The sequence below is a fragment of the Pseudonocardia sp. TRM90224 genome (assembly GCF_021245725.1).
Classification (GTDB): domain Bacteria; phylum Actinomycetota; class Actinomycetes; order Mycobacteriales; family Pseudonocardiaceae; genus Pseudonocardia.
This window is the reverse complement of sequence record NZ_JAJGSX010000019.1, coordinates 55794-168549: the sequence shown is the minus strand read 5'-3', so window position 1 is coordinate 168549 and position 112756 is coordinate 55794. Positions and strand designations below refer to the sequence as shown.

Here is a 112756-nt window from a genome sequence, read left to right as displayed (position 1 = left end):
TCACCGCCGCCGGCCCGTCCGGCACCGCCGAGGAGCCCGAGGTGCTCGCCTGCTCGTCCGCGGGCGGCGGGCTCCGGCTGGCCGTCGTCGGGACCGAACGGCTGCTCGCCACCGAAGCCGGCCACCGGGTGGCGTGCTCGGCCGGCGCGCACGTCGTCCACGTCCACGCCGGACCGCTCGAACCCGCCGACGTCCGGGCGTTGCGCGGCGCCCGCCCCGGCGTAGTGCTGCTGCTGGGCGGCGCCGACGGCGACAACCCGGCCGCGCTCCTGCACAACGCGGGCCGGCTCGCCAGCGCGCGGATCCGCTATCCCGTGGTGCTCGCCGGCAACTCCGCCGCTCGCGACGACGCGCTGGCGCTGCTCAAATCAACCGGTCGCACCGTCGTGACCTGCGACAATGTCCTCCCCCGGCGAGGAGAGATCACACCGGAACCGGCCAGGGCCGCGCTCGCGGAGCTCTACCGCCGCCACGCGCTCGGCGGGCGCGGACCGTCGATCGCGCCGCGGTTCCGGCGCCTGGTGCGGGTCGCCACCCCCGACGCCGTCGGGCACGCCGCGGCGGAACTCGCCAGGATCCGCGCCGCCGGGGTGCTGCTGGTCGACGTCGGCTGTGCGACGACCGACGTCCACTCCGCAGTCGGCACGGGCGACGGACGCCGGACCGTGGAGGGCGACCTCGGCGTGCGTGCCGCGGCCGGTGGTGTGCTGGTCGGGGCGCAGGCCGAAGGGGTCGTCGACCCCGTCGAGGCCGACCTGCTCGGCCCCACCGTCGAACGCATGGCCGACGAGATCGGGTTCGTCCCCGACGATCCCGGCAGCGCCGCGGAGGACCGCCGGATGGCCGCGCTCGCCGCGGTCGTCGCCGTCCGCAGGCACCTGCGCGTCCACGCGCTCACCGCGGGCGACATCGGGCTCGTCGTGCTCTCGGGTGGTGTGTTCCGGCAGCGCGATCCATGGGGTGGGCTCGCGGCCGTCGAATCGACGCTGCGCAGCGACCCCGTGCTGGCCCCCGTGCTCGACGGCGTTCGGATGGTGATCGACGCCGACTTCACCGTGCCACCCGCCGGGCTGCTCGCCGCACACGGCCGCGGCGCGGCGGCGGAGTCGCTACTGCGTGATCACCTGCTGGGGTGACCTGACCGGGGTCCGCGTGGTCGGCTCGGGAGGAACTCGCGCTGCGGTGGTGCGCACGGGGAACGGGCGCGGCTCGAGGGTCGCCGGCCCGGGTGGCGAGGGCTGATCGGGTGCCGGGCTGGTCGTGGTCGACGGGGTGGGCAGCTGCGTCGGCGCGGGCACCGTCGGCGGAGACGGCGCAGGGGAGGGCAGGACGGGCTGGTGCGGCGCGGTGGTCCGGGGTCCAGTGATTTGGGGCGCGCTCGGCTGCTGGGCGGGCTGCACCCGCGCCGGCCGCGCGGCCAGCACCGTCGTCCCGCCGATGACCAGCACCGCGACGACCGCGGCCGCCGCGACCTTCAGATGCTGCCGGCGGCGCTGCAGCACCTGCTGCCGTGCCCGCACCCCACTGAGCAGCGCGCCCGCCGAGATCCCGCTGTCGAGCGACGGGTCGCGCAGGCTCGCGCGGAGCGCCTCTTCCGCTTCCGTCATCGCCTGCTCCTTTCCCGGTCCATCCCGGCCGTTCGAGGGGTAGCAGTCCGGAGAGCGGCCAGCGCCCTGCGGGCGTGCGACCGCACCGTGCCCTCGCGGCAGCCGAGCAGCTTCGCGATCTCCGCGTCGGGCAGGTCGTGGTAGTAGCGGAGCACCAGCACCGCCCGCTGCACCGGTCGCAACGTGCCCAGCGCCGCAGCGATGTGCTGCCGCTCGACGACCGTCTCGGCGAACCCGGGCGCGATGCCCGCGACGTGCTCGGTCGGGTCCGCCGACACCCGCTCCGACGACGAGAACCGGCGTCGCCACGACAGGAAGTCGTTCAACACCGCCTTGAAGACGTACGCCCGCAGATCGTCGACCAGCCCGACCCGGGGCCACGCCAGCCCCATCCGCGCCAGCACGTCCTGCACGATGTCCTCGGCGCGGTGGTGGTCCATCGTCAGGCGGCGGGCGAACGCCACCAGCTCGGGCCCGTGCGCCAGCACAAAATCCTCGAACGGCGGCGGCGTCCGCGCCCCACTCATGCGTCGTGCGCTCCTGATACCGCCGAAGCGTAGACGATCGCGTTGTCCTCGTAACTGCGTCTGACCTGGTCGAACGACCCTCCGCAGGTGATGAGGCGCAGCCCGGCGTGATCAATGTCGCCGTACACCTCCGCCGTCGGGAACTCGGCCTTCGGCCGGGTCTCCACGCGATCCACCCGGAAACCGACGACGCCGCCGTCGGCACGGGTCACCCGCACCTCGTCGCCGGGCCGCAGCTCGCGCAACCGGTAGAACACCCCCGGCCCCCACCGGGCCGAGTCGACGTGCCCGAGCAGGACAGCGGGCCCCAAGGCCCCCGGCGTCGGCGACTCCTCGTACCAGCCGGCATCGGGCGAGTCGAGCGGCGGCACCTCGACGGTCCCGTCCGGGTTCAGACCGAGCTGCATCACCGAGGCGTGCACACCGATCGAAGGCACGTCGAGCACCGCAGGCGCGGACGTGCCGAGCGTTGTGGCCGGCGGGGCCGCTGTGCCAACCGGCGATGTCGTCGTTGCTGCCGGTGGTGCTGTCGTACAGGCGCCGATGCCGACGCTGACGAGCACGACCGCCAGCAACGTTGCGAACCGGCGCACGTTCAGGGCCGTGACGCCGCCTTGCGACGGCGGGCGACAACCGTGCCCGCTGCGGCCGCCGCCGCGGCGACACCGAGTCCGCCCGCGAGCAGGATGGCGCCGTCGGGGGCCGTCGCGGTGCTGCCACCGCCGGTCTCCGGCGCGCCGGTGGGCAGCTTGCGCACCTGGCTGGGGGTGTCGGGCACAGGCTGCGGCGCGACCGTCACCGGCGGCGCCGCCCGGGTGGCCGAGGTCGTCTGGGGCGCCACCTGCGTCGGTTCCGGAGCCGGGGCCGGCGCCCCGACCTGCGCCGGCGGTGGTGGCGGCGTCGGCTGCGGGCTGGCGAAGGCCATTGCGGGAGCGGCGACCAGCAGCGCAGCCGTCACCACCGCCCCACCGGCGAAGCGGGCGAGCCGTGCACGTGAACGCATGTCCGATCCTTCTCGTCGTGCGGATGTCACCGGTGTGACGCGGTGAACCCAGACCCGCGTTGCGGATGTGACCACCGACACAGCCGACTCGGGGGTCGGGCGCCGGTCGGCTTGACACCCGCCAGTGCCGCTCGGAATGCTTGGGGGGCAATCGCATAGTCGGGGTCGAGGGGCGCTGCGACGGGCTGCATGCCCGCCACGCTCGACCGCCGGGCCATTGCTAAGGGCGCCTCCACTTCTCTAGGAGGCTTGTCCTGTGCCGCCACTGCCGTTCCCGCCATCGGGCCGGGTGCGCCGTGGCCACTTCCCGTGTTCCGAACCGCCACGCGTCGACGGCGATCTCGTCGTGCGCGGGCGGCCAACCGCCGTCGCGGCCCCTGCACGGGCCGCGCGAGGAGGCATTTCCACCCCATGACCGCTACCGCCGACACCGCAACGAGCGACCCGTCAGCCCGGCTGCAGACCCGCAACGGGATCGACTTCGCTGTTGCGGACCTGTCGCTGCACGAGTTCGGCCGCAAGGAGATCCGGCTCGCCGAGCACGAGATGCCCGGCCTGATGGAGCTGCGCCGCGAGTACGCAGAGGCGCGGCCACTGCACGGCGCCCGCATCGCGGGATCGCTGCACATGACCGTCCAGACCGCGGTCCTGATCGAGACGCTCGTCAGCCTCGGCGCGCAGGTGCGCTGGGTGAGCTGCAACATCTTCTCCACGCAGGACCACGCCGCCGCCGCGACCGTGGTCGGCCCGCACGGGACGGAGGAGGAGCCCGCCGGGGTGCCGGTGTTCGCCTGGAAGGGCGAGACCCTGGAGGAGTACTGGTGGTGCACCGAGCAGCTGTTCACCTTCACCGACGAGAACGGTGCCGTCGTCGGCCCGAACATGATCCTCGACGACGGTGGTGACGCCACCCTGCTCGTGCACAAGGGCGTCGAGTTCGAGAAGACCGGCGTCGTCCCGACCGTCGAGGACGACGACCTGACGGTCTCGCACGAGTACCGGATCATCCTCGACACGCTGCGCCGCTCGCTGGCGTCCGACCCGAAGCGGTGGACGACCGTCGCCGAGCCGATCCGCGGCGTCACCGAGGAGACCACCACCGGCGTGCACCGGCTCTACCAGCTGGCCGAGCGCGAGGAGCTGCTGTTCCCCGCGATCAACGTCAACGACTCGGTCACCAAGAGCAAGTTCGACAACACCTACGGCATCCGGCACTCGCTCGTCGACGGGCTCAACCGGGCCACCGACGTCCTCATCGGTGGGAAGGTCGCGCTGGTCTGCGGCTTCGGCGACGTCGGAAAGGGCTCGGCGGCCGCGCTCGCCGGGCAGGGCGCCCGCGTGATCGTGACCGAGGTCGACCCGATCTGCGCGCTGCAGGCACTGCTGCAGGGCTACCAGGTCGCGCGGCTGGACGACGTCGTCGGCATCGCCGACATCATCGTCACCACCACCGGCAACAAGGACATCATCACCGTCGACGCGATGTCGAAGATGAAGCACCAGGCGATCGTCGCCAACGTGGGTCACTTCGACAACGAGATCGACGTCGCCGGACTGGGCCGGGTCGAGGGCATCATCCGGCTCAACATCAAGCCGCAGGTCGACGAGTGGCGCTTCCCGGACGGCCACTCGATCATCCTGCTGTCCGAGGGGCGCCTGATGAACCTCGGCAACGCGACCGGGCACCCGTCGTTCGTGATGAGCAACAGCTTCTCGAACCAGGTGATCGCGCAGGTCGAGCTGTTCACCAAGCACGAGGAGTACGACAAGTCGGTCTACCGGCTGCCGAAGATCCTCGACGAGAAGGTCGCGAAGATCCACGTGCTCGCGCTCGGCGGTGAGCTGACCAAGCTCTCCAAGGACCAGGCCGAGTACATCGGGGTCGACGTGGAAGGGCCGTTCAAGCCCGAGCACTACCGCTACTGACGCACGTCCGACCGTGGGGCCGGCGCTGATGGCGCCGGCCTCGCGGTGCGTCAGGCGGCCTGCCTGGTGGCGAGATCGTCCAGGATCGCGGCGGTCACGGTCGCCCCGAACCGGGTGGCGCCGGCGCTGTGCAGCGCGAGCAGCGTGTCGAGGCTGCGCACGCCGCCAGCGGCCTTGACCTGCACGTGGTCCGAGACGCTCGCCCGCATGAGCGCGACGTCCTCGATCGTCGCGCCGCCACCGGCGAAACCGGTGCTGGTCTTCACGAAGTCCGCCCCCGCCTCATCGGCGGCCCGGCACCCCATGATGATCCCGTCGCGGCAGAGGAAACTGGTCTCCAGGATCACCTTCACGCAGCGCGTTTCGGCAGCGCTGACGACAGCGGCGATGTCGTCGTGGACGTAGAGCTCGTCGGCGTCGCGCAGGCGCCCGATGGGCAGCACCATGTCGATCTCGTCGGCGCCCGCGGCGATCACGTCACGGGTCTCGTCCATCTTGGTCGCGCTGGTGGAGTTGCCGTGCGGGAACCCGACGACGGTGCCGATGAGCACACCGGTGCCCCGCAGCAGCCCGACGGCGACCGGCACGTCGTACGGGCGCACGCAGACCGAGGCGACGGCGTACTGCGCGGCGAGCTCGCAGCCCTGCTTGATGTCGTCCTTCGTGAGCTCAGGACGGAGCAGCGAATGGTCGATCATCTTCGCGACCGTCGCAACCGATGGCAGCATGATGTTTCTCCTGGTCATGATGTGTGCTGGACGTCGAACGTAACTTGCAGGGAGTAGCGGGCCCCGACGTAGCGGCTGATCGTGTACTCGAGCGGGGCGGCGGACTGGTCGACGATCAGGCGGGTCTCGACCAACACCGGTTCCGCCTCGCCGACCGCGAGGGGGACCGCGTCCACCCCCGCAGCATGTGCCGTGATGGTCGACGAGCCCAGCGTCGGGTGCAGGCCGCGGCCGCGCAAGGCTGCGTGCAGCGACCCGTGCTCGAGGTCGACGTCGAGCAGCCCGGCGAGCCCGGAACCGAAACACGCGTGCTCGACGGCGAGCGGGATTCCATCCGCCATGCGCACCCGCACGATCGAGACCACATCCGGTGCCTGGCCCGGCCGGCTCGCGAGCTGCAGTGCGTCGCGCTCCTCGTCGGTTGCGGGCCGGACCGACGCGTCGAGCAATCGCGACGAGGGGGTGCGCCCCCAGCTCCGGACCTGGTCGTGGAAGCTCATCAACGTGCCTGCCGGCCGCGGTGCCGGCCGGTCGCGCGCGAACGTGCCCCGCCCGGGGACCCGCTCGACCAGCCCGTCCGACTCGAGCCGGTTGATCGCCGCCCGCACCGTCATCCGCGCAACCCCGAACTCCGCCGCCAGGGCGGGCTCGGACGGCAGCGGATCGCCCGGGCCGGCATCGGCGAGCCGGGCACGCAGCGCCCGTTCGATGCGCACGTACAGCGGCACCGATCCCATCCTCCACCTCCATAGCTGTCTAGACAGTCTATAGCGTGCATGTTTGCGACGGAAGCTGTCAACCGTGCTGCTGGTCGTGCATCATGCTGATTGACTGGTCGATCAAACACGGTGAACGGGGGATCCGGTGGCACGCACCAGTGTCGAGGCAGAGCGGCGGGAGCAGATCCTCGAGGCCGCCTGTCATGTGCTCTCCGAGATCGGGTTCAGGTCGCTGCGCGTCTCCGACGTCGCAAAGAGAGCACGTACCAGCACCGGCACCGTGCACTACTACTTCGCGACCAAGCGCGACCTGGTCCACGCTGCGTTCGAGTACAACTTCGACCACTCCCTGGGCCGGCGCCGCCCGATCCTCGATGCGCACGAGCACCCCCGCGATCGGCTGCGCGCCTTCGTCGAGTCGTACCTCCCCGCCGACGAGGTCACGATTCGGGCCTGGGCAGTCTGGGTCGAGCTGTGGTGCGAGGCCTTGCACGAGGACGACCTGCAGGAGCTCAACGAACGCGTCTACGGCGAATGGCGGCGCATCATGGCCGGCGTCATCAGGGACGGCCAGGACCAGGGCTGCTTCCGGGAAGGCGATGCCGTAGTGCTCGCCAACTCGCTCATCGGGATGATCGATGGCCTCGCGATGCAGGTGCTCCTGCGCTCACGGAGCATGACCGTCGAGCGTATGCGCGCCGTCTGCGACGCCGCCCTCGAAGGCCTCGAGCGGGAAGTTCGTCACGCCTCGTAGTCGCGTGACCCTTGACACATCCCCCCTCTGGTACGAGTCTCTCCTCCAAACATAACTGACGCACCAGTCAACTTTTGGAGGCGAGCGTGCGCCACACCAGGCACGTTGTCATTGCGGCCATCGCTGCCGCGGGCATGCTCGGCGTCGCCGCATGCGGTGGCGGTGGTGGATCCGCCGGCGCGGCGGGCGAGAAGGAACTCACCGTCGTGATGTGGGGCGGCGAGGACCAGAAGACGCACGTCCGCGACGCCATCGAGCCGTGGGCGAAGCAGAACAACGTCAACCTCAAGCAGGACGAGCCCTCCGACTACGCGAAGTTCCAGACCCAGGTCGAATCCGGCAAGGTCAGCTGGGACCTCGTCGAGGTCGAGCCCCACTTCGCCACGAAGGCCTGCAAGAACGGGTGGGCGGAGAAGCTCGACAAGACGAAGATCGACACGAGCCTGGTGAAGGCCGAGCTGACCGGCGAGTGCGCCGTCCCCGTCCTCGAATACGCCTTCACCATCGGCTACAACTCCGACATCTACAGCGCGGAGAACCACCCCCGCACGTGGGCGGAGTTCTTCGACACCCAGAAGTTCCCCGGCAAGCGCGGCTTCTGGAAGGACGCCACCGGAGCGATCTTCGAAGCCGCCCTGATCGCCGACGGTGTCGCGCCCGACCAGCTCTACCCACTCGACCTCGACCGTGCGTTCCGCAAGCTCGACACGATCAAGCAGGACATCGTCTGGTACGACAGCGGAGCCATGCAGCAGGAGCTGGTCTCCAGCGGTGAGACCCCGCTGATCCAGGCCTGGAACGGGCGGATCTACCGCGCCGCGACCGCAGGTCGCCCGGCCGCGCAGGAGTGGAACCAGCACATCCTGTCCTACGACCAGCTCGTCATCCCCCACGGTTCGGAGAACGCCGCAACCGCGCAGGAGTGGATCGGCTGGTACCTCTCGAACCCCGAAGCGCAGGCCGCCTACTCCAACGACACCGGCTACGGCCCCGTCAGCGACGCGGCGATGCAATACATCAAGCCGGAGGTCGCCGCCGAGCTCCCCAGTAGCACCCAGAACGCCGGCAAGCGCTCCGCGATCATGAACTACGGGTATTGGGAGCAGAACTACGAGGACGTCACCCAGCGACTCGAAGAATGGCGTGCCAGGTGACGGTGCCGTCCACCCGCGAGCGGGTGTCCGCGCACGACGCGGACCCCGCTCCGGCGGCGCCACGCCCACCCCGGCGGGCAGGCGGCCTGCTCGACAGGTGGGGGTCCCTCGTCCTGCCGCTCGTGGCGTTCCTCCTGGTCGTGTTCGTGCTGCCGCTGGCGTTCGTGCTCGCGCAGAGCTTCACCGAACCGGAACCCGGCCTGCAGAACTACACGGACTTCTTCGGTTCGCCCGTCTACCTCGACGTGCTCGCCAACACGTTCCGGATCGCGGGCATGGTCACCGTCGTCACCCTGCTACTGGGCTTCCCCTACGCGTACCTGATGACACTCGCCGGCCCGTTCTGGCGCGGTGTGCTCATGGTCGCGGTGCTGGTGCCGTTCTGGACCAGCCTGCTGATCCGCACCTTCGCGTGGGTGCTGATGCTGAGCGACACCGGCGTCATCAACACCGTGCTGCGGGAAATCGGTCTCATCAGCGAACCCCTGCCGCTCCTGCGCAACCTCACCGGCGTGCTGATCGGCATGTCCCAGGTCATGCTCCCGTTCGCGGTGCTCCCGATGTACGCCACCATGCGCAGCGTCGACAGGCGCCTCGTCCAAGCCGCCGAAGGCCTCGGCGCGACCCCCTTGCAGGCGTTCTGGCGGGTCTACGCTCCGCTCACCGCGCCGGGCGTCGCTGCAGCGACACTGCTCGTGTTCGTCTCCTCCCTAGGTTTCTACGTCACTCCCGCGCTGCTGGGCGGCCCGGGCGACGTCATGATCGGTGAGCTGATCGCGAAGCAGCTCTCCGGAGTGCTGCGGTGGGGATTCGCCTCCGCACTCGCGATCGCCCTCCTCGTCGTCACCGGCCTCCTGCTCGCGCTGGTCGCACGGTTCGTCGACCTCCGCCGGATGCTCGGAGGTGCCCGATGACATCCCGACGGATCGTCAGAGGCCTCCTCGGAGCCCTCGTCGGCCTCACCGCCCTCTACCTCGTCGCACCGGTTTTCATCGTGGTGCCGATGTCGTTCTCGGACAGCCAGTTCCTGAAGTTCCCGCCGACGAGCTGGTCCACCCGCTGGTTCGAGAGCTACTTCGGCGACGACGAATGGATCGCGAGCACGCTGGCCAGCATCCAGATCGGCGTGCTCGTCACGATCGCTTCCGTCGTGCTCGGCACCCTCGCGGCACTCGGCATGGTGCGGGGGAACTACCCGCTCCGCGGAGCGGTCGCCGGCCTCGTGCTCGCCCCGGTGCTGGTGCCCTACGTCATCATCGGCCTGGCCGTCTACGCCATGTTCCTGCAATTCGGACTGACCGAAACCACGCTCGGGTTCGTGCTCATCCACACCGCACTCGCCGTGCCGTACGTGGTGATCAACGTGTCGGCTGCGCTCTTCAGCTTCGATCGGAGGCTGGAGCTGGCGGCGATGAACCTCGGCGCCGGACCGGTGAGCGCGTTCCTGCGCATCACCCTGCCCATCATAGCGCCGAGCATGATCACCGGGGCCCTGTTCGCGTTCATCACCTCGTTCGACGAGGTAGTGACCGCGGTGTTCCTCTCCGGCCCCGACCTCACGACGCTGCCGGCGAAGATGTGGAGCGGCGTCCGCGTGCAGATCGATCCGACCGTCGCCGCAGTGTCGAGCATGTTGCTGCTCGTCACCCTCGCTCTGTTCAGCGGCGCCGGCATCACCCGCTTCGTCCGGTCGCGCAGCGGCGCCCGGCGTAACCCCGGCACGGCCGAGCCAGACACAGTGCGCCAGACACAGTGAGCCAGACACAGTGAGCGAGACACCGTGACCGAAACCATGAACGAGACCATCGCGGCACTGGCCGGAACCGGCGCCTCGATCGACGTGCAGGGCATCAGCAAGCGCTACCGCGACACCACTGCGCTCGACGACGTCAGCCTCCAAGTGAAGGCCGGGGAGTTCATCACGCTGCTCGGCGCGAGCGGATCCGGCAAGTCCACCCTGCTCAACATCATCGCCGGGTTCATCGAACCGACATCGGGCCGCATCGAGGTCGCGGGGAAGGACATCACGACCGTCCCGCCCTACAAGCGCGATCTCGGCATGGTCTTCCAGCACTACGCCCTCTTCCCGCACATGGACGTCTGGGAGAACGTGGCGTTCCCCCTGCGCCGCCGCAAGGTCGCTCGTGCCGAGGTCGAAAGGCAGGTGCGGCAGGCACTCGACGTCGTCGAGCTGGGGCGCCTCGCGAAGCGCCGGCCCTCGGAGCTGTCCGGCGGGCAGCAGCAACGGGTGGCGCTGGCCCGCGCCATCGTGTTCCGCCCACGAGCGCTCCTGATGGACGAGCCGCTCGGCGCACTCGACAAGCGGCTGCGCGAGCAACTTCAGCTGGAGATCAAGCGGCTCCACTCGGAACTCGGCACCACCTTCGTGTTCGTCACCCACGACCAGGAGGAGGCACTCGCGATGTCCGACCGCATCGCGGTGCTCCGCGACGGCGCACTGGTGCAGGTCGGCACCCCCGAAGAGCTCTACGAGCGCCCGTCGAGCCGCTACACCGCGGAGTTCCTCGGCGAATCGAACATCTTCACAGGCCATCACCGCGGAGCGAGGTTCATCGACGCCACCACGAAGGCCGACCTCGCCGTCGGGGAGACGGGTGACTGCGCAGGCGCGCTGGTCCTGCGCCCCGAGCACGCCCACCTCGCCGCACCCGGATCGGATATCCCGATCGGGCACAACGTGCTCAACGGAGTGGTGCGCGATGTCATCTACCTCGGAAGTGGTCTCAGGGTCGAGGTGACGCTCCCTGACGGAAGGGCGATCGTCTCCCGCCCGGCCGCACGTGGCCGGTACACCCCTGAACCGGGCACCGGCGTGCTCGTGCACTGGCACGCCGAACGAGCCCTCGTCGTGCCCGACCACCCGTCCGTCGCGCCATGACCGCGCGTTCCAGCGCCGGGCCACGCCGAACTGCAAGGAGAAGACCATGACCCGCACGCTCCGCGACGGCATCGACCTGACCACCGAGCAGCGCGAGTTCGTCGCGTTGGCCCGCGACTTCGCCGCAGCCGAGATCCGGCCGCGCGCCCGAGCGGTCGACGACGCCGACGTCGAGAGCCCGCTCGACCTGTGGGCGGCCGCCGCCCGACTGGGCATCACGTCGTTCATGCTGCCGGCCGAGTACGGCGGCGGCGGGGTCACGGACATGGTCACGCAATGCCTCGTGCAGCAGGAGCTCTGCCACGGCGACATCGGGATCGGGAACCTCCTCACCTCGAACGGGTTCTTTGCAGCGCCGATCGAAGAACTTGGAACCGATGAGCAGAAGAAGCGCTGGCTGACCCCCCTCACGGGCGACGATCCGCCGCTGACCGCTCTCGCGGTGACCGAGCCGGGAGTCGGGTCCGACGCCGCCGGCCTGCAGACCCGCGCCGTGCGCGACGGTGACCACTACGTGCTGAACGGCCAGAAGGCGTGGATCTCCAATGCCCCGTACGCACGCTGGATCGTCATCTTCGCGACGGTCGACCCCACCAAGCGAGCCCGCGGGGTCACGGCGTTCGTGCTGGACAAGGACATGCCCGGGCTGACCGTCGGCAAGCCGATGACGAAGATGGGGCAGCGCGCCATCGTCAGCGCCGAAGTGTTCCTCGACAACGTCCGCGTTCCGGTCGAGAACCGGCTGGGCGACGAAGGTCAGGGCTTCTACGGACTCATGCGCACCTTCGACGCATCGAGGATCCTGATCGGGGCCTCGACGACGGGCCTCGCCCGGGCCGCTCTGGATGCGTCACTGGAGTACGCGAAGGCGCGCGAACAGTTCGGGAAGCCGATCATCCAGCACCAGGCTGTCGCGTTCCGGCTGGCCGACATGGCCACCCGGGTCGACGCCTCCCACCTCCTGACCATGCGCGCAGCGCGCCTCTACGACACCGGTGTGCCGGTTGCGGCCGAGTCGGCGATCGCGAAGCTGACCGGATCCGAGAACGCAATGTGGTGCACGTGGGCCGCGCTCCAGACCCACGGCGGCTGGGGCTACTCCCGCGAGTTCCTCCTCGAGAAGTGGATGCGCGACGCGAAGCTCGAAGAGATCGAGGAAGGAACGTCCGACATCCAGCGCCTCATCATCTCCCGGTCGCTGGCCGGATCCGCATGACCGACGGGCTTCGGGTCTTCTTCGACCCCCGCTCGGTTGCGGTCGTCGGCGCGTCGGGCGACCCGTCGAAATGGGGCTACTGGCTCGCTCGGGGCGCCCTGCGCGGCAGCGACAGACGACGGGTGCACCTGGTCAACCACAGGCGCGCCGTGATCGAAGGGACCTCGTCGGCTGCATCCTTGCGTGACCTGCCCGAGGTGCCCGAACTCGTCGTGCTGAGCACACCGGCCGAGACGGTCCCCGCCGTCGTCGACGAGGCACTCGAACTCGGGGTCCCCGGTTTCCTCGGCATCACCGCAGGCATCGAGGGCGAAGCCGATCTGGCCACGCGGATCCGTGCGGCTGGCTCCAGGATCATCGGCCCGAACTGCCTCGGTCTCTTCGACGCCACCACAACCCTCGAGCTCGCATGGGGGACGTTCGCTCCCGGCTGCCTCGGGGTGGTCTCGCAATCCGGTCAGTTGGGCCTGGAACTGGCCGGCCTTGCGGCACGAGCCGGCCTGGGTGTGTCGAGGTTCGTCTCGGTCGGCAACCAGATCGACGTCACCGCGACCGAGGCTCTCGAGGACCTCGTCGGGCACGCAGCGACGAAGGCGGTCGTCGTGTACCTCGAAGGCTTCGCGGACGGCCGCGGATTCGTCGCGACGCTCGACCGACTTCGAGAGGCCGGCAAGCCCGTCATCGTTCTGACCGTCGGAGCTAGCGAGGCCAGCCGGGCCGCCGCCCGTTCCCACACCGGTGCGCTGACCGCGACCGCCGCCGTCGTCGACGCGGCGTGTCGCGCGGCCGGCGCGATCCTGGTCGAGACACCTGCGCAGGCGATCGACCTCGCCCACCTCCTCGTCGGCAACCCACTACCGCAGGGCCGGAGAGTTGCCGTCGTGAGCGACTCCGGTGGACACGGCGCGATCGCAGCCGACGTGCTCGCCCGAAACGGTCTGACTGTTCCTCGACTGTCCGAGGCAATAGCGTCCGACCTGAGGAACCAGCTGCCGTCCGGAGCTGCCGTAGCCAACCCCATCGATCTCGCAGGCGCCGGCGAACAGGACCTCGGCACCTACGCACGTGTCGTCGAGCAGCTCCTGCAGAGCAGCGAGGTTGACGCCGTCCTGCTATCCGGTTACTTCGGCTCGTACGGCGCGGACACCCCGGCACTGGTCGAACGGGAACTCGAAGTAGTGAAGTCCCTCGCCGGCGCCCAGCGCGAAACCGGGCGGCCGATCGTGGTCCACAGCATGTGCACCGACTCGCTCGCGGTCGATTCCATGCGGGCCCTCGCCGTCCCGACCCTCCACACGATCGACGCCGCCGCGAGGTCGCTGGGGCTCGCGGCGGAGCTGTCCGACCGAGGAAGAACCGGCCGACCACCTCAGCAGCCCGAGCACGCCACCATCACCGGCACCCCGCCTTCAGGCTATCTCGGTGCGCTCGACCTGCTGGCGTCCGAGGACATCGTGTTCTGCTCGGTCCACGTGGTCGAGAACGTCGACCAGGTCGTCGCGGCGGCGCATCTTCTGACAGCTCCCTACGCCCTCAAGGCTGGATGGATCGACCACAAGTCCGACGTCGGAGGCGTTGTTCTCGACCTGCCGGACGCCGACACCGCCGCCGCCGCGTTCACGGAGATGGAGGACCGATTGGGTCCGGGCGCCTACGTGCTCGAGGAGATGGACACCCGGCCCGGCGTCGTCGAGCTGATCGTCGGGGGCCACATGGACCCGTCGTTCGGCCCGGTCGTCCTGGTCGGGCTCGGTGGTGTGACAGCCGAGTTGTACCGCGACACCCAGACTGCGCTGGCCCCTGTGTCGATAGTGGAGGCACACGGGATGCTGCGCCGGCTCCACGGCCACGTGCTGCTCGAGGGCTGGCGCGGAAGACCGGCAGCCGACATCGATGCCGCCGCCCGCGCAGTTGTGGCCGTCTCCCGGATCATCGCGGAGTACCCCCACATCCAGGAATGCGAGATCAACCCGCTGCGGGTTGCTCCCGACGGCGCGATAGCCGTCGACGCGCTGGTGGTCGGCCAATGGTCGTGACGGGTGGGCGTGCGCTAGTAGCCGCACTGGTCGCGCATGGCGTCGACACCGTTTTCGGAATCCCCGGAACGCACAACCTGGAGATCTACCGGCACCTCGCTGAGTTCTCGGTTCGGCACGTCGGCGTACGGCACGAGCAGGGCGCCGGCTACGCCGCCGACGGATACGCCCGCGTCTCGGGCCGCCCAGGCGTCGCCGTAGTGACCACCGGGCCTGCCGTCCTCAACGCTGCAGCGGCTGTCGGCCAGGCCTGGTCTGACTCTGTCCCGCTGCTTCTGGTCTCACCTGGCGTGCCCCTGCGGCATCCTGCACTCGGCAACGGACTTCTCCACGAAACCCGTGATCAGAGTGCAGCGCTGGCTCATATAGCGGCATACAGCCACCGCGTCACGAGCGTCGCCGAGATTCCCGTTGCGGTCGCCCAAGCCTTCTCATCGATGACCACGGGCCGACCTCGCCCGGTGCACCTCGAAGTACCGCTCGACATCCTCCTCGAGGAAGGGACCGCACCTGTTGTCGTTCCAGTGTCGATGTCGCCGTCCACACCGTTGGACGAGAAGGTTGCCGAAGCCGCTGACAGGCTCGAGAGGGCCGAGCGCCCGGCGATCATCGTCGGAGGCGGAGCCCGCGGAGCCGTCGAACCGGTCAGAGGGTTGGCGGAGCGGCTCGGTGCCCCGGTTGTCACGACGACCAACGGTAAGGGCGTCCTCGCCGAGGACCACCCGCTCGCGCTCGGAGCGGGTATCCACCTCCCCGCCGTCCGCGCGCTCGTCGAGGAATCCGATGTCGTCCTCGTCATCGGAAGTGAGCTGGCATCGTCCGATCTCTGGAACGGACCCCTACCTCTCGCGGGGAAGCTCATCCGCATCGACATCGACACTGCCGCAATCGTCACCAACGCGATCCCGGATGTTGCCGTGGTCGGAGACGCGACCGTCGTCACGCAGGAGCTCTGCCGGCGGCTTGGGCCGCGTGCGGCCGATTCGTCGGCGAGCAGAGCCGCAGGCCATCGAGAGCAGAAGCGTGTCCAAGCCGCTGCACAGGGCGCTGAATGGATGGAAGTCGTCGACGCACTCGCAGCGGCAATGCCTCGTGACGCGATCGTCGCCGCTGATAGCGCCATGGTCTGCTATTACGGAGCCCTGGCCAATCTGCCAGTGCATCGTCCGTCCGGATTCCTCTACCCGACGGGCTACGGCACGCTCGGATACGGCCTCCCAGCCGCCATCGGCGCCAAGGCAGCGTTGCCGGATGCCCCAGTGATGGCGTTGCTCGGCGACGGTGGCGTGATGTTCACGGTTGCCGAACTGGCCTCAGCCGCGACTCGACGGATACCGCTGCCGGTCGTCATCGTCGACAACGGCGGGTATGGCGAGATCCGGAACGAGATGGTCGACCGGACCGATCCCGTCCACGCAGTGGACCTCGATTCGCCGGACTTCGCCGCACTTGCCGTCACGCTCGGCTGCATCGGGGTCACCCCGGCCGACCCCGAAGGGCTCACCGCTGCAGTCGAGAAGGCCTTCGACGCCGACCGGCCGACCGTCGTACATGTTCGTCACAGGAGAATGTCGTGAGCCTTCTCGAGATCACCTGGACCGATCCCGTCACGGGACGCCATGGCTATGTAGTGATCGACTCCTTGATCGGGGGCATGGCGAGCGGTGGGCTACGCCTTCGCGCTGGTTGCACACTCGACGAGGTGCGTGGCCTAGCACAGGGAATGGCCCGCAAGGAGGCGATCGTCTACGACCCTCGCGACCGGTATCAGCCGTTCGGCGGGGCGAAAGGCGGGATCGATGTGGATCCCCGCGATCCCGAGGCTTCCGCCGTGCTGCGGAGATTCATCGCTGCAGTTCGGCCGGTGATCCGCGAGCAGTGGAACACGGGGGAGGACTTCGGCGTGCGGCAGGAGCTGCTCGACCAGATCGCAGCCGAGCTGGGGCTCGAATCAACGGTCGAGGCGGTGTTCTCTCGGATCGAGGATGCCGCAGAGGCACGCACTCGACTGGCGGCAGGCTTCGCTGTGGACGTTGATGGCATCGGCCTTGCTGACTTGGTAGGCGGCTTCGGAGTCGCTCAAGCGGGTCTGTCGATGCTTCGCAGATCTGGGCTCGACCCGGCAACTGCCACCGCGGTTGTGCAGGGGTTCGGCTCCATCGGCGGCGCTGCAGCGCGCCATCTCGCGGCCAGTGGGGTCCGTGTCGTAGCCATCGCGGATCGGGAAGGCCTGATCCGAAATGACGCAGGTCTGGATGTCGAAGCCTTGCTCCGGTCGCGGGACGGCCTGGGAGTGGTCGACCGCGGTCACCTCCGGCCCGACGACGAAAAGGGCGATAGGGACGACTGGCTCGCCGTTCCGTGTGACCTCCTCGTCCCGGCTGCCATGTCGTATGTGATCGACCGCGCCGCCGTCGACAGAATGACCGCTCGGATCGTCGTCGAAGGTGCGAACATGCCGACGCTTCCGGACGCGGAGACCGCGCTCGCCGCACGGGGCGTTCCCGTTGTCCCGGACTTCCTCGCGAACGTCATGACGAACGCATGGTGGTGGTGGGTGGTCTTCGGAGATGTCGCCCCTGATGCCAGTTCGGCCTTCGAGAAGATTGCCGGAACGATGAGTCGATTGGTCGAGACGGTCGCGAACGAAGCCGCGACAACCGGGGTGAGCCTTCGCGAAGCTGCGCAGACTCTCGCCGATCGCAATGCTGCGGCTGCGAAAGCACGCCTGATCTGATGGAGATACGGCTCCTCTGCGCTGCGTGAGATTCCCTCCGTGGAGTGGCGCTGTGGTCGATGATGCGGGAGTCAGGCCTGACTAGTTGGAATTTGCAGTGCCTTTGCTGCGATGTGACGTACGAGCGCGTCTTCCGTTGCGCTTTCGATCGCGCCGTTTCCGGTCCACATCGTGCCGGATCGTGGCCCTGTCGCGACGGTTGGGGGGTCGACGTCGGAGTGCTTCGGCGCAGAACCTACCGAGAACCCGGGCCCGCCTCTGAGCGATCGTAGTGGTGCTGCCGCCTACATGAGGTTCCGCATGTGTGTCAATGAACGTCGTGATGGTCGAGAACATCTCAGCATCGTCCAACCGGGCGGTGATCGTGCCGCCCGGCCGGTCGAAGTGGGGCGTGATGGTGAGCTCGTTCGTCTCTTTGCGAGAGCAGCCATGGTTCGAATCGTCGGGCTCCGGCAGGGAGCTCGTGAGGAGCCGTCGGCCCCAGTTCCGCAGGTGAGCAGGGGTAGACAAGCCGGCCTGCGTGGCGAGTTGGGACTCGACGTTCGCCCATGTCGAAGCGCTGAGCTGCTCTGCCGATCGGCTGTGAAGCAACGTGACGATGACCTGGACGTGGCGTAGGCCCAGTCTTCCGGTTGCGAAGCCATCGGCTGTGGCTGGAAGTCTGGGAGGGGTGGTTGTGCCGTCCGCGGTGACGTCGGCATTCAGATGAACGGCGGCAGTCACGAATAGGCGAGCTTCGGCTCGGTCGATGCCTAGTAAATCGCCGATCTGCGTCGTCATCAGGATGCGGTTGCGTCGGGCGAACCCGCCACTTCTGACAAGTGCCTCCGCGACTGCAGCGACAGTGATCCTGTCGAGTTCGCGGCGAGCGTCATGGGCGGCTTCTAACGTGTCGAGCGGTGCGTCTGTGGTGATCTGCTTCAGCTCGCGGAGAGCGGCATCCAGATGACTGCGGACGTCGGATGAGCTTCGAGATGTCATGCATCCATATTAGAGGAACGTATGTTCGAGTGCTCGTCCGTTCAGTCGTTCAGTCGAGTGTTCGGCACGTTGAGGCAGGGAGTGGAGCAAGATGAACGTATGGTCGTTCCATCATTGATGCGCCGTTCGAGATGAAAGTCAAGGGTTGTCGTCCACGATCAGCTCATCAGAAAAGCACGGCACTAACCTTCATGAGTTGTCCACTGGCTGGGCCACCCAGCCGTGAGCGACCTACGCTGAGTTGGTGCTCTTCCCTGCGGGTGATGGCGACGGCTGGACTCACTGCGCGCTCGGCCATCGCCACTGGGGACTGTTCGGAGCCGCCGGCCTGCTGCTCTGGCATGGTGACGCGGTGCTGCTCCAGCACCGAGCGGTCTGGAGCCACCACGGCGGAACCTGGGGAATTCTGGGCGGTGCGCGGAACCAGGATGAGACCGCGGAAGCGGCGGCGCAGCGCGAGGCTGCTGAAGAAGCCGGTCTGCACCGGGATGCGTACGAGTTGATCGGCAGTTTCGTCGACGATCACGGGGGTTGGGCGTACACGACCGTCGTCGGGCGGGCGGCGACGGCGCTGCGGCTGGCCGCCTTGACCGAAGAGACCATCGAGGTTCGTTGGGTCCCTGTGTCCGAGCTGCGTTCGTTGCCGCTGCACCCGGGATTCGCCGCCACCTGGGACGTCGTCAGCGCGCTGTCATGAGGAGACACGGGCCAGCAGGTTGTGGCGCGGGACGGATGGCTTACTGTGCGCGCCGTGGGTCGGCTGGTTGTCATCGAAGGGTTGGACGGGGCTGGTAAGCGCACGCTCTCGGACGCCTTGAGCGGCGAGTTCGCCGAGCGGGGTGCGCGAGTAGCCCGGTTCGCGTTCCCGCGATACGACGCCGATGTGCACGCCGAGCTGGCCAGGGAAGCACTCTACGGGCATCTCGGTGATCTTGTGGATTCCGTGTACGGAATGGCTGCGCTCTTCGCGTTGGACCGCCGTGCGGCTGCCCCGCAGATGCGCGCCGCCATCAACGAGCACGAAGTCGTACTGGTCGACCGTTACGTCGCTTCGAGCGCCGCATACTGCGCTGCTCGCCTCCGCCAGGATGCCGACGGCCCGTTCGTGGAATGGCTTGAGGCGTTGGAGCTGGCGAGGTTCGGCGTACCCGTACCTGATCACCAGATCCTGCTCGCTGTGCCCCGTGACGTTGCTGCGGAGCGCGCAGCGCGTCGGGAGCGGACCGAGCCTGGTCGCGGTCGCGATCTTTACGAGTCGGACGACGGTTTGCAGCGGCGTACGGGGGAGATCTACAGCCAACTTGCATCCCGCAGTTGGCTCTCGCCCTGGGCGGTCGTTGACGGCGCGGCCGAACCGGATGCCGCTGCATTGGCGAAGCGGCTGCTCGGATAGCAGAAACTCGCACCTCGCGGGCGTACCTCCCGCGTGTAATGGGATGCTGGCGGGCATGAAGTCGCGCGTACTGGTGGTCGATGACGACCCGGCGTTGGCCGAGATGCTGACGATCGTGCTGCGGGGTGAGGGATTCGACACCGCGGTGGTCGGCGACGGCACGCGTGCGCTGCCGGCTGTGCGAGAGCTGCGCCCGGACGTGGTGCTGCTTGACCTGATGCTCCCAGGCATGAACGGCATCGATGTCTGCCGGGCCATCCGGTCCGAGTCAGGTGTGCCGATCGTGATGCTCACTGCGAAGAGCGACACCGTCGACATCGTGCTCGGACTGGAGTCGGGTGCCGACGACTACGTCGTCAAGCCGTTCAAGCCGAAGGAGCTGGTCGCGCGGATCCGCGCCAGAGTTCGACGCACGGAGACCGAGCCTGCGGAGCAGCTGTCGATCGGCGACGTCACCATCGACGTTCCCGCTCACCAGGTGGAACGGGGTGGCACCCAGATCGCGCTGACCCCGCTGGAGTTCGACCTGCTCGTGGCGCTGGCCAGGAAGCCGCGCCAGGTCTTCACCCGAGAGGTGCTGCTGGAGCAAGTGTGGGGCTACCGCCATGCCGCCGACACACGCTTGGTCAACGTGCACGTCCAGCGGCTCAGGTCGAAGGTTGAGCGCGATCCGGAGCACCCGGAGGTCGTGCTGACGGTCCGCGGTGTGGGGTACAAGGCCGGCCCTCCGTGATGGCCTGGACATGACTGCTGTCCCGCTCGCTGAGCGGGCCCGGCAGGGCGTCGCGCAGGCTCGCCAGCTCGGTGTCGAGCTGTCGGAGGCGTTCAATGCCGTTTGGCGCCGTTCGCTGCAGCTGCGCGTCGTGATCAGCACGCTGGCGCTCTCGACGGCTGTGGTGATCGTGTTGGGGTTGATCCTGCAGACGCAGATCGCGGCGCGGGTGCTCGACACCAAGGAGGCCGACACCGTCAACCGTGCGAACGCCGCCCGAGTCCTGATCGAACGCGAGCTGGCCAGCGTCGATCCGGAGCGCGAGGACGCGATCGGCAACCTCAACAACGCGCTCGACCGGCTCACGAACGCGAGTTCGGACGACCAGGGCGGCCATTCGGCGGGAGAGTTCCGCGCCGTGCTGGCCAGCGGCGGTCACAACGGCAAGGAACCGATCGCGTCGGGCCCCATCGCGGATGTGCCGGACGATCTGCGGGCTGTCATCGTCGAGGGCACGCAGTCGCGGAAGTACACAACCACCTTGGACGGAAGTATCGAGGTCCCCACGCTCATCGTGGGGCAACCGGTGCGCACTGCCAACGGCGAGCTTGAGTTCTACCTGCTGTTCCCGCTCAGCTCGGAGCAGCGCACCTTGGGCCTCGTGCAGAGCACCCTCATCGTGGGCGCACTGATCCTCCTCTTGCTGCTTGCCGGCATCGCGAGCATCGTCACCCGCCAGGTCGTACGTCCGATTCGACAGGCTGCGGAGATCGCGGAACGGTTCGCCGACGGCCACCTCGACGAGCGGATGCCCGTCCAGGGCGAGGACGAAGTCGCACGGCTCGGTGAGTCCTACAACGAGATGGCGAGCAGCATCCAGACCCAGATCCGCCAGTTGGAGGAGTTCGGCGCCCTCCAGCGCCGTTTCACGTCGGATGTCAGCCACGAGCTGAGGACGCCGCTCACCACGGTTCGAATGGCGGCCGACGTGCTCTACGCGTCGAGGGAGCACCTGCTTCCGGCGCTTCACCGCAGTTCGGAGCTCCTCGTTGCGGAGCTGGATCGGTTCGAGGCGCTCCTCGCTGACCTGTTGGAGATCAGCCGGCTGGACGCAGGTGTTGCCGAGCTCGGCGCGGAGCGGGTCGACATGCGCGGCGTCGTCGAGCGTGCGGTGGAGGCGGTGCGCGGGATCGCGTCCGACTCGGGGACGGATCTGGAGCTCGATCTGCCGGTCGGGATCTACGCTGAGGTCGATCCCCGACGCGTCGAGCGGATCGTGCGCAACCTCGTGGCGAACGCCGTGGACCACAGCGAGACCCAGCCCGTCCAGGTCGTTCTCCGCGCCGACGACCGGGCCGTTGCGGTTCTCGTCCGTGACCATGGAGTCGGTCTGCGGCCGGGCGAGGCGGGGCTGGTCTTCAATCGTTTCTGGCGCGCGGAGGAGTCGCGCGCCAGGCGCAGCGGCGGCAGCGGGCTCGGGCTGTCGATCGCATTCGAGGACGCAAAGCTGCACGGTGGTTGGTTGCAGGCTTGGGGGCGCCCGGGCCACGGCGCGACGTTCCGGCTGACCTTGCCACGCGAGACAGGTGATCTGGTCGAGTCGAGCCCGCTGCCGCTGCGCCCTGACGACGCGGCGGGTACTGAAGAGCCCGAACATGCGCCGGGCGGCTCGGTGCCGACCCCGCCGCTGGGTACGCCGCTGACGACGAAGCGCGCCGTCGCGGAAGGCGCCGAGCTCGGCTCGCCCGTCGAAAGCGGCGGGTCAGCCATAGCGAGGGGTCAAGGCGGGGAGGTCGAGGGATCGACGCTTCCGCACCGGATAGGGGATGTCACCGCCGGCGGTGCCAGATGAGAGGGCGTGCGGCGAGAGCTGTAGTCCTCTTGCTGATCGTCGCCAGCGCGGCGGGGTGTGCGAGCGTGCCGGAGAGTTCGCCCGTCGAGGTCATCCGACGGATCAGCGACGGCGAGGACGCCGCACCGCCTCCCGGCCCGGCCGCTGACAGCAACCCGCTCGATCTGGTTCGCGACTTCGTCACGGCTTCGGGCAGCAGCACCGACAATCATGGCGTTGCGCGGCGTTTCCTCACGTCAGAGGCGCAGTCCTGGGACGACACGGCGAGCGTGACCGTCCTCGATGGCCAGATCGACACGATCCCCGCTCCGAGCGGGCCACCGGGCGTCCGCGATCCTGATGCCACGCCGACGATCACCATCCGGATCCGCGGCAACCAGATCGGCCGCGTCACGTCGTCCGGCTCCTTCGAACCTGCTCGGCAGGACTTCGTCGCGGACGTCGACGTCGTTCAGCGCGACGGCCAGTGGCGGATATCGGCGTTGCCCGCGGGTGTCGTGATCCCCCTCCTGATCTTCAAGGACAACTACCGGGCTGTCAGGACATGGTTCGTCGATCCCACGCGGAGACTCGTGGTCCCCGACATCCGCTACATCCCGGCCGTTCCGGCTCGGGCCCAGGCGGCCAGGGTGATGGACCTGTTGCTTGCTGGGCCGTCGGGGGCGTTGCAAGGAGCAGCGACCACACAGTTCGCACAAGGGGTTCGGCTGCGCTCCAACGTCGCTGTAGGCCCCGACAACGCTCATGTCGTCGATCTCACGCGGACCGGTGAGCTCAACGACGATGAGCGAAGACTGCTCGCGGCGCAGGTTGTGCTGTCGCTTGCCGAGGTCAATGTGGCGAGGGTGCGACTGCTCGTCGACGGTGAGCCGCTGGTGCCGGGGAAGACGGAATGGACACGCGATGATGTCGCGGCTCTGTCCGCCGAAACACAGCCGCGAGCGGACGTGCCCGCTCTGGTCGTGACCGGCGGCAAGGTCGGTGATCTGAACGCTCCGGTGCCTGGCTCGGTGCTGCCCGGAGCTTTCGGCAACGGGTCGTACTTCGCGGAATCGGCCGCGTCTTCGCTCGACGGGCAGCGTCTCGCTGTTGTCATCAGCACCCCACCCAGCCGAACGCTGCTACTCGGCGGCATCGCCGAGGGCGGCCGCATCGAGCCGGTGGCGCTGAACCCGTCGACGATGTCGAGGCCTACGTGGACGCCGACCGGGAACGAGGTGTGGACCGTCCTCGATTCGAGCACCGTCGCCCGCGTCGTTCTCGACAACGCAGGAGTTGTCCGTACGGACCGGGTGAACGCCGACGAGCTCACAACGCACGGGCGGATAACCGACATGCGGCTGTCACGGGACGGGATGCGGGTCGCCGCCGTGGTTGCGGGTCGTCTCTACTCCGCGGCTGTCGCCCGCAGTGTCGACGGCGAAGTCGCGATCCGGAACGTCCGAGTACTGCCCCCCGCGCTGGGAACGGTCGTCGGGGTCGACTGGCGTGCCTCGGACTCCCTGGTCGCCATCACCGGTGGGCCGGAGGCGGCGGTGGTACAGGTGGCGGCCGACGGGCTGCAAGACACACCGGTCATCAGGAACAACCTCACGCCGCCGTTCAAGGCGATCGCTGCTGTACCGAACCGATCCATGCTGGTCACCGATGACTCTGGGATCTGGAGCTTTTCCGGCGGAGAACAGGATGCCTGGCGACAGGTCCTCGGGAACGCCCGTGACGCCGTTCCGCTCTATCCCGGCTGACTGCGACACTTATCCACAGCATGTGGATGAGCCGTGTGGGATGTGGATAACTTGGCTCACCCTGCCGCGTCGATCGAGAAGCTCGCCGACCATGGTCGTATGCCCCGTCGCGGTCCGACCCTGTCCGAGTACGTGCTCGCGCTCCTCGATCTGCTGTTGCCGATCGAGTGCGCGGGATGCGACGAGCCCGGGATCGACTGGTGTGCGCGTTGCGTACTGCAGGTGCGGAGCCCGGTGTGGCCCGTTGCTCCGCGAGACCTGTCCGTCCGGGCCGTCGGGCACTACAGCGGGCCGCTGCGTCTTGCGCTGCTGCGTTTCAAGGAGCGGGGGAGGCGCGACATCGTGCGTCCTCTGGCAGCCCTCATGGCCGAGCAGCTGGACGCTGCAACGGACGGCGTCGCGGAGCAGGGCATCTGGCTGGTGCCTGCGCCGTCGCGACGAAGTGCCGCACGCAAGCGAGGTGGGGACCACATGCTGCGGCTGTGTCGGCGCATGGCTGCGGAGCATCGCGGGGTCATGGTCGCCGACATGCTGCGGCTCGGTCGTGGCGTGCGCGACTCGGTAGGGCTCGACGCGGCAGAACGCGCTGCGAACCTCGAGGGGCGAATCGTGGTCAGGGCCGGCAAACGGCCGCCTGAAGGGGCCGAGATCGTCCTCGTCGACGACGTGGTGACGACGGGGGCGACGCTGCGGGCATGTCGTGCCGCGCTAGAGACCGTTGGCATCGGTGTGCAGAGGGCGCTCGTCCTCTGCGATGCCACCCAAGGCAAGGACGATCATGAAGCCAGCGTGGAATCCTACCGAAGTTCGAGCGACATCGGTATGTCGTTCAGCGCATCCACCCAGGTCGGGGTCAGTGGGCTCAAGGGGCTGTTGTCGATCCGTGATGCAGGTTACGGTGCTCGGCATCCGCAGCGCCCAATCTGAGGGCTTCTGATCAGGAGGAATCGATCGAGCGCGCGGGGGTGGGAGTCCCCGGGCGCAGTCTGCAACGCCAACCCGACGCTGAAAGCGAGGGAAGTCTGCGTGGAGATCGTCGTCACCGGCCGTAACGTCGAGGTTCCGGAGCACTTCCGGGTCCATGTCGCCGAGAAGGTCGCTCGTCTCGAGCGATACGACCACAAGATCGTCGGCATGGAAGTCGAGCTCTTTCACGAGCGAAACCGACGGCAGTTGAAGAACTGCCAACGCGTCGAGATCACGGGGCGTGGCTGCGGTCCCGCCGCACGTGCCGAAGCCTGTGCACAGGACTTCTACGCGGCGCTCGACGCCGCCGTTGCCAAGCTCGAGGCGCGCCTGCGCCGCACCCACGACCGTCGCCGCATCACCGGTCGGCGCGCAAGGGTCATGGCCGGCAGGGGGTCCGCCACCGCGGTCCTCGACGAGGCGCCGCCGATCGAGGACATCGACGTCGACATACCTGGCCCGCGCGCTCACGACGAGTACCTGCCAGCCGACGAGCCGCTGCCCGGCCGTGTCGTCCGTCGCAAGGTGCACACCGCCGACCCGATGAGCATCGACGACGCCTTGTCGCGCATGGAGCTCGTCGGTCACGACTTCTATCTGTTCGCCGATGTGGAGAGCGGTGAGCCATCCGTCGTCTACCGGCGGAAGGGTTACGACTACGGCGTGATCCGGCTCGCTCGGTAGCTGCGCCCACACCGACCCGACCCGGGGCGGCGATCGTTCCTAGCGGAACGGTTGCCGCCCCTTCGGCGTTGTGACGTAAGGAGAGTGGTGCTTCGCTACCCTGGGACGGCAACGTGCCGTCGCGTGGTGTGCTGTGGCGTCCACCGACATACCTGACAGCGATCGTGAATGAGGTCGACCCGTGCCGCTTCTGAACCGTCTGCTCCGTGCTGGTGAGACGAAGCTGGTGAAGCAGCTGGCCGGCTACGCAACGCAGATCGACAAGCTGGAGCCGGAGTTCCGGAAGCTCAGCGACGAGGCGTTGCGCGGCATGACCGAGGAGTTCCGGCAGCGCTACGACGACGGTGAGTCGCTCGACGACCTCATGTTCGAGGCCTTCGCGACCGTCCGCGAGGCCGCGCGGCGCACGCTGGGACAGCGGCCCTTCAAGGTTCAGCTGATGGGTGGCGCGGCGCTGCACCTCGGCAACATCGCGGAGATGAAAACGGGTGAGGGTAAGACCCTGACCTCCGTTTTGGCCGCGTACCTCAACGCGATCACCGGCGAAGGTGTCCACCTCGTCACCGTCAACGACTACCTGGCGAAGCGCGACGCCGAGAAGATGGGCCGCGTCCACCGCTTCCTGGGGCTCACCGTCGGTGTGATCCTTTCGGAGATGCCGCCCGCGGAGCGTCGTGAGCAGTACGCCGCCGACATCACCTACGGCACGAACAACGAGTTCGGCTTCGACTACCTCCGCGACAACATGGCCTGGAACAAGGCCGACATGGTGCAGCGCGGGCACAACTTCGCCGTGGTCGACGAGGCCGACTCGATCCTGATCGACGAGGCGCGCACACCGCTGATCATCTCCGGTCCCGCTGAGCAGAGTGCCCGCTGGTACCAGGAGTTCGCGCGGATGGCGCCCCTGCTCAAGCGCGACTTCCACTACGAGGTCGACGAGCGGAAGCGGACCGTTGGCGTCACCGAGGAAGGCGTGACGTTCGTTGAGGACCAGCTCGGCATCGACAACCTCTACGAGGCGGCGAACACCCCGCTCGTCGGTTACTTGAACAACGCTCTGAAGGTCAAGGAGCTGTTCAAGAAGGACAAGGACTACATCGTCCGCGACGGGCAGGTCCTCATCGTCGACGAGTTCACGGGGCGTGTCCTGCCCGGCCGTCGCTACAACGAGGGCATGCACCAGGCCATCGAGGCCAAGGAAGGGGTGGAGGTGCAGGCGGAGAACCAGACGCTTGCCACCATCACCCTGCAGAACTACTTCCGCCTCTACAAGAAGCTTTCCGGGATGACCGGAACGGCGCAGACCGAGGCGGCGGAACTGCACCAGATCTACAAGCTCGGTGTCGTGCCGATCCCGACGAACCGTCCGATGGTCCGCAAGGACCAGTCCGACCTCATCTACAAGACGGAAGAGGCGAAGTTCGCCGCGGTCGCCGCCGACATCGCGGAGCACCACCGGGCGGGTCAGCCCGTGCTCGTCGGCACCACCAGCGTCGAGAAGTCCGAGTACCTGTCGAAGCTGCTCGTTCGCCTCCAGGTCCCGCACGAGGTGCTCAATGCGAAGCACCACGAACGGGAAGCCGCGATCGTCGCGCAGGCCGGCCACGCCGGCGCGGTGACGGTCGCGACGAACATGGCGGGTCGAGGTACCGACATCGTGCTCGGCGGGAACCCCGAGTTCCTCGCTGACCTCGACCTGCGTGCACGTGGTCTCGATCCTGTCACTACGCGCGAGGACTACGAGGCGGCGTGGGACGGCGTCCTCGCGATGATGACGGAACACGTCGCCGCGGAGGCCGAGGAGGTCAGGAACGCCGGCGGGCTGTATGTCCTCGGCACCGAGCGCCACGAGTCCCGTCGCATCGACAACCAGCTGCGTGGACGTTCCGGACGCCAGGGCGACCCGGGTGAGTCCCGGTTCTACCTGTCGCTCGGTGACGAACTCATGCGCCGGTTCAACGGCCAGATGATCGAGTCGATCATGGTCCGGATGCGGGTTCCGGATGACGTCCCGATCGAGGCCGGCGTCGTGACGAAGGCTGTTCGCAGTGCGCAGACGCAGGTCGAGCAGCAGAACTTCGAGATCCGCAAGAACGTTCTGAAGTACGATGAGGTCCTCAACAAGCAGCGCACCGTCATCTATGACGAGCGCAGGATGGTGCTCGCCGGCGAGAACATCCAGCAGCAGATCGCGAACATGCTCGAGGACGTCGTCAACGCCTACGTCGACGGCGCGACGTCCGAGGGTTACGCGGAGGACTGGGACCTCGACAAGTTGTGGACGGCGCTCGGGACCCTGTACCCCGTCGGGTTCAGATGGCAGGAGCTCGCCGGTGACGACGTCGACGATGCCGACATCGACACGAGCGACCTCACCCGTGACGTGCTCGCGGACGCAGTTCTCGGCGACGCCAGGGACGCCTACGCCGCGCGCGAGGCCGAGATCGACGAGATCATCGGCGCGCAAGGCGGGATGCGTGAGCTCGAACGGCAGGTCCTCCTGCAGGTCATGGACCGCAAGTGGCGTGAGCACCTCTACGAGATGGACTACCTCAAGGAGGGCATCGGGCTGCGTGCGATGGCGCAGCGCGACCCGCTGATCGAGTACCAGCGCGAGGGCTACGACATGTTCAGCGCGATGCTCGAGGGCATCAAGGAGGAGACCGTCGGCCACCTGTTCAACGTGCGGGTGCAGGCTGCGGAGCCGCCTCCGCAGGAGGCGCCGACGCAGCAGGTTCCGGTTCAGCCTGCTCCGGCCCAGGCGCCGGCGGCGGCGGAACGGCCCGCCATGCGCAAGGAGCGGCGGCCCGAGGACGCGGTTTCGTCGACCGGTAGGCACGCGGCTGTCACGCCTCAGGCCGAGCAGCAGAGCGTTCTGCCGGCTGCTTACCGCGGTTCCGCGCCGTCGGATCTGAGCTACAGCGGGCCGGCTGAGGATGGCAGCGCCACGCGCTCGCGGTCGGGCAACGGTGGGCAGCGCGCGGAGGGCGGGGGAAACCGTGCCGCGCAGCAGCCGTCGCGCAACCGGCCGTGCCCTTGCGGGTCGGGCCGTAAGTACAAGCAGTGCCACGGTTCGCCGACAGCGGCACGTCCCTGAGCGCAGGCCATCAGGCCAGACCCTGACCCGACCGGCCCGCTTCAACCGAGTCGCAGGGCCGTGCATCGCCACCGGGCGCCAGGCCCGGTGGCGCGGTCGAACCGTGCCGCCAGCGCACGGATTCGACCGTCGATGACGCACACCGCTGTGGCCTCGACGACCGCGGAGCTCGGTAGCTGGACCAGGAGCCGCTTGACACGTGCAGGTGCTCGGGGGCGTCGCTGCTGGGCCAGCGCCCTCCAGTAGTGGAGGGCGTCGAGCTCGAAGAACGGATGCAGCTGCGACGCCGGTCTTCTCCGGTCGAGCACTTCCATCGCCAGTCGCATCACGACGGCGAGCTCCCGGTGTGCCGCTGCGTGCTCCTCAGCGGACACCTCCGTCACGACATCCGCGGTCGGCGGTGGGACCGCGATGACGATTGGCCAGGTGGGCCGGGTCGGCGGCTCGTAGTTCATGCGCCGCACGCGGGGCGGCCGGGGGCGGGGAACGGACGGGGTGGTGGAAGGTGCGGCCATCGTCGAAGCCTGGGCGCGCCGGCCGCCTGGCGTGGTCGGGCCGGTCAGTCAGCCCGTCAATGGTATGGAGCCTGACGGTCCCGACTCGTACGGTGGTCACGTGACCGGCGGAGAACGTGGAGCCGACGTGGGGATTCTTCCACTGGATCAGCTCCTCACCCGAGCAGGCGCCGCCGTCGGCCGGCTCCGTGCGCGGACGATCGCCGAGCACGGGCTCAGCGCCACCGCCCTCGGCGTGCTCTCAGCGCTCAGCCGCGAGCGAGCGCTCTCGCACCGGGAGCTCGCCGCTCGTCTCGGTGTCACGCCGGCGACGCTGACACCGGTGGTCGAGTCGCTCGCTGCCGGCGGCGAGCTGGTCAGGAACCGGGACAGCGGCGACCGCAGGATCGTGCGGCTGTCGGCGACCGACGCCGGCCGAGCACGCCTGACCGCTGTGTCCGCAGAGGTCTCTGCCACGATCGAAGGGTGGCTGCCGCAGCCACCGGCGGACCTGGAGCTTCTGCTTCGTGGGTATCTGTGCGCTGTGGTCGAGGCGACCGGTAGCACGTCGCCACGCTACGAAGACGGACCGCGTCAGGACGGCGCGGAAACGAACGGGTGAACGGATTGCGCGGTCTGATCATGGACTATGCGGGGGTGCTCACGGACGGGCCCGAGATGGTCGAGCTCGCGCGGCGGGTCCGGACCGCCGGGATGCGAACCGCCATGCTGTCGGATGCCGCAGCCGTTCCTGACGGGTGCGCCGAGCTGTTCGACGAGGTCGTTCTGGGTGCCGCGCTCGGTGTCCGCAAGCCGGCGCCCGAGGTGTTCGAGAAGGTGGCCCAGTTGCTGGGGCTACGGCCCGCCGATTGCGTGATGGTGGACGACCTGCGGGCGAACGTGCTGGGGGCCAGGGCCGCCGGGATGGTCATCATCCGGCACACGGACCCGAAGACCACCATCGCCGAGGTCGAGATCCTCTTCGATCTGCCCCCGACGTGAACAGGCGCAGGTGGCCGGCTCGACGACCGGCCACCCGCGCCTGATGCTGGAAGACTTACTGCTGCTGTTCGGGCGGCGGGGGTGCGGCCGGCGGCGGCGCCCCTTCGGCGGGCGGCGGCGCCTGCGTCGTGTCTCCGCCGCCAGTCATGGCCTGCAGCCGATCGACACCCTGGTCGATGTGCTCGTCATGCCCTGCGAACCGGCCCTTGGCGGCCTCTCCCGCCTTGTCGAGGCCCTGGTCCACCTTGTCGTCGTGCTGATTCAGCAACTCCTTGGCCTTGTCCAGGAAACTCATATCTGCACCATGGACCTGCTGCGGCGGATGCGCAGCCTGGGAGGTCACCCGTTCGGGCGAAGTCGCACGTGAGAAGGGCGCAGTTCATCCACGCTGGTGACACCGATCAGCTGCATGGTGCGCACGATCTCGCCAGTCAGGATCGTCACGGCTTTCTCGACGCCGAGCTGACCTCCCGCCATCAGCCCGTACAGGTAGGCCCGCCCGATCAGCGCCGCGCGTGCGCCCAGCGCGATCGCGGCTAGGATGTCGGCCCCGTGGGTTATACCTGTGTCGACGAGGACCTCTCCCCTGTCGCCGACGGCGTCGGCGACAGGGGAGACGAGCTCGAGGGGGACCGGGGCGCGGTCGAGCTGGCGACCACCGTGGTTCGAGAGCAGGACGGCATCGGCGCCGGCATCGACGACCCGGCGGGCGTCGTCGACGCTCTGGATGCCCTTGACGACGAGCTTGCCGTCCCACGCACCGCGGAGCCAATCGACGTCGGCCATCGTCAGCGCGGGGTCGAAGACCCTGTTGATGAGATCCGCGACGGTGCCATCGGTCGATTCCAGGCTGGCGAAGGTGAGCGGTTCGGTGGTGAGGAGGTTGAACCACCAGTTGGGGTGCATCGCGCCGTCGAGGAACGTCTTCAGCGACAGCGCCGGCGGAATCGTGAGGCCGTTGCGGACATCGCGGAGGCGTGCGCCGCCGACCGGTGTGTCGACGGTGAGCATGAGCGTGTCGTAGCCGGCGGCCGCCGCACGCTCCACGAGGTCCTTCGCCGGTGCGCGGTCGCGCCACAGGTAGAGCTGGAACCACTTGCGGGCGTCCGGCGCTGCTGCCGCCACGTCCTCGATCGTCGTGGTGCCCATGGTGGAGAGCGTGTACGGAATACCGACCTTCTGGGCCACCGCGGCGACCGCGGGCTCGCCCTCGTGGTTCATCATGCGCGTGAAGCCGGTGGGGGCGAATGCGAACGGCAGGTTGGAGCGTTTGCCGAGGATGTCGCGCCCGGTGTCGACGTCGGTCACGTCCCGGAGGACGGAGGGGGTGAACTCGACGCGTTGGAAGGCCCGACGTGCGCGGTTCAGCGACAGCTCGCCGTCGGCAGCGCCGTCCGTGTAGTCGAAGACCGCCCGCGGGGTGCGGCGCCGGGCGATCGCCCTGAGGTCGGCGATGCTCGCAGCGCGCATGAGCCGCCGCTCGGTGGCGTCGCGAACGAACGGCGCCGGTCGCAGCAGCGGGCGGAGCTCGGACGGGCGGGGCAGCCGGCGTTGAACCATGCCGGCAGCATAGATCGGATGTTTGTGGGTCGGCAGGGTGACGCTCGCGTCAATGTCGACGTCGGGCCAGTTCGAAGGCGGCGACAGCGCCTGCGCTGGCCACTCCGAGCGACTCCACACCGCCGTGCATCGGGATCGCGAGCAGGCCGTCGAGCATGGGGCGCAGCGACGCGGAGAGGCCGTCGGTCTCGTTGCCGAGTACCAACGCGACCCTGGTCGGAAGGTCGGCATCCAGCAGCGACGTGCCGCCGGCGTCGAGACCGAACAGCGCGAAACCTGCTCCGGACAACACCTCGCAGCCTTCCTCGACCGTCCCCGATCGCAGCACCGGCGCCCGGAACGCAACTCCGGCCGATGCCTTGACGACCAGCGGGTCGATCGCGGGGACACCGCGGCGGGGCAGCAGCACACCGTCGAGACCGGCGGCGGTGGCAGTGCGCAGGATCATTCCCACGTTGGCCGGGTTGGTGAGCCGGTCGAGCACGAGCACCGAGGCCGGCGCGTCCCCGAGCGACTCGACGAAATCGCCGACCGGGGCCATCCGCGGCGCGACGACGTCGGCGAGCACACCCTGGTCGTGACGCCCGTTGCCGGCGAGCACCTTGACCCGATGCGCCGACGCCCGCTGCACCTGCACGTTGCGGGCCCGGGCGGCGTCGAGGATCGCCCGAACCGGTGGGCCGCCGATGCCCTCGGCGAGGATGACCTTGTCGACGCGCAACGAGGTGTCGTCGAGCGCCTCCATGACGGGTTTGCGCCCGTAGACGGTGATGAAGGTGTCTTTCGGTGAAGCCACTGATGAAGGCTATGTGACCTGCTGTGCAGAGCCGACTTCGGATTGATGACCTCGGATGTGGCGCCGTTCGCGCGAAGCGGCGGAGGGCGAGGTCGGCGGCCTAGTATCGACGCCATGCCGCCCCGGCTCTCCGCACTCGACGCCTCGTTCCTCTACCTGGAGCAGCCGACCACCCCGATGCACGTCGGCGCCGTATCGATCTTCCAGAGGCTCAAGTCGGGGTTCGACTACGACCGTCTCGTCGAGCTCATCGAGCAGCGCATCGCGATGGTGCCGCGGTACCGGCAGAAGGTCCGTCACGTCCCCGGGAACCTGGCCCGACCGGTTTGGGTGGACGATCCCGACTTCGACGTCGCTTATCACGTGCGCCGGTCCGCGTTGCCGAAACCGGGCTCGGACGAGCAGCTCAACGAGCTCGTCGCGCGCTTGATGTCACGCCCGCTCGACCACACCCGGCCGCTCTGGGAGATGTACCTCGTCGAGGGGTTGGCCGGGCGGCGCACGGCGGTGTTGACCAAGACCCATCAGGCGATGGTGGACGGCATCAGCGCGATCGACATCGGCCAGGTGATGCTGGACGTCTCCCCGGAGCCGCGGAAGGTGGCCGAGGAGCTGTGGATGCCGCGCACCGAGCCGACCGACACGCAGCTCGTGCTCGGGGCGGTCGCCGAGGCCGTCTCGCAGCCGGGGGTGATCGTCGACAACGCTCGCTCCGCGGCCGGCGACGCGATGGCGACGGTGGGGAAGGTCGTCGACGCCGCCGCGCAGCTGTTCTGGATGGCGCGCACGGCGAGCCGGCGGGCGCCCGGCACGCCGTTGAACGTCGCGATCTCCACGCAGCGACGGTTCGCTGTGGCCCGCACGCAACTGGACGACTACCGCAAGATCCGCGCCGCACACGGCTGCAGCGTGAACGACGTGGTGCTCAGCGTTGTCGCCGGCGCGCTGCGCAACTGGTTGCTCTCCCGAGGTGAGCCGGTGACGTCGTCCTCGTCGGTGCGTGCGATGGTGCCGCTCTCGGTCCGCGGCGAGGCGGACGTGCCCAGCTCCGCGACGTCGGGTTCGCTCGGCAACCGGGTCTCGTCGTTCCTCGTCGACCTCCCGGTCGGCGAGCCGAGCCCGGTGGTGCGGCTGCACCACGTCACCCACGCCATGCGGGAGCACACTTCCGGCGGGCAGTCGGTCGGAGCGGATACGCTGGTCCGGATCGGTGGGTTCGCGCCCCCCACGCTCCACGCGCTGGGCGCACGCGCGGCGAGCGGCATGTCGAAGCGCATCTTCAACCTGGTGGTGACCAACGTGCCCGGCCCGCAGTTCCCGCTGTACGCCGCAGGTGCCCGGATGCTGGAGATGTTCCCCGTCGTCCCGCTCGCGAAGGGGCAGGCGCTCGCCATCGGTCTCACGTCATACGACGGTGGTGTCTACTACGGATTCAACGGTGATCGCGACGGCATGCCGGACGTCGACGTGCTCGCCGGAATGGTCGACGAGTCGCTCGACGAGCTGCTCGCGACAGTGAACTGAGGAGCCGCGGAGTGCGCGTCTACGTCCCTGCCACATGGCCGATGTTGCGGTCGTTGGTGAAGCACGGGCTGCTCGACCCGATCGGGGGCACCGCGTTCGCGCTGACCCCCCGCCTTCGGGAGGCCTACACCAGCGGTGACGACGAGGAGCTGGAGTACGCCGCGCTCAACGAGGCGGCGCGCGCGTCGCTGCGACTGCTCTCGGTGGAGTTCGGGTTGGGGGAGGACTCGACACCGGCCCGCCGGGTGGTCGTCGCGGCCGACCTCGACGACGTGACGTTGCGGCCCGACCTCGACGACGGTGCCGTCCGCATCACCGGGCCCGTCCCGCTCGAAAAGGTCGCGGCAGTGCACGTCGACCACGAAGAGGCCGAATACGCGGTGCGCCAGGCCGCCGCGGCGGTGGACGCCGCAGACATGGGGGACATGGACGCCGAGTTCCACATCGGGGAGGCCGAGGACCACGCGCTGGCGTGGTACGACCCCTCAGAGGTCGCGTTCCTCGTCGAGCTGCGCTGAGGTGCACTGAGCGGCGCCGCCGGCTCCTAGCGCCCGCGGCGCCCGCCGTAGAAGACGGCACCGGCGATGGGGATCAGGAGGAACCACACCCAGGTACCGGTGAGGAAGAACAGCGCGACGGCGACCAGCGGCACGACAGGGAGCAACCGCGGCCCCCACGTCTCCACCGCCGAGCGGGCCGGCACGGCGACGTCCGCGCCTGCGCCGACGACCGGCAGCTGAGCGGTCGGCGGCGGTGGTGGCGGCGCGCCGGGCAGGTCCGGGTGCGGAGCTGGGAGGTCTCTGAACAGGGCAGCGAGTTCCGGGGCGACCGTTGCGGCGGAAGCCGCGGCCGAACGGTCCGCGTACTCGTCGACACCGAGCCGTCCCGCGGCGAGGTGCTCATCGAGCGCCTTCATCGCGGCGTTCCGCTCCGTGTTGCCGATGCGCAGCGGTTCCCCTTCCGTTGTCATGGGAGGAGAGTAGGTCAGCGCAGCTCAGCGGCCGGAGGAGGCTCGATCGAGACCGGTTTGCCCCATTCGACGAAGTCGCCGGTGAGGGTGACGAGCCCGACACCGGGCAGGTCTTGGCGCAGCGCGCTGCGGACGGGACGGTTGCTGCCGTCGAGCCACAGGGTCGACGTGACGCGGGCCAACCCGTTGCGGACCTGGTAGGAGAGCTGTTCGCGCAGCAGGGGGTCGGTCTGCTGCGCCGCCGCCCGCGCCATGTCGACGACGATCGTGTAGCGGGTCGCCGGGACGGAGTTCACGACGTCGTCGTCGACGTCGGCGATCAGGGACGCGTCGGCGAAGCGGGCGAGCGAGCGGATCGGGTCGGCGCTCTGGACGAGGGTCGCCGCGAGCGCGGTCAGCTCACGTGCTGCGGGATCCGTGCTGTTCAGATCGGCCTTGACCCACGGCTTCACCTTCTTGACAGTCCGGGCGGTGCTGTCGGCCGCCGTGGTCGCCTGGCGCACGTACACCGAGTCGGGCAGGACGACGAAGCCCGTCTCCTGCGGCGCACCGCCGGCGGTCGTGGAGGACTGGGTGAAGGCCACCGAGACCGCGCCGTCCTGGACCTGCAGCGCTCCCGATCCGGTGAACGTGACGTGGCTCGGGCCCGTGATCTCGCCGGAGACGTGCAACTGCGCGGTTCGGTCGATGTGTTGCTGGGTGGTGACGGCCGTGACCAGTTCGTGGATGTCGAAGTACTGGGGCAAGCCGGACGCGGGGCCGGGGCTCGCCAGGCTCTGGGCGCATCCGGTGGCGAAGAAGACGACGCTCAGCAGCGCCACGATCCGCCATCCGAGCCGAAGCCCGACCATTCCCGTTCACCCTTTCGCACGTACCGAGCAAGGCGGAACGGTAGCGGAGCGCTATCTCAGCGCGACCAGCACCCGGCGCAAGGCCGCCAACCGCCCTGGACGGAGCAGTCCTTGCTCGACGCGGACGTCGAGCGCGCATTCCGGATCCGCGGGCGGGCCGAGGTGCCCGCACCCGCGTGGGCAGTCCTCGATCGCGGCTGCGAGGTCCTCGAACGCTGCGGGGACGTCGTCGGGGGTGACGTGCGCGAGGCCGAAGGATCGCACCCCGGGGGTGTCGACGACCCATCCCGCGCTTCCGTCGTCCGCGGTCGGTAGCGGCAGGGCGATCGCCGCGACGGTCGTGTGGCGGCCCTTCCCGACCGCCGACACCGCACCTACGGCCCGCTCGGCCTCCGGGACGAGCACGTTGACCAGCGTCGACTTGCCGACACCCGAGTGACCGACGAACGCGGAGACCTTGCCGTCGAGCAGCCGCGCGAGTTCCTCGGGCGGTTGGTCGCGGCGGGTCACGACAACCGGGAAGTCCAGCTCCCGGTACGCCGACGCGAACGGCTCCGGCTCGGCCAGGTCGGCCTTCGTCAGGCACAGCACCGGGGTGAGGCCGCCCGCGTACGCGGCGACGAGGCACCGGTCGACGAACCCGGTGCGCGGGACGGGGTCGGCCAGCGCCGTGACGATGACGAGCTGCTCGGCGTTGGCGACGACCACCCGCTCGAAGGGATCGCTGTCGTCGGCCGTGCGGCGCAGCACCGTGCTGCGTTCCTCGACCCTGACGATCCGCGCGAGCGTGTCGGCCGCACCGGACAGGTCGCCGACGAGCCCGACCCTGTCCCCGACGACGATCGGGGTGCGACCGAGCTCCCTGGCTCGCATCGCGGTGACGGGTGGGCGGTCGGGATCGGCGTCGAGCGCGCACGTCCACCGGCCTCGGTCGACGACCGTGACCATCGCCTCTTCCGCGTCGGCGTGGTCGGGGCGGCGTTTGCTGCGTGGACGTGATCCGCGGCGTCCCGGTCGGACGCGGACGTCCGACTCGTCGTACTCCCTGCTCCTCACGAACGCAGCGTCCTCACGAAAGCAGCGCCGCCCAACGCCCCGGGAAGTCGGGGATCGTCTTGCTGGTGCTGCCGATGTCGTCGATCTCGACACCGGGTACGACCAGGCCGATCAGCGCGCCGGCGGTGGCCATCCGGTGGTCGGCGTAGGCCTTCCACGGCCGGTCGGAGCGCCCTGTGAGGGGGACGGGGCGGATCTCCAGGCCGTCGTCGGTCTCGGTCACATCGCCGCCCAGCGCTGTGATCTCGGTGGCGAGCGCGGCGAGGCGGTCGGTCTCGTGGCCACGGATGTGGGCCACTCCCCGGATGCGGGAGGGCCCGGAGGCCAGCGCCGCCACCGCCGCCACCGCCGGGGTGAGCTCGCTGGCGTCATGCAGGTCGACGTCGACCCCGAGCAGCGTGCCGGGACCTTCCACCGTCATTCCGTCGGTGCCCGGAGTTATGGTGCAACCTGCCTCGGCGAGGACGGCGAGGATCTCCGCTCCCGGCTGCGTGGATCCCTCCGGCCAACCCGCGACGGTCACCCGGCCGGCGGTCACGGCGGCGGCAGCGAGGAACACGGCGGCGTTGGAGAGATCGGGCTCCACCACCCACTCGTGCGCCGCGACCGGACCCGGCGCGACGCGCCATGTGTTCGCGCTCGAGTCGTCGACGTCCACGCCTGCGGTGCGGAGCATGGCGACGCTCATGTCGATGTGCGGCAGCGACGGGACCGGTTTCCCGTCGTGGTGCACCGTGATGCCCTTGTCGTACCGCGCCCCCGAGAGGAGCAACCCGGAGACGAACTGCGACGACGCGGACGCGTCGATGACCACCTCACCACCGGGGATTCCGCCGGTGCCCTCGAGCGTGAACGGCAGCCCGGAGCCGTCGATGCGGGCACCGAGCGCGCGCAGGGCGTCGAGGATCGTGCCCATCGGGCGCGTCCGCGCGTGCGGGTCGCCGTCGAAGTGGACCGGGCCGTCCGCAAGCGCTGCCGCCGGCGGGATGAACCGCATGACGGTGCCGGCGAGGCCGCAGTCGACGCTCCCGCCGCCGCGCAGCCCGTCGTGCGCCGCGACGGTGACGTGCTCGCCGTCGACGTCGATCGGGACACCGAGCGCGCGCAGCGCACCGATCATCAGGGCGGTGTCGCGGGTGGCAGGCGCACCCGAAACCGATGCCGGTCCGCCGGAGAGCGCTGCGAGCAGCAGCGCCCGGTTCGTCACGGACTTGGAGCCGGGCACAGCGACCCGCCCGGTGACTGGTGCTGCGGCGAGGGGTGCTGGCCAGGTGTCGGTCACGCCACCATGATCCCGCATGCCGGCGCGGTCACTCGTGCTGGTCCGGGGCCCTGCCGGCCGCGGCGCGCTCGCACGCGTCGACGACGACCCGCACCGCGCTGCGCCGGTCACCGCTTCGCCACAGCGCCGCGAGCTCGCACGGCGGCAGGTCGACCACCCTGCGGTGCACGACGTCGTCGCGGCGGTAGACGTCGGTGTTGCCCTCCGACAGCAACGCGATCCCGATCCCGGCAGCGACGGCGTCGAACAGCTCCTCGGCCGTCGCGGCCTCGCCCGCGACCACCGGCGGCGAACCGCGCTGGTCGAGCGCCAGCCAGAACTCGCGCATCGGACCGGCTGCGGCCGGGAGCGCGATGAACGGCTCGTCGTGCAGGTCGGCGAACACGATGGTGGTGCGACCGGCCAGGCGGTGCCCGGCCGGGAGCGACACCCACCGGTCCTCGGTGGTGATCACGCGGGCCGACAGGCCCGCTCCGCCGGGCACCGGCAGCCACGCGATCGCGACGTCGACGCCGCCGTCGGCCAGACCGGCCGCCGGGTCGGTGCCACCCACCTGGCGGAACTCCGCCCGCCATCCGGGCAGGCGCGCTTCGACGTCGGCGGCGACCGCGTGCACGAGCGCGTGTCCTGCGCGGGTGTGCAGCCCGATCCACACCGTCTGCTGCGACGCCGCTGCCGCCTCACCGACGGACGCTGCCGCGTCGGCCCATTCAGCGAGCATCTTGCGGGCGTGCGGCAGCAGCGCCTCGCCGGCCGCGGTCAGGGACACCGTGCCGTCGCTGCGGTCGAACAGCTCGGTCCGCAGCCGCGTCTCCAGCTGCCGGATCTGCTTGCTGAGCGCGGGCTGGGAGATCGAGAGCCGCTCCGCCGCTGCGCGCGTGAAGCTCAGCTCCTCGGCGACGGCGACGAAATAGCGCAGGTCGCGCAGGTGCACGTCCATTGCCGGAGGTTAGGCCACCGACGGCAGCCGGCGCGGCCACACGGGCGGGTGGAACCGCCGGATGGAACGATGGGTGGCATGTGCGGTCGTTATGCCTCGATCAAGGCCCCCGCCGACCTCGCCGACGAGTTCCAAGCCGTCGACGCGACGGACGGCGCCGTCCAGGCCGATTACAACGTCGCGCCCACCAAGAACATCGTCACGGTGGTGGAGCGCCATCCCCGCGACGAGGAGGGCACGCCCGACCTCGACACCACCGAGCGCAGCCTGCGCGTCGTGAAGTGGGGTCTCGTGCCCTCGTGGGCGAAGGACCCGAAGGTGGGCGCGCGGATGATCAACGCGCGTTCGGAGTCGGCGGCGGAGAAGCCGGCGTTCCGCAGAGCGCTCAACGCCCGACGCTGCCTCATCCCGGCCGCGGGTTGGTACGAGTGGCAGCGCGGCGAGAACCACAAGCAGCCGTACTACACGCACTACGTCGACGGCAGTTCGCTCGCGATGGCCGGTCTGTGGGAGTACTGGAAGCCGAAGGACGACCCGGACAACCTCTGCCCGGACGGTCTCGTGACGGCGACCGTGCTGACGACGTCGGCGGTGGGGCCGTTGGCGCAGGTGCACGACCGCATGCCGCTCGTGCTGCCGCGCTCGGCGTGGGACGCGTGGCTCAACCCGGACGCCTCCGGCTCCGACGAGGCCGTCGCCGCGCTGCTCGCGCCACCGTCGGCCGAGCTCATCGCGGCGATGGAGCTGCGCCCGGTCAGCCCGATGGTCAACAGCGTCCGCAACAACGGCCCCGAGCTGCTCGCCGAGCTCGCCCCGGCCGACGTCGCCGAGCCGCTGCAGCTGGATCTGCTGGCGGAATGACCGGGGCCGCCGCTCACGTCGGCGCCGAGCTGGTCGACACCCCGCACGGCCCGGCGCGGATCACCCGCCGCGACGCCGACGGCGACGCGCGGGCCGTCCTGCTGCTCGGGCACGGCGCGGGCGGTGGCGTGCAGGCGCCCGACCTGCTCGGCGCCGCGGGCGTCGCGCTGGCGGCAGGCGTGCACGTCGTGCTGGTCGAGCAGCCCTACCGGGTGGCCGGCCGGCGGGCCCCCGCCCCCGCCACCCAGCTGGACGTGGCCTGGCTCGCCGTCGTCGAGCACGTCCGCGAGCACGTCGTCGACAGTGTCGACGGCGACCTCCCGCTGCTGTTCGGCGGCCGCAGCTCCGGCGCGCGGGTCGCGTGCCGCACCGCTACGGCCGGCGGCGCAGCGGGCGTGCTCTGCCTCGCGTTCCCCGTGCACCCTCCCGGCCGGCCGGAGAAGGACCGGCTGGGCGAGCTGGCGCAGCCGACGGTCCCGGTGCTGGTCGTGCAGGGCAGCAACGACCCGTTCGGGGTGCCGGAGTCGGCTCCAGGTCGCGAGGTGGCGCTGCTGCGCGGCGACCACTCGCTCAAGTCCGACATGCCCGGCCTGCGCGCCGCGGTGCAGACGTGGCTCGGGCGCCTCGTCCAGTAGTCAGTGCCCGGCGATCGGCGCGAAACGCGCCCCGGTCAGCCGCGCGAGGTCGGCGGGCGCCAGCTCCACCTCCAGCCCGCGTCTGCCCGCGCTGCAGAACATGGTCGGGAACTCCTGCGCCGATGCGTCGACGACCGTCGCCAGCCTCTTGCGCTGGCCGAGCGGTGAGATCCCGCCCGCGACGTAACCGGTCGCCCGTTCGGCGTCGGAGATCTCCGCCATCTTCGCCCGCTTGCCTCCGACGGCAGCCGCGAGCGCCTTCAGGTCGAGCATCGACGAGACCGGCACGACGCCGACCGTCAGCGTTCCGTCGACCTCCGCGACGAGTGTCTTGAACACCCGCGCGGGGTCCTGGCCGAGCACCTCGGCGGCCTCCGGGCCGTACGCCGCACCGCTGCCGTGCTCGTAGGTGTGCAGCGTGTGCGCCACCTTCGACCTCGCGAGCAGCGCGGTCGCCGGAGTTCCCTTACCTGCCACGTCACGAGACGATAGGGAATCCCCCGGACGGGGTTCGCGTTGACCACGCACGTGACGCAAGCAGTGATGGAAGTACGTCCGAAGGGCCGCGCCGGATCGAGGCGCGTACTCTCGACGCGTCATGGGGTCACCCTCGAGGTGGCTGTTCCCGCGGTCGCGACACCCGCGGCCCGGCGCGAGAGGAGCACGGTGCCAGGCACCGAGCAGGCGGCCGGCACGCCGGCAAGCAGTGACGAGCGCGTTGCGCAGGACGGCAGCGTCCTCGATGGTTCTGTCGTCGACGGGTCCGCGTCGGACGCCGAGGTCGACGGGCAGGAACCGGAGCCGACGGAGACGTCGGAGGAACGCGCCGCTCGTTTCGAGCGCGACGCGATGCCGCTGCTGGACCAGCTCTACGGTGCCGCGCTCCGTATGACGCGCAACCCGGCCGACGCCGAGGACCTCGTGCAGGAGACCTTCCTGAAGGCCTACTCGGCGTTCCGGACATTTCGGGCCGGCACGAACCTCAAGGCATGGCTCTACCGGATCCTCACGAACACCTACATCAACGGCTACCGCAAGCGGCAGCGCCAGCCGCTGCAGTCGCCCACCGAGGAGATCACCGACTGGCAGATCGCCCAGGCCGGTGAGCACACCTCGGTCGGCCTGCCCTCGGCCGAGATGGAAGCGCTGGACCGGCTGCCGGACAACGACGTGAAGGCGGCGCTGCAGCAGCTGCCCGACGACTTCCGGATGGCCGTGTACCTCGCCGACGTCGAGGGTTTCGCGTACAAGGAGATCGCCGAGATCATGGGCACGCCGATCGGCACCGTGATGTCGCGGTTGCACCGCGGGCGTCGTCAGCTGCGCGACATGCTGACCGACAGCGCGCGCGACCGCGGCTTCCTGCGTGGGGTCGAGGCCCGCGGGCAGCAGGAGGTTTCGTCGTGAGCTGCGGCAACCATCACGACACGGACTGCTCCGAGGTACTCGCCGAGGTGTGGCTGTTCCTCGACCACGAGTGCGACGAGCAGCGCCGGGCGCTGCTCGCCCAGCACCTGGACGAGTGCGGGCCCTGCCTCTCGGAGTACGGCATCGACGAGAAGCTGAAGAAGCTGCTCGCGAGCAAGTGCGGCGGGGAGCATGCGCCGCCGGCCTTGAAGGACCGCCTGCGGCAGCAGATCAGAGTTGCGGTGCTGGAACAGGCCGAGGTGACGGTCGAGTCGGGCCCTGAGGGCACCACGACCACCGTCGAGGTGCGTTCGACGCGGATCGAGACGCGCGACCAGACAGCCTGAGCACGGCTTGAGCAGGGCCTGACCGGTCGGGCGGGGTGTCCCGCCCGATCCGGGTGGCGGCTCAGGTGTTGGGCCGCTTGCCGTGGCTAGCGGCGTTCTTCTTGCGGTCGCGGCGCTTGCGTGCGCGCTTGGACATGGTTCCCTCCCTCGCGACGTCGGCGATGATGGCCGAATTCTCCCACGTGCTTGGATGGGCACAGCACTGGCCGGCAGGAGGCGGGAAGCGTGTCCACGTTGAGCGAGCTGCTCGCCGAGCACACGCGGCTGGGTGCGGAAGCGGTGGAGCACCTCAAGCGGGTTGTCGCCGAGTGGCAGCTGCTCGCCGACATGTCGTTCGCCGATTTCCTGCTGTGGATCCCGCTGGCCGAGGGGCCGGGCGCGTTCCTCTGCGTCGCGCAGGTGCGCCCCACGACGGCGCCGACGGCGCACTCCGAGGACATGGTGACGGCCCGCGCCACCGCCGTCGAGATCCCGCAGCTGCGCCGGGCGGTCGTCGAGGGGCGCATCTGCCGCGACGAGAACCCGCGCTGGCACCTCGACGTACCGGTGCGGTCGGAGACGATCCCGGTGCGCGTCGCGGGCTCGGTGGTCGCGGTGCTGTCCCGCGACACGAACCTCGCCATGCCCAGGGTGCCGAGCCCGTTGGAGATCGCCTACCTCGGCAGCGCCTCCGACCTGTGCCAGATGGTCGCCGACGGGACGTTCCCGGCGAAGGCGGCGGTGGTGGGCGCCGACACCAGCCCGCGTGCCGGCGACGGGTTGATCCGGCTCGACGCGCTCGGGCTGGTCGCGTACGCGAGCCCGAACGCGCTCTCCGCGTATCACCGGCTCGGACACGCGAGCGACCTCGTCGGGCATTCGCTCACCAAGGCCACGCGCGACCTCGTCACCGACCCGTTCGACGCTGCCGAGGTCGCCGCCCGGATCGGTTCGGCGCTGGACGGGCGCCACTCGCTGCGCATGGAGGTCCGCGCCCGCGGCGCGGTGCTGCTGGTGCGCGCGTTGCCGCTGCGCCCGCGGGGTGACGCCGCCGGTGCGCTCGTGCTGGTCCGTGACGTCACCGATCTGCGCAGGCGCGATCTCGCGTTGCTCTCGAAGGACGCGACGATCCGGGAGATCCACCACCGCGTGAAGAACAACCTGCAGACGGTCGCGGCGCTGCTGCGCCTGCAGGCACGCCGCACGGCGATCCCGGAGGCCCGGCGGGCGCTCGCGGAGAGCGTGCGGCGCGTCAACTCGATCGCGCTCGTGCACGAGTCGCTCTCGGTCTCCGTCGCCGAACGGGTCGACCTCGACGAGCTCGTCGACAAGGTGATCCCGGCGATCGGCGACGGCGCCACGGCCGAGTCGCGGGCGAAGGTGCGCAGGGAGGGCAGCTTCGGCGAGCTCCCGGCCGCGCTCGCGACACCGCTGGTGCTGGTGCTGACCGAGCTGGTGCACAACGCGCTGGCCCACGCCTTCGACCCCGGTGTCGCCGGCGAGGTGGTCGTCGCGGTCACGCGGACCGGCGAGGGCCTCGACGTGATCATCTCCGACGACGGTCACGGCCTCCCGGAAGGCTTCGACCTCGAGAAGTCCGACGGCCTCGGCCTGCAGATCGTGCAGACGCTGCTCGACTCGGAACTGGACTCGGCGCTCGAGATCCGCCCACGCGAGGGCGGCGGAACGGAGGCCGTCATCACGCTCCCATTGGCGGGGCGTTAATCTTCTCTCGTGGCCACGGGTCCGGGGTCGCAGATCGTATGCCGAAACGCCGTCCAACGGTGTGAGGCACGCCGGATCTTTGGTCCCCCACGGGAGCTGTCCTCGTGCCCCCGGTGGAACGACTGCGGGCCCGGAACCGGGTGGTGTCCGGTTTCGGGCCCGCAGTGGGGTTGTTCTGTAGGTGCGTTCAGGCGGTACGTGCGCGCGTACGCGCATTGCGGCGCTTCAGGGCGCGCCGCTCGTCCTCGCTCATGCCGCCCCAGACGCCTGCGTCCTGGCCGCTCTCGAGCGCCCACGTGAGGCACTCGGAGACCACGGGGCAGCGCCTGCAGACGGTCTTGGCCTCTGCGATCTGCAGCAGGGCCGGGCCGCTCGTCCCCACGGGGAAGAACAGCTCCGGGTCCTCGTCGCGGCAGATCGCGCGGTGACGCCAGTCCATGGTGCTCTGCTCCTCGTACTTGCGCGATCGGGGTCGCGCCGATCGTCTGTCACGGTGTTTCCGCGCTTGTGAAGGATTTCACGAGCGCGCTCGATCTTCAAGAGCCAAGGTCCACCCGGGTGAGCGTTCTCACCCACTCAACGCAACGACTGCCGACACGATCAGTTACTGCCCCGTGCCATAGCTGCGATGAGCGATCTTCCTTGACCTGCCCGCCGGACCACGGTTACCCGGTGCCCAGTTGGACCATGCGAGAAACATCCTCGCGATCGTTCGCTTTCGCCAGGGATTACCTTGGGCCACTGTTTGGCCAGGTGCGAGCCCTTATTGGTTCGACGGTCCGCGCGCATCGGTAAGTGGACGCCTGGCGTCACCCGTGCGGGTGATGGACGCCGCTCGTCTGCGACGAAGTGCCTGTCTGGCACGACGACCCGTAGCACGGCGAACACGGTGTGAAACCGCCGCCAAGAGCCTCATATTCCCGAAACCTACGTACCGGACGACGTGCGCGGACGCGTTTCGGGCAATCTCGTCGTGATCAGCAACGCCGCTGCGGCGGGCACCAGCAATGTCAGAATCGCCACTCCGAGACCGTGGTGGTCGGCGATCAGACCGAGCCCCGGAGCAACGAGCCCGCCTGCGGAAACGGCTAGGCCGAGCGTGACCCCCGATGCTGTTCCGACTCGACCCGGCAGGTAGTCGTGGCCGAGTGTGGTCTGCACGCTGAACGGCAGATAGGTGGCGACGCCGAGCGCAGCGACCGCAACGAACGCCCATGCGACGTTCGGCGCGAACACCAGCCCCACGATGCTCGGCACGGCGAGCGTGTAGCCGATGCGCAGGGTCGGCACCCGGCCGATCCGGTCGGCCATCCGCCCGCCGACGAGCGTGGCGGCCGCACCGGTGGCGAGCAGCACCGTCAGCGCGGCGGCGCCGACGGCCGGGTCGACGCCGAAGCGCGCCCTCATGTGCAGCGCGACGAGCGTGGTCAGCCCGAAGAACAGGACCGAACGGGCGACAACCGCGCCGGTGAGCCAGAGGAACGGTCGCCACCGGTCGGGTCCCTCGTCGAGCTTGCTGGTCGACGCCGCCGCCGCGGGCACCGGGCGGCGCTGGAGCACCAGCAGCACCGCCGCCGTCAGCACCGCGGGGATGGCGAGCAGCGGCGTGCCGCCCAGCCCGGTCGCGAGCAGCACGGCGGTCGTCGCCGCGGGCCCGACGGCGAACCCGATGTTGCCGCCGAGCGCGAACCAGCTCATGCCCGTCGCGGTGCCGCCGCCCGCGATGCGTGCGGCCCGCGCGGCCTCGGGGTGGTAGGCCGCGACGCCCAGCCCGGACAACGCGACCGCGAGCCAGGTGAGCAGGTAGCTGTCGCTCAGCCCGGCCGCGCCGATCCCCAGACCTGCGACGCCGAGCCCCACCGGGACCAGCCACCGCATCTCCCTGCGATCGGTGAGCCATCCGAACGCCGGCTGCACGACCGACGACAGGACGGTCGCGGCGAGCGTGATCCCGGCCGCCGCGGCGTAGGTGTACTGCCGCTCGACGACGAGCAGCGCGACGAGCGCGGGCACCGCACCCTGGTAGACGTCGTCGACGACGTGGCTGACGCTGAGCGTCGCCAACCGGCCGCGGCTGACGATCGTGCGTTCTCCGATGCTCATCGGTCCCCCTCTGGGCCTTCCGACCTGCGCAACTGGGCCAGCGTGACCTCGACGTTGTGCCGGGTGGCGAGCACCGCGGCGTCGGCGTCTCCCGCGCGGATCGCGTCGACCAGCTCGTGGTGGGCGTGTGTGGTGTCGGTGTGCTCGTCCGCCGTGCGGAGGTCGACGTCGCGGCTGAGGTCGAGCAGTGCCGCGCGCAGCGGTGTGACGAACGAGTCGAAGACGTCGGAGAGCACCGGGTTGTGCGCTGCCGCGATGACCGCGAGGTGCACCCGCAGGTCGGCGTCGACGAACTCCTCCGTGCTGCCGGCGGCTCCACGAGCCGTCATCGCGGCGTCCATCGCGGCGAGGTCGGCGTCGGTGCGGCGAGCGGCGGCCAGCCGGGCCGCCTCCATTTCCAGTGCGATGCGCACCTCGTACACGTCGGCGATCGCGGCCCTGCGCAGCCGCCGCTCCCATTCGGAGACGGCGGTACGCGACGCGACGAACGTGCCGGCGCCCTGGCGCGCTTCGAGCTGGCCGGAGGAGATGAGCGCTCGCATCGCCTCGCGCACCGTCGACCGTCCGACGCCCAGCTGGCGGCCCAGCTCGACCTCGCCGGGCACCCGCGAGCCGACCGGCCACTCGCCGTCGGCGAGCATCCGCTGCAGCTCCGCCGTCGTCTGCTCGACGAGCGAGAGTCGCTCGACCGGTCGTACAGCCACCAGTTCTCCTCAGATTGTCTGACAACCTGAGGAGGACGTTAGCCCGCCCGGCAGTGGATGCCAAGCTTCTTTTGCCGGGACGCATATCCTCGGGGTCATGCCAGCCGACGAACCCCGGCCCGCCGGTCCCGTGGACCCGGTGGACCCTGCCGGGCCGCCGCCGCAGGTCCGCATCGCCGGCGCGATCGTCGCGCTGGAGGGCATCGCGGCCGTCGTGTTCGCAATGGCGCTCGGTGCGCGAGCAGCCGCGGCCGACCTTCCCTTCGCCTTCGTCCTCGGCGAGGCCGGCTACTTCGCCGTGATCGGGCTGGCGCTGCTCGGCGTCGGGTACGGGCTGCTCAGCGGCCGGCGCTGGGCGAGGACGCCCGCGATCGTCACCCAGCTGCTCCTGCTGCCGGTGGTGTACTCCCTGATCGGCCCGTCGCAGCAGCTGCTGATCGGGATCTGCGCCGGCGTCGTCGTCGCCGGCACGTTCCTGCTCTTGATCAGCGAGCGGTCCCGGGAGTGGTCGATGGGGCTCGACCTACCCGACGCGCCGCAGCGCTGACCCAGCGCAGACCCCCAGCGCAGACCCCCAGCGCTGAGGGTCGGCGTCACGACCCCAGCGTGGTGAGGGCGTCGCCGTCGAGCCGGAACGTCGTCCACTCGTCCTGCGACACCGCGCCCAGCGAGCGGTAGAAGGCGATCGACGGTTCGTTCCAGTCGAGCACCGACCACTCCAGCCGCCCGTACCCGCGCTCGACGCAGATCGCGGCGAGCCTGGTGAGCAGGGCCTTGCCGAGACCGCCACCGCGGTGCTCCGGCAGGACGAAGAGGTCCTCCAGGTAGATGCCGTGTACACCGCGCCACGTGGAGAAGTTCAGGAACCACACCGAGCAGCCGACCACCGCGCCGTCGACCTCGGCGACGTGGCAGAACACCGCGGGCGACTCACCGAACACCGCCGCGTGCAGCTGCTCCTCGGTGATCAGGCACGACTCGGGCTCGCGCTCGTACTCGGCCAGCGCGTACACGAGCCGCACCACAGCGGCGACGTCGTCGGGTCGGGCATCGCGGATGGTCACGGTGGGAGTGCTCATACGGCGATACTCGCAAATTGCCTCAGGAGGGTCCTGAACCACTGGGGCCGTAGCGAGCGGCGTTCAGGTGGTGTCCTCGCAAGGCGCGCGGATGCGGCGATACCGCTGTTTGTATCGACGTGTTCGCGCAACGCCGCGAGGGCGCCGCCTGGGCGCTGCGCAGTAGGTCCCAGTGGTTCAGGGCGCTCCTAGGGCGCGAGTGCGCGCAGGTTGACGTGGTCGAGGCGGGCCACGCCGCGCTCGTCGCCGAGCACTGCCCACGACGGCGCCTCCATCGAGAACCGGACGCCCTCCGTCGCCGGGAGGCCGATCCAGCGTGCGATGAGGACGCGGCTGAAGTGGCCGTGCCCGACCAGCACGACGTCGCCGCGGGGCAGCGCGGCACGCGCGTCGGCGAGCACGGTGTCGGCCCGCTGCCCGACCTGCTCGGCGGTCTCCCCGCCGGGGGACGGGTGCGTCCACACCGTCCAGTCGGGGACGGTCTCGCGGATCTGCGGGGTTGTGAGTCCCTCGTACTCGCCGTAGTCCCATTCGGAGAGCCGCTCGTCGATCCCGTCGGCGTGCAGCCCGGCGAGTGCCGCCGTGTCGCGGGCCCGGCTGCGCGGGCTGGTCAGCACCAGCGCGGGCAGGGCGTCGCCGCGCAGCAGCCGGCCCAGCTCGCCCGCCGCGGCGGCCAGGCCGCGGCCGCGTTCGGTGAGCGGGACGTCGGTGCGGCCGGTGTGCTTCCCGGACAGCGACCATTCCGTCTCGCCGTGGCGCAACAGGAACACCCGTGTTGAAGTCACGCAGGCAGTGTTGCAGCCTTCGGGGTCGCGGGATGGGCGTGCACGGTGGCCGCGACCAGGCGCGGCACCGCGTGGGTGAGCTCGTGCTCGGCGGCGTGCGCCGTACGGTGCGCCTGCTCGACCGTGACCCCCGGCGGCACGGCCAGCTCGATCTCGGCGCGCAGCGTGTGCCCGACCCAACGCAGCCGCACCTCGTCGACCCCGACCACCCCGTCGACGCCGCGCAGCGCGGTGGTCGCCTGCTCGACGAGCTCGGGGTCGACCGCGTCCATCAGTCTGGCCAGCACGTGCTTCGCCGCGCTCCACGTGACGACGAGGATCGCGGCGGCGATCGCGAGCCCGACGGCCGGGTCGGCCCACCGCCACCCGAGCGCGGCCCCGCCCGCGGAGAGCACCACGGCGAGCGAGGTGAGCGCGTCGGTGCGGGCGTGCAGGCCGTCGGCGACGAGCGCGGCCGACCCGATCCGCCGGCCCGTCCTGATCCGGACCTGTGCCGCGATCTCGTTGCCCACCGCGCCGGCGAGCCCGGCGGCGCCGACCGCCCAGAGCGCCTGCACGTCGGAGGGCTCCGCGAACCGGCGGACCGACTCGTACACCGCGAACGCCGCCGAGGCGAGCACAACGGCGACGACCACGATCCCCGCGACGTCCTCGGCGCGGCCGTACCCGTAGGTGAACCGGGTGGTGGCCGGCCGGCGGGCCAGCAGGAACGCGATGCCGACGGGGACGGCGGTCAGCGCGTCGGCGACGTTGTGCAGGGTGTCGGAGAGCAGCGCGACCGAACCGGAGACGAGCACGACCGCGAACTGGGCGACCGCGGTGGTGCCGAGCACCGCGAGCGACACCCACAGCGCACGCATGCCGGAACGTGACGCCGCCAGCTCGGCGTCGACGCGATCAACCGTGTCGTGGCTGTGCGGGCGCAGCGCATGGAAGCGGCCGTGCCCGTGACCGTGCCCTTGCGGGGTGGACGCCATGACCGCGAATATACGTGCTCATGTACGCACGCGACGATGCTGCAACAGCAGACATGTGGCAACGGCTGCCTGGTGGCGATCACGTCGACGCCGCTGCCGAGTCGTTCCGGATGCTCGCCGACCCCACGCGGATCCGGCTGCTGTGGCTGCTCTGCGGCGCCGAGCTGGACGTCGGTGAGCTCGCGACGGCGGTCGGCGCCGCCCGTCCCGCCGTGTCGCAACATTTGGCGAAGCTGCGCATGACCGGCCTCGTCAGCACCCGGCGGGACGGCAGGCGCGCGCTCTACCGGGCGCGCGGCGGGCACGTCCGCCGGTTGCTCGCCGAGTCGGTCGAGGCGGCCGACCACCACCTCACCGGCCGGCCCGACCACCCGTGATGGCCAACCACGACGCGACGATCGCTTTCGCGTCGGGTCGGTTCGCCCAGTAGGCGTTGACGAGACGGTCGGCGTTCTCCTCCTCGAACTCGATGAGGTGCAGCTGGGCGCTCTCGGTGGCGTCGCCCGCCCACCGTTCGAGGAAGGGGGTGATGTCGTCGACGGCGGCGGCGATTCCGCACAGCACCGCGTCGACGGGGTACGTGGCCGGGTACGTGCTGAGCACGGCGTCCCAGAACCGCTCCAGCAGCGTGCCGACAGCCGCGCGTTGCTGGCCGGGCCACTCCGGCAGTCCGGCGTAGCGGAGCTTGCCGAGCACAACCTCGACATCGGTGTACCGGCACGCGCCGGTCACCACCAGCTCCAGGACGCGCGGCACGAAGTAGCGGAAGTCGTCCGCGGTGCCGACGGTGCTCACTGCGCTGAACGCGTACGGCCCCAGCTCGTCGTCGGTGAGCTCGCGCAGCGGCGCTTGAAGCAGCGGGAGGTAGCGCGTCGGGTCGCGCAGCGGCGACACCTCGAACCGTGCCGGCCGCGGGACCTGCGCGAATGCTGCGTAGACGGCGTCAACGGCGTCGACGATCGAGGTCGTCGTCAAGATCCGGGCTGCGGGCCGTCGTAGCCGTCGATCAGGAGGATGTCGGCCTCGGCGACGGGCCCGCGGATCGCCCTGGCCCGCTGGTAGGCATCCGAGCGGTAGCACTCCTGCGCCACCTCGTAGCTGGGGAACTCCAGCACGACGTTGCGGGCCCGTGCCGTGCCCTCGACGGCGTCGAACTCGCCGCCGCGCACGAGGAAGCGGCCGCCGTACTCGGCGAAGATCGGGCCGGCGGCTTCCGAGTAGCCCTTGTAGGTCTCCGGGTCGTGGACGTCGACGCGCGCGATCCAGTAGCCCTTCGCCATGGGCCCCTCCTCTTCGTCGGAAAACAGCGGGCCGCCATCCCGCGTGGATGACATGCTGCCTCCCGATGATGCACAGCGATGAGGTGCGTGTCGCGCCCGACGTCGCCGAGCTGCTGATCGCCGAGCAGTTCCCGCGGTGGGCCGGCCTGCCGGTGCGGCGCGTCGCCGCCGAGGGGACCGTCAATGCGATCTACCGGATCGGCGACGACCTGGTCGCGCGCTTCCCCCTCCGCGACGCGCAGCGGGCGCAGCTCGTGGCGGAGGCCGCAGCCCACCGCGAGTTCGCGCAGGTCAGCACCGTGGCGTCACCGGTGCCCGTCGGTCTGGGCGAGCCGGGGCACGGCTATCCGCTGCCGTGGTCCGTCCAGACCTGGGTGCCGGGCGCTCTCGCGGCCGACGAGGATCCGGGAGAGTCGACGGGGTTCGCCCGCGACCTCGCGGCGCTCATCCGGGCCCTGCGCGCAGCCGACACGCGTGGCCGCCGGTTCACCGGCTCGAACCGCGGCGGGGACCTGCGGGAACACGACCCGTGGGTGCAGACTTGTTTCCGCGAGTCGGAAGCGGTGCTCGACGTCGCGCCGCTGGCGGAGATGTGGGGCGAGCTCCGGGAGCTGCCGCGGCACGGGGCGGACGTGATGTCGCACGGCGACCTCATCCCCGGCAACGTGCTGGTCGACGCCGGACGGCTGGTCGGGGTGCTGGACGCCGGCGGGTACGGCCCTGCGGACCCCGCTCTCGACCTGGTCGCCGCGTGGCACCTGCTCGGCCGCGGTCCGCGCGCGGAACTGCGCCGGTTGCTCGCCTGCGACGACCTCGAATGGGAGCGGGGTCGGGCCTGGGCGTTCGCGCAGGCCATCGGCCTGGTCTGGTACTACGTCGAGTCCAACCCGCGGCTGAGCGAGATGGGCCGGCGGACGTTGGACCGGCTCGTGCACGAGCGATGACGGGAACCGGCCCGAGCTCCGCATGCTTCACCGCCGTCGGGCGACGAGGAGGTAGCGCTCGTCCGAGATCGGCCCGCCCCACAGCCGGGGGTCGGTGAGCGGGACGAGCGTCGTCTCCGCGTGATGCTCGCGCACGAGCCGGACGGTGGTGGCGGCGTCGAGGCCGGCGCCGGTCGACCACAAGCCTTCCACCATTACGAGACGCCCGTCCGGTCGCAGCAGATCGAGCCACCGGCCGATCGCGGCGCCCGGGGGATCGAGCGTCCAGAGCAGGTGCCGGACCACGACGGCATCGGCCGCGCCGGGTCGGATCGGCGGGGCTGCGGCGTCACCGACCACGAATCCGACCGGCACGTTCGCTGCGGCCGCCTTCCGGCGCGCGACACCGATCATGCGCGGCGCGATGTCGGCACCGATCACGTGGTGCCCGGCCTGCGCCAGCAGGACCGCCAGGCCGCCCGTCCCCGTGCCGAGGTCGACGACCCGCGACGCTGCCCGCAGGAGCGGGAGCAGCAGCTCGGCCCACGCTGATCGGACGTCCGGGTCGCGGAGCCCGTGATCGGGCTGGTGGTCGAACGTCTCGGCCTGCTCGTCCCAGTAGTTGGCCCGGGCATCCGTCATCGCGTACCGGTCCCGACCCAGGCGGGTTCAGTCCGGGTTCAGTCCAGTCCGCGCGCGTACCGCATCGCCTGGTGGACCTCCGCGAAGTCGATCTCCAAGCTCGGATCCGCCGCCTGGATCTCGCCGAGCTCCCACATGGAGTCCTCGATGGTGGGATGACGGGCCAGCCGGGCGAGTTCGCCGTGCACGTACTCGCTCACCGCGACGTTCGACGCCGCTGCGCGACGGCAAAGGACGTCCCACACGTCGGCGGGCAGCCGGTAGGAGTCGGCGAGCACCACCGCGTCCGGGTCGATCTCCGGTTCGCGGTGCGGGTGGTGCTCTTCCACGAACCGCACAACTCGGTCGACGGGGTCGGGCTCCCTCGCCAACGTGATCAACTCATGACGCACGTGCTCGGCGACCGACGACGCACCCGAACGGCGAGCTCGACGACCCATGAACTCGGCGGTCGCCGGCGGGAGATCCGCAACCAGAACGGAAACCATTCGGTGAGGGTAGGGCGTCGCACCGGGTCGGCGGCAACCGTCCGCGGCCCCTCGCGCGGTGACCGGTCCACGGGTTCGCCGGGTGGCGCGTACCCGATGTGCGGCGAGGCGCGAGAGCGCGGTCGAAGCCCTGTCACAGACCCGCCCCATGTCGCCGCTTCGGTACGTTCTGATCACCATGCCGTGAGGGGGAGCCATGGAAGAGCGCGCTGTGCACGACCACGACCTCTGGGAGGAGACCGTCGCCGCGGCTCGCAGCAGGGTCGGGCCGCGACAAGCAGCGATGGTGTCCGACCACGGGCTCAGCGGCGATGTGCAGTACTCCTGGTCGATGGACGACGCCAGCATGGTCTGGTCGCGTGATGGTCGGGAGTTCCTCCGCGGCCGGATCACGATGATCGGCAGCGTGGACCACATCCACCGGACGTGGCTGTGGTCCTGGGCCAACGACTCCCTCCCACCGGCGGTGCTCGGTGACATCGCCGACGTGCGCCGCTACGGCGAAGAGCACGCCTTCCCGCTGCTGGTGTGGCCGAACTTCGACTTCGAGCAGCAGGCCGTCACGCAGTCGAGGATCGTCGCGGCCGATGTGCTGGCAGCGGAGGGACTGTGGTTCCAGCCCGGCGACGAGATCGACCTGCACTTCGCGATCCACGACCTGCAGCCGGTCTGAGGGCCGTCGGACGAACGAGAAAGCGGCGCCGGCCGGCGGGAGCTGTTCCCGCTGGTCGGCGCCGCTGTCAGGGCCTGGGTCAGGGCCTGGGTCAGGCAGCCTGCTTGGTCTCCCAGAAGATCTTGTCGATCTGGGCGATCAGGTCCAGCAGCTCCTGGCCGGTCGCCGGGTCGTTCGAGCCCTTGGTGCCGCTCGCGCCGGCCGCCTTGGTGGCCTTGTTGAACAGCGCGTGCAGGTCGGGGTACTTCTCGAAGTGCGGAGGCTTGAAGTAGTCGGTCCACAGCACCCAGAGGTGGTGCTTGACCAGGTCGGAGCGCTGCTCCTTGATCTCGACCGCGCGGGCGCGGAAGGTCGGGTCGTCGTTGGACTGGTACTTCTCCTGGATCGCCTTGACCGACTCGGCCTCGATGCGCGCCTGAGCCGGGTCGTACACGCCGCAGGGGAGGTCGCAGTGTGCGGTGGCCTCCAGCCGCGGGCGGAGAATGCGGGACAGAATCCGCATGGTTCCTCCCTGGTGGGTGATCGTTCTGGCGTGGTCGACCCTACCCCCGGAGGTTCCGGGTGGCAGGCGAGAGGAGCGGGGTGTGCGCTGGCGGCGGGTGGGTGTGCGGGGGCCGTCGATGTCGCCTTCCCTCACCGACGGCGACGTGGTGCTGGTCCATTTCGGCAGCTCGCCCCGATCGGGTGATGTCGTTCTCGTCCGCTGGCCGCAGCGTCCCGAGCAACTCTCGGTGAAGCGCGCGGTCCGGCCGGACGGCGAGGGCTGGTGGGTCGAAGGGGACAACCCGCACGGCTCGACCGACTCCAGAACGCTCGGGCCCGCTGCAACAGAGGCCGTGGTGAAACTGCGACTCTGGCCGCATCCCGGACGCATCCGCCGTCCCACGGGTTAGGATCGCTCACGTACCCGACAGCCGAGTCCACGGCGACCCGCCCGCACATCCGCGGCGCGGACCGAGTGGTGGCAGTCCGGCACCGAACGAAGGGCGACACCACGGCCTCCGGTGCACGGCGCGTTCCCGAGCACCGCAAACGAGGAAGTGTGATCGATGACGATCGTCCCTGAAGAGACCCTGGAATCCAGCCCCACGCTGGACGAGGTGTTCGCTGCGCACCACGGCGGCAAGCTCGCCACCGGCCTGACGGCGTCGCTCGCCGACGCGCGCGACCTGGCCATCGCCTACACGCCGGGCGTCGCGGAGGTCAGCCGCGCCATCGCCGCCGACCGGTCCCTCGCCGCCACCTACACGTGGGCGGAGCGCCTGGTCGCCGTCGTCAGCGACGGCACCGCCGTGCTCGGCCTCGGCAACATCGGTCCGCGGGCCGCGCTGCCGGTCATGGAGGGCAAATCGGCGCTGTTCAAGACGTTCGGTGGGCTCGACTCGATCCCGATCGTCCTGGATACCACCGACATCGACGAGATCGTCGAGACGCTCGTGCGGCTGCGGCCCAGCTTCGGCGCGGTCAACCTGGAGGACGTCTCGGCCCCGCGGTGCTTCGAGCTGGAGCGCCGGCTCATCGAGGCGCTCGACTGCCCGGTCATGCACGACGACCAGCACGGCACGGCGATCGTGCTGCTGGCCGCCCTGCGCGGGGCGTGCGCGGTGCAGGGCCGGGGCCTCGCCGACCTGCGGATCGTGATCTCCGGCGCGGGCGCGGCCGGCGTCGCGTGCGCCCGGATCCTGCTCGCCGCGGGCGCGACGGACGTCGTCGTGCTCGATTCGCGCGGCATCATCGTGGCCGGTCGCAGCGGTGTGACGGGGGAGAAGGCGCTGCTGGCCGAGGTGACGAACCCGCGCGGGCTGCTCGGTGGCCCCGACGTCGCGCTCGCGGGCGCCGACGTGTTCGTCGGGCTGTCCTGCGCCCTGCTGCCGGAGGAGCTGCTGGCCGGCATGCGCCCCGACGCGATGGTCTTCGCGCTGTCGAACCCCGACCCCGAGGTGCACCCCGACGTCGCCGCGCGATACGCGTCCATCGTCGCGACCGGCCGAAGCGACTTCCCGAACCAGATCAACAACGTGCTGGCGTTCCCCGGTGTTTTTCGCGGAGCCCTGGACGCGGGCGCGCGCCGGATCACGGAGGAGATGAAGCTTGCCGCGGCCGATGCCATTTTCGCGGTCGCGAGCGACGATCTCGCCGCTGACCGGATCGTCCCGAGCCCGTTCGACCCGCGTGTCGCGCCCGCCGTGTCGGCAGCGGTGGAAAAGGCGGCAAAAGGGCGGTCCTGACTCGGAGTGACCTCCATTCGATGCCGGGCCAGCCCCTTTCCCGATCGAGCCCCTTGCGTCGTCACACAGCGTGCTGACCAGGGCGTTCACTCACTCGGGGCGGCGTAGGCCGATCGAGGGACTACCCCGGATCGTGTGGCGGGTGGCGTCGTTGGGCCCTGTGACGCACGCCTCCGCACCACCCCGGGAGAAGTCTTGAGAGAGCTCGGTCACCGTGTCGGCGAGGGCTCGATCGGGGAACCGGTGACGGAGCCCAACATCGCCACGTGTGTGCTTCCCGAGGCGGTTCAGCGAGCCGATCTGCGCCGCTCCCGGCAGGCCGAATCGGGCACCGGGGTGCACCCGGAGGCGGCCAGGTTCGCGGACCGGATCGCGAGGGCCGTCGCCGATCTGCCGACCGATCCGCAATTCGGTCCGGGTGGGGAGCCGCGGCCCACACCGCGCCCCTCACCGGTGCCGAAGGCGCTGCGCGACGCCGTGTTCGGTGACGGCCTGCTCGGCGAATCGCCGAGCGGTTCCCACCGGCACGGCATCGCGGCCGCCGTGCGGGCCGGCACCGTCACGCTCCCGAACGCCCCGGCCGTGCTGTACGACCGCACGGGGCGGATCGTTCGGGCCAACGACGCGCTGATCGCGATCGTCGGCCCGAACGTCGACCTGGTCGGGATGCGGCTGGCCCAGCTGGCCGTCGGGCCCGACACCGGCGCCCGGATGGTGCGCGCCGACGGGACGAACACGCGTGTGCGCGTCGTGCGGTGGGAGGTGCCCGGCGAGGACCTCACGGCCGCGGCCCTGATCGAGCTGGACGCCACGGTGCCCGAGCGCAACGACGTCGTCGACCGCACGTGGACCGCCGAGCTCGAGCGGCTGGCCAGGGTGGGGACGTGGAGCTACGAGCTGTCGACCGGCGCGCTGCAGCGCAGCGAGACGCTCGACGAGCTGTACCGCTCGGTGGGGTTCAACCCCGAGCTGGAAGGGGAAGGTCCCATCGAGGGCAAGCAGGTCACGATCCTGTGCGCGGAGCTGCGCGAGGGCCGGAAGAACGCCGAGCACCTCGCCGAGCTGCGGCTGCCCGGTGACAAGCTGCTGAGCTGCCGCGCCGAGGTGGAGACCGCGCCCGACGGCACGCCGGTGCGGCTGGTCGGCGTGGTCCGCGACCTCACCGCGCACCGGCACGCCGAGGGCCGGCTGCGCCAGGCCGGGCGCCGGTTCGTCGACCTGATGACGCTCGTGCCCGGCGGCGTGATGGTCTTCGACGCGGCCGGGCGCCTCGTCGACGCCAACCCGGCGATGTGCGCGATGCTCGGCACCACGCTGGAGGCGTTGCGCGGGCTGGCGGCGAGCGTCATCGCCGCCCCCGACGCGGTCGCGGTCACCGATCAGCTGCCCGGTGAGCCCGCGCTCCCCGAGTGGCTGCGGCCGGTGCCGCCCGGCGCGAAGTACGGGTACAAGGTCGGGGCCACGTCGCTGACCCGCGTCGACGGCTCGCAGGTGTGGTGCGATCTCGACGTCTCGACGACGGCGGCCGAGGCCGGCACCTGGTACTGGCTGGTCGCGTGCACGGATGTGTCGGAGCGAAACCGGGCGGCCGAGCTGCTGCGCAACGCGGGCACGGTCGACGAGCTGACCCGGCTGCCCAATCGCGCCGCGACCGTCGAGCAGGTCGACCGGCTGCTGGCCGGGCCTGGCCGCGACCGCGTCGCCGTCGTGTGCGGCGACCTCGACGACTTCCAGCGCGTCAACTCCTCGCTCGGGCACGACGCCGGCGACGACCTGCTGGTCGCGCTCGCGGCCCGGCTGCAGCGCGACCTGCCGGTCGGCTGCACCGCGGCCCGTCTCTCCGGTGACGAGTTCGTCGTGATCTGCGCCGACCACGCCGAGGTCGGCGGCCCCGACCAGCTCGCGCGGACCGTCGCGGAGCTGCTGCGCACGACCATCACGGTGCACGGGCGGCCGGTGCAGGTGACGGCGTCGGTCGGGCTGGCGACACCGGTGCCGACAGGCGAGGTGCGGGCCGCCGACCTGCTGCGGTTCGCCGAGGTCGCGATGCACGACGCCAAGCGCCGGCAGAGCCGCGGCGGGATCGGCATGGCCACCGACGGGATCGTGAACTCCGCGACGATGGCGCTGGAGCTGGAGGCCGAGCTGCGCGACGCGATCGCGAGCGGCGGGCTCGTGCTGGACTACCAGCCGGTCGTCGGGCCCGACGGCACCGTGCTCTCCGCGGAGGCGCTGGTGCGCTGGCCGCACCCGGAGCGCGGGCTGATCTCGCCGGCGGAGTTCCTGCCGGTCGCGCAGCGCAGCGGGCTGCTGCGTGAGCTCGACATGTGGGTGCTGCGGGCGGCGGCGCAGGAGGCAGCCGGATGGTCCGTCGCCAGGGCCGACGGGGCCGGGGCCGACGGGGACGGGGCCGGCCGGATCCCCGCCGTTGCGGTCAACCTCGCGGGGCTCCTGCCCGGCGACCCCGACTTCCTCGCGGCCGTCAGCGGCATCGTCGCCGACACCGGGCTGCCGTGGGACCGGCTCGTGCTCGAGCTGGTCGAGACGAGCCTCGTCGTGCTCCCGCAGAACGCGCTCTCGGCGATGGCGGAGCTGGTGGGGCGGGGCGTCCGGTTCGCCGTCGACGACTTCGGCACCGGCTACTCCTCGCTCGCCCGGTTGAAGGAGCTGCCGGCCCAGACGGTCAAGGTGGACCGCGCGTTCGTCACGGGCATCGCGGACGACCCCGCCGACTTCGCCGTCGCCCGTGCCGTCGTCGACATGGCGCGCGCGATGGGGCGCACGACGGTGGCGGAAGGGGTCGAGTCGGCCGAGCAGTTCCACGTGCTGCGCGGCATCGGGGTCGACGCCTACCAGGGCTGGCTGTTCTCCCGCCCGCTCGCGCCGAGCGCGCTGCGCGAGGTGCTCGCGGCGGGCAAGCTCGCCACCCCCGCCACCCGCCCGTAGCCGGAGGCGCGAGTCTCTCCAGTGGGGTAGCCGGCTTCTCCGGCGTTGCGGTTGTTGTGCTGCGCTGCTGCGAACCCTTGACGGCCGGGGCAGTGAAGCGCTTAACTGAAGCGCATCAGTGATGCGTTTCAGTGATTCGCTTCAGTAGCCCCGGAGACACCCATGACCGCGATCGCCGACCGGCCCGTCCGGCCCGCCGGGATGACCCGCGCCGAGCTTCAGCAACATGTCATGGACCTGGCCGCGCACCCCGAGAAGTGGCGGCACCTGGTCTCGTTCGAGTCGGACGGACGCCACTACGTCTCGCTGCACCGCGACGGCGTTCTGGACGTCTGGTTGCTCTGCTGGAAGGGCGCCGCGGACGACACGGGGTGGCACGACCACGACGCCTCGTCCGGTGCCGTCGTCGTCGTCGACGGGGTAGTGCGCCAGAGCACGCTGCGGCTCGCCGGCGAACCGCTGCTCGAGGACTTCGCCGAGAGCGAGTCGTTCACGTTCGGGCCCGACCACATCCACCGGATGGCCGGGGTCGCCGCGACGTCGGTAACGATCCACGCCTACTCGCCGCCGCTGACCAAGATGGGCCAGTACTCCTTCGGCGACGACGGCGTGCTGCGCCGCACGTCGGTCGACTACGAAGAGGAGCTGCGCCCCCGCTGAGCGCTCGTCCGGGTCGTGGTCCGGGTCGGGGCTCGGGCCGTCGAGCCGCGTTCGCGCAGCTCCGGCCGGAACACCTGGGTGCGTCGCCGCCCGCTCGACTCGATCGCCCGCACCAGCTGGGCGACGGCGGCATCGACGATCCCCGCGGCGTCCCAGTGGAACGTCGTGAGCGCCGGGACGACCAGCTCCGCCGTCTCGTGGTCGTCGTAGCCGAGCACGGAGAGGTCGGCGGGCACCGAGAGGCCGAGCCCGCTCGCCGCCAGGTAGCAGCCGTACGCCATCGAGTCGCTCAGGCAGAACATCGCGGTCGGTCGGTCGCCGACGGCGAGCACCTCGGCCGCCGCCTCCGCCGCACCGGCGACCGAAGCGGGCGAGCCGACCAGCACGACCTCCAGCCCCAACTCTTCGCCGTGCTGCTGGGCGAACACACCGGCCGGCCGGTCGGGTGTGCTCGGCAGCGACGGGGTGAGCACGCCGACCTTGCGGTGCCCGAGCCCGGCGAGGTGATCGAGGGCCATCCCGACGCCGTGGCGGTTGTCGAACAGCACGCAGCCCGCCTTCGGCGCGGCCGGCAGCGCGTCGCCGATCGTCACGACGGGGACGGCGGCGGACAGGTCGCCCCAGTAGTCGGCAGCCGGGTCGAGCGGTGAGACGAGCACGCCGTCGACCTGCTGGTCGCGCAACTGGCGGGCCAGCTGCCGCTCGCGCTCCGGCTCGCCGTTGGCGTCGGTGATGATCGCGTAGCGGTCGTTGGCGAGCAGCCCGCGCGAGAGCGCGACGGCGAGGCTCTGCTGCCAGAGGTCGCCCAGCGAGCCGCACAGCACCCCGACGGTCCCGGTGCGCCCGCTGGCGAGCGCACGCGCGATCGGGTTGACCTCGTAGCCGAGCTCCTTGGCCGCTGCGCGCACCCGCTCCTGCGTCTCGGCCGGCACCTGCAGCCCTCGCAGCGCGTAGGAAACAGCGGCGGGGGACAGCCCGGTGGCGGCCGCGACGTCCTTCAGGGTCGTCCGGCGACGGCGCTGCACTCGGGCGAGCCTACGGGTGTTCCGGCTCCTCCGCGTGACGACGCCCGTACTCGGCGACAAGTTCACCGGCCCGTTCGAGGTCGCCGGACAGCGACCGGTCGGTCGTGTCGATGTCGAGCACCTCGCGCGCGCGGGTGTACGCGGTGCCGAGCCCGAGGTCGCCGAAGAGGCCGCCGTCCATCCCGATCGCGCGCACCGCGGCGACCAGTTCGGTCGCCAGCACGACCCGCAGCGCCGGGACGGCGGTGGTGGCCAGCCGCGCCGCGTGCGTCGAGTAGCTGGCGTGGTCCTCGAGGCCGCGCGAGATCACCGCGCTGCCCAGCGTCGCCGGCAGCGTCGTGTGCCGCAGCTGCGCCACCCCGTCCTGCGCGACGTACTCCAGCGCCATCACGCCCGAGCTCCCGGGCGGGCCGTCGGCGAGGAACGCGGCGAGGCCGGTCGCGTCGGGGTCGACGAGGTCGCCGAGCCGGGCCGCCGACAGCTCCGCGACCGGGTACACGGCCGCGCGCGCGGAGTCGAGCGCGTGCGCGAGGTAGCCGGTGTGGAAGTTGGCGTTGTGCCACGCGTCGGACGTGCCGACGTCGAGCAGCGGGTTCTCGGCGCGCGCGTTGATCTCGACGTGCAGCACGTCGCCGAGCCGGGCGAGCGCGTCGACGGCCGTGCCGTGCACCTGCGGCACCGCGCGCAGGCTGAACGGGTCCTGCAGCCGCCGCCCCGCCCGCGACGTCGCGGCGAACCCGAGCAGGTCGCGCATCCGCCGCGCGACGATCACCTGGCCGGCGTGCGCCCGCGCGGCCTGCACCGGGGCGCCGTAGGCCTCTGCGGCGCCGCCGAGCGCGACGAACGACAGCGCCGCCACCACCTCGGCCGCCGAGAGCAGCACGGTCAGGTCGTGGTGCGCGAGCACCGCCTCACCGATGGTCGCGGCGTTGCTGCTGATCAGCGCGAGCGCGTCGGCCCTGGTCAGCTCGACGGTCGGGGCGTTGCCGCGCAGCCACGGCAGCTCGCCGCCCAGCGTGAGGCCGAGCTCGGCGAGCGCGCACAGGTCGCCGGTGCCGATCGAGCCGAACTGGTGCACGGCCGGCACCGCGCCGGCCTCCAATGCGGACGCGAGCACGCCCAGCACGCCGGGAGCCACCCCGGAGCCGCCGGCCGCCAGCTGGTTGAGCCGCACGAGCATCAGCGCTCGCGCGCGCTCGACCGGCTCCATCGGCCCGGTGCCGCTCGCGTGGCTGCGCAGCAGGCGCAGCGCGTGCCCCCGCCCGTCCTCCTCGACGATCTCGATGCGGTTCGCCCCGACCCCGGTCGTGCGGCCGTAGAGCGGGCGCACCTCGACGATCCGCGCCGCCAATGCGTTCGCTTCTTCGGCTCTGCGCAGCGCTTTCGCATCAAGCGTGACACCCGTTTCGCCACGGGCAACGGAAACCACATCGGCGCAGGTCAGGCTCGATCCGTCGACCACGACCGCGGGCGGCGCCGCAGCACGATCCACATCCATTTGCCGGGTATAGCGCACGGGCCCCGCAGAGGGAACGCGGTCGCGGAAACATCACGGATGTCGCGAGTGTCGGTGGTTGGGGATAGCCTTCTGCGACGCGACGACCGGCAAGGGGTCGTCGGTGAACACGGAGGTCCCTCGGGTGATCGAGTTCCGGGGCGTGACCAAGCGCTTCCCCGACGGCACAGTCGCAGTCGACAACCTCGACCTCAAGGTCGACGCAGGGAAGATCACGGTTTTCGTCGGCCCGTCCGGCTGCGGGAAGACGACCTCGCTCCGCATGATCAACCGGATGATCGAGCCGAGCGACGGGCAGATCCTGGTCAACGGCAACGACATCATGCAGTCCGATGCCGCCGACCTGCGCCGCGGCATCGGCTACGTCATCCAGCACGCCGGGCTGTTCCCGCACCGCACGATCGTCGACAACATCGCGACGGTCCCGCTGCTGCTCGGCTGGAACAAGATCAAGGCCCGCAAGCGGGCCACCGAGCTGATGGAGATCGTCGGGCTCGCTCCGGAGATGGCGCAGCGCTACCCGTCGCAGCTGTCCGGCGGCCAGCAGCAGCGCGTCGGCGTCGCCCGCGCGCTCGCGGCCGACCCCCCGGTGCTGCTGATGGACGAGCCGTTCAGCGCCGTCGACCCGGTCGTGCGCGAGAGCCTGCAGGACGAGCTGCTGCGGCTGCAGTCGGAGCTGGGCAAGACGATCGTGTTCGTCACCCACGACATCGACGAGGCCGTCAAGCTCGGCGACAAGGTCGCCGTGCTGCGCGTCGGCGGCAAGCTCGCGCAGTACGACGAGCCGGGTGTGCTGCTCGCGCGCCCGGTCGACGACTTCGTCGACAACTTCGTGGGCCGCGACCGCGGCTACCGCGGCCTCGGGTTCCTCTCTTCCGACGAGATCCCGCTCGGCGAGCTGAAAACCGTCACCATCGGCGAGGCTGCGCCGGCCGGCGAGGAGTGGGTGCTCGTCGTCGACGGCGAACGCCGCCCGCAGGGCTGGCTCGGCGCCGAGCAGCGCGAGGGCCTGGAGACGGTCAGCGCCGATCGTCTCGTTCCCGGCGGCTCGCTCTACGAGATCGGCTCCGGCTCGCTGCGCAGCGCGCTCGACGCCGCGCTCTCCTCACCGTCCGGCCAGGGTGTTGCCGTCGACGCCCAGGGTGCGGTCGCCGGCGCCATCAGCGCCGACGACGTGCTGCGCGCGCTCGACGCCACCCGCCGCGACGAGCAGCCGAGCTGAGGGCGGCCACCGTGATCCTCTGGGACTGGATCCCGCGCAACCTCGGCACCATCGGCCAGCAGCTGCTGCAGCACCTGCAGCTCTCGCTGATCCCGGTGGTGGTCGCGCTCGTCGTCTCGGTCCCGCTCGGCTGGCTGGCCAACCGCAGCCCGGCGCTGCGCGCGGTGCTCGTGCCGGCGGCCGGGCTGCTCTACACGATCCCGTCGATCGTGCTGTTCGTGATGCTGCCCGGCGTGCTCGGCACCCGGATCGACAGCCCGCTGAACATCCAGATCGCGCTCACCGTCTACACCGTCGCGCTGCTCGTCCGCTCGGTCGCCGACGCGCTGGCCGCCGTGCCGTCGATGGTCGTCGCGGCCGCGACGGCGATGGGCTTCCGGCCGGGGCGCCGGTTCGTGTCGGTGGAGCTGCCGCTCGCAGTCCCGGTGCTGATCGCGGGCCTGCGCGTGGCGACGGTCTCCAACATCAGCTTGGTCAGCGTCGGCGCACTGATCGGCGTCGGCGGGCTCGGCGCGCTGCTTACACAGGGTTTCCAGGAGTTCTTCCCCACCAAGATCATCATCGGGGTGGTGCTCATCGTGGTGCTGGCCCTGCTGGCCGACGCGCTGCTGCTCCTGCTCGGCCGGTACATCACACCGTGGGTCCGGGCCGGTGCCGGCGCTAGGAGCAAAGCGTGAACATCCTGAACCAGCTCGTCTCCTGGTTCGCCGACCCCGCGCACTGGAGCGGTAGCGGCGGGGTGCCGATCCGGCTGCTGGAGCACCTCTACTACAGCGGGCTCGCGCTGCTGATCGGGCTGGTCGTGGCGCTGCCCATCGGGCTGGCCGTCGGCCACACCGGCAAGGGCAGCTTCCTCATCGTCGGGCTCGCCAACGGGCTGCGCGCCCTGCCCGAGCTCGGTGTGCTGATCCTGCTCGTGCTCTTCATGGGCATCGGGCTGATCCCGGTGGTCATCGCGCTCTCGATCCTCGCGATCCCGCCGCTGCTCGCCGGCGCCTACGCCGGCATCCGCAACGTCGACCCCGCGGTGGTCGACGCCGCGCGTGGCGTCGGCATGCGTGAGCAGCAGGTGCTGTTCAAGGTCGAGCTGCCCAACGCGCTGCCGTTGATCCTCGGCGGGCTGCGGTCCGCTGCGCTGCAGGTGATCGCGACGGCCGCCGTCGCGTCGTTCGTCAGCTTCGGCGGCTTCGGCCGCTACATCTTCGACGGCCTCCGCATCCGCGACTACCCGCAGATGGCGGCCGGCGCGTTGCTCGTCGCGGCGCTCGCGCTCGCGGTCGAGGGCGTGCTCGCGCTCGTGCAGCGCTCGGTGGTCTCACCGGGCCTGCGCGCAAGCGGTGGCGCCCGCCGTTCCCCGACCGCCGACGTCGCGAGCACCCCGGAGCCCGCGCAGCCCGACGACCCGTCCCCCGCCCCTGAACTGGCAGGAGTCAAACGATGAAGCGCACCACCACCTTGCTCGCCGCAGGAACGGCGGGACTGCTGCTGCTCGCCGGGTGCGGCGGTGGCGGCGGCGACCCGCTCGCGCCGAACACCGGGGGCGGGCCCGCGCCGTCCGACACGATCAGCATCGCGTCGCAGGACTTCCCGGAGAGCCGGCTGCTCGGGGAGATCTACGCCCAGTCGCTCGAGGCGAAGGGCAGCAAGGTCGAGCGGAAGTTCAGCATCGGCAGCCGCGAGATCTACTTCCCGGGTCTCAAGGACGGCTCGTTCGACCTGGTGCCCGACTACTCCGGCACGCTGCTGCAGTACATCGACAAGACCGCGAAGCAGACCTCCCCGGATGACGTCTATACCGCGCTCAAGACGGCGGTGCCCGCGCCGCTGACGGTGCTGGAGCAGTCGAAGGCGGAGAACAAGGACGCCGTGGTGGTCACCGCCGCGACGGCGGCGCAGTACGGCAAGTCGCTGGAGAACTACAGCACCGCCTGCGGCAACCTCGTCTTCGGTGGCCCGTCGGAGTTCCAGGCGCGGCCCGACGGCCTGCCCGGTATCACCGCGACCTACGGCTGCACGTTCAAGGAGTTCAAGGCGCTCGACACGGGCGGCCCGCTCACCGTCGCGGCGCTGAAGGACGGCACCGTGCAGGCCGCCGACCTCTTCACGACCGACCCCGCCATCGAGGACAACGGCTTCGTCGCGCTGGAGGACCCGAAGAACAACTTCGCCGCGCAGAACGTCGTGCCGCTGATCAACAAGAACAAGGCGACCCCTGAGGTCACCGCGGCGCTCAACGCGATCTCGGCGAAGCTCACCACCGAGGGCCTGATCGAGCTCAACCGCAAGCTCGCCGCGCCCGACCGGCCGAACGTCGAGACGGTGGCCAAGGAGTGGCTCGCCGCCAACGGCCTGTGACGCCTGTCGGGACGGTTGCCGCGCTGCGGCGCTACCCGGTCAAGTCCATGCTCGGCGAGGAGCTCGCCGCGGTGCGCGTCGCCGCGGGTGGGTTCGACGGCGACCGCGCGCTCGCGTTGATCGACACGTCGAGCGGGCGGATCGCCACGGCGAAGCACCCGCGGTTGTGGCGCCGGCTGCTGCAGCTGAGCGCCACCCGCGGCGACGACGGCTCGGTGTCGATCACGTTGCCGGACGGCAGCGTGCTCGACGCCGCCGGCTCGCAGGTGGGTGAGGTGCTCTCGGAGGTGCTCGGCCGGCCGGTGCGGCTCGCCGCGGAACGACCCGACGGGGCGTCGGTAGAGCGGCCCGCGCCGGAGGACGTGATCGCGAGCGGCGTCGAGGCCGAGGTGCCGTTCGCGACCGTGGAGATCGCGCTGGGCACCCCGGGCGGCACGTTCGTCGACCACTCGCCGGTGCACCTGATCACGACGGCGACCGTCGAGCACATCGGCACCGAGGCCCTGCGCTACCGGCCCAACGTGGTGATCGCGACCCCACCCGGCCCGCCGTTCGCAGAGAACGGGTGGCGCGGGCGGGAGGTCACGATCGGCGAGGTGCGGCTGCGGGTCACGCTGCCCACACCGCGCTGCTCGGTGCCGACGCTCGAACACGGCGAGCTGCCCCGCGCGCTGCACGCCGTCCGCACCCCGCTGGCCGAGAACCGGATCGACGTGCTGGGAACCGGCGCGATGCCGTGCGCCGGGGTCTACGCGGAGGTCGTGACCGGAGGGACGATCCACGCGGACGACCCGGTGCACATCGGCCCGCCGGCCTCCTGAGTTGCGGGTGCTGAGGGCTGCCGCGACAACCGTGAGCACCCGCAAGTCGGCCAGCGCCCGTCGGGACTACCGGTAGCCGGTGGCGTCGGCGGGTTTCCCGGCGTCCTGGACCTCGACGACGTATGGCCAGCAGTCGGGCGCCGAGCCGTCGACGTCGGTGAAGCCGTACACCTTCGCCAGCCCGCCCGACGAGAGCGACTGCCCCTGCCAGCGGCTGCGCTCCGGGTCGGCGGCGAGCGCCGCGACGGCCCGTCCGATGAACCGCGGCGTCTCGGAGATCACGAAGTGCGGCTCCTTCGCGCACGCGTCGCGCCAGTTGTCCTCGGTGACGCCGAACTCGTCGAGCATCAGCTCCGAACGCAGCCAGCCGGGCGTGATGCAGACCGCGGTGTGACCGTGCGGGCCCAGCTCGTGCGCCCAGCTGCGCGCCAGCCGGATCGGCGCGACCTTCGAGAGGTCGTAGTAGACGTTGAGCCGGTAGTTCGCGGCGTTGTACTCCTCGGTGCCGTCGGTGATCTCGACGACGAGCCCCGCGTCGCTGCGCATGAGCAGGGGGAACGCGTACTTCGCCGTGACGAGGTGGGTGTCGACGGCGAGCCGGAGCAGGTGCAGCCCGTCGGCGAGCGAGTGCTTCCACACCGGGGTGTCCCACTCGGCGAGGAAGTCGCCTCCGAAGATGTCGTTCACCAAGACGTCGATCCGCCCGTGGTCGGCGTCGATCCGCTCGACCAGCGCCTGCACCTGCTCGGGCACGGTGTGGTCGGTCGGGACGGCGATGCCTGTGCCGCCCGCCGCCGTCACCAGCTCGGCGGTCTCCTCGATCGTCTCGGCCCGGTTGTACTCCGAGCGCTGCGCCCTCGTGCTGCGCCCGGTCACGTAGACGGTGGCACCCGCCGCACCCAGCTCCGTGGCGATACCCCGCCCCGCGCCTCTCGTCGCGCCGGTGACCAGCGCGATCTTCCCTGCCAGCGGCTTGCCGTGCGTAGTCATGACAGCAACTGTCACAGGCAACCTTGACAGCTTCGGTCGGTGTTTCCCGGTTTTACGTGGCACCAGCACCGCATGTCCGCATAGCCTCGTCGATGAACTCGACAGCCAGTTGAGGGTCACGGAGGAACGTGATGTCATCGCTGCACCTGACCGACCTGTCCGACGCGCGCCGCGCCAACAAGACGTGGCTGCCCGACGACGACGGGGACGTCACCACCGGCCTCGTCCTGCAGGACGAGGCCAGCAAGCCGGCCTGCCGACGACACGGCGCCATGAACCGGGTGCACCCGGTCGAGCACATCTACCGCTGCTCGGAGTTCCGCTGCGGCGTGGGTGCCCGGGTCGCCGACCGTCGACCCTAGAACCAGAACGTCGGCTGCTCGATCCCCAGCCGGAGCTTGGCGTAGCGCTTGGCCGCCGCGGGGGAGAACCAGATGTGCTGTGCGGCGGCGTGGACGTCGCGGAAGCACCGCTGCAGCGGGTGCGTCGCCTGCAGCGCGCCGGCGCCGCCGAAGCGGAACGCGATGTCGACGCCGTGATCGCTGCTCGCATCGCCTGCTGCGTGGCCAGCAGGAAGCGGCCGCGTTGCTCGACATCGGGCACGTCGCCCGCGCAGGCGCTCGTCCACATCGACCCGATCGTGTCGAACACGAGCGCCCGCGCCGACTGCAGCCCGCCTTCGGCGCGGGCGAGCGCGACCTGCAGGTCGGCGTCCTCGGCGATGGGTGCGGTGCTCGGCGCGCGCACCTTCGTCGGCGCGAACGTCGCCAGCTCGTCGAGCGCGCGCCTCGCCACCCCCAGCGGGAACCCGGCCAGGAACGTCCCGGCGAGTGTGAAGAACGGGAAGCGCCACAGCGGGCCGTCGTGGCGGGCGGGCTCGGCGAAGGGGATCGACAGGTGCTCGGCCGCGACGGGCAGGTCGTGCGCGACGACGTCGTGGCTCCCGGTGCCGCGCAGCCCTGCGACGTCCCAGTTCTCGACGACCTGCCCCGCCGTGGCCGGGAACGCGGCCATCCGCCAGTCGGGCCCGCGACCGGGCACCATCCGCGGTCCGTCGCCGTCGAACACCATGGCGCCGTTGACGTACCAGTCGGCGTGCCGGCAGCCGCTGCTGAACCCCCACCGCCCGCTGAGCCGGAACCGCCCCTCGCCGTCGGGCACGAGCCGGCCGCTCGGCGCGAACACGCCCGCGCCGATCGCGTCGGTGCGCCCGCCGAGCAGGTCCAGCGCGACGGCGGGTTCGAGCCACGCGAGGAACGCGGTCGCGTTGCCGATCAGGACGCTCCAGCCGGCCGACCCGTCGGCGCGGCTCAGCTCCTCGACCACCTCGACGACCGCCGCCGCCGGCAGCTCCGCGCCGCCGAGCAGCCGTGGCGTCGCCAGCCGGAAGAGCCCGGCTCGACGGACCGTCTCGACGAGGTCGGGCGGCATCGTCGCGAGCCGCTCGGCTTCGAGCGCGCGGACACCCAGCTCCGGCGCGAGCGCTCGCGCGGCATCGAGCAACCCCCTGGGCGTCTCGGCCACCACTGGTTCGAGCGTCGTCGACATGGCATCCTCATTCCGATACAGGGCCATCTATTCGATATAGGAGTCTCTACTCAAGTGACGGAAGATGTCAAGGCCGGGCGGCGCTACGACGCGTCCCGGCGCCAGCAGCAGGCGCGGGAGACCCGCGCCCGGGTGCTGGTCGAAGCCGGCCGGCTGTTCCTGGAGAAGGGCTACGTGGAGACCTCGATGCCCGACATCGCGCGCTCGGCCGGGGTGTCGGTGCAGACGGTCTACAAGGCGTTCGCGAACAAGGCCACGCTGCTCAAGGCGGTCTACGACATCTCCGTCGTCGGCGACGACGAGCCGGTCGCGATGGCCGACCGGGACGCGATCGCCGAGGTCGTCGCCGAGCCCGACGCCCGCCGCAAGATCGAGCTCTACGCGCGGCACCTCGTGGAGATCATGCCGCGCACCTCGCCGCTGCTGCTGCTCGCGCGCAACGCGGCCGGCGCCGACCCCGCCGCCGCGGCGGTGTGGGAGCAGATGCGTGCGGAGATGCTCGGTGCGATGACCCTCTTCGGCGCCGACCTCCGCGGCACCGGGCAGGTGCGCGGCGACATCTCGCCCGACGAGGTCCGCGACATCCTGTGGACCCTGCACGCCCCCGAGGTGTACGAGCTGCTGGTGGTCGAACGTGGCTGGTCGGCGGCACGCTACGGCGCGTTCGTGGCCGGCGCCATGATCAACGGCGTGGTCGCTCCCCGCGCGTGACGTAGAGCGTCCGCAGCCCCGAGAAGATCATCACTGCTAGGGCGATCGAGCTGACGACGAACGCGACGGCGGCCAGCGGGGTCGCCGCGAGCATGGCGTCGGTGCCGCGCGAGTTGCCCAGCTGCATGCCGAGGCACACCGCTGTGGTCACGAGAGCCGTCACCACCGCCGTCGCCGCGACCGCCCGACCAGTGAACCGCGACGGCGTCCGCCGCAGGAACGTCATGAGCAGCAACGCGACCGCCACGACCGTCGCGACGTTCGAGATCTTGTCCTGCGCGTCGGCGAGCGTCAGCACGATCTGCGGCGGCGGGCCGGCCATCTCCCAGCTGATCCCGATCGTCCACAGCATGTCCCAGCCGTGTGTCAGCGCCGGCATCAGCACCGCCAGCAGCAACGCGGTGCGACGGCTCTGCCGGACGGTCAGCTCGGCCTGGTAGAGCGGGGCGATCTGGCGGACGCTGCCGAACTGGCGCACGGCGAGCGCCTCGGCCTCCGCGGGGGCCAGTCCGCCCTCGCGATGGGCGGCCGCGGCGTCTTCGAGGCCCTCCCTGGTCTCGCGGAGCATGCTGGCGCGCGACCGTGCGGGGCCGCGCAGCGCGCGGGCGAGCTGCTCGACGTGAGCGGCGATCGTGCCGCCCACGACGGTGGGGGCGCTCACGACCCGCTCGCGGTCGTCGGCCCGGCGGGGCGCAGGACGGCCTCGACGACCGAGCTGAACTCCGCCCACTCGGTGCGGTGCATGCCCAGAGTGTGCCGTCCGGCGCGGGTGAGCGTGTAGGTGCGCCGCTCCCGGCCCCCGACCGTGCTCCACGCGCCGGAGAGCAGCCCGGCCCGCTCCAGCCGGCGCAGTGCCGGGTAGACGGTGCCGGTCGGCAGTTCGAGCGCTCCACCGCTGCGGGCCTGCAGCGCTTCGATGATCGCGTAGCCGTGCCGGGGCCCCGACTCCAGCACGGCGAGGATCAGACCGTCGAGGTGGCCGCGTACCGCATCAGGTCTCACGTGTAGGGATTCTACCTAGCGATCGGTGTGACGCATCCGGGCTTGGTTCAGGGAAATCCCCGATGCACATGTAGGCAGGCTACGTATAACGTGAAGAACGTGCTCACCACCGACCCTCCCGTCGTCACCCGGCGACCCTGCGTGACGCTGTGGCTGATGCGGACCGCCGCGACGCTGCACCTCGTGGTCGTGCTCTGCCAGCCGGTGCTGGCGGGCATGTTCCTCACCGGCGACGTCGACGCCATCGCCGTGCACGGCACCATCGGGTCGCTGCTCGCCGCGTACGACCTGCTCGTGCTGCTCCCGATCGCGATCGCGTACGTCACCGGCGGCCGCGGCCGGGTCTTCGTGCTGCCCGTCGTCGTGGTCCTCTTCCTCGCCACCGGCTTCCAGATCGGCATGGGGTACTCCCGCGAGCTGCAGCTGCACGTCCCGCTCGGGGTGCTGATCGTGACCGCGGCGGTGCTGTTGGCGGCGTGGTCGTGGACCGCATCGGCCGCGCGTGGCCGCGGGGCCGCCCGGAGCCCGCGGTGAGGCACGTCTCGCGCAGGTCGTTCCTGGGGCTGCTCGGCGGCGCCGCCGCGGGGGTCGCCGTGGCCGGCTGCGGCGGGCTCGGCAGCCTCGGATCGCCGGCGGGGCAGACCGGGGAACAGCTGGTGAGCGCGTTGCCGCTGCCGCCGCCGTTCCTGGTGCCGCTGCCGGTGCCGCCCGTCGCCCGACCGGTCGGCGTCGACCCGACCGGGGCCGACCTCTACCGGATCACGCAGCGGGTGGCGCAGGCGGAGATCATCCCCGGGTACCGGACGCCGATACTCGGGTACGACGGGATCTTCCCCGGTCCGACCTTCGAGACCCGCTCCGGCCGGCCCGTCGTGGTGCGCCACCGCAACGAGCTGCCGGTGCCGACCGTCGCGCACCTGCATGGCGGCCACACCCCGTCGGACAGCGACGGCTGGCCGCTCGACCTCGTGCTGCCGGCCGGGGACACCGCGGGATGGACGCAGCACCACGGCATGACCGGTGACGTCGTTGCGGGGGAGCGGGAGCACCGCTACCCGATGACGCAGCGCGCGTCGACGCTCTGGTACCACGACCACCGCATGGACTTCACCGCGCCGGCCGTCTACCGCGGGCTCGCGGGCTTCCACATCGTGCGCGACGACGTAGAGGACGCGCTCCCCCTGCCGCGCGGTGAGCGCGAGCTGCCGCTGATGATCTGCGACCGCTCCTTCGCGGCCGACGGCTCGTTCGCCTACCCCGGCCTCGACCAGGGCATGCGCTCCCTCCCGGGCGTCGAAGCCGACTGGATGGAGGGCGTGCTCGGCGACGTCGTGCTGGTCAACGGGGCGCCGTGGCCGGTGCACGAGGTCGACACCGCGCGCCACCGGCTGCGCATCCTCAACGCATCCAACGCGCGGCGCTACCGGATCGCGCTGCGCACGGACGACGGCCGGCCCGTCCCGCTCGTCCAGATCGGCTCCGACGGCGGCCTGCTCGCCGAGCCCGTCCCGCACGACGCGCTGCTCGTCTCGGCAGGGGAGCGGTTCGACGTGGTGGTGGACTTCTCCGAGGTGCCGGTCGGCACGGCCGTCACGATGGTGAACGAGCTGGGATCCGGCCGGACGGGCGAGATCATGCGGTTCGTCGTCGCCCGACGGGGCAGCGACGACAGCCGGATCCCCGAGCGGCTCTCCGAGATCGAACCGCTCGACGTCACCGGCGCGCCCGTCCGCACGTTCACCTTCGCCCGCGGCAAGGTCGGCGACCACAGGGGGTGGACGATCAACGGCACGGGGTTCGACCCGGCCACGTCGATCGCGGACATCCCGCTCGACCGCACCGAGGTCTGGCGGTTCGTCACCGACGTCCACCACCCCGTGCACGTGCACCTCGACTCGTTCCAGGTGCTGCGCCGCGGCAACGGCGGCCCCGGCCCGTCCGACGTGGGCTGGAAGGACACGGTGGACCTGCCGCCCGCCGAGATCGTCGACGTGGCGGTGCGGTTCTCGAAGTACACCGGCCGGTTCGTGATGCACTGCCACAACCTCGAACACGAGGACATGGCGATGATGGCGACGATCCGCACGGTCTGACCGGCTGGGCTGGCCGACTTGCGGGTGCTGATGGCTGTCGCGGCAGCCCTCACCACCCGCAAATCAAAGAGGGCGCCCCGCGCAGGTCTTCGCGGCTGGCGAGCGCGGTGTCGATGAGCGTGCTCAACAGCGTCGTGCAGTCCATGCCGGCCGCCGCCCACATCCGCGGGTACTGGGAGCCGGCGGTGAAGCCGGGGAACGTGTTGACCTCGTTGACCACCAGCTCGCCGTCGGGTCGGAGGAAGAAGTCGACGCGCAGCAGCCCGCTGCAGCCCAGTGCTTCGAAGGCGAGCATCGCGAGCTCGCCCATCCGGCGGCGGACGTCGCCGGGGATGTCGGCGGGGACGATGAACCCGGTCGACGGGTCGAGGTACTTCGCGGCGAAGTCGAAGATGCCGCCGCCGGCCACCACGATCTCCATCGGTGGGCTGGAGGTGAGCGTCGCGTCGGGCCACTCCAGCACCCCGATGTTGATCTCGCGGCCCGGCACTGCCGATTCGACCAGCACGGTCGTGTCGTATGTCCGGGCGTGCGCGACCGCGGCCGGTAGCTGCGCCCAGTCGTCGATGCGGGTCACGCCGAGGCTCGATCCCGACCGCGACGGCTTGACGAACGCCGGCAGCCCGAGCCGTTCGCGAGCCGATGCCGGCATGTCCGGCGCCCGATCGGTCAGCACCATGCCGTCGGCGACGGTGAGGCCCTCGGCTGCGAGCACGTGCTTGGTGCGCACCTTGTCCATCGCGAGCGCGCTCGACAGCACGCCGCTGCCCACGAACGGCACGCCGGCCGCGGCGACGCACGACTGCAGGGTGCCGTCCTCACCGAACGGGCCGTGGATGGCGGGGAAGACGACGTCGCAGCTGCGCAGCAGCTCGATCCCACGGAGCAGCGACTCGCTGACGCTCGCGCCTCCCGCGCGGGGCACCATCCGCCGGTCGAGCGCCTCGACGGTCTTCGCGCCGCCGTCGGAGTAGGCCGCCGGGTCGTCGACGCCGATGGACCAGCCGCCGTCGCGTTCGATCCGCACGGGCACGGCGGTGAATCGGGAGCGGTCGAGGTGGGCCAGGATGCTGGCCGCCGAAAGGCACGAGACGGGGTGCTCGCCGCTGCGGCCGCCGAACACAACGGCGACGGTCGTACGGGGTTCAGGCATGACGGGCCTCCGGGCGCGCTGCGGGGGAAGGTCGGGTACCGCGCCGATCCAGCGGCGGCGCACGCGCGTCCCGATCCAGGTGAGGACCTCGTGCGGGATCGTGCCCGCCCACGTGGCCCATTCGGTGACGGTCGGCTCGCCGCCGGAGCCCGGCGCGAGGACGACGACGTGGTCGGGATCGGAGGCACCGATGCCGAGATCGACGGGGAAGATCCACGCGAGGATCGGCGCCTCGATGCGTGGGCCTTTCATCACCGCCATCACCGCGGCGGATGTCAGGCGCCGAGCGACCGCCGTGTTCCCGGCTATCGCCGAGAGATCGATGACGGCTTCGCTCGACGCCGGGGCGCCGCGCCCGCCGATGATCCCGACCTCCGCCATGCGCCCACCGTCGGGGGCACCCGTCTCATCGGCCTCTCACGCCCATTACACGGCAGCAGCGGGCACGACGACACACAGCCCGTGGTGCCTGACACAGGTCATGTCCGGTGTGACGACACCGCGGGCCGTGTGCGGTGGATCAGGAGACGACGACCTCCTCCATCCGCTCGTACGTGTCCACGGAGTTCACGAACGCCTTGTCCGTGCCCTTGCCGCCGTCGGCATGGTCGACCTCGCCGTAGTCGTTCACGTAGACGACGTCGTCGCCCTCGCCGGCCCACACGCTGTCCACCCCCTGACCGGCATGCACCTCGTCGTTGCCCCACGCGGAGCAGATCAGGTCGTTGCCCTGCCGGCCGTGGATCCGGTCAGGACCGTCCGTGCCCCGGATGACGTCGTCGCCCTGGGTGCCGTACGTCGTGATCCCCGGCTGCGCGTAGATCGTCACCGGCTTTCCGCCGCACGTCGACTCCTGTGCGGCGGCCGTGCCGGGCAGCACCAGCCCGGCGGCCAGCACGACCGACGCCATCAGCGTGACGCGTGCGCGTCCCTTCATCGGAGTTCCCCCGTTCCGCGGCCACGGGTCCGGCCGCGGGCACCACGATCGGGCGCGCGCGTCTCACGGGACTCTCACACCGGTTACATCCGGCACCCCGGTTACACCAAGGCCGGGATCACCGCGCTCCCGTACGCCTCGATCGTCTCCTCCCGCTGGTCGTGCATCGCGTAGATCGCGAACTGGTCCACCCCCAGCTCTTCCAGCTGCGCGAGCCGTTCCTGCTGCGCAGTGGCCGGGCCGAGCAGGCAGAAGCGGTCGACGACCTCGTCGGGCACGAAGTCGGTGGTGCGGTTGCCGGCGCGACCGTGGTGGGAGTAGTCGTAGCCCTCGCGGCCCTTGATGTACGACGTCAGCTCGGCCGGCACGGCCGCGCTGCTCTCGCCGTAGCGCGTGACGAGGTCGGCGACGTGGTTGCCGACCATCCCGCCGAACCAGCGGCACTGGTCGCGCGCGTGCGCGAGGTCGTCGCCGACGTATGCGGGCGCCGCGACGCAGATCGTCACGTCGCCGGGGTCGCGGCCGGCGGCGGTGGCGGCGGCGCGGACGGTCTTGACCGTCCACTCCACCAGGTACGGGTCGGCGAGCTGCAGGATGAACCCGTCGGCGACCCGCCCGATGAGGTCGAGCGCCTTCGGGCCGTACCCGGCGCCCCAGACCGGCAGCCGCGTGCCTTCCGCGACCCACGGGATCCGGACGGTCGTGCCCTCGATGTCGACGGGCCGGCCCTCGGCCAGCTCGCGGATGACGTGGATCGACGCCTCCAGCCGCGCGAGCGTCGTCGGCGGCCGGCCCTGCACGCGCACGGCGGAGTCGCCGCGGCCGATGCCGCAGACCGTCCGGTTGCCGAACGACTCGTGCAGCGTGGCGTGCATCGAGGCGATGACCGACCAGTCGCGGGTCGCGGGGTTGGTCACCATCGGGCCCACGACGAGCCGTTCGGTGTGCTCCAGAATCCGCGGGTAGATGACGTACGGCTCCTGCCACAGCACGTGCGAGTCGAACGTCCAGCCGTGCGTGAACCCGAGCCCGTCGGCGCGCACCATCAGGTCGACGACCTTCTGCGCAGGCGGGTCGGCCTGCAGAACCAGCCCGATGTCCATGATCAGTTTCCTCTCCGCGGGGTCATCCGGATCATGGCCGCACTACCTTTCACCGCAGTGTCTGGCACGTCTCGCGGCGCAGGAACCGCCCGTGCCCCGCGCTGCCGAGGTACTCGCCGTTGTCGATGATCACCCGGCCGCGCGACAGCACCGTCTGCGCCTTGCCGGTGATCGTCCTGCCTTCGTAGGGCGAGTAGTCGACGTTCATGTGGTGCGTCTCGGCCGAGAGCACCTGCGTCGCGGCCGGGTCGTAGATCACGACGTCGGCGTCCGAGCCGGGCGCGATCGTGCCCTTGCGCGGGTAGAGCCCGAACATCCGGGCCGGTGTCGCGCACGCGATCTCGATCCACCTGCGCCGCCCGATGTGCCCGTCGAGCACCGCCTGATGCAGCAGGTCCATCCGCGTCTCGACGCCCGGCAGCCCGTTCGGGATCTTGGAGAAGTCGCCCAGCCCGAGCTCCTTCTGGCCCTTGAAGCAGAACGGGCAGTGGTCGGTGGAGACGACCGAGAGGTCGTCGGTGCGCAGCCCCTTCCACAGCGCCGCCTGGTGCTCCTCCGGCCGCAGCGGCGTCGAGCAGACGTACTTCGCGCCCTCGAAACCCGGACGCGCGAGGTCGTCGGTCGAGAGGTAGAGGTACTGCGGGCAGGTCTCGGCGAAGACGTTCAGACCCTCGTCGCGGGCCCGCGTGACCTCCGCGAGCGCCTCGATCGCCGATAGGTGCACGATGTACAGCGGCGAGCCCGCGACCTGCGCGAGCTTGATCGCGCGGTTGGTCGCCTCGGCCTCCAGCAGCGCGTGCCGGACGACACCGTGGTACTTCGGGTCGGTGTTGCCGCGGGCCAGCGCCTGCTCCACCAGCACGTCGATCGCGATGCCGTTCTCGGCGTGCATCATGATCAGCCCGCCGGTCTCGGCGCCCTTCTGCAGCGCGCGCAGGATCTTGCCGTCGTCGCTGTAGAAGACACCCGGGTAGGCCATGAACAGCTTGAAGCTGGTGATGCCCTCCCCGATGAGCGTCTCCATCTCCTTGAGCGAGCCCTCGGTGACGTCGCCCATGATCATGTGGAAGGCGTAGTCGATCGCGCAGTTGCCCTCGGCCTTCGCGTGCCACGCGTCGAGGCCCTCGCGCAGCGTGCCGCCGACCGACTGCACCGCGAAGTCGACGATCGTGGTCGTGCCGCCCCACGCCGCGGCGCGGGTGCCGGTCTCGAACGTGTCGGAGGCGAACGTGCCGCCGAACGGCAGCTCCATGTGCGTGTGCGCGTCGACGCCGCCGGGGATCACGTACTTGCCGGTGGCGTCGATGACGGTGTCGGCGGTCCAGCCGTCGGACGTGCCGAGCGCGACGACCTTCTCGTCCTCGATCAGCACATCGGTGCCGATCTCGTCGGACGCGGTGATGACCAGACCGTTCCTGATCAGCGTGCGACTCACGGGGTGACCTCCTCGATCGCCGCGACGAGCGCGGCCAGTCCTTCGGCTGCCTCGTCGGCGGTGAGCGAGAGCGGCGGCGCGATCCGCAGGACGTTGCCGTGCAACCCGCCCTTGCCGACGAGCAGCCCGCGCCGCTTGCACGCCTCCAGCACGGCGCCGGCGAGCTCCGGCGCCGGCTCGCCCGGCGAGCCCGTGCCCGGCCGCACCAGCTCCACGCCGAGCATCAGCCCCTTGCCGCGGACGTCGCCGACGATCGGGCTGCCGATCGCGCGCAGCCCGTCGAACAGCGCCGGGCCGCGCAGCGCCGCGTTCGCCTGCAGGTCGTGTTCGAGCAGGTGGTGCAGGTTGGCCAGCGCGCCGGCGGAGGTGAGCGGCGAGCCGCCGAACGTCGAGATGTGGTTCGCCGGCAGCGAGTCCATGATCGCGGCGGGGGCGATCACGCCGCCCATCGAGAGCCCGTTGCCGACGCCCTTCGCGAACGTGACGAGGTCGGGCGTCGCGCCGTGCGCCTGCCACCCCCAGAAGTGCTCGCCGGTGCGTCCCCAGCCGGTCTGCACCTCGTCGGAGATCCACAGGATGCCGCGCTCACGCAGTACTTCGGCGAACGCGCCGAGCAGCCCGTCGGGCCCCGACGTGAACCCGCCGACACCCTGGATGGGCTCGGCGATGAACGCGGCGACGTCCCCGCCGGTCTGGTCGAGCACCTCCTTCAGGTCCGCGACGCACGCGGCGATGTACTCGCCGTCGGGCAGGCCGGCGAACGGCGAGCGGTACTGCTGCCCGCCGTGCACGTAGTAGACCTGGAACGGCGAGAGCGACGTCGGCGACCACGACCGGTTGCCGGTGATCGCGATCGTCGAGAACGAGCGGCCGTGGTAGCTGTTGCGCAGAGCCAGGATCTGGTTGGAGCGGCGCACCGTGCTCGCCAGCAGCAGCGCGGCGTCGTTCGCCTCGGTGCCCGACGGGGTCAGGAACACCTTCGCCGAGGGGATCTCCGAGACGGTCGCGATCTGCTCGGCCAGCTCCACCATCGGCCGGTTCAGGTACAGCGTCGAGCTGTGGATGATCCGCCCGGCCTGGTCGGCGACCGCCTTGGTCACCTCCGGCAGCGCGTGCGCGGTCATCGTGGTGAGGATGCCGCCGAAGAAGTCGAGGTAGCGGTTGCCGTCGGCGTCCCAGACGTGCCGGCCGTCGCCGCGCTCGATCTCGATCGGCTCGTCGTAGTAGATGGCGAGCCACGAGGGGAGAACGGCGCGCGTCCGCGCGAGGAGGTCGTCGCTCATGACTCCACCAGGCTTCCGTAGGCGTCGGGGCGGCGATCGCGGTAGAACGCCCATTGCTGGCGCACTTCCTCGATCATGCCGAGGTCGAGGTCGCGCACGACGAGCTCCTCGTCGGTGCCGGACGCCGGGTCGCCGACGAACTGCCCGCGCGGGTCGACGAAGTAGCTGGTGCCGTAGAAGTCGTTGTCGCCGTACTCCTCGACGCCGACCCGGTTGATCGCGGCGACGAAGTACTCGTTGGCGACGGCGGCCGCCGGCTGCTCCAGCTTCCACAAGTACGAGGAGAGGCCGCGGCTGGTCGCGCTGGGGTTGAAGACGATCTGCGCGCCGGCCAGCCCGAGCGCGCGCCAGCCCTCCGGGAAGTGGCGGTCGTAGCAGATGTAGACGCCGACCTTGCCGACCGCCGTGTCGAACACCGGCCAACCGACGTTGCCGGGCCGGAAGTAGAACTTCTCCCAGAAGCCCTTGACCTGCGGGATGTGGTGCTTGCGGTACTTGCCGAGGTACGTGCCGTCGGCGTCGATCACCGCGGCGGTGTTGTAGTAGAAGCCCGCGGACTCCAGCTCGTACACCGGCACGACCAGCACCATCCCGGTCTCCCGGGCCAGCGCCTGCATCCGCTGGACGGTCGGCCCGTCCGGCACCGGCTCGGCCCAGCGGTAGTGCTCGGCCTCCTGGACCTGGCAGAAGTACGGCGCGTTGAAGACCTCCTGGAAGCCCATCACCTGCGCGCCCTGCTCAGCCGCCGCGCGGGCGTACCGCTCGTGGACCTCGATCATGGACTCGGTGTCGCCGGTCCATTTCGTCTGCACGATCGCCGCCCGGACCACCCGTGCCCCCTCCGCCATGCCGCACCTCCGCCTGACTCCCGCAAGACCCGTGAAACCGCAAGGGGACACCTTCGAACGCGCGCCCACTCCGGGGCAAGACCCTGTTCCGGAGGGTCGCTACCCCCTCACCGTATGGAATCGCCGACGGTGCTCGCTTATCGTCACTTCCGGGCGAACGGGCGGGGGTGCGGTATGCAGATCGTGTCCGTCCTGCTCGCCGTCGGGTGCCTCGGGCTGGGGCTGCTGCACATCCTGCGGATGGTGCTGCGGCGCGCCGACGTCGTCGAAGAAGCCTCGCACGCCGCGATGGCGTTCGGGATGGCGGCGATGTTCTCCCCGTTCGGCGATCCCGTCCCGGTCCCCGTATGGGTGGCGGTCTTCGCGGTGTCGCTCGGCTGGTTCGGCACGCTCGCCGTGGCGGCCCGCAGCCTGGCCGGCGAGATGGGCCACCACGTGCTGGGCAGCGCGGCGATGCTGTTCATGCTGTTCGCGGGGCACGGCCCCACACCTGGTGCGGGCGCGCTGCAGGCAGGGCACGGATCGCACGGCGGCGGCGGGGCCGGCGGCCTCGGTGTCGCGTCCGTCGTCGCGATCGTGCTGGCCGGCTACTTCGCGTGGCACGGGCTGCGGTGCACCGACCGCATCCGCCCGGAACCCGCGCTCCTCGCGGTGGCACCGGACGCGGGGCCGGGAGCCGTCGCATTGCGGCTCCCGACCGTCTGCGCACCGCGCACCGCCGCCGTCGCCCACCTCACGATGGCCGTGGCGATGGCGGTCATGCTGCTGGCGATGGTCTGAGGACCATCACCTGCCGTCACCCGATGTTGACGCCGAACGCCCGCAGGATCTCGATCGGCATGAGCACCAGGAACAGCCCGGACGCCGCGACGAGCAGGGCGTTCGACAGCCAGCCCGAGCGGCCGTCGCCCTCGACCCGCTTCGAGTTCAGCAGCAGCATCAGCGTGATGCCGAGGAACGGCATGAACGCGGCCCCGAGCACGCCGTAGACCAGCGTCAACGCGAACGGGCGGCCGATCAGCAGCAGCAGCATCGGCGGGATGGTCAGCCACAGCAGGTACGCCCGGAACGGCAGGCTCTTCTCTGCCTCTGTCGCCTTGTATCCGGTGCCGGTCGCGTCGACGTCGCTCTCCTTGCCGGCGCCCAGCTCGGCCGCGGCGCCGTGCGGCATCCGGATCGTGCGGGTCCAGTCGGTGAACAGCAGGCTCACGCCGTTCCAGACGCCCAGCAGCGACGTGCTCGTGACGGCGAGGAACCCGATGAGGAACAGCAGCCGCGCCCAGTCGCCGTACCGGGCGCCCAGCTCGGTGCCCAGGATCAGGAGGCCGGAGTCACCCCCGACGATCTTCTGGCCGAGCAGGATGTCGGCGCCGACCACGAGCATCGCGACGACGAAGATTCCCGTCATGACGTACCCGACGGCGTTGTCGAGACGCATCATGGAGAGCCATCCGGTGCCCTTCCAGCCCTTCGCGATCATCCAGTAGCCGTACGCGGCCATCGTGATCGTGCCGCCGACGCCGCCGATGAGGCCGAGCACGTAGATGATCGAGCCGGACGGCAGCCGCGGGACCAGCCCGTTCGCCAGGTCGCCCAGGTTCGGCGCGACCAGCACGGCCACCGAGACGACCGACACGAACTTGATCAGCACGAGCACCGTCATGAACTTCTCGAAGAAGTGGTAGCGCTGCATCCACACCAGCGCCAGCCCGACGAGCCCCGCGATCGCGGCCCAGCCGCCGACCGGGAGGCCGCCGAACAGCGCGTTGAGCGGCAGCCCGACGGCGGACATCGCGGTGGCGCCGTAGACGAAGCCCCAGATCACGATGTAGATGCCGAAGAACCAGGTGGCCCAGTACCCGAGCCGCCGCCAGCCGTCGAGCAGCGTGGAGTTCGAGGCGAGGTGCCAGCGGCCGACGCCCTCGGCGAGCGCCAGCTTGAGGATCGCGCCGAGCACCGCGGCCCAGAGCAGCACGGTGCCGAACTGCGCACCGGCGACCATGGTCGCGACCAGGTCACCCGCCCCGACCCCGGTGGCCGCGGCAAGCAGCCCTGGCCCGATCTGTTTGACCTTCGCGCCGAACGTGGTCGGCGGGGTGAGCTCTTGTGGGACCGATGGGGTTGCCGAAGACATGCTCCCGCTCCTCGTTGCGCCGGAGTTGTGGTGTCAGGAAGGTAGGTCGGCAACAGCGCCGCGGCAGCCCGGAGCGCGCAATCTTTACGGGGGCTTAGAGATCGCCCCGAATGTCCCCACCGTTTTGGGCACATGCGCGCCATTTCGGCGCGCATCCACCCAAAACGGTGGGGAAGTTTGCGTCAGCCGTGCAGGCGGCGGTACGTCGCGGCCGCAGCGGGGTGCAGTGGCACGTCGCCGGTGCCGATCAGGGAGCGCTGGTCGAGGTACTGCGTGCCCAGCGCCGCGGCCGGCACGAGCTCGGGTGCGCCCGCCACCAGCGCCCCGACGACGACGTCAGCGACGTCCGCGGCCAGCGTCGGCATCGCGACCAGCAGGTTCGCCACGCCGACGGTCGGCACCGGCGCGACCGATCCGTACGCGCCCGCGGGGACGGTCGCCGGCCCGTACGCCGACCCGTGCCGCGCGAGCAGTGCCGGCAGGTGCTCCGCGAGCGGGAGCAGCCGCACCGGGCGCCGGGCGGCCAGCTCCGCGAGCGCGGGCGTCGGGATGCCGCCCGACCACAGCAGCGCATCGGTGCTGCCACGTTCCAGCGCGTCGATGGCGTCGCGCAGCGGCCGCCGCGCCACGTCGGCCGCGACGCCTGCCGCCGCGAGCAGCCGGTCGCCGAAGACCGCCGCGCCGGAGCCGACCGCGCCGAGCGAGACCGGGCGGCCGGCGAGGTCGGCCGCCGAGCGCGCCGGGTCCTCCGCCCGCACGACGAACTGCATGTAGTTCTCGTAGACGCGCCCGAGCGCGTGCAGCGGCACCGGCGCGGCGAAGGGGGGCTCGCCGCGCAACGCCGTGAGCGCGATGTCGGTGAGGGTCAGCCCGAGCGTCGCCGACCCGCCCGCGACCGCCTCGATGTTGTCGACGCTCCCGCCCGTCTCGACGGCGTGCGCTGCCAGCCCTTCCGTGCCCAGCCTGCGCACCAGCAGCTCGGCGAACTCGGCGTACAGCCCGCCCTGCTCGCCCGAGGCGACCACGATCGGTGGGGAGCTGCGTCCGCAGGCCGGCAACGCGACCGCAAGCGCGACGAGCAGCGCCCGCCGGGTGATCACGGCACGCACGGCAGCTCCACCCGCACCTGCAGGCCGCCGCCCGCCGCTCCGTCGAGGCGCAGCCGCCCGTCGCGGGCCCCGACGAGCTGCTCGGCGATCGCGAGCCCCAGCCCCGAGCCGCGGGCCCGGCGCGACGAGCGCCAGAACCGCTGCGTCGCCAGCGGCAGATCGGCGGTTGCGATACCGGGACCGTCGTCGCGCACGGTCAGCGCCAGCGTCACGCCCCCGACCGTGTCACAGACCGTCCAGCCGACCTGCACGGTCGCGCCGCCGCCCGCGTACTTCACGGCGTTGTCCAGCAACACGTCCAGCACCTGGGCCAGCTCGGAGGCCGAGCACGCCGCCTCGGCGACCGGCCCGCCGTCGCTCTCCAGCCGGACGCCGGCCCGGGCCGCGACCGGCGCCCACAACGCGACCTGCTCGGCCACCACGACCGGGACGTCCGCGGCCGCCCCCGATCCGCCGCCGGCGGCGACGTCGGTCGCCCTGCTCTCGGCCGACGCGAGGTCGAGCAGCCCGTCGAGCAGCGCCTCCAGGCGGTCGACCTCGGCGATCGTCGAGCGGTACGTGCCGAGTCCCGCCTCGCCGACGTGGCCTTCGAGCGTGTCGACGCGCAGGCGCAGCGCCGCGAGCGGGTTGCGCAGCTGGTGCGACGTGTCGGCGACGAGCCGGCGCTGCTGCTCGGCGCTCGTCGAGACGGCGTCGGACATCCGGTTGAACGCGGCGGCGAGCTCGCGCAGCTCCGGCGGCCCGGCGTGCGGCGAGACGTGCGCGCCCGGGCGGCCCGCCGCCACCGCGCCGACCCCGCCGGCCAGCTCCGCGACCGGCCGCAACACCCAGCGCGCCACGGCGAGCGCCACGGCGGCGAACACGATCGCGGCGGTCAGCGCGCCGAGCAGCACAACCGTCCAGCTCGCGGCGATGTCGGTGGCGGCCGCCGCGGGAGAGGCACGCAGCACGACCGCGCCGCCCACCTGCGTGCCGGTGCCGACGGGCCGGCTGAGCAGCAGCGGTTCGGTCGACCACGGGCCGAGCCGGTCGGGGCGGTTCGCCGGCTGGTTGCGCAGCGCCGCGTCGATCGCGGCCGCCACGCCTGGCTCCACTGCCCGCAGCCCCGACTCGACGATCGGGCTGCCGGTGCGGTCCACGACGACGACCCCCTCGCCGTACAGCTCCGTGTACGCCTGCACCTCCCGCGTGAGCGTCCCGCTGCCGGCCGGCTGCTGCGCGAGCGCGGCGAACCGGTCCATGTCGGCGGTCCGCTCCAGCACGAACCGCTGCGTCCGCTCCGCCGCGGTGCTGCCCAGCAGCGGCAACGCAAACGCGGCCACCGCCGCCACGGAGAACGCGGAGAGCACGAGCAGCAGCCGGAAGCGCATGTCAGCCGCCGAGGCGGAACCCGAACCCGCGGATGGTGGCCAGCAGACCCGGCCGGTCGATCTTGGCGCGCAACGCGGCGACGTGCACGTCGAGCGAACGCGAGACGGCGAGGTAGGCGTCGCCCCACACCTCGTCGAGCAGCTGCTGGCGGCTCACCGCGGTGCCGCTGCGCCGCGCCAGCGCCGCGAGGATGTCGAACTCCTTCGACGTCAGCGCGATCTCGGCACCGCCGACGTCGGCGCGGCGGGCGGTGAGGTCGACCCGCAGGTCCCCGACCTCGACGACGTCGTTCGCGCCGGCCCGCGCCGTGCTGCGCACGCGGCGGGTGATCGCCTCCATGCGGGCCAGCAGCTCACGCAGCCGCACGGGCTTCACCAGGTAGTCGTCGGCGCCCAGGCGCAGCCCGCGCACGACGTCGCGCTCAGCGTCGCGGGCGGTCAGCACGATCACCGGCACGGTGGCGATGCGGCGCAGCATGCGCAGGACGTCCAGCCCGTCGCCGTCGGGGAGGCCGAGGTCGAGCAGCACGACGTCGGCGTCGTGCAGCGGGCCCCAGACGTCCGCGGCGCGAGCGGCCCGGGTCACGACGTGGCCGTGGGTGCCCAGCGCCTCACCGACGGCGTCGGCAACACCGTCGTCGTCCTCCACCACCAGCACGCGCAGCGTCGCCACCTCCCCGATCACTCCGGTCACCCCGATCACGAGCGCCGCCAGCGTGCCCCACCCGCGGCCCTCGGCACCAGCGTGGGCGCGACGCCGGGTGTCCGATGCGGCTGGGGGAGGTCAGGAAAGCCACTTTCCTGCAACCACATTGCATGAAAGTGGCTTTCCTGACCCTCCGGCGGAGCCGGCGTCGCCCCGTCGCCGGTTTGCGCCGTTCAGGTGACCGGCGGTCGCGTGGTGCGTCCGACCGGCGGCTGACCGGCGCTGACGAGGGTGGATCTTGGCAGGAGCGGTGGCGCGGATGCGTCAAGGCGTGTGGACTAATCTGCAGCGGTTCAGCACGGCTGGGGTACGACAGGAGCGATCCGTTCATGGCGAGCATCGAAGAGGTCCGTGCCGGCATCGCGCTGGCCAACGACAAGGCCTCCGAGAGCCTCGGTGCGCTGCAGCAAGCGCACTCTTCCCTCGAACAGGCGCAGGGCGCGCTCCTGCGGGTGACGGAGGGCAGCGGGCAGGCCGACGTCTCCGAGGCCAACGGGCTGCTCGCGCAGGCCGTCGGCAGCATCGCCGAGGTGCAGCAGGCCGTTCAGGCGGCGATCAACGCCTCCGAGGGTGTCGCGAACCGGCTGTGAGCGCGACACCGTGACCGATTCACTGGGCGAGGTCCGCCACGCGCTCGCCGGGGTTGCCGAGCAGATCGGCAGCGCGCAGCAGCACGCGGGGCTGGCCAGGGCGCGCATCGCCGACGCCGTCGCGGTGCTGACCGAGCTCGACGGGCAGCACTCCGAGAAACTGCTGCCCGACGAGCTGCGCCGCGCCGCCGACGAGCTCGAACGCGGCATCACGCTGGTCAGCGGCTGCGCCACGGCCATCGCCGACATCGACGCGCGGCTGTAGGACGTCGTGGCGCGGGGGCCGAGCCGCAGGCAGCAGCGCATCTCCGCGGCCTTCGACGCCCTTTGCGACGCGATCGCCACCGCGCTGGGCGCCGCGGAGAGCGCGCGGGACACCGCCGTGCGTGCGCACGTCGAGACGCTCGTCGAGATGTGGTTGCGGGAGCAGGGCCTCGACGCAGCCCGCGCCGACCCCGGCATGCGGCAGCTGCTCGACAACCCGCAGCTGGCCGACGTGGTCGCGCGGGTCGTGGCCGACCACACAGCGGCGTTCGCCGGCTGGCAGCAGAGCGGCCCGGCGCGGGTCGCTTCGCTGCTCGCGGAGACCGCGCCCGACGTGGCCGGCAGCACCGGCGTCGACTGGCTCGGGCAGCAGGGCAAGGTCGACGGCAGCGGCCCGGTGCCGTCGCTCTGGCGGATCGGGACGGGTCGCATCGGCGGCAACGGGCCCGGGTTCGACGTCGCGGTGCCGTTGCTGGACGAGTCGCACCTGCAGCTGACCTCCGACCACGAGCGGCGCGAGCGCGCCGAGGAACTGGTCGAGGGCCTGCTGCTGCGGGTGATGACGTACTTCCGGCCCGGCATGGTCGCGCTGCACGTCTGGGACGTCGGCCGGTTCACCGGTGCGCTGCCGGGGCTCTACCCGCTCACCCGCACCGGCCTGCTCACCGTGCACGACCCCGGCATGCTCCCGCAGCTGCTGGAGGAGCTCTCCGACCGGATCCGCAGGGTGCACACGCGCGTTCTCGTCGACGGCCAGCCGTCGCTGCAGGCGCTCGCCGCCGCGACCGGCGTGCGCACCGAGCCGTGGATCGTCGCGGTGCTGATGGGCAACCGGCAGGCGCTGCGCGACGACGACCAGCGCCAGCTGCAGCGGGTCGCGCGCGACGGGCTGGCCTGCGGGATCCAGCTGATGCTGCTCGACGTCCCGTTGACGGTGAACGCTCCCGTCGAGACGGTGCAGCTGCGCGAGGGCCAGCCGGTGCTCTCCTCGATGACCGGCCCGCACGTCGCGATCGAGCTCGACCCGCCGCTGCCGACGGCCGCGGCGACCACGGCCAGCCACGCCATCGCCGACGAGCACGAGCGGTGGCGCAGCCGGGTCGGCACCTTCCGCGACCTGCTGCCGGCCGCGGAGCAGTGGGGCCGGTCGCGCTCGGTCGCGGGCCTGCACGCCCCCGTCGGGTTCTCCGACGGGCTCCCGCACGAGATGGCGCTCGCCGACGCGTCGCCGCACGCGCTGATCGGCGGGCCCAGCGGCTCGGGCAAGACCAACTTCCTGCTCACGATGATCAGCTCGATGGCGGTCCGGTACGACCCCGACGAGCTGGAGTTCTACCTCCTCGACTTCAAGGAGGGCGTCTCCTTCGCCCAGTTCGCGCCCGGCCGGCGCGACCCGACGTGGCTCCCGCACGCCCGGCTGGTCGGGGTCAACATCAACACCGATCGCGAGTTCGGCCTGGCGCTGCTGCAGTTCCTCGCCGACGAGATGCGCCGCCGCGCGGAGGCCGCGAAGGCGCACGAGGTGACCAAGCTGGAGGAGCTGCGCGCCGCCGACCCGGAGGGGCGCTGGCCGCGGATCGTCGCCGTGATCGACGAGTTCCAGTACCTGTTCGCCGAGCGCGACTCCGTCACGAAGGCGGCCACCCTCCTGCTGGAGGACGTGGCGCGACGCGGCCGCTCGCAGGGCATCCACCTCGTGCTGGCCAGCCAGGACGTCTCCGGCATCGAGGCGTTCTGGGGCCGTCCGGCGATCTTCGAGCAGTTCGTGCTGCGCATCGCGCTGCCGCGGGCGCGGCGTGTGCTCGCCGAGCTGAACGACGCCACGCTCGACCTGCCGCGCTGGCACGCCGTGCTCAACCACGAGTCGGGCATCAAGCACGGCAACGAGATCGTCCGCATCCCCGACGCAACCGGCCGCGGTTCCGTCGACGAGGTGCAGCGGGTGCTGCACGAGCAGCACGCGGGCGGGCACGAGCAGCCACGGCTCTTCGACGGCAGCAGGGCGCCGCGGCTCGCCGAGCTGCTCGGTGACCGCTCCGCACCCGCCGACGGGGTGCCGCTGGCGCTGGTCGGGCAGTGCATCAACGTGGCCGGCAGCGCGGCGACCGTCCGGCTGCCACCGGTCCCGGGGCGCAACGTCGGCGTGCTCGCGACGCTCGGCGGCGACGCCGTGCGCGTGCTCGGTGCCGCGGCGACGTCGCTGGCCGGGCAGTTCGCGCCGGGATCGGTCGACGTCGTGCTCGCGCCGCTGGTCGCGGAGGCCGCCGAGCCCGCGGCGCGGGTCGCCGCGGCGATGACGGCGGCGGGGCACGCGCCGGAGACGGTGGCGCTCGACGGGTTCCGGGCACGGCTCGACGCGCTCGCGGCCGAGGTGACCGGGCGGCTGGCGGGCGGGGAGCGGCGCCCGCTCGTCGCGGTGCTCTACGCCGCGGACGCCGCCGACACCGTGCTGGAGCGCGAAGGCACCGAGGCGCTGCGGAAGGTGCTGCGATTCGGCCCCGAGACGGGTGTGCACGTGCTCGGCTGGTGGCGCAGCGTGCAGCGGTTGAAGGCGCTGCTCTCGCTGAGCGCCTCGGTCGACGACCTGGGCGCGTGGGTCGCGCTCGACGTCCAGGGCTCCGAGCTGGGTGCGCTCGCGCCGGGAATGCTGGTCAACTGGTCGCCGCGGGCGGGGCGTGGGCTCTTCTTCGACCGCGCGCAGCACGCCATGCCGGAGGTCGTCATCGTGCCGTCGCTGGAGGAGGGGCCGTGACCGACTTCGTCAAGCGCCCTCCGACGCCCAGCAGTGCGGGGCGGCGGTACAAGGAGATCGTCGCCGGCATCACCGCTGCGGCGGACGAGCTGCGCGAGCGGGACAGGGAGCGGGCGGCGGAGTTGGCGGCGCGGCTCGTGGAGATCGACGCGCGGCTGCAGGAGACGGCGGAGCGGGCCGCACTCACGCGCTACGGCGTGGACGTGAACTGGGAGTCGGCGCTCGAGGCGCTCTGGGTGGAGTCGTGGTTGAAGCTGCGCCCGATGCCCGGCCCCGACCGTTCGGCGGCCGGGGCGGACATCGACGCGTGCGACGCGGAGGTGGAGGTCCGCGCCGAGGAACTGCGGGCGGCCGTGCGCAGGAGGTTCGGCCTGCCGGGCCGCTGACCCTCACGCACAGGCGGCCGCGGGGCGGGCGGCCCGGCGGACCGTGCCGGCCACGACGCTCGCGAGGGCACGCCGGGCGCGGCGCGCCGCACGGGCCTCGGTGACCAGGCGGTGGGTCGCGGCCTCGGCGAGGAAGGTCTGGGTCCGCTGGGCGGCGATCGCGGCGGTGAAGTCTGCGTACATCGTGGTCTCCTTGAGAACCGGTGTTCCTGATGGTTCTAAGGATCGGCCGCCAGGGCGTCCCGGACATCCGTGCTCGGCACGGAGCCACCACGGAAAGCTCTACGTGGGTGGTGCTACTCCGACTCGTCGTCGCGGGCGAGGAAGCTCGCCAGCCGCTCGACGGCGTCCTCGAACTGCGGGTTCGCGTCGACGAACGCGCGCAACCGGTCGGCCAGCCACAGGACGCTGACCTGCTCCTCGCCCCGGCGGTCGGCGAGCTCCTCGATTCCGCGGTCGGTGAAGTACACGGGGTGAGGGTAGTGGACCGGTCCGTGGCGCTCAGGTGGTCGGGGGGATGCGTGCGTTCCGCACGAGAGGGCAGGAAAGCCACTTTCCGGCCCTCAGAGGGCAGCAAAGTGGCTTTCCTGCCCTCCCCAGCCACCCCCCGGCTTTCCTGGCACACCCCGGTAACCACGAAGCCGGGCCGGACGGCGAGTTCGCCGTCCGGCCCGGCCGGAGGAGCGGGAGCGGGTCAGCCGTGGCCGCCGGCCCGAGCCCTGCGGGGCAGCGCGAACCCGAGCACGAACGCCACCACGATCAGCCCGACCGTGACCAGCGCCGTGACGCTGCCGGCCTCGACGGCGGTCTGGGCGGTGGGCGTCGAGCCGACGGTCGCAAAGAACACGGTGCCGAGGATGGCGATGCCCAGGGTCACGCCCAGCTGCTCGATCGCGCCGAGCGCTCCCGTCGCCGAGCCGACCTCACGGTCGCTCACGCCGCCGAGCACGATGTCGAAAAGCGGCACGAAGATCATCCCCATGCCCGTCCCGCCGAGGAGCAGCGGCAGCGCGAGCGTCCCGAAGCCGAGCTCGACACCCACGGTCTCGTAGACGAAGTACAGCCCCGCGACACCCGCACCCATCAGAGTGAGGCCGACGTGCAGCAGCGAGCGGCCGAACCGTGCCATCAGCACGCCGGAGACGACCGACCCGACCATCGCACCGAACGCCCAGGGCGTCATGATCAGGCTCGCGCCGATGGGCGAGAATCCGAGGCCCATCTGCAGCATCATGCCGACCGTGAACATCGCGCCCATCGCGGCGAAGAAGATCGTCGCGAAGCCGACACCGGCGACGTAGGAGCGCTTGCCGGCGAGGCTGGGCTCGACCAGCGGGGTGCGGCCGGTGGCGGCGAGGTGGCGCTGGCGGCGGGCGAAGGCGACGAACACGGGCACCGAGGCGGCCATCGCGATCCACGTCCACACCGGCCAGTGCAGCTCGTGGCCCTGCACCAGGGGCAGGATCAGCAGGACGGTGCCGACGGCGGAGAGCAGGATGCTGGGCACGTCGAGCCGGGTGCCGGCCGCGGTGGGGGCGACCGAGGGGAGGTGCTTGATCGCGAGCAGCGCCGTCAGCAGGCCGATCGGAAGGTTGATCAGGAAGATCATCCGCCAGCCCGTGCCCAGGATGTCGGCGTCGAGCAGCAGCCCGCCGACGATCGGGCCGAGGACGGCGCCGGCGCCCATCACCGGGCCGAACGCCGCCAGCGGCTTGGCCATCTGCGCGCCGGGGAAGACGTCGCGGATGAGGCCGAAGCCCTGCGGGAGCATCAGCGCCGCGAACGCGCCCTGCGCGACCCGGCCCGCGGCGAGCATCTCGGGCGTCCACGACATCGCGCAGAGCAGCGAGACGGCGGTGAAGCCGAGCGTCCCGATGACCAGCATCCGGCGGCGGCCGAACATGTCGCCCAGCCGGCCGCCGACGATCAGGAGCACCGCGAGCGCGAGCGTGTAGCCGGCGGTCGTCCACTGCATCGTCGCGTAGGAACCGCCGAGCTCCTCGCGGATCGCGGGGGCGGCGACGCTGACGACCGTCGAGTCGAGCAGGTTCATCAGCGCGGAGCCGATGACCGCGGAGAAGCCGAGCCACGCCGAGCGGGTCGGCCCTGCGGGTGCTGCCGGGGGAGCTACCAGAAGCGGCCGGTCGAGCGTTGCGGTCATCGAACATCTCCTCTTTGGAACGGAACGAACTGTTCCCTTTCAAGGTAGCGGAACGGAACGTTCCGGTCAAGTGATAGAGTGGGAAACATGCCAACCGCGCCGATGAGCGGCCGCCGCGCACAGGCGGCCCGCAACGACGAGCTGATACTGAAAGCGGCCCGAGACGTCTTCGTGGCCGATCCGGGTGCGCCGATCGCCGCCGTCGCCGAGCGCGCGGGCGTCGGGATCAGCGCCCTCTACCGCCGATACGGCAGCAAGGAGGACATGCTGCGCAAGCTGTGCGCCGACGGGTTGGAGGCCTACAACGCGATCGCGGAAGCCGCGGTGGCGAGCGACCGCGACCCGTGGGGCACGTTCGCGGAGTTCTTCCGGGGAGTGGTCGTCGCCGACACCCACGCGCTGACGATCTCGCTGGCCGGCGCGTTCGCGCCGACCCCCGAGCTGTACGCGCTCGCGATGCGGTCCGACGAGCTGGTCAACGCCATCGTGGACCGCGCGCACGAAGCCGGTGTGCTGCGCACCGACGTCTACGCGACCGACCTGGGCATGCTCTTCGAGCAGCTGTCCTCGGTGCGCAGGGGCGGCGACGCGCGGACGGAGGAGCTGCGGTCGCGGTACGTCGCGCTGGTGCTCAGCTCACTGCGCACGCCACCGCAGCACGAGCCGCTCCCCGGCCCGGCACCGCAGCCCGGCGAGTTCAAGGACCGGTGGACGAAGAAGACGTGAGGCAACTCCTGAGTAGCGGGTGCTGACGGTTGCCTCGACAGCCGTCAGCACCCGCAAGTCGGCCAGCACCACGATCCGCTCAACGACGCGCCACGCCCCCGCGGGGGTGCCTCAGCCCGTGAGCGCCGCCTCGATCAGCGCCGCCTGCTCGACCTCGTGCACCTTGGACGAGCCGGCCGCCGGTGCGGCCATGCGGCGCCGGGAGATGCGCTTGAGGCCGACGAACCGCGGGTGCTTCTCCGGCAGCGCGAGCCCGAGGAACGGCCACGCGCCCTGGTTGGCCGGCTCCTCCTGCACCCAGCGGATGTCCTCGGCGTTCGGGTAGCGCTCCAGGATCGCGGCGAGCTGCCGCTCGGCGAGCGGGTAGAGCTGCTCGATGCGGACGAGCGCGGTGTCGGTGATCTCCTGCTTGTCGCGCGCCGCGGCGAGCTCGTAGTAGACCTTGCCGCTGCAGAGGAGGATCTTCTCGACCTCACCCGCCGGGCTCGGGTTCTCCCGGAACTTCGGGTCGTCGATGACGGCGCGGAAGCGGCCGCCGGTGAAGTCCGAGAGCGGGCTCACGACCTGCTTGGCCCGCAGCATCCACTTCGGTGTGAAGACGACCAGTGGCCGCTGGATCCCGTCGAGCGCGTGGCGGCGCAGCAGGTGGAAGTAGTTGGCCGGCTCGGTCGGCAGCGCCACCGTCATCGAGCCCTCGGCGCACAGCTGCAGGAACCGCTCGATGCGCCCGGAGCTGTGGTCGGGCCCCTGGCCTTCGAGGCCGTGTGGGAGCAGCAGCGCGACGTCGGAGGTCTGGCCCCACTTCGCCTCACCGGACGAGACGAACTCGTCGATGATCGACTGCGCGCCGTTGACGAAGTCGCCGAACTGCGCCTCCCACCCGACGAACGCGTCGGGGTTGGCCACCGAGTAGCCGTACTCGAATCCGACGGCGGCGAACTCCGAGAGCGCCGAGTCGTACGGGAGGAACCGTTCCTGGTTCTCCGAGAGGTTGCGCAGCGGGTAGTACTCGGCGCCGGTCTTGCGGTCGATCACCACGGAGTGCCGCTGCACGAACGTGCCGCGGCGGGTGTCCTGCCCGGACAGCCGCACCATCTTGCCGCCCATGGCGAGCGAGCCGAGCGCGAGCAGCTCGGCGAACGCCCAGTCGACGTTGCCCTCGCGCGACATCGTCAGCCGCCGCTGCAGCACCGGCTTGACCCGCTGGTGGACCGTGAAGCCCTCGGGCAGCTCGACGTGCGCGTCGCCGATGCGCTGGATCACCTCGACCGGGACGGAGGTGTCGAGGTCGGCCGGGACGAGCTGCTCGTTCTCGACGGAGGGGCTGGGCCGCGGCGGTGTGCGCTCCAGCTCGCGGACCTCGTTGAACACGTGCTCCAACTGGTTGGAGAAGTCGCGCAGCGCGTGCTCGGCCTCCTCCATGGAGATGTCCCCGCGGCCGATCAGCGACTCGGTGTAGATCTTCCGGACGCTGCGCTTCGCGTCGATGATGTCGTACATCGATGGCTGGGTCATCGAGGGGTCGTCGCCCTCGTTGTGCCCGCGGCGGCGGTAGCAGATCATGTCGATCACGACGTCGTTGTGCCAACGCTGCCGGTACTCGACGGCCAGCTTCGCGACCCAGACGCAGGCCTCGGGGTCGTCGCCGTTCACGTGGAAGACCGGCGCGTCGATCATCTTCGCGACGTCGGTGCAGTACTGCGACGAGCGCGAGTGCTCCGGCGCCGTCGTGAACCCGACCTGGTTGTTGACGACGATGTGCACGGTGCCGCCGGTGCGGTAGCCGCGCAGCTTCGCGAGGTTCAGCGTCTCGGCGACCACGCCCTGACCGGCGAACGCGGCGTCGCCGTGCATCATCAGCGGCAGGACGGTGAAGCCGCCCTCGCCCTTGTCGAGGATGTCCTGCTTCGCCCGGACGATGCCTTCGAGCACCGGGTCGACCGCTTCGAGGTGCGACGGGTTGGACGCCAGCGACACGACCGTCTCGCCGTCGCCGAACATCCGGAAGTACTTGCCCTCGGCGCCGAGGTGGTACTTGACGTCGCCGGAGCCGTGCGCCTGCCCCGGGTCGAGGTTGCCCTCGAACTCGCGGAAGATCTGGCTGATCGGCTTGCCGACGATGTTGGCCAGCACGTTGAGCCGGCCGCGGTGCGGCATGCCGATGACGACCTCGTCGAGCTCGTGCTCGGCTGCCTTGTCGAGCACGGCGTCCATCAGCGGGATGACGGTCTCGCCGCCCTCCAGCGAGAACCGCTTCTGCCCGACGTACTTGGTCTGCAGGAACGTCTCGAACGCCTCGGCCGCGTTCAGCTTCGAGAGGATGTACTTCTGCTCGGGCTGGTTGGGCTTCTGGTGCGGGACCTCGATGCGCTCCTGCAGCCACGCGCGCTGCTCGGGGTCGGCGATGTGCATGTACTCGGTGCCGACCGTGCGGCAGTAGGCGTCGCGCAGCACGCCGAGTACGTCGCGCAGCTTCATCCGCTGCTGGCCGGAGAACCCGCCGACGGCGAACTCCCGGTCGAGGTCCCACAGGGTGAGGCCGTGGCTGAGGATGTCGAGGTCGGGGTGGCGGCGCTGGCGGTAGTTCAGCGGGTCGGTGTCGGCCATCAGGTGCCCGCGGGTGCGGTGCGCGTCGATGACCTCGATGACGCGCGCGGTCTTGTCGATCGCGCCCTCGGGGATGTCCTGCACCCAGCGGACCGGCTCGTACGGCACGCGCAGCGAGCGGAAGATCTCGTCGTAGAACTCGTCCTCGCCGAGCAGCAGCGCGTGGACGCGGCGCAGGAAGTCGCCCGACTCGGCGCCCTGGATGATCCGGTGGTCGTACGTCGAGGTCAGCGTGATGATCTTGCTGATGCCGATCTCGGCGAGCTTCTCGTCGCTCGCGCCCTGGAACGACGCGGGGTACTCCATCGCGCCGACGCCGATGATCGCGCCCTGACCCTGCATCAGCCGCGGCACCGAGTGGTTGGTGCCCAGCGTGCCGGGGTTGGTCAGGCTGATCGTGGTCCCCGCGAAGTCCTCCGCGGTGAGGTTGCCCGAGCGCGCCTTGCGCACGATGTCCTCGTAGGCCGACCAGAACTGCGCGAACGACATCGCCTCGCAGCCCTTGATCGAGACGACCACGAGCGAGCGCTGCCCGTTCTTGCCGGGCAGATCGATCGCCAGCCCGAGGTTGACGTGCTCGGGCTGCACGACGGTCGGCTTGCCGTCGACCTCGACGAAGTGCCGGTTCATCACCGGGAAGTTCGCGAGCGCCTTGACCAGCGCGTACCCGATGAGGTGGGTGAAGGAGATCTTGCCGCCGCGGGTGCGCCGCAGCTGGTTGTTCATGACGATGCGGTTGTCGGCGAGCAGCTTCGCCGGCACCGCGCGCACGCTGGTGGCCGTCGGCACGGCCAGCGAGGCGTTCATGTTCTTGACGACGGCCCCCGCGGCTCCGCGCAGGGGTGTCGACTCGCCCTCGTTCGCGGCGGCCGCGGGCGCCTTCGCAGCCTGCGACGTGCTGCCTGCGGCCGGCTTGGCAGGCGTGGTGGGGGCAGCGGCGGGCTTGCGGGCGGGCGCGGAGGTGCCGTTCGACGTCGGCGCCTTCGCTGCGTCCCTGCTCTGGGCGCTCTTGTCCGGGGTCGAGGCGGTGGCGGCGGGCCGGGACGGCTCAGCGGCGGGCGCTGCGGAAGCGCGCGGCGTTTCGGCGCTCTTGTTCTCCGCGCTCTTGTTCTCCGCGCCCTTGTTCTCGGGGCTCTTGCTTTCGGCGGGTGCCGCGCCGTTCTCCTCGGCCGCGCCGGTCGGCGTCGGGCGGTAGTCGGCGAAGAACTCGTGCCATGCCGGGTCGACCGTGGAGGGGTCGTCGAGGAAGCGCTGGTACATCTCCTCGACGAGCCATTCGTTGGGGCCGAACTGGCCTGCGGGGTTGGAGGTACTGCTGCTGGACACGCTGTGGACCGCCTTGATCGGATCGCATCGCCGAGGACTACCTCGCAGGTTAGTCCTCGCGCTCGCGCGCTGGTACCGCGCTCCGGCCCAGGCCTGCGCGGTGCGGGGGCGTGCTCAGCGGAGCGGGAGCTGGCCGGGGGCGTCGACGGGTGCGGTTGCCACCGCCGTCGAGCTGATGACCGCTCCGATGCCGAGTCCGCATCGGGCGTCCATCCGCAGGGTGTCGCGCTCCCCGGCGAATTGTCCGTTCAGCGGGTCGATCATCAGCTCGGTCCGGGTCCGGCCTGCGTCGTGGATGAGCGCGATGCAGGACAGGCCGTCGAGGTTGCGCACACCCGTGGCCAATGTCACCGCGGGCAGGCCGCGCAGCGCCCGGTAGAGCGCGCTGCGCAGCGCCGCCGGGACGAGGCACGTGCGCAGCGCGGTTACCGCCGCGGTGAACGGGCCGAACCAGCTGCCCGGGTTGTCGTCCTGCAGCCGCTCGCGCAGCTCGACCGGATCCAGCGGCAGCCGCGCGAAGAACTCCTTCGTCGGCGACTGCCAGCTGCCGCGCCGCGGCGGCGCCGGTGGGGCGCAGAACGCGTCGGCGACGTGATCGGCGTCGGTCAGCTCCGGATCGGCGGAGAGGTCGAACTCGCCGTGCGCGGCGCGGAACGTCCCGACCGGCCCGACGGCGAGCGGGTCGTACCCCTCTTCCGCCGCTTCCTCCGCCGATCCGGTGAGCCATTCCTGCTCTCCGGTCAGCTCGCGGACCAACAACCATTCGCGTTCCGGGCGGGCCGGTATCCACTGCCGCACCCGGTGTTCGGCCAGGTGGTTGTGCTTGCCGAAGCTGCCCAACCACCAGGCGTGCGTCTCGACGAACGTGTACTGGTCCGGGCGCAAAGGCTCGTCCGCGGCCTCGATTGCGAGGTCTTGCAAGTCACGCTCCCACAGGTGGTGACGGACCGGGTCACCTCAGAGTGTGAGGTGGTGACGTCGAGTCACGTGAGGCGGGTCCCGTTATCACCTGTACGCAGGTACCTGCGGCTGTTCACCGTCCGTTTCCGTTGCGGTGATCTGGTCAGGAGATCCATTCCTTGACCTGCGAGATCACCTTCGGAGCATCGGAACTGACGGGCGTCACGTGCAGGTGCGTCACCCCGGCCTCGCCGAGGGCGGCGATCCGTTCCTTGATGTGCCCCGCCGGACCGACGAGCGTGATCCGGTCGATGAAGTCGTCGGGCAGCGCCGCGGCCGCCTCGTCCTTCTTGCCGTCGAGGTACAGGTCCTGGACGAGCTTCGCCTCGTCGGCGTAACCCTGCCGGGCGAAGACGGTGTTGTAGAAGTTGTGGCCGCGCGCGCCCATGCCGCCGATGTAGAGCGCGTACATGGCGCGGGCCAGCTGGCGGGCCGGCTCGAACATCTCCTCCTCGAGCGCGAGCACTCCACCGCCGGTGATCTGCAACGGACCGAGTTCGGGGGCGCGCTTGGCGAAGCCGGCGTCGAGCGCCGCGCCGAAGACGTCACGCGTCTTCTCCGGGATCAGCAGGTGCGGCAGCCACCCGTTGGCGAGCTCGGCCGTCATCTCGACGTTCTTGTCGCCGAGCGAGGCCACCCAGATCGGGATGTCGGCCCGCACCGGGTGGTTGATCAGCTTCAGCGACTTGCCGAGCCCGGTGCCCTGTCCCTCCGGCAGCGGGATCGGGTAGAGGCCGTCGTTCTCGAGCCGCTCGCGGCGCCATACCCGCCGGCAGATGTCGATGATCTCCCGGGTGCGGCCGACCGGCTTGTCGTACGGGACGCCGTGGAAGCCCTCGATCACCTGCGGTCCGGACGCGCCGAGCCCGAGGTTGAAGCGGCCTCCCGAGAGCGCGTCGAGCCCGGCGGCGGTCATCGCGGTCAAGGCGGGGGTGCGGCTGTAGATCGGCAGGATGCCCGAGCCGATCTCCACGCGTTCCGTGCGGGCCGCCAGGTAGCCCATGATCGACACCGCGTCGAAGCTGTACGCCTCCGCGACCCAGATGGCGTCGAGGCCGGCCCGTTCCAGCTCGACGACGGACTCTGCGTTGCTGACGGGGTCGGCGCCGTAGCTGAGCTGGCTCGAGAGCTTCATGAGCAGTGCCTAACCGATAAGTTACCGGCGAGTCAAGTAGCTCACGACCACGGAGTGCGCGGGCGGTCGAGCGCCACTCCGTCGAGTGTGACGTCGCACCGCTCGGCGAAGAACGCCACGTGCTCCGCGATCTGCACGGCGTCCGCGAGCGGCTGGGGGTAGCTCCACGCCATGTCCGCCACCGGACCCCCAGGAAGCAGCGCCGACCTGTACTGCGCCACACCCTTGTAGGCGCACGCCGTGGTCGTGTCACTGGGGCCGAGCAGCTCGTCGTGGACGTCGCCGGGCGGGAAGTAGTAGCGCGGCGGCAGGCTCGTCTCGAACAGCAGCAGCGGCCGGCGGCTCTCGGCGAGCAGCACGCCCTCCAGCTCGATCCGGACGTGTCGCGAGCTCTCGCGCACGTCGACGCGGTGGAACGGGTCGCGCGGGTGGGAGACGATCGGTTCCTCCTCCTCGATCCATCCGAACGCGGCGAAGTCCAGCAGCACGTAGCCGGCGAGATCGGGGTCGGCGGGGCGGAACGCGGCGCCGGGCCGCGCCGCATCGCCCGCGCGGACGGTGAGCGGGACGCCGTCGCAGCTGTGTGCGCCGAACCCGGTGTCGGGGGTGAGCACGGTGCGCCCGCCCGGCCCGAGCGGCTGCCCGTCGGGGCCGTGGGTGTCCAGGTCGGCGGGGCCGGCGGGGGTCAGCTCGGCGATGACGTCGGCGGCCGGCACCGCGTACTGCGGGACGACCCGGCGCGGCTCCCAGACGAGCACGGCGGCGGTCGTGTCGCAGACCGGCTCGCCGTCGAGGTGGGCGCGCACCCGCTTCTGCGCCGGCTCGAACCGGAGCGCTTCGAGGTGCTGGAAGAGGAGTTCCGACAGCTGCGTCGCCATGCCCGTACGGTCCTCGCGGTCGGCTAAGTCAAGAAACCTTGCTAAAGAATCCTTTCGCAAGGTATCTTGACTTGCATGACGCAGGACTTGCCGGGCCGCATCACCGAGCCGAAGGAGCTGCGCGCCCTCGCGCACCCCACGCGGTGGGCGATCATGGATCTGCTCGGCATCGAGTCGACGGTGACGGCCACCCGGTGCGCCGAGCACCTCGGCGAGAGCGTCGCGAGCTGCTCCTACCACCTGGGGATGCTCGCGAAGTACGGGTACGTCGAGCCCGCGGACGGCGGCCAGGGTCGCGAGAAGCCGTGGAAGCTCACGCGGATCAGCCAGAGCTGGAGCGTCGAGGGTCTCGACGTGGAAGGTGCGCTCGCCGTCGAGGCCCTCAACGACGTCTACATCGACCACACCGCCGCGCAGCTCAAGGACGCGTCGCGGCGCGCCGCCCTCGAGCCCGAGCAGTGGCGGCACATCGCCGGCTCGTGGGGGACCACGGCGCACCTGACCGTCGAGGAGCTGACCGAGCTCAGCGCCGAGTTCGCCGCCATCACCGACCGGTACCGGCCACGGATCGAGGACCCGTCGCTGCGCCCCGAGGGTTCTCGCCCGGTGCGGGTGCTCCTCGCGTCGTGGCTGCCGCGGGTCTGACACGACAGGGGAGGACGTCATGAGGGATCCGATCGAGCAGTACGTCCACGACCGGGGCTGCGAGCTGCGCGCCGCCGCCTCCGAACACCGGCTGGCCGCCGGGAAGCGCGACGCGGACCGCTCGCCGTCCACGCTGGTCAGGCTCTACGCGCGGATCTGGTGGGCCTCGCGCCCGCGGGCGGCGGTGTGGGCGCCGTCGTTGCTGGACGCGCGCTCGTAGCGGCTCCCCGGCTCCGCCGGGAGGGCAGGAAAGCCACTTTCCTGCCCTGTGGGGGCCTGAAAGTGGCTTTGCTGCCCTCTCCCAGTCCGCGCACGGCGCCCGATCTGTCGGCCCGCCCCACTAGCCTCGGCGACCGTGAGGTTCAGGGTGGTGCCCGCCGCGTACGTGTTCCTGCTCCGTTCGACGACGGCCGGCGACGAGGTGCTGCTGCAGCTGCGGCAGAACACCGGCTACCGCGACGGGCATTGGGCCGCCGCTGCGGCCGGCCACGTCGAGGAGGGCGAGTCGGTCACGGCGGCGGCGTGCCGGGAGGCGAAGGAGGAGACGGGCCTGGTGATCGACCCCGCCGACCTCGTCCCGGTCACGGCCATGCACCGCACCCACCGCAACCACGACCCGATCGACGAGCGCGTCGACTTCTTCTTCAGCTGCCGCCGCTGGAGCGGGGAGCCGGAGATCGTCGAAGAGGCGAAGGCCGCCGAGCTGGGATGGTTCCCGCTCGACGGCCTCCCGGACCCCGTCGTCCCCCACGAGCTGTTCGTGCTCGACGGGATCCGCGCCGGCGACCTGCCTGCGATCGTCACGCACGGCTTCTGAACCCCGAACTTCCCCACCGTTTTGCCGATCTGCACGCCTCCACGGGTGTGCAGGTCGGCAAAACGGTGGGCAGGTTTCGGGTCAGACGCCGGCGGGGTCGAGCTCGCGCGGTCGCTCGGCCGAGCGGGTCGCCGTCCGGCGGGCCGAGCCGATCACCAGCGCTGCTACCGCGGCGGTCACGAGCGCGAGCGCGCCGACCGCCGTCCAGGTCTCGCCGTCGGGGTGGATGAGCGACTGGCCGCGCAGCGCCTGCCAGGTCGTGATCACGAACAGGCCGGTGTAGCCGAGGATGACGACGCCGGTCAGCTGGGCGCGCACGCGGGCGCTGCGCAGCCAGACCACCCGCGTCGCGAGCGCGGCGAGCAGCAGCGCGGCCGCGATGTAGATCTGCACGGCGTGCAGGCCGATGAAGTGCGGAACCCGCAGGTCGCCGCCCTGGACGCTCCAGTTGGTGATCGGCATGCCGTGCCCCTCGGGCACCCCGACGCCGTGCTGGCCGGCCAGCGTGACGGTGTTGCCGTAGGCGTCGGGCACGTCGTGGGTGTCGGTCGTGGCCGCGCCGACGATGTAGAACGCGACCGCCATGCCGGCCGCGGCCAGGCCGATCCCGGCGCGCAGCGCCCACGTCATCGCCGGGTCCGTGACCCGCTGGAACAGCAGCATGACGGCCAGCACCAGGCTCACGCCGAACAGGCCGATCACGCCGGTCTGGAAGATCTGCTGGCCGATCACGTTGATCGGGTCCGGGGCCGTGCTGAAGTGGCTGTACGTCCCCCGCGCGGCCTGCAGGACGATGAACCCGACGTCGACGATGCCGGTCGCCGCGAACGCCGTGCCGAGCGCCCACATCGTGCGTGGCGCCTTGCGCACCTTCGAGAGCATCCACGCGAGCGTGGCGCCGTAGATGACGAACGAGACGCCGAACTTGAAGGGCTTCGCCCACACCGAGCCGTCGACCAGCTCCCGGCCGTCGACGAGCATCCCCACCCCGGCGAAGACGACCATCGCGGCCATCGCCGCCACCATGACCATCAACGGCCGGTGCCAGGTGCGCACGCTGGCGAGTACTGCGGACATGAGGTGTCCCCCCGTGGGCGTGGCCGCCTCTGCGGCCTCCATGAACTGACCAGTTCATGCTCGTTCGTCCACGGAGCCCTGACACTGGGGCGAGCGCGCCAACCCGACGGGGGGATTACCCCACCTCAGCGGCAAGAACTAGACGACCTGCCGTTCCTTCCCCTCCCAGTACGGCTTGCGGAGGTCCTTCTTGAGGATCTTGCCGGTGGGGTTGCGCGGCAGCTCGTCGAGCACGTCGACGGACTTCGGGCTCTTGAACGACGCCAGGTGCTCCTTGCAGTACGCGATCAGTGCCTCGGGGTCGACGGTCTGCCCGGGGGCGGCGACGACGACCGCCTTGGGCACCTCGCCCCACCGCTCGTCCGGCACGCCGATCACGGCGACGTCCCCGACGCTCGGGTGCTCGGCCAGCACCCGCTCGATCTCGGCGGGGTAGATGTTCTCGCCGCCGCTGATGATCATGTCCTTGATCCGGTCGGTGACGTAGATGTAGCCGTCGGCGTCCATGTGCCCGCCGTCGCCGGAGCGCAGCCAGCCGTCGTCGGTGATGGCCGCCGCGGTGGCGTCCGGCTTGCCCCAGTAGCCGCTCATCAGCTGCCCGGTGCGGACCCAGAGCTCTCCGGGCTCGCCGGTGGGCACGGCGTCGCCGGTCGCGGGGTCGCGGATCTCGATCTCGACGCCGTGGATGGGCGTGCCGGCGGAGACGAGCCGGTGCGCGACCTCGGGGTTGCCGTGGTCCTCCGGCCCCAGTGAGCTGACGACACCGCACGCCTCGGTCATGCCGTAGACCTGGTGCATCACGCCCGGGAAGAGCTTCAAGCACGCCCGCATCACCGGCAAGGGCATCGGCGACGCACCGTAGGAGAGCGCCTTGAGGGCGGAGAAGTCGCGGGACTCTGCGCCCGGCACCTGCGTGATGACGGCGAGCAGTGCCGGCACGAGGAACGTGTGCGTGATCCGCGATCCCTCCAGCATGTCGATGATCGCGGTGGGGTCGGGCAGGCGCATCAGCTCGATCCGGGCGCCGCGCGAGATCGCCAGCAGCGCGTAGCTGGTGCCGCCGACGTGGAAGAGCGGCATCGCCACCTGCACGATCGCGCCGGGCTCGATGGCGAAGCTGACGGCGACGTTCTGCGCGTGCGCGAGCATCCCGCTGTGGGTCAGCATCGCGCCCTTCGGGAAGCCGGTCGTGCCCGACGTGTAGAGCTGCACGAAGCAGTCGTCCGGCGCGCTGGGATGGACGACGGGGTCCGGCTCGTGCGCGCCGATCCAGTCCTCGTACTCGTCGGCGATGTGGATCACGCGTTCGACGGTCGGCAGCTTGTCGCGCACCTGCTCGACGGCCGCCGCGAACTCCGGCCCGACGAACAGCACCTTCGCCTTCGCGTCGTTGATCACGTAGACGATCTCCGGCGGCGCGAGCCGGAAGTTGACCACCGCGTTCGCCGTGCCGGCCCGGGCGCACGCGAGCGTCGTCTCCAGGCACGACGGGTGGTTGAGGTCGAGCACCGCCACGCGGTCGCCGGGGACCAGGCCGGCCGCACGCTGCGCCGCGACGTTCTGCTGCACCCGGCGCCGCAGCTCCGCCCAGGTCCGCGTCGTTCCGGAGAAGCCCACCGCGGGCTCGTCGGGCTGCTGCGCTGCCCAGTGGTCGAGTATCGCGCTGAAATCGGTGAGCTCTGTCGTCACTGCACGCTCCCTGGGCAGACGCCGGCGGCTGAGGGAACTGGAGATTAGCCCAGAAACGCGAGAGCGGATTCGCTTGAATTCACTCTCACCAAATGTGAGGCTGTCGGGGTGCCGTCACGTCGATACGAGAGCCCCGTCCGCGCCGCGCAGCGGGAGGCGACGGGCGCGCGGATCGTCGAGACCGCGATCGCGCAGATCGCCGAGCACGGGCTCGACGAGCTCACGATCCCGGCGGTCGCCACCGCGGCGGGGCTCTCGCCGGCGACCGTCTACCGGCACTTCCCCACCCTCGACGACCTGCTGCTCGGCGTGCTCGCCCGGATGCGGCCGCGGATCGGGCAGACCCGCGAACGCCTCGCCGGCGTCCGGCCCGACCGGCTCGCCGCGCTCGCGCGCGAGAACTACGCGTCGTACGAGGAGCACGCCGACGTGCTCGTCCCGCTGATGGAGTCGCGCGCGTTCAACCGTGTGCGGGTCGGCTCGGAGGGGCGGCGCGCCCCGCTCGGCGCCGCCGTCTTCCGGGCCGCTGCACCAGGGCGCACCGAGCGTGAGCTGGAGGCGCTGGCCGGGGTGGCGTACCTGATGGTGGGGCCGGTGGCGTGGCGGTGGCTGCGCGAGACGTGGGGGCTCGACGCCGAGGCGGCGAGCCGCGCGACCGAATGGGCGATCGGTGTGCTGACCGCGGCCATCGAGGAAGGGGATCCGTCGTGACCGTGCTCGGGATTCTTGTCATGGGTTGGGGTGTGGTCTGCGGCGGCATCCTCTACGAGCACGTCGCGGTGGTGCCGGTGTGGGCGCGGCGGCCGCCGGAGTCGCTCACGATGTTCCGCGGCGAGCACCGCCTGCGCTCGGAACGGTTCTGGATGACCGTCCATCCGCTGCTGCTCGTGCTGTTCGTCGTCGCACTGGTGGTCGGGTGGGGCGACGCCGATGTGCGCACCTTGGTGTGGGTCGCGCTCGGCGGCTACGCGGCGGTGCTGCTGGTGACGAACCTGTGGTTCCTGCCGGAGCTGATGAAGCTGGTCAGGGCGCCCGACGGGACGTTCCAGGCCGGGGAGTGGCGCCGCTGCTCGGTGCGGTGGGAGCGGGCCAGCATCGCCCGAGGGGTGCTGATGGTGGGGCTCACCGTGCCGCTGGTGGCTGCGCTCGCGGCCTGAGGAGCGGCACCGCGTGCGACGCGAGGGAGTCGGGCGGGCGAGAGAGTGCCTGGAAAGCCACCTTCCCGGCCTGTGGTGCTGGGAAAGTGGCTTTCCAGGCACCACCCCGACCACGGTCGGCGGCCCTGTCGCCCCGGCGGCTTAACGTGGTGGGGTGCCATCCGCTCCCGTGCGCCCCGAGCAGGGCTGGATCCGCAGGCTGAGTGGTGCCGCGATGCGTCATCGCGGCGTCACGGTCGGCGCGCTGCTCGCGTCCGTGTTCGGGGTGAGCCTCGACGCCGTCGGCCCGCTGCTGACCCGCGTCGCGGTCGACGGCGCGGTGGCCGGTTCGACGGCCGCGCTGGGCGCTGTGGTGGTGGCGATCGCGTCGCTCGCGCTCGTCCGGTTCGGCGCGTCGTTCCTGCGCCGCTACCTGGCAGGCCGGCTCGCCCTCGACGTCCAGCACGACCTGCGGCGGCAGGTGTTCGCCGCGGTGCAGCGCCTCGACGGCGAGCGGCAGGACGCGCTGCGCACCGGCCAGGTGGTCTCGCGCGCGATCACCGACCTGCAGATGGTGCAGTCGCTGCTGTCGATGGTGCCGCTCGCGTGCGGTGTCGTCGTGCTGGTGGTGGCCTCGATCGCGGCGATGCTGTGGCTCTCGCCGCTGCTCACGCTGGTGGCGCTGGTGCTGCTGCCGGCGGCGGGCTGGATCACGCTCAAGTCGCGGTCGTCGCTCTTCCCCGCGACGTGGTCGGCTCAGCAGCGGGCGGCCGACGTCGCGCAGCAGGTCGAGGAGACCGTCACGGGCGTCCGGGTCGTGAAGGGGTTCGGGCAGGAGGCCCGCGAGGTCGGCGCGCTCGAACGCGGCGCACGGCGGCTGTTCGCCGAGCGGATGCGGGCCGCGCGGCTCACGGCGAGGCTCAACCCGACCCTGCTGGCGCTGCCGACGCTCGGGCAGGTCGGCGTGATCGCCGTCGGCGGCTACCTCGCGCTCTCGGGCTCGATCACGCTCGGCACGTTCCTCGCCTTCACCACCTACGTCGCCCAGCTCGTCGGGCCGGCGCGGCTGGTCGGGTCGCTGGTGGTCAGCGCGCAACTCGCGCGGGCCGGCGTCGAGCGCGTGTACGACCTCGTCGACTCCCAGCCCGACGTCGCCGACCCGCCCGACCCCGCGTCGCTCCCGGAGGGACCACTCTCCGTCGAGCTCGACGACGTGACGTTCGGCTACTCGCGCCGCGAGCCGGTGCTCGCCGACGTCTCGCTCTCCGTCGCGCCGGGCGAGACGCTCGCGCTGGTCGGGACGGCCGGCTCGGGCAAGTCGACGGTCGCGCTGCTCCTGCCGCGCTTCTACGACCCGCAGCAGGGCGAGCTGCGCCTCGGCGGGGTGCCGCTGCAGCAGCTGCGGCTCGCCGATCTGCGCCGTGAGCTGGGGGTCGTGTTCGAGGAGGCGTTCCTCTTCTCCGACACGATCCGCGCCAACATCGCCTACGGCCGTCCCGGTGCGACCGAGGAGGAGATCGTCGGGGCCGCGCGCGCCGCGCAGGTCCACACGTTCATCGACCAGCTGCCCGACGGCTACGACACCCTCGTCGGGGAGCGCGGGCTCACCCTCTCCGGGGGGCAGCGGCAACGGGTCGCGCTGGCCCGCGCGGTGCTGACCGACCCGCGCGTCCTGATCCTCGACGACGCCACCTCCGCGGTCGACACCGCGACCGAGGCGGCGATCCACGAGACGCTGCGCGCGCTCACCGCCGAGCGCACCACGCTGCTGGTGGCGCACCGCCGCTCGACGCTGGCGCTCGCCGACCGGGTCGCCGTGCTCGACGCCGGGCGCGTGGTCGACATCGGCACCGAGGCCGAGCTGGTGCAGCGGTGCGCGCTCTTCCGCGAGCTGCTCTCGGTGGAGGAACCCGCAGCGCAGGCGCCGCCGCGGCCGACCGTCGGCGGGGTCACGCCGGAGCTGTGGCCGGAGCCGGCGGATGCCCCGGCCGGCCAGGAACGCGCGCCGAGCGCGGCGATCGGTCTGCGCGGCGGCGCCGGCGTGCGCAGCACGTCCGCGATGGCGGGCGCCGTCGCGGCGACGCCCGCGCTCGTCGCCGCGGTCGAGGCGCTGCCGCCCGCGAAGGAGGAGCCGCGGCTGGGCGGGCTCGATCCGACGACACCCGATCCGGGCTTCCGGCTGGCCGGCCTGCTGCGCCCGGTGCGGGCCGTGCTCGCGCTGCTGGTGCTGCTGGTCGCGCTCGACGCGGGTACATCGCTCGCCTTCCCGACCGTCGCCAGGCTCGCCGTCGACGGCGGCATCGGCGCGGGATCGTCGAACGTGCTGCTGATGGCGACGCTGCTGGGTGTCGGGGTCGTCGCGCTGAGCTGGCTGGTGGTGGCCGCGCAGACGGTCGTCACCGCCCGCACCGGCGAGACGCTGCTCTACCTGCTGCGTGTGCGCAGCTACGCACACCTGCAGCGGCTCGGCCTCGACTACTACGAGCGCGAGCTCTCCGGCCGGATCATGACCAGGATGACCACCGACGTCGACGCGCTTTCGACGTTCCTGCAGACGGGCCTCGCGCAGGCCGTGGTCAGCCTGCTGACGGTCGTGGGGGTGGCGGTCGCGTTGCTGCTCACCGACCTGGAGCTGGCCCTCGTCGCGCTGGCGGTGCTCCCGGTGCTGATCGTGGCGACGGTGGTCTTCCGGAGGGTCTCCTCGGCGGCGTACGCGGAGGCCAGGGAGAAGGTCAGCGCCGTCAACGCCGACATGCAGGAGAACGTCACCGGCGTGCGGATCGCGCAGGCTTACGTGCGCGAGGAGCACAGCGCGTCGGCGTTCGGCGAGCGCAGCTGGGCCTACCGCCGCACCCGCCTGCGCGCCCAGCGCTACATCGCCACCTACTTCCCGTTCGTCGCGCTGCTTTCGGACGTGGCGCAGGTGTCGGTGCTGGGCGTCGGCGCCGCACGGGTCGCCGCCGGCGACCTCACACCGGGTGTCCTGACGGCGTTCCTGCTGTACCTGGGCCTGTTCTTCGCCCCCGTCCAGCAGCTGTCGCAGGTGTTCGACGGCTACCAGCAGGCCCGGATCGGGCTCACCCGCATCTCCGAGCTGCTGCGCACGTCGACGTCGGTGCCGCCGGAGCCGAGCGGCGAGCCCGCGTCGGTCCCGCGCCGGTTGCGCGGTGAGGTCGAGCTGGTCGACGTGGGCTTCCGCTACGCGGCGGCCGAGACACCCGCGCTCGACGGCGTGTCGCTGCGGGTCGCGCCCGGCGAGACGGTCGCGCTGGTCGGGGCCACCGGCGCCGGCAAGTCGACGCTGGTCAAGCTGGTCGCCCGGTTCTACGACGTCGGCGAGGGGGCGGTCCTCGTCGACGGCGTCGACGTGCGGCGCTACCCGCTCGACGGCTACCGCCACCGGCTCGGGATCGTGCCGCAGGAGCCGCACCTGTTCACCGGCGACGTCGCGGCCAACATCGCCTACGCCCGGCCCGACGCCGCGCCGGCGGAGATCGAGGCGGCCGCACGCGCCGTCGGCGCGATCGACGTCATCTGCGGGCTCAGCGGCGGCTTCCGCCACCCGGTCGGCGAGCGTGGGCAGGGGCTGTCGGCGGGGCAGCGCCAGCTGATCGCGCTGGCGAGGGCGGAGCTGGCCGACCCCGACATCCTGCTGTTCGACGAGGCCACCGCCGCCCTGGATCCCGCGACCGAGGCCGCGGTGCTCGCCGCGGGCGATCACGTGACGTCCCGGCGCACGGCGTTCGTCGTCGCCCACCGGCTGGCGACGGCCGCGCGGGCCGACCGGATCATCGTCCTGGACGAGGGCCGGGTCGTGGAGGAGGGCAGCCACGCCGAGCTGCTCGCGCTCGGCGGCTTCTACGCTCGGCTGTGGGAGGCGGGCGAGCTCGAACCGGCCGCCTGACCTCGCCGTCTCTTCGATCCTGCTCGATTCCTGCCCGAAATCGGGCAGGGAATTGGATTTTGCCACCGGATCCGTGCACCATGGCCAACCGTGTCCCCCGGCCCTTACGACGATCTCGTGGCGCACCTGGTCCGCACCACCCCGCTCAGCGCGGGTGAGGCGGCCAGGGTGGTGGCCGACGTCGTGGGCTACTTCGCGGAGCCGCTGCCGGAGTTCGTCCGGCGGCGGCACGCCGAGCTGAAACGGCGGGGGCTCACGAACGAGCAGATATTCGCAGCGCTGGACGGCGAGCTCTCGACGCGGCGGGTCGCACCGCCCCCGATGAGCGCGCGGCAGCTGCGCCGGATCGTCTACGGCTGACCTTCAGGAGGAACGAATGTGCGGAATCGTCGGGTACGTGGGACCGCAGGACGCCGCCCCGATCCTGATCGAGGGTCTCGGCCGTCTGGAGTACCGCGGCTACGACTCCGCAGGGGTCGCCATCGGGTCGAAGGCCGGTTTGAAGGTGCGCAAGGTCAGCGGCCGGGTCGCCGATCTCGCCGCTGAGCTGCCCGCGCGTTTCAAGGGGTCGCCCGGCATCGGGCACACCCGCTGGGCCACGCACGGCGAGCCGACCCCGGAGAACGCGCACCCGCACACCGACATGGCGGGCCGGATCGCGGTGGTGCACAACGGGATCATCGAGAACGCCGACGAGCTGCGGGCGAAGCTGGCCGCCGACGGCGTCGAGTTCACCTCCCAGACCGATACCGAGACCGTCGCGCACCTGGTGGCCGCCGCCTTCCAGAGCGGTGCCGCCGACCTCGAGCAGGCGGTGCGGCAGGCGCTGCGCCAGGTCGTCGGCGCCTACGGCCTCGCCGTGCTCGACGTCGAGCACCCCGACCGGATCGTCGTCGCCCGCAACGGCAGCCCGGTGCTGCTCGGCGTCGGCGAGAAGGAGATGTTCGTCGCCTCCGACGTCGCGGCGCTGATCGGCTACACCCGCCAGGTCGTCTACCTCGACGACGGCGAGCTGGCGACGATCACGCCCAACGGGTACCGCACGTTCACCCTCGACGACCGCTCGACGGCGAAGAGCCCGTCGACGATCGACTGGGACGTCGTCGGCGCGGAGATCGGCGACAACGCGCACTTCCTGATCAAGGAGATCAACGAGCAGCCGCGCACGATCGAGCGCGCGCTGCGCGGGCGGCTCGACGAGCGCTTCGACACCGCGCACCTGGGCGGGCTCAACCTCACGGTCCGCGAGGCCCGCGAGATCCGCCGCGTGAAGATCCTCGGCTGCGGCACCGCCTGCTACGCCGGCGAGCTGGGTGCCCAGCTGATCGAGGACCTCGCGCGGGTGCCGGCGACGTCCGAGGCCGCGTCGGAGTTCCGCTACCGCAACCCCGTCGTCGAGCCCGACACGCTCTACGTGGCGGTCAGCCAGTCGGGCGAGACCATCGACACCCTCGCGGCGGTGCAGGAGCTGCAACGCAAGGGCGGCCGAGTGATCGGGATCGTGAACGTCGTCGGGTCGACGATCGCCCGCCAGGTCGACGGCGGCATCTACCTGCACGCGGGGCCGGAGATGTCGGTCGCGGCCACGAAGTCGTTCACCTCGACGGTGGTGGCGTTCGCGCTGCTCGCGCTGCACCTCGGCCGCATCCGCGACCTCTCGCCCAGCGAGGGCAGGCGGATCATCGCCGGACTCAACGCGCTCCCGGCGCAGGTCACCGAGATCCTGGAGCAGGAGGCGACGATCGCCGAGGTCGCGAAGGAGATCGCGCAGAGCAACAGCGTGATGTTCGTCGGGCGCCGCCGCGGCTGGCCGGTGGCGCGGGAAGGTGCGCAGAAGCTGAAGGAGGTCTCCTACGTGCACGCGGAGGCCTACCCGTCGGCGGAGCTGAAGCACGGCCCGCTCGCGCTGATCAGCCCGGAGATGCCGACGGTTGCGGTCGTCCCCGACGACGACCTGCTCGACAAGAACACCTCGACCCTCTCGGAGATCAAGGCGCGCAAGGGGCCCGTCGTCGCCCTTGCGCACCGCGAGCTCCCGGCCGAGCTGGCCGACCGCACGATCGTCGTGCCCCGCAACGAGCCGGAGCTCGACTCGGTGCTGCTCTCGATCCCGCTGCAGCTGCTGGCCTACCACGCCGCCGTGGCGCTCGGCCGCGACGTCGACAAGCCGCGCAACCTCGCGAAGAGCGTCACGGTCGAGTAGGCACGAGGCTGCGCAGGGCGGCGAGGACGGTCTGCGCGTCGGGCGGTGTCGGTGCGCAGGCGCACCGGAGGAACAGCCCGTCGATCGTCGCCGCGACGGCGTCGTGCCGGTCGGGCGGCACGTCGAGCGCTGCGACGAGCGTGTCGACGGCGTCCGACCAGCGCTGCAGCTCGGCGGCCATGTCGGGCCGCCGGGCTGCGAGCAGCAGGAGGTCGAACTCGGCGAGCACCTGCGTGCGGCTGGTCGCCGCCCCGTTCGCGATCTCGGCGGCGAGCAGGGGCAGCCGCTCGGCCGGCAGCGTCGCAGCGATCTCGACGATCCGCTCGATGTAGCGGTCGTTGCAGGCCGCGAGCGTCGCGACGATCAGGTCGTCGACGCTGGCGAAGTAGTAGAGCACCGCGCTCGGCGGCACCCCGGCCTCCTGGGCCACGGCGCGCTGGCTCACGCCAGCAACACCGTGCTGCTCGACGATCCGCAGCGTCGCGTCGAGCAACGCGCGGCGGCGCAGTTCACCCTTGCGCCGCCGGCCGTCCTGCTCGGTCAATGCGCCGCTCCCAGCTCCAGTGCCAGCACCCCCGCGATCACCAAGGCGATGCCGCCGAACTGTACGGGCGAGAGGCTCTCGCCGAAGAAGAACATCCCGAGGATCGCCACCAGCGCCACACCCGCCGCGGCCCACGTGCCGTAGGCGACGCCGATCGGCAGCCCTCGTACCAGCGCCTGCGACAGCATCCCGAAGGCCGCGATGTACCCGACCGCCACGAAGATCGACGGGATGGGCTTGCTGAAGCCTTCGGACAACTTGAGCGCCATCGTCGCGCCGACCTCGGCGATGATCGCGCCGATCAGGAAGAGCCACTGCATGGGAAGGACCTCCGTCTGAGAAACAACCTGAGCAACTGCTCCATATTCTGCAGACAAGTGGAGCGATCGGTCAAGTTTCTTCAGGAGTGACCGCGGTCACCACAACGAACTTCCCCACCGTTATGTGCACTTGCGCGCTCTGCGGGCGCGCAAGTGCACATAACGGTGGGGAAGTTGGTGGTGCGGAAGCCTCGCGGCTCAGGCGTCGGCGAGCAGGCGGGTGTGGCGGGCCACGATCTCGGGGCGCCGCGGGTCGGCCTCGTCGAGCGTGTCGACGAGCAGCTCGTGCACTTCGAGGTCGTCGCGGCCCAGCGGGTGGTGCGCGAAGGTGACGAGCAGGTCGGTGTCGTCGGTGGCGAGCACCATCCGGCGCAGCGTCGCGTCGATCTCGTCGCGCAGCTCGCGGATCTCCGGCGCGTCCGAACGCGGCAGGAGCGAGCCGCCGCAGTTGCGCAACGCGTCGGCCGGCCGGCCCGCCCGCAAAGCCCTGCGCACCGCCTCGAAGTCGGTGTCGACGGTGGCGTCGAGCCGGTAGGGCCGCGTGCGCAGGACGTCCGTGCCGATCTGGCCGCGCAGCCGCAGGATCTCGCCGCGCACGGTCGTCGGGTTGCCCTCCTCGCCGTAGAGCGAGAGCGCGATCTGCTCGGCGGTCAGGCCGTCCGGGTGCAGGGTGAGCGCGGTCAGCAGCTCGGCAGGGCGCAACGTCAGCGGCAAGGAGCGGCCGTTGAGCGTCGCCGTCGGTGCGGCCTGACCCATCAGGCGCAGCGAGAGCGCGCTGCGGCGGGTGGTGGTCGTGGCCCGCGGCGCACGCAACAGGTAGCCCTCGGCGAGCGGTTCGACGATCATCTCGCGGCCGTCGACGAGCTGGATGCGGTCGCCGCCCTCCGGGAGCTCGACGCGTTCGGGCCACGCGCCGTACGGCTCGCCCGCGATGATCCGCCCGGACGGCGTGACGAGCGCGCCGGCGCTGCCGCGCAGGCTCACGAGATGGGGCATGTTGCGCACGCGCAGCCGCTCGTCGGCGATCGCGAGCCGCACGCGCAGCTGGTTCTCTGCGAGCTGCGCGGTGGCCGACACCAGCTGGACCATCGCCGGGTGGACGGTGTGCAGCGGCCCGCTGATGTCGATCGCGCCGAGGATCGTGCCGGTGTCGGGGTCATGCACGGGCGCGGCCGCGCACGTCCACGTGTGGTAGGTCCGGACGAGGTGCTCCGCGGAGTGGATCTGCACCGGGGCGTCGACCGCGAGGGTGGTGCCCATCGCGTTGGTGCCGATGGCGTCTTCGGTCCACTTCGTGCCGGGGGACAGGCCCACCCCGTCGGCCGCGACGAGCAGCCGTGCCGCGCCTTCCCGCCACAGGATCGTGCCGTCGGCATCGGTGACCAGCATCACGTGCATGGCCTCGTCGGCGATGCTGACGAGCGTGCTGCGCAGCAGCGGCATGACCTCGTTCAACGGGTGCGCGCTGCGCATGTCGGGCAGCTCTGCGTCGGCCAGCACGACCGGCGGTGTGCGCAGGTCGGGGTCGATGTGCGCGGCGAGGCTGCGTTGCCACGACGCGGAGACCAGCGAGCGCGGGGCGACGCGGCTGCGGTCGCCGCTCAGCACCTTCTCGAATA

At 71.1% G+C, this 112756-nt stretch carries 115 protein-coding genes and 1 pseudogene (2 of these 116 only partly in view); 59 read left to right on the top strand and 57 right to left on the bottom strand.

The window, feature by feature from the left end; all coding sequences use genetic code 11:
- Positions 1–1136: the 3' portion of a glutamate mutase L gene (locus tag LL648_RS24965; protein ID WP_232665132.1), read on the top strand. 160 nt of this gene lie to the left of the window's left edge; 1136 of the gene's 1296 nt are visible here — the last part of the coding sequence; the start codon falls outside the window, past its left edge; it ends in the stop codon at positions 1134–1136.
- On the opposite strand, the gene LL648_RS24960 is transcribed toward LL648_RS24965, so the two are convergent.
- Genes LL648_RS24960 through LL648_RS24945 form a run of 4 tightly spaced genes read right to left on the bottom strand, consistent with a single transcriptional unit; the run spans position 1110 to position 3137 of the window.
- Positions 1110–1607 (bottom strand): hypothetical protein, encoded by a 498-nt coding sequence (locus LL648_RS24960; protein WP_232665131.1) that lies wholly within the window; start codon positions 1605–1607, stop codon positions 1110–1112. The genes LL648_RS24965 and LL648_RS24960 overlap by 27 nt on opposite strands.
- Positions 1604–2134 (bottom strand): RNA polymerase sigma factor, encoded by a 531-nt coding sequence (locus LL648_RS24955; protein ID WP_232665130.1) that lies wholly within the window; start codon positions 2132–2134, stop codon positions 1604–1606. Before LL648_RS24955 ends, LL648_RS24960 begins: the two co-directional genes overlap by 4 nt.
- Positions 2131–2727, bottom strand: a complete 597-nt coding sequence (locus LL648_RS24950) for a class F sortase (RefSeq protein WP_232665129.1) — start codon at positions 2725–2727, stop codon at positions 2131–2133. The genes LL648_RS24955 and LL648_RS24950 overlap by 4 nt, the downstream gene beginning before the upstream one ends.
- 2 nt (positions 2728–2729) lie before the next feature.
- Entirely contained in the window at positions 2730–3137 is a 408-nt protein-coding gene (locus tag LL648_RS24945; RefSeq protein WP_232665128.1) for a hypothetical protein, read from the bottom strand.
- A 411-nt stretch (positions 3138–3548) separates the two neighbouring features.
- Here LL648_RS24945 and ahcY point away from each other — a divergent pair, with 411 nt between their 5' ends.
- The gene (ahcY, locus tag LL648_RS24940) at positions 3549–5063 is read left to right on the top strand and encodes an adenosylhomocysteinase (protein WP_232665127.1); all 1515 of its coding nucleotides are present in this window, start codon (positions 3549–3551) and stop codon (positions 5061–5063) included.
- Between the two features lie 50 nt (positions 5064–5113).
- Here ahcY and deoC read toward each other — a convergent pair whose 3' ends face one another.
- Together deoC and LL648_RS24930 are read right to left on the bottom strand one after the other, a co-directional pair.
- Positions 5114–5791 carry a deoxyribose-phosphate aldolase gene (gene deoC, locus LL648_RS24935; RefSeq protein WP_232665126.1) on the bottom strand — a complete coding sequence of 226 codons (678 nt, stop codon included), beginning with the start codon at positions 5789–5791 and terminating at the stop codon, positions 5114–5116.
- Between the two features lie 14 nt (positions 5792–5805).
- Complete coding sequence (locus LL648_RS24930; RefSeq protein ID WP_232665125.1) at positions 5806–6528, bottom strand: GntR family transcriptional regulator; 723 nt, start codon at positions 6526–6528, stop codon at positions 5806–5808.
- 127 nt (positions 6529–6655) lie between these two features.
- Between LL648_RS24930 and LL648_RS24925 the strand changes: the two genes are divergently transcribed.
- The 9 genes from LL648_RS24925 to LL648_RS24885 all read left to right on the top strand — a co-directional run bounded on the left by LL648_RS24925 (position 6656) and on the right by LL648_RS24885 (position 17306).
- Positions 6656–7264, top strand: a complete 609-nt coding sequence (locus LL648_RS24925; protein ID WP_232665124.1) for a TetR/AcrR family transcriptional regulator — start codon at positions 6656–6658, stop codon at positions 7262–7264.
- Positions 7265–7350: 86 nt separating this feature from the next.
- Positions 7351–8418, top strand: a complete 1068-nt coding sequence (locus tag LL648_RS24920; RefSeq protein WP_232665123.1) for an ABC transporter substrate-binding protein — start codon at positions 7351–7353, stop codon at positions 8416–8418.
- Positions 8415–9332 (top strand): ABC transporter permease, encoded by a 918-nt coding sequence (locus LL648_RS45370; RefSeq protein ID WP_232665122.1) that lies wholly within the window; start codon positions 8415–8417, stop codon positions 9330–9332. The genes LL648_RS24920 and LL648_RS45370 overlap by 4 nt, the downstream gene beginning before the upstream one ends.
- Positions 9329–10174 carry an ABC transporter permease gene (locus LL648_RS24910; RefSeq protein WP_232665121.1) on the top strand — a complete coding sequence of 282 codons (846 nt, stop codon included), beginning with the start codon at positions 9329–9331 and terminating at the stop codon, positions 10172–10174. Before LL648_RS45370 ends, LL648_RS24910 begins: the two co-directional genes overlap by 4 nt.
- A 24-nt stretch (positions 10175–10198) precedes the next feature.
- Positions 10199–11317: an ABC transporter ATP-binding protein gene (locus LL648_RS24905; protein ID WP_232665120.1), complete on the top strand. Its 1119-nt coding sequence runs from the start codon at positions 10199–10201 to the stop codon at positions 11315–11317.
- A gap of 46 nt (positions 11318–11363) precedes the next feature.
- On the top strand, positions 11364–12533 hold the full coding sequence (locus LL648_RS24900; RefSeq protein ID WP_232665119.1) for an acyl-CoA dehydrogenase family protein: 1170 nt from the start codon (positions 11364–11366) through the stop codon (positions 12531–12533).
- A complete protein-coding gene (locus LL648_RS24895) occupies positions 12530–14569 on the top strand; it encodes an acetate--CoA ligase family protein (RefSeq protein WP_232665118.1) in 2040 nt (679 codons plus the stop codon). Before LL648_RS24900 ends, LL648_RS24895 begins: the two co-directional genes overlap by 4 nt.
- Entirely contained in the window at positions 14560–16146 is a 1587-nt protein-coding gene (locus tag LL648_RS24890; RefSeq protein ID WP_232665117.1) for a 5-guanidino-2-oxopentanoate decarboxylase, read from the top strand. The genes LL648_RS24895 and LL648_RS24890 overlap by 10 nt, the downstream gene beginning before the upstream one ends.
- Entirely contained in the window at positions 16143–17306 is a 1164-nt protein-coding gene (locus LL648_RS24885; RefSeq protein ID WP_232665116.1) for a Glu/Leu/Phe/Val dehydrogenase dimerization domain-containing protein, read from the top strand. Before LL648_RS24890 ends, LL648_RS24885 begins: the two co-directional genes overlap by 4 nt.
- A gap of 81 nt (positions 17307–17387) precedes the next feature.
- Here the strand turns inward: LL648_RS24885 and LL648_RS24880 are convergent, their stop codons facing one another.
- Positions 17388–18287 carry a DUF222 domain-containing protein gene (locus LL648_RS24880; protein WP_232665115.1) on the bottom strand — a complete coding sequence of 300 codons (900 nt, stop codon included), beginning with the start codon at positions 18285–18287 and terminating at the stop codon, positions 17388–17390.
- Positions 18288–18531: 244 nt separating this feature from the next.
- Here LL648_RS24880 and LL648_RS24875 point away from each other — a divergent pair, with 244 nt between their 5' ends.
- The 8 genes from LL648_RS24875 (at position 18532) to secA (ending at position 28739) form a co-directional block, all read left to right on the top strand.
- Positions 18532–18984, top strand: a complete 453-nt coding sequence (locus LL648_RS24875) for an NUDIX domain-containing protein (protein ID WP_232665114.1) — start codon at positions 18532–18534, stop codon at positions 18982–18984.
- A 54-nt stretch (positions 18985–19038) separates the two neighbouring features.
- Positions 19039–19680 carry a dTMP kinase gene (locus LL648_RS24870; RefSeq protein WP_232665113.1) on the top strand — a complete coding sequence of 214 codons (642 nt, stop codon included), beginning with the start codon at positions 19039–19041 and terminating at the stop codon, positions 19678–19680.
- A gap of 55 nt (positions 19681–19735) precedes the next feature.
- On the top strand, positions 19736–20413 hold the full coding sequence (gene mtrA, locus LL648_RS24865; RefSeq protein WP_232665112.1) for an MtrAB system response regulator MtrA: 678 nt from the start codon (positions 19736–19738) through the stop codon (positions 20411–20413).
- A gap of 10 nt (positions 20414–20423) precedes the next feature.
- A complete protein-coding gene (gene mtrB / locus LL648_RS24860) occupies positions 20424–22244 on the top strand; it encodes an MtrAB system histidine kinase MtrB (protein ID WP_232665111.1) in 1821 nt (606 codons plus the stop codon).
- A gap of 29 nt (positions 22245–22273) precedes the next feature.
- On the top strand, positions 22274–23989 hold the full coding sequence (locus tag LL648_RS24855) for an LpqB family beta-propeller domain-containing protein (RefSeq protein ID WP_232665110.1): 1716 nt from the start codon (positions 22274–22276) through the stop codon (positions 23987–23989).
- A gap of 33 nt (positions 23990–24022) precedes the next feature.
- The gene (locus tag LL648_RS45365; RefSeq protein WP_232665109.1) at positions 24023–24916 is read left to right on the top strand and encodes a ComF family protein; all 894 of its coding nucleotides are present in this window, start codon (positions 24023–24025) and stop codon (positions 24914–24916) included.
- Positions 24917–25015: 99 nt separating this feature from the next.
- Positions 25016–25639 carry a ribosome hibernation-promoting factor, HPF/YfiA family gene (gene hpf / locus LL648_RS24845; protein ID WP_232665108.1) on the top strand — a complete coding sequence of 208 codons (624 nt, stop codon included), beginning with the start codon at positions 25016–25018 and terminating at the stop codon, positions 25637–25639.
- A gap of 181 nt (positions 25640–25820) precedes the next feature.
- The gene (gene secA / locus LL648_RS24840) at positions 25821–28739 is read left to right on the top strand and encodes a preprotein translocase subunit SecA (RefSeq protein WP_308190398.1); all 2919 of its coding nucleotides are present in this window, start codon (positions 25821–25823) and stop codon (positions 28737–28739) included.
- A 41-nt stretch (positions 28740–28780) separates the two neighbouring features.
- On the opposite strand, the gene LL648_RS24830 is transcribed toward secA, so the two are convergent.
- A complete protein-coding gene (locus LL648_RS24830) occupies positions 28781–29254 on the bottom strand; it encodes an Rv3235 family protein (protein WP_232665107.1) in 474 nt (157 codons plus the stop codon).
- Here LL648_RS24830 and LL648_RS24825 point away from each other — a divergent pair.
- The gene (locus tag LL648_RS24825) at positions 29238–29855 is read left to right on the top strand and encodes a MarR family winged helix-turn-helix transcriptional regulator (RefSeq protein WP_232665106.1); all 618 of its coding nucleotides are present in this window, start codon (positions 29238–29240) and stop codon (positions 29853–29855) included. The genes LL648_RS24830 and LL648_RS24825 overlap by 17 nt on opposite strands.
- A gap of 56 nt (positions 29856–29911) precedes the next feature.
- Complete coding sequence (locus LL648_RS24820) at positions 29912–30235, top strand: HAD-IA family hydrolase (protein WP_232665105.1); 324 nt, start codon at positions 29912–29914, stop codon at positions 30233–30235.
- Positions 30236–30290: 55 nt separating this feature from the next.
- On the opposite strand, the gene LL648_RS24815 is transcribed toward LL648_RS24820, so the two are convergent.
- Genes LL648_RS24815 through LL648_RS24805 form a run of 3 tightly spaced genes read right to left on the bottom strand, consistent with a single transcriptional unit; the run spans position 30291 to position 32591 of the window.
- Positions 30291–30530, bottom strand: a complete 240-nt coding sequence (locus LL648_RS24815; protein WP_232665104.1) for an antitoxin — start codon at positions 30528–30530, stop codon at positions 30291–30293.
- A 44-nt stretch (positions 30531–30574) separates the two neighbouring features.
- Positions 30575–31795, bottom strand: coding sequence for an alpha-hydroxy acid oxidase (locus LL648_RS24810; protein WP_232665103.1), 1221 nt, complete (start codon positions 31793–31795; stop codon positions 30575–30577).
- Positions 31796–31844: 49 nt separating this feature from the next.
- Entirely contained in the window at positions 31845–32591 is a 747-nt protein-coding gene (locus LL648_RS24805) for a TrmH family RNA methyltransferase (protein WP_308190397.1), read from the bottom strand.
- Positions 32592–32705: 114 nt separating this feature from the next.
- Here LL648_RS24805 and LL648_RS24800 point away from each other — a divergent pair, with 114 nt between their 5' ends.
- The gene (locus tag LL648_RS24800; RefSeq protein ID WP_232665102.1) at positions 32706–34115 is read left to right on the top strand and encodes a WS/DGAT/MGAT family O-acyltransferase; all 1410 of its coding nucleotides are present in this window, start codon (positions 32706–32708) and stop codon (positions 34113–34115) included.
- Between the two features lie 11 nt (positions 34116–34126).
- Positions 34127–34633, top strand: a complete 507-nt coding sequence (locus LL648_RS24795) for a DUF6912 family protein (protein ID WP_232665101.1) — start codon at positions 34127–34129, stop codon at positions 34631–34633.
- A 26-nt stretch (positions 34634–34659) separates the two neighbouring features.
- Here the strand turns inward: LL648_RS24795 and LL648_RS24790 are convergent, their stop codons facing one another.
- The 5 genes from LL648_RS24790 to LL648_RS24770 are packed head-to-tail and all read right to left on the bottom strand — an operon-like array spanning position 34660 to position 39214.
- Positions 34660–35085 (bottom strand): DUF1707 SHOCT-like domain-containing protein, encoded by a 426-nt coding sequence (locus LL648_RS24790; protein ID WP_232665100.1) that lies wholly within the window; start codon positions 35083–35085, stop codon positions 34660–34662.
- Between the two features lie 14 nt (positions 35086–35099).
- Positions 35100–35936, bottom strand: a complete 837-nt coding sequence (locus tag LL648_RS24785) for a hypothetical protein (protein WP_232665099.1) — start codon at positions 35934–35936, stop codon at positions 35100–35102.
- A gap of 51 nt (positions 35937–35987) precedes the next feature.
- A complete protein-coding gene (gene rsgA, locus LL648_RS24780) occupies positions 35988–36992 on the bottom strand; it encodes a ribosome small subunit-dependent GTPase A (RefSeq protein ID WP_232665098.1) in 1005 nt (334 codons plus the stop codon).
- A 13-nt stretch (positions 36993–37005) separates the two neighbouring features.
- Positions 37006–38274 carry a 3-phosphoshikimate 1-carboxyvinyltransferase gene (aroA, locus tag LL648_RS24775; protein ID WP_232665097.1) on the bottom strand — a complete coding sequence of 423 codons (1269 nt, stop codon included), beginning with the start codon at positions 38272–38274 and terminating at the stop codon, positions 37006–37008.
- Between the two features lie 28 nt (positions 38275–38302).
- On the bottom strand, positions 38303–39214 hold the full coding sequence (locus LL648_RS24770) for a LysR family transcriptional regulator (RefSeq protein ID WP_232665096.1): 912 nt from the start codon (positions 39212–39214) through the stop codon (positions 38303–38305).
- Between the two features lie 78 nt (positions 39215–39292).
- Between LL648_RS24770 and LL648_RS24765 the strand changes: the two genes are divergently transcribed.
- On the top strand, positions 39293–40075 hold the full coding sequence (locus tag LL648_RS24765; RefSeq protein ID WP_232665095.1) for an SOS response-associated peptidase: 783 nt from the start codon (positions 39293–39295) through the stop codon (positions 40073–40075).
- Complete coding sequence (locus LL648_RS24760) at positions 40072–40710, top strand: alpha/beta hydrolase family protein (RefSeq protein WP_232665094.1); 639 nt, start codon at positions 40072–40074, stop codon at positions 40708–40710. The genes LL648_RS24765 and LL648_RS24760 overlap by 4 nt, the downstream gene beginning before the upstream one ends.
- Here LL648_RS24760 and ybaK read toward each other — a convergent pair whose 3' ends face one another.
- Positions 40711–41187, bottom strand: a complete 477-nt coding sequence (gene ybaK / locus LL648_RS24755; RefSeq protein ID WP_232665093.1) for a Cys-tRNA(Pro) deacylase — start codon at positions 41185–41187, stop codon at positions 40711–40713. It abuts the gene before it with no gap.
- Positions 41188–41376: 189 nt separating this feature from the next.
- Here ybaK and LL648_RS24750 point away from each other — a divergent pair, with 189 nt between their 5' ends.
- Together LL648_RS24750 and rsrA are read left to right on the top strand one after the other, a co-directional pair.
- Positions 41377–42117: a sigma-70 family RNA polymerase sigma factor gene (locus LL648_RS24750; protein ID WP_232665092.1), complete on the top strand. Its 741-nt coding sequence runs from the start codon at positions 41377–41379 to the stop codon at positions 42115–42117.
- Entirely contained in the window at positions 42114–42464 is a 351-nt protein-coding gene (gene rsrA, locus LL648_RS24745; RefSeq protein WP_232665091.1) for a mycothiol system anti-sigma-R factor, read from the top strand. The genes LL648_RS24750 and rsrA overlap by 4 nt, the downstream gene beginning before the upstream one ends.
- A 61-nt stretch (positions 42465–42525) precedes the next feature.
- On the opposite strand, the gene LL648_RS45810 is transcribed toward rsrA, so the two are convergent.
- Positions 42526–42600: a 50S ribosomal protein bL37 gene (locus LL648_RS45810; protein WP_374112102.1), complete on the bottom strand. Its 75-nt coding sequence runs from the start codon at positions 42598–42600 to the stop codon at positions 42526–42528.
- An 89-nt stretch (positions 42601–42689) separates the two neighbouring features.
- On the opposite strand from LL648_RS45810, the gene LL648_RS24740 reads away from it, so the two are divergent.
- Positions 42690–44168, top strand: coding sequence for a sensor histidine kinase (locus LL648_RS24740; RefSeq protein ID WP_232665090.1), 1479 nt, complete (start codon positions 42690–42692; stop codon positions 44166–44168).
- A 187-nt stretch (positions 44169–44355) separates the two neighbouring features.
- On the opposite strand, the gene LL648_RS24735 is transcribed toward LL648_RS24740, so the two are convergent.
- The 3 genes from LL648_RS24735 to LL648_RS24725 form a co-directional block, all read right to left on the bottom strand.
- The gene (locus LL648_RS24735) at positions 44356–44607 is read right to left on the bottom strand and encodes a WhiB family transcriptional regulator (protein WP_232665089.1); all 252 of its coding nucleotides are present in this window, start codon (positions 44605–44607) and stop codon (positions 44356–44358) included.
- A 488-nt stretch (positions 44608–45095) separates the two neighbouring features.
- Positions 45096–46271, bottom strand: a complete 1176-nt coding sequence (locus LL648_RS24730) for an MFS transporter (RefSeq protein WP_232665088.1) — start codon at positions 46269–46271, stop codon at positions 45096–45098.
- Entirely contained in the window at positions 46268–46975 is a 708-nt protein-coding gene (locus LL648_RS24725; protein ID WP_232665087.1) for a FadR/GntR family transcriptional regulator, read from the bottom strand. Before LL648_RS24725 ends, LL648_RS24730 begins: the two co-directional genes overlap by 4 nt.
- A 97-nt stretch (positions 46976–47072) precedes the next feature.
- Between LL648_RS24725 and LL648_RS24720 the strand changes: the two genes are divergently transcribed.
- Positions 47073–47522, top strand: a complete 450-nt coding sequence (locus LL648_RS24720; RefSeq protein ID WP_232665086.1) for a hypothetical protein — start codon at positions 47073–47075, stop codon at positions 47520–47522.
- Between the two features lie 46 nt (positions 47523–47568).
- Here the strand turns inward: LL648_RS24720 and LL648_RS24715 are convergent, their stop codons facing one another.
- The 3 genes from LL648_RS24715 to LL648_RS24705 all read right to left on the bottom strand — a co-directional run bounded on the left by LL648_RS24715 (position 47569) and on the right by LL648_RS24705 (position 49816).
- On the bottom strand, positions 47569–48054 hold the full coding sequence (locus LL648_RS24715) for a GNAT family N-acetyltransferase (protein WP_232665085.1): 486 nt from the start codon (positions 48052–48054) through the stop codon (positions 47569–47571).
- Positions 48055–48242: 188 nt separating this feature from the next.
- Positions 48243–48839 carry an acid phosphatase gene (locus LL648_RS24710; protein WP_232665084.1) on the bottom strand — a complete coding sequence of 199 codons (597 nt, stop codon included), beginning with the start codon at positions 48837–48839 and terminating at the stop codon, positions 48243–48245.
- Positions 48836–49816: a cation diffusion facilitator family transporter gene (locus LL648_RS24705; protein ID WP_232665083.1), complete on the bottom strand. Its 981-nt coding sequence runs from the start codon at positions 49814–49816 to the stop codon at positions 48836–48838. Before LL648_RS24705 ends, LL648_RS24710 begins: the two co-directional genes overlap by 4 nt.
- Positions 49817–49836: 20 nt before the next feature.
- Here LL648_RS24705 and LL648_RS24700 point away from each other — a divergent pair, with 20 nt between their 5' ends.
- Positions 49837–50193: an ArsR/SmtB family transcription factor gene (locus LL648_RS24700; protein WP_232665082.1), complete on the top strand. Its 357-nt coding sequence runs from the start codon at positions 49837–49839 to the stop codon at positions 50191–50193.
- Here the strand turns inward: LL648_RS24700 and LL648_RS24695 are convergent.
- Positions 50168–50791: a hypothetical protein gene (locus tag LL648_RS24695; protein ID WP_232665081.1), complete on the bottom strand. Its 624-nt coding sequence runs from the start codon at positions 50789–50791 to the stop codon at positions 50168–50170. The two genes, LL648_RS24700 and LL648_RS24695, sit on opposite strands and share 26 nt — an antisense overlap.
- Positions 50788–51150, bottom strand: a complete 363-nt coding sequence (locus LL648_RS24690; RefSeq protein ID WP_232665080.1) for a DUF1330 domain-containing protein — start codon at positions 51148–51150, stop codon at positions 50788–50790. The genes LL648_RS24695 and LL648_RS24690 overlap by 4 nt, the downstream gene beginning before the upstream one ends.
- Before the next feature lie 11 nt (positions 51151–51161).
- On the opposite strand from LL648_RS24690, the gene LL648_RS24685 reads away from it, so the two are divergent.
- Positions 51162–52040, top strand: coding sequence for an aminoglycoside phosphotransferase family protein (locus LL648_RS24685; protein WP_232665079.1), 879 nt, complete (start codon positions 51162–51164; stop codon positions 52038–52040).
- Positions 52041–52067: 27 nt separating this feature from the next.
- Here LL648_RS24685 and LL648_RS24680 read toward each other — a convergent pair whose 3' ends face one another.
- On the bottom strand, positions 52068–52661 hold the full coding sequence (locus LL648_RS24680) for a class I SAM-dependent methyltransferase (protein WP_232665078.1): 594 nt from the start codon (positions 52659–52661) through the stop codon (positions 52068–52070).
- Between the two features lie 38 nt (positions 52662–52699).
- Positions 52700–53149 carry a hypothetical protein gene (locus LL648_RS24675; protein ID WP_232665077.1) on the bottom strand — a complete coding sequence of 150 codons (450 nt, stop codon included), beginning with the start codon at positions 53147–53149 and terminating at the stop codon, positions 52700–52702.
- Positions 53150–53345: 196 nt separating this feature from the next.
- On the opposite strand from LL648_RS24675, the gene LL648_RS24670 reads away from it, so the two are divergent.
- Entirely contained in the window at positions 53346–53822 is a 477-nt protein-coding gene (locus tag LL648_RS24670; protein WP_232665076.1) for a DUF6882 domain-containing protein, read from the top strand.
- Positions 53823–53913: 91 nt separating this feature from the next.
- On the opposite strand, the gene sodN is transcribed toward LL648_RS24670, so the two are convergent.
- On the bottom strand, positions 53914–54324 hold the full coding sequence (gene sodN / locus LL648_RS24665) for a superoxide dismutase, Ni (RefSeq protein ID WP_255686349.1): 411 nt from the start codon (positions 54322–54324) through the stop codon (positions 53914–53916).
- 16 nt (positions 54325–54340) lie between these two features.
- Between sodN and LL648_RS24660 the strand changes: the two genes are divergently transcribed.
- The 4 genes from LL648_RS24660 to LL648_RS24645 all read left to right on the top strand — a co-directional run bounded on the left by LL648_RS24660 (position 54341) and on the right by LL648_RS24645 (position 59656).
- A complete protein-coding gene (locus tag LL648_RS24660) occupies positions 54341–54715 on the top strand; it encodes a S26 family signal peptidase (protein WP_374112101.1) in 375 nt (124 codons plus the stop codon).
- Between the two features lie 156 nt (positions 54716–54871).
- Positions 54872–56050, top strand: coding sequence for an NAD(P)-dependent malic enzyme (locus tag LL648_RS24655; RefSeq protein ID WP_232665074.1), 1179 nt, complete (start codon positions 54872–54874; stop codon positions 56048–56050).
- A gap of 195 nt (positions 56051–56245) precedes the next feature.
- Positions 56246–58996, top strand: coding sequence for a putative bifunctional diguanylate cyclase/phosphodiesterase (locus LL648_RS24650; RefSeq protein ID WP_232665073.1), 2751 nt, complete (start codon positions 56246–56248; stop codon positions 58994–58996).
- A gap of 162 nt (positions 58997–59158) precedes the next feature.
- Entirely contained in the window at positions 59159–59656 is a 498-nt protein-coding gene (locus tag LL648_RS24645; RefSeq protein WP_232665072.1) for a cysteine dioxygenase, read from the top strand.
- On the opposite strand, the gene LL648_RS24640 is transcribed toward LL648_RS24645, so the two are convergent.
- Both LL648_RS24640 and LL648_RS24635 read right to left on the bottom strand, forming a co-directional pair.
- Entirely contained in the window at positions 59629–60681 is a 1053-nt protein-coding gene (locus LL648_RS24640) for a LacI family DNA-binding transcriptional regulator (protein WP_232665071.1), read from the bottom strand. The two genes, LL648_RS24645 and LL648_RS24640, sit on opposite strands and share 28 nt — an antisense overlap.
- A 10-nt stretch (positions 60682–60691) precedes the next feature.
- On the bottom strand, positions 60692–62179 hold the full coding sequence (locus LL648_RS24635; protein WP_232665070.1) for an aromatic amino acid ammonia-lyase: 1488 nt from the start codon (positions 62177–62179) through the stop codon (positions 60692–60694).
- Positions 62180–62321: 142 nt separating this feature from the next.
- Between LL648_RS24635 and LL648_RS24630 the strand changes: the two genes are divergently transcribed.
- From LL648_RS24630 to LL648_RS24610, 5 genes are read left to right on the top strand one after another with little or no spacing between them, the layout of a single operon-like run.
- Positions 62322–63419: an ABC transporter ATP-binding protein gene (locus tag LL648_RS24630; protein ID WP_232665069.1), complete on the top strand. Its 1098-nt coding sequence runs from the start codon at positions 62322–62324 to the stop codon at positions 63417–63419.
- Between the two features lie 11 nt (positions 63420–63430).
- The gene (locus tag LL648_RS24625; RefSeq protein WP_232665068.1) at positions 63431–64096 is read left to right on the top strand and encodes an ABC transporter permease; all 666 of its coding nucleotides are present in this window, start codon (positions 63431–63433) and stop codon (positions 64094–64096) included.
- On the top strand, positions 64093–64860 hold the full coding sequence (locus tag LL648_RS24620) for an ABC transporter permease (RefSeq protein ID WP_308190395.1): 768 nt from the start codon (positions 64093–64095) through the stop codon (positions 64858–64860). The genes LL648_RS24625 and LL648_RS24620 overlap by 4 nt, the downstream gene beginning before the upstream one ends.
- Positions 64857–65774: an ABC transporter substrate-binding protein gene (locus LL648_RS24615; protein WP_232665067.1), complete on the top strand. Its 918-nt coding sequence runs from the start codon at positions 64857–64859 to the stop codon at positions 65772–65774. Before LL648_RS24620 ends, LL648_RS24615 begins: the two co-directional genes overlap by 4 nt.
- Positions 65771–66595 carry an MOSC domain-containing protein gene (locus LL648_RS24610; RefSeq protein WP_232665066.1) on the top strand — a complete coding sequence of 275 codons (825 nt, stop codon included), beginning with the start codon at positions 65771–65773 and terminating at the stop codon, positions 66593–66595. Before LL648_RS24615 ends, LL648_RS24610 begins: the two co-directional genes overlap by 4 nt.
- Positions 66596–66661: 66 nt before the next feature.
- Here LL648_RS24610 and LL648_RS24605 read toward each other — a convergent pair whose 3' ends face one another.
- Positions 66662–67585, bottom strand: a complete 924-nt coding sequence (locus LL648_RS24605; RefSeq protein ID WP_232665065.1) for an SDR family oxidoreductase — start codon at positions 67583–67585, stop codon at positions 66662–66664.
- A 131-nt stretch (positions 67586–67716) separates the two neighbouring features.
- Between LL648_RS24605 and LL648_RS45805 the strand changes: the two genes are divergently transcribed.
- Positions 67717–67947, top strand: coding sequence for a hypothetical protein (locus LL648_RS45805; RefSeq protein WP_374112099.1), 231 nt, complete (start codon positions 67717–67719; stop codon positions 67945–67947).
- On the opposite strand, the pseudogene LL648_RS24600 reads toward LL648_RS45805, so the two are convergent.
- A pseudogene (locus LL648_RS24600) lies at positions 67944–69133 on the bottom strand (acyl-CoA dehydrogenase family protein). The gene LL648_RS45805 and the pseudogene LL648_RS24600 sit on opposite strands and share 4 nt — an antisense overlap.
- 54 nt (positions 69134–69187) lie before the next feature.
- On the opposite strand from LL648_RS24600, the gene LL648_RS24595 reads away from it, so the two are divergent.
- On the top strand, positions 69188–69844 hold the full coding sequence (locus LL648_RS24595; protein WP_232665063.1) for a TetR/AcrR family transcriptional regulator: 657 nt from the start codon (positions 69188–69190) through the stop codon (positions 69842–69844).
- On the opposite strand, the gene LL648_RS24590 is transcribed toward LL648_RS24595, so the two are convergent.
- Together LL648_RS24590 and LL648_RS24585 are read right to left on the bottom strand one after the other, a co-directional pair.
- A complete protein-coding gene (locus tag LL648_RS24590) occupies positions 69816–70505 on the bottom strand; it encodes a permease prefix domain 1-containing protein (RefSeq protein WP_232665062.1) in 690 nt (229 codons plus the stop codon). The genes LL648_RS24595 and LL648_RS24590 overlap by 29 nt on opposite strands.
- Complete coding sequence (locus LL648_RS24585) at positions 70502–70846, bottom strand: PadR family transcriptional regulator (RefSeq protein WP_232665061.1); 345 nt, start codon at positions 70844–70846, stop codon at positions 70502–70504. The genes LL648_RS24590 and LL648_RS24585 overlap by 4 nt, the downstream gene beginning before the upstream one ends.
- 99 nt (positions 70847–70945) lie before the next feature.
- Here LL648_RS24585 and LL648_RS24580 point away from each other — a divergent pair, with 99 nt between their 5' ends.
- Positions 70946–71380 carry a hypothetical protein gene (locus LL648_RS24580; protein WP_232665060.1) on the top strand — a complete coding sequence of 145 codons (435 nt, stop codon included), beginning with the start codon at positions 70946–70948 and terminating at the stop codon, positions 71378–71380.
- The gene (locus tag LL648_RS24575; RefSeq protein ID WP_232665059.1) at positions 71377–72939 is read left to right on the top strand and encodes a multicopper oxidase family protein; all 1563 of its coding nucleotides are present in this window, start codon (positions 71377–71379) and stop codon (positions 72937–72939) included. The genes LL648_RS24580 and LL648_RS24575 overlap by 4 nt, the downstream gene beginning before the upstream one ends.
- A 49-nt stretch (positions 72940–72988) precedes the next feature.
- Here LL648_RS24575 and LL648_RS24570 read toward each other — a convergent pair whose 3' ends face one another.
- The 6 genes from LL648_RS24570 to LL648_RS24545 form a co-directional block, all read right to left on the bottom strand.
- On the bottom strand, positions 72989–74473 hold the full coding sequence (locus LL648_RS24570; protein WP_308190394.1) for a D-alanine--D-alanine ligase: 1485 nt from the start codon (positions 74471–74473) through the stop codon (positions 72989–72991).
- 139 nt (positions 74474–74612) lie between these two features.
- Positions 74613–75029 (bottom strand): hypothetical protein, encoded by a 417-nt coding sequence (locus LL648_RS24565; protein WP_232665058.1) that lies wholly within the window; start codon positions 75027–75029, stop codon positions 74613–74615.
- 101 nt (positions 75030–75130) lie between these two features.
- Entirely contained in the window at positions 75131–76132 is a 1002-nt protein-coding gene (locus LL648_RS24560; RefSeq protein ID WP_232665057.1) for a TIGR03842 family LLM class F420-dependent oxidoreductase, read from the bottom strand.
- 49 nt (positions 76133–76181) lie between these two features.
- Positions 76182–77567 (bottom strand): dihydropyrimidinase, encoded by a 1386-nt coding sequence (gene hydA / locus LL648_RS24555; protein WP_232665056.1) that lies wholly within the window; start codon positions 77565–77567, stop codon positions 76182–76184.
- Positions 77564–78850, bottom strand: a complete 1287-nt coding sequence (locus LL648_RS24550; protein ID WP_232665055.1) for an aspartate aminotransferase family protein — start codon at positions 78848–78850, stop codon at positions 77564–77566. Before LL648_RS24550 ends, hydA begins: the two co-directional genes overlap by 4 nt.
- Entirely contained in the window at positions 78847–79698 is an 852-nt protein-coding gene (locus tag LL648_RS24545; RefSeq protein WP_232665054.1) for a nitrilase-related carbon-nitrogen hydrolase, read from the bottom strand. The genes LL648_RS24550 and LL648_RS24545 overlap by 4 nt, the downstream gene beginning before the upstream one ends.
- 174 nt (positions 79699–79872) lie before the next feature.
- Between LL648_RS24545 and LL648_RS24540 the strand changes: the two genes are divergently transcribed.
- A complete protein-coding gene (locus LL648_RS24540) occupies positions 79873–80478 on the top strand; it encodes a DUF5134 domain-containing protein (RefSeq protein ID WP_232665053.1) in 606 nt (201 codons plus the stop codon).
- Between the two features lie 16 nt (positions 80479–80494).
- Here the strand turns inward: LL648_RS24540 and LL648_RS24535 are convergent, their stop codons facing one another.
- The 4 genes from LL648_RS24535 to LL648_RS24520 all read right to left on the bottom strand — a co-directional run bounded on the left by LL648_RS24535 (position 80495) and on the right by LL648_RS24520 (position 84975).
- On the bottom strand, positions 80495–81832 hold the full coding sequence (locus LL648_RS24535) for an Nramp family divalent metal transporter (RefSeq protein WP_232665052.1): 1338 nt from the start codon (positions 81830–81832) through the stop codon (positions 80495–80497).
- A gap of 182 nt (positions 81833–82014) precedes the next feature.
- Positions 82015–82941, bottom strand: coding sequence for a TAXI family TRAP transporter solute-binding subunit (locus LL648_RS24530; protein ID WP_308190393.1), 927 nt, complete (start codon positions 82939–82941; stop codon positions 82015–82017).
- Complete coding sequence (locus LL648_RS24525; RefSeq protein WP_232665051.1) at positions 82929–84311, bottom strand: sensor histidine kinase; 1383 nt, start codon at positions 84309–84311, stop codon at positions 82929–82931. Before LL648_RS24525 ends, LL648_RS24530 begins: the two co-directional genes overlap by 13 nt.
- A 1-nt stretch (position 84312) precedes the next feature.
- A complete protein-coding gene (locus tag LL648_RS24520) occupies positions 84313–84975 on the bottom strand; it encodes a response regulator transcription factor (protein WP_232665156.1) in 663 nt (220 codons plus the stop codon).
- Positions 84976–85346: 371 nt separating this feature from the next.
- Here LL648_RS24520 and LL648_RS24515 point away from each other — a divergent pair, with 371 nt between their 5' ends.
- From LL648_RS24515 to LL648_RS24500, 4 genes are read left to right on the top strand one after another with little or no spacing between them, the layout of a single operon-like run.
- Positions 85347–85607, top strand: coding sequence for a hypothetical protein (locus LL648_RS24515; RefSeq protein ID WP_232665050.1), 261 nt, complete (start codon positions 85347–85349; stop codon positions 85605–85607).
- A 10-nt stretch (positions 85608–85617) separates the two neighbouring features.
- On the top strand, positions 85618–85872 hold the full coding sequence (locus LL648_RS24510) for a hypothetical protein (protein WP_232665049.1): 255 nt from the start codon (positions 85618–85620) through the stop codon (positions 85870–85872).
- Between the two features lie 6 nt (positions 85873–85878).
- Entirely contained in the window at positions 85879–88623 is a 2745-nt protein-coding gene (locus LL648_RS24505; protein ID WP_232665048.1) for an FtsK/SpoIIIE domain-containing protein, read from the top strand.
- On the top strand, positions 88620–89009 hold the full coding sequence (locus LL648_RS24500) for a hypothetical protein (RefSeq protein WP_232665047.1): 390 nt from the start codon (positions 88620–88622) through the stop codon (positions 89007–89009). Before LL648_RS24505 ends, LL648_RS24500 begins: the two co-directional genes overlap by 4 nt.
- 3 nt (positions 89010–89012) lie before the next feature.
- On the opposite strand, the gene LL648_RS24495 is transcribed toward LL648_RS24500, so the two are convergent.
- From LL648_RS24495 to LL648_RS24485, 3 genes are all read right to left on the bottom strand, one after another.
- Entirely contained in the window at positions 89013–89192 is a 180-nt protein-coding gene (locus tag LL648_RS24495; protein WP_232665046.1) for a hypothetical protein, read from the bottom strand.
- Between the two features lie 113 nt (positions 89193–89305).
- On the bottom strand, positions 89306–89479 hold the full coding sequence (locus LL648_RS24490) for a DUF6104 family protein (protein WP_232665045.1): 174 nt from the start codon (positions 89477–89479) through the stop codon (positions 89306–89308).
- A 224-nt stretch (positions 89480–89703) separates the two neighbouring features.
- Positions 89704–91170, bottom strand: coding sequence for an MFS transporter (locus tag LL648_RS24485; RefSeq protein ID WP_232665044.1), 1467 nt, complete (start codon positions 91168–91170; stop codon positions 89704–89706).
- A gap of 87 nt (positions 91171–91257) precedes the next feature.
- Here LL648_RS24485 and LL648_RS24480 point away from each other — a divergent pair, with 87 nt between their 5' ends.
- Positions 91258–91896 (top strand): TetR/AcrR family transcriptional regulator, encoded by a 639-nt coding sequence (locus tag LL648_RS24480; protein ID WP_232665043.1) that lies wholly within the window; start codon positions 91258–91260, stop codon positions 91894–91896.
- A 111-nt stretch (positions 91897–92007) separates the two neighbouring features.
- Here LL648_RS24480 and LL648_RS24475 read toward each other — a convergent pair whose 3' ends face one another.
- From LL648_RS24475 to LL648_RS24460, 4 genes are all read right to left on the bottom strand, one after another.
- Complete coding sequence (locus LL648_RS24475; protein WP_232665155.1) at positions 92008–95763, bottom strand: multifunctional oxoglutarate decarboxylase/oxoglutarate dehydrogenase thiamine pyrophosphate-binding subunit/dihydrolipoyllysine-residue succinyltransferase subunit; 3756 nt, start codon at positions 95761–95763, stop codon at positions 92008–92010.
- A 180-nt stretch (positions 95764–95943) separates the two neighbouring features.
- Positions 95944–96750: a hypothetical protein gene (locus LL648_RS24470; protein WP_232665042.1), complete on the bottom strand. Its 807-nt coding sequence runs from the start codon at positions 96748–96750 to the stop codon at positions 95944–95946.
- Positions 96751–96892: 142 nt separating this feature from the next.
- Positions 96893–97924, bottom strand: coding sequence for an LLM class F420-dependent oxidoreductase (locus tag LL648_RS24465; protein ID WP_232665041.1), 1032 nt, complete (start codon positions 97922–97924; stop codon positions 96893–96895).
- A 41-nt stretch (positions 97925–97965) separates the two neighbouring features.
- On the bottom strand, positions 97966–98802 hold the full coding sequence (locus tag LL648_RS24460; protein ID WP_232665040.1) for a DUF427 domain-containing protein: 837 nt from the start codon (positions 98800–98802) through the stop codon (positions 97966–97968).
- Positions 98803–98877: 75 nt separating this feature from the next.
- Here LL648_RS24460 and LL648_RS24455 point away from each other — a divergent pair, with 75 nt between their 5' ends.
- From LL648_RS24455 to LL648_RS24445, 3 genes are all read left to right on the top strand, one after another.
- On the top strand, positions 98878–99447 hold the full coding sequence (locus LL648_RS24455) for a winged helix-turn-helix domain-containing protein (RefSeq protein ID WP_232665039.1): 570 nt from the start codon (positions 98878–98880) through the stop codon (positions 99445–99447).
- A 19-nt stretch (positions 99448–99466) separates the two neighbouring features.
- Positions 99467–99667: a hypothetical protein gene (locus LL648_RS24450; protein ID WP_232665038.1), complete on the top strand. Its 201-nt coding sequence runs from the start codon at positions 99467–99469 to the stop codon at positions 99665–99667.
- A 135-nt stretch (positions 99668–99802) separates the two neighbouring features.
- Entirely contained in the window at positions 99803–100264 is a 462-nt protein-coding gene (locus LL648_RS24445; RefSeq protein WP_232665037.1) for an NUDIX hydrolase, read from the top strand.
- Between the two features lie 81 nt (positions 100265–100345).
- On the opposite strand, the gene LL648_RS24440 is transcribed toward LL648_RS24445, so the two are convergent.
- Positions 100346–101341, bottom strand: coding sequence for a hypothetical protein (locus tag LL648_RS24440; RefSeq protein ID WP_232665036.1), 996 nt, complete (start codon positions 101339–101341; stop codon positions 100346–100348).
- A 138-nt stretch (positions 101342–101479) separates the two neighbouring features.
- Positions 101480–103030, bottom strand: coding sequence for a long-chain-fatty-acid--CoA ligase (locus LL648_RS24435; RefSeq protein ID WP_232665035.1), 1551 nt, complete (start codon positions 103028–103030; stop codon positions 101480–101482).
- A 108-nt stretch (positions 103031–103138) separates the two neighbouring features.
- On the opposite strand from LL648_RS24435, the gene LL648_RS24430 reads away from it, so the two are divergent.
- The 5 genes from LL648_RS24430 to glmS all read left to right on the top strand — a co-directional run bounded on the left by LL648_RS24430 (position 103139) and on the right by glmS (position 110273).
- Positions 103139–103741, top strand: a complete 603-nt coding sequence (locus LL648_RS24430) for a TetR/AcrR family transcriptional regulator (RefSeq protein WP_232665034.1) — start codon at positions 103139–103141, stop codon at positions 103739–103741.
- Positions 103738–104187, top strand: a complete 450-nt coding sequence (locus LL648_RS24425; protein ID WP_232665033.1) for a hypothetical protein — start codon at positions 103738–103740, stop codon at positions 104185–104187. The genes LL648_RS24430 and LL648_RS24425 overlap by 4 nt, the downstream gene beginning before the upstream one ends.
- A 214-nt stretch (positions 104188–104401) precedes the next feature.
- Positions 104402–108070 (top strand): ABC transporter ATP-binding protein, encoded by a 3669-nt coding sequence (locus tag LL648_RS24420; protein WP_232665154.1) that lies wholly within the window; start codon positions 104402–104404, stop codon positions 108068–108070.
- A 90-nt stretch (positions 108071–108160) separates the two neighbouring features.
- The gene (locus tag LL648_RS24415; RefSeq protein ID WP_232665032.1) at positions 108161–108430 is read left to right on the top strand and encodes a hypothetical protein; all 270 of its coding nucleotides are present in this window, start codon (positions 108161–108163) and stop codon (positions 108428–108430) included.
- Positions 108431–108446: 16 nt separating this feature from the next.
- Positions 108447–110273, top strand: coding sequence for a glutamine--fructose-6-phosphate transaminase (isomerizing) (gene glmS / locus LL648_RS24410; protein ID WP_232665031.1), 1827 nt, complete (start codon positions 108447–108449; stop codon positions 110271–110273).
- On the opposite strand, the gene LL648_RS24405 is transcribed toward glmS, so the two are convergent.
- The 3 genes from LL648_RS24405 to LL648_RS24395 form a co-directional block, all read right to left on the bottom strand.
- Complete coding sequence (locus LL648_RS24405; RefSeq protein WP_232665030.1) at positions 110260–110817, bottom strand: TetR/AcrR family transcriptional regulator; 558 nt, start codon at positions 110815–110817, stop codon at positions 110260–110262. The genes glmS and LL648_RS24405 overlap by 14 nt on opposite strands.
- Positions 110814–111137 carry a DMT family transporter gene (locus tag LL648_RS24400; RefSeq protein WP_232665029.1) on the bottom strand — a complete coding sequence of 108 codons (324 nt, stop codon included), beginning with the start codon at positions 111135–111137 and terminating at the stop codon, positions 110814–110816. The genes LL648_RS24405 and LL648_RS24400 overlap by 4 nt, the downstream gene beginning before the upstream one ends.
- Positions 111138–111335: 198 nt before the next feature.
- Positions 111336–112756 carry the 3' portion of a helix-turn-helix domain-containing protein gene (locus LL648_RS24395; protein WP_232665028.1) on the bottom strand. It continues 55 nt past the right edge of the window, so the window shows 1421 of its 1476 coding nt (coding positions 56–1476); its start codon lies off the right edge, out of view; it ends in the stop codon at positions 111336–111338.

Bases quoted from the DNA above. Each gene is read 5' to 3' on its own strand.
- sodN (WP_255686349.1), bottom strand. From the start codon at position 54,324: ATGCGGATTCTGTCCCGCATTCTCCGCCCGCGGCTGGAGGCCACCGCA.
- LL648_RS24495 (WP_232665046.1), bottom strand. From the start codon at position 89,192: ATGTACGCAGACTTCACCGCCGCGATCGCCGCCCAGCGGACCCAGACC.
- LL648_RS24960 (WP_232665131.1), bottom strand. From the start codon at position 1,607: ATGACGGAAGCGGAAGAGGCGCTCCGCGCGAGCCTGCGCGACCCGTCG.
- LL648_RS24895 (WP_232665118.1), top strand. From the start codon at position 12,530: ATGACCGACGGGCTTCGGGTCTTCTTCGACCCCCGCTCGGTTGCGGTC.
- LL648_RS24635 (WP_232665070.1), bottom strand. From the start codon at position 62,179: ATGGATGTGGATCGTGCTGCGGCGCCGCCCGCGGTCGTGGTCGACGGA.
- deoC (WP_232665126.1), bottom strand. From the start codon at position 5,791: ATGCTGCCATCGGTTGCGACGGTCGCGAAGATGATCGACCATTCGCTG.
- LL648_RS24720 (WP_232665086.1), top strand. From the start codon at position 47,073: ATGCCAGCCGACGAACCCCGGCCCGCCGGTCCCGTGGACCCGGTGGAC.
- LL648_RS24485 (WP_232665044.1), bottom strand. From the start codon at position 91,170: ATGACCGCAACGCTCGACCGGCCGCTTCTGGTAGCTCCCCCGGCAGCA.
- LL648_RS24655 (WP_232665074.1), top strand. From the start codon at position 54,872: ATGACGATCGTCCCTGAAGAGACCCTGGAATCCAGCCCCACGCTGGAC.
- ahcY (WP_232665127.1), top strand. From the start codon at position 3,549: ATGACCGCTACCGCCGACACCGCAACGAGCGACCCGTCAGCCCGGCTG.
- LL648_RS24770 (WP_232665096.1), bottom strand. From the start codon at position 39,214: ATGGACGTGCACCTGCGCGACCTGCGCTATTTCGTCGCCGTCGCCGAG.
- LL648_RS24535 (WP_232665052.1), bottom strand. From the start codon at position 81,832: ATGTCTTCGGCAACCCCATCGGTCCCACAAGAGCTCACCCCGCCGACC.
- LL648_RS24815 (WP_232665104.1), bottom strand. From the start codon at position 30,530: ATGAGTTTCCTGGACAAGGCCAAGGAGTTGCTGAATCAGCACGACGAC.
- mtrB (WP_232665111.1), top strand. From the start codon at position 20,424: ATGACTGCTGTCCCGCTCGCTGAGCGGGCCCGGCAGGGCGTCGCGCAG.
- LL648_RS24675 (WP_232665077.1), bottom strand. From the start codon at position 53,149: ATGGTTTCCGTTCTGGTTGCGGATCTCCCGCCGGCGACCGCCGAGTTC.
- LL648_RS24910 (WP_232665121.1), top strand. From the start codon at position 9,329: ATGACATCCCGACGGATCGTCAGAGGCCTCCTCGGAGCCCTCGTCGGC.
- LL648_RS24605 (WP_232665065.1), bottom strand. From the start codon at position 67,585: ATGACTACGCACGGCAAGCCGCTGGCAGGGAAGATCGCGCTGGTCACC.
- LL648_RS24715 (WP_232665085.1), bottom strand. From the start codon at position 48,054: ATGAGCACTCCCACCGTGACCATCCGCGATGCCCGACCCGACGACGTC.
- LL648_RS24810 (WP_232665103.1), bottom strand. From the start codon at position 31,795: ATGGTTCAACGCCGGCTGCCCCGCCCGTCCGAGCTCCGCCCGCTGCTG.
- LL648_RS24790 (WP_232665100.1), bottom strand. From the start codon at position 35,085: ATGACAACGGAAGGGGAACCGCTGCGCATCGGCAACACGGAGCGGAAC.
- LL648_RS24830 (WP_232665107.1), bottom strand. From the start codon at position 29,254: ATGGCCGCACCTTCCACCACCCCGTCCGTTCCCCGCCCCCGGCCGCCC.
- glmS (WP_232665031.1), top strand. From the start codon at position 108,447: ATGTGCGGAATCGTCGGGTACGTGGGACCGCAGGACGCCGCCCCGATC.
- LL648_RS24890 (WP_232665117.1), top strand. From the start codon at position 14,560: ATGGTCGTGACGGGTGGGCGTGCGCTAGTAGCCGCACTGGTCGCGCAT.
- LL648_RS24455 (WP_232665039.1), top strand. From the start codon at position 98,878: ATGACGCAGGACTTGCCGGGCCGCATCACCGAGCCGAAGGAGCTGCGC.
- LL648_RS24545 (WP_232665054.1), bottom strand. From the start codon at position 79,698: ATGGCGGAGGGGGCACGGGTGGTCCGGGCGGCGATCGTGCAGACGAAA.
- LL648_RS24450 (WP_232665038.1), top strand. From the start codon at position 99,467: ATGAGGGATCCGATCGAGCAGTACGTCCACGACCGGGGCTGCGAGCTG.
- LL648_RS24565 (WP_232665058.1), bottom strand. From the start codon at position 75,029: ATGAAGGGACGCGCACGCGTCACGCTGATGGCGTCGGTCGTGCTGGCC.
- LL648_RS24560 (WP_232665057.1), bottom strand. From the start codon at position 76,132: ATGGACATCGGGCTGGTTCTGCAGGCCGACCCGCCTGCGCAGAAGGTC.
- LL648_RS24690 (WP_232665080.1), bottom strand. From the start codon at position 51,150: ATGTCATCCACGCGGGATGGCGGCCCGCTGTTTTCCGACGAAGAGGAG.
- mtrA (WP_232665112.1), top strand. From the start codon at position 19,736: ATGAAGTCGCGCGTACTGGTGGTCGATGACGACCCGGCGTTGGCCGAG.
- LL648_RS24800 (WP_232665102.1), top strand. From the start codon at position 32,706: ATGCCGCCCCGGCTCTCCGCACTCGACGCCTCGTTCCTCTACCTGGAG.
- LL648_RS24700 (WP_232665082.1), top strand. From the start codon at position 49,837: ATGTACGCACGCGACGATGCTGCAACAGCAGACATGTGGCAACGGCTG.
- LL648_RS24760 (WP_232665094.1), top strand. From the start codon at position 40,072: ATGACCGGGGCCGCCGCTCACGTCGGCGCCGAGCTGGTCGACACCCCG.
- LL648_RS24680 (WP_232665078.1), bottom strand. From the start codon at position 52,661: ATGACGGATGCCCGGGCCAACTACTGGGACGAGCAGGCCGAGACGTTC.
- LL648_RS24735 (WP_232665089.1), bottom strand. From the start codon at position 44,607: ATGGACTGGCGTCACCGCGCGATCTGCCGCGACGAGGACCCGGAGCTG.
- LL648_RS24785 (WP_232665099.1), bottom strand. From the start codon at position 35,936: ATGGTCGGGCTTCGGCTCGGATGGCGGATCGTGGCGCTGCTGAGCGTC.
- LL648_RS24480 (WP_232665043.1), top strand. From the start codon at position 91,258: ATGCCAACCGCGCCGATGAGCGGCCGCCGCGCACAGGCGGCCCGCAAC.
- LL648_RS24540 (WP_232665053.1), top strand. From the start codon at position 79,873: ATGCAGATCGTGTCCGTCCTGCTCGCCGTCGGGTGCCTCGGGCTGGGG.
- LL648_RS24465 (WP_232665041.1), bottom strand. From the start codon at position 97,924: ATGAAGCTCTCGAGCCAGCTCAGCTACGGCGCCGACCCCGTCAGCAAC.
- LL648_RS24705 (WP_232665083.1), bottom strand. From the start codon at position 49,816: ATGGCGTCCACCCCGCAAGGGCACGGTCACGGGCACGGCCGCTTCCAT.
- LL648_RS24930 (WP_232665125.1), bottom strand. From the start codon at position 6,528: ATGGGATCGGTGCCGCTGTACGTGCGCATCGAACGGGCGCTGCGTGCC.
- LL648_RS24880 (WP_232665115.1), bottom strand. From the start codon at position 18,287: ATGACATCTCGAAGCTCATCCGACGTCCGCAGTCATCTGGATGCCGCT.
- LL648_RS24645 (WP_232665072.1), top strand. From the start codon at position 59,159: ATGACCGCGATCGCCGACCGGCCCGTCCGGCCCGCCGGGATGACCCGC.
- LL648_RS45805 (WP_374112099.1), top strand. From the start codon at position 67,717: ATGTCATCGCTGCACCTGACCGACCTGTCCGACGCGCGCCGCGCCAAC.
- LL648_RS24550 (WP_232665055.1), bottom strand. From the start codon at position 78,850: ATGAGCGACGACCTCCTCGCGCGGACGCGCGCCGTTCTCCCCTCGTGG.
- LL648_RS24570 (WP_308190394.1), bottom strand. From the start codon at position 74,473: ATGGCGGAGGTCGGGATCATCGGCGGGCGCGGCGCCCCGGCGTCGAGC.
- LL648_RS24460 (WP_232665040.1), bottom strand. From the start codon at position 98,802: ATGGCGACGCAGCTGTCGGAACTCCTCTTCCAGCACCTCGAAGCGCTC.
- LL648_RS24945 (WP_232665128.1), bottom strand. From the start codon at position 3,137: ATGCGTTCACGTGCACGGCTCGCCCGCTTCGCCGGTGGGGCGGTGGTG.
- LL648_RS24685 (WP_232665079.1), top strand. From the start codon at position 51,162: ATGATGCACAGCGATGAGGTGCGTGTCGCGCCCGACGTCGCCGAGCTG.
- LL648_RS24515 (WP_232665050.1), top strand. From the start codon at position 85,347: ATGGCGAGCATCGAAGAGGTCCGTGCCGGCATCGCGCTGGCCAACGAC.
- LL648_RS24820 (WP_232665105.1), top strand. From the start codon at position 29,912: ATGGTCGAGCTCGCGCGGCGGGTCCGGACCGCCGGGATGCGAACCGCC.
- LL648_RS24525 (WP_232665051.1), bottom strand. From the start codon at position 84,311: ATGCGCTTCCGGCTGCTGCTCGTGCTCTCCGCGTTCTCCGTGGCGGCG.
- LL648_RS24765 (WP_232665095.1), top strand. From the start codon at position 39,293: ATGTGCGGTCGTTATGCCTCGATCAAGGCCCCCGCCGACCTCGCCGAC.
- LL648_RS24615 (WP_232665067.1), top strand. From the start codon at position 64,857: ATGAAGCGCACCACCACCTTGCTCGCCGCAGGAACGGCGGGACTGCTG.
- LL648_RS24475 (WP_232665155.1), bottom strand. From the start codon at position 95,763: ATGTACCAGCGCTTCCTCGACGACCCCTCCACGGTCGACCCGGCATGG.
- LL648_RS24440 (WP_232665036.1), bottom strand. From the start codon at position 101,341: ATGTCCGCAGTACTCGCCAGCGTGCGCACCTGGCACCGGCCGTTGATG.
- LL648_RS24955 (WP_232665130.1), bottom strand. From the start codon at position 2,134: ATGAGTGGGGCGCGGACGCCGCCGCCGTTCGAGGATTTTGTGCTGGCG.
- LL648_RS24900 (WP_232665119.1), top strand. From the start codon at position 11,364: ATGACCCGCACGCTCCGCGACGGCATCGACCTGACCACCGAGCAGCGC.
- LL648_RS24400 (WP_232665029.1), bottom strand. From the start codon at position 111,137: ATGCAGTGGCTCTTCCTGATCGGCGCGATCATCGCCGAGGTCGGCGCG.
- LL648_RS24730 (WP_232665088.1), bottom strand. From the start codon at position 46,271: ATGAGCATCGGAGAACGCACGATCGTCAGCCGCGGCCGGTTGGCGACG.
- LL648_RS24670 (WP_232665076.1), top strand. From the start codon at position 53,346: ATGGAAGAGCGCGCTGTGCACGACCACGACCTCTGGGAGGAGACCGTC.
- LL648_RS24420 (WP_232665154.1), top strand. From the start codon at position 104,402: ATGCGTCATCGCGGCGTCACGGTCGGCGCGCTGCTCGCGTCCGTGTTC.